The organism is Williamsia limnetica, assembly GCF_003217475.1.
GTDB classification, from domain to species: domain Bacteria; phylum Actinomycetota; class Actinomycetes; order Mycobacteriales; family Mycobacteriaceae; genus Williamsia; species Williamsia limnetica.
The window spans coordinates 171185-264313 of sequence record NZ_QJSP01000011.1 but is presented as its reverse complement, the minus strand read 5'-3'; the positions used below and the strand labels follow the sequence as shown (position 1 = coordinate 264313).

Genomic DNA, 93129 nt, shown 5'->3' with positions numbered 1-93129 from the left:
GATCAGCATGGATGTACGACTTGGCCACACCAGAATTCTTGCATCAAACCCGCCGAATCGCGGGCGTTACCGCCCGCGATTCGGCAACAGCCTCTCCAACGTGTGCAAATGACTCGAGAGTGTGCATCTGCGAGGGATCAAAAATTACCGGCGCGTTACCGGCGTGAGGTTTTCGAATCGCAGAGTTGGTCCCGGGATAACCACTGGGAAACGCGCGGAATCTGTACTGGAACACGCAGCCGGATCCGGCTTCTCGCCCCCGCGGCAATGACGTCGCAGCGGTTCATTCCTCGCCCTCACCAGGAGACCTGATGTCTGAGATCGACCAAGCCATTGCCGAGAATATCAAGAAGTCTCTCGCCGAGATCCCGCACCCATCGCTGCCGAAGGGTAGCAACATCTATGGCAGTACCAAGCTGTTCCCCGACTACAAGGCCGAGGACGGGGAGACCTACTTCACGCTGGTGCACGGGATCGCGCATGAGTCGTCGGTGAGCTTTGTGGCGGTGTTGCAGGCGACTCGTGCGTTGCGTAAGGGGTTCGAGTCGGCCATCTACTTCTACGGTCCGGGCGCCATCAACTGTCTGGCCACTCGCGGGTTCCCGACGACGGGTGATTCGGGATTCCCGGGTGAGCAGAACATCAACGATTCGCTGGCGACGTTCATCTCCGAAGGGGGCACCGTCTACTGCTGCCGCTTCGGGCTGGCTCTGCACGGTGGCCGGGAAGAGGACCTGATCGAAGGCGTTGTGCCCGCTCATCCGCTCGACGTGCAGGACGCGCTGATCCACTATGCCCGCAAGGGCGCCATCATCAACTCCACCTACATGGTCTAGAAGGAACTCTGATGCCGGAGACGAAGCGGAGCGGAGCTCGACCTGATCTGCCGGAGACGAAGCGGAGCGGAGCTCGACCAGAGATGTCCGTGTCGGCACGGATAGATCTCGCGCTGCTCGGCGTCCGTGGCTCGTTGCCCGTCCGCCGGTCGGCCGGCGCCGGTCCCAGCGACGACGGCCACCTGCTCATCGATGGCCTCAGCGCTGCGGTCCCACGTAATCCGCTCAGTCCCTATGTCCTCGATGGTGATCAGGTGCTTCTCGACGGCGCCCACGAGGGATTGTCACCGACCGGATTGCAGGTCTCTGCAATCGAGCGACCCGCCTTCTACGACCTGCGTACCGATGACGGCATCGAATACGAGAAGATCGCCAAGCTCCACGGCGCAGATGTCCTGGCCACCACGGTGATGCAGACCTGCATCCGCTACGACCCGTCGCAGCGGTGCCGGTTCTGCACCATCGAGGAGTCGCTACGGTCGGGAGCGACGGTGGCGGTCAAGAAGCCCGCCGAGCTCGCGGAGGTCGCCGAGGCGGCTGTGCGGCTCGACGGCATCAAGCAGATGGTGATGACCACGGGCACCTCGGCCGCCAAAGACCGTGGTGCCAAACACCTGGCGCGTTGTGTCCGGGCGGTCAAGGCCGCAGTCCCTGCGTTGCCGATCCAGGTGCAATGCGAACCGCCAGGCGACCTGGCCACCTTGACCGAACTCAGGGACGCCGGAGCAGAGTCGATCGGCATCCACGTCGAATCGCTCGACGACGCGGTTCGGGCGAAGTGGATGCCGGGCAAGGCCACCGTGACCCTCGACGAGTACCGCGCGGCGTGGGCCGAGGCGGTCCGGGTTTTTGGCCGTAACCAAGTCTCCACGTATCTGCTCGTCGGACTGGGCGAAGACCCCGACGAGTTGGTCGCAGGAGCGCGCGAACTCATCGACATGGGCGTGTACCCATTCGTGGTGCCCTTCCGGCCGCATCCGGGGTCGCTCGCGGTCGAGGTCGACCACGCGTGCGCTCCTCGCGGCGACGTGGTGGAAGACGTCACGCGCCGGGTCGGTAAGGAACTCATCGCGGCCGGCATGGTCGGCTCGGATCAGAAGGCGGGCTGCGCGGCCTGCGGTGCCTGCAGCGTGCTGCAGAACGTAGGAGGCTGAAGATGCAGGTGAGCGCGCACGACCTCGCGATTCTGACCGGTCCACGGCCGGCGAGAGCTCCGTCCGCCGGGTTCCTGATCCAACCTGCCGAGAACGCAGCGCATCTCGCGGATTACGCGGCGCTCAGGCATGGCGCCTTCGTCGTCGAGCAGGGGCTGTTTTCCGGCACCGATCATGACGACATCGACGATGACCCACGGACCGTGGTGCTGTGCGCCATCGGCGACGATGGCGCATTCCTAGGCGGGGTCCGCTTGGCGCCGGCGACCCCCGAGGACATCGGCTGGTGGACCGGAAGTCGGTTGGTGGTGGCACCCACCGACCACGCCCGCGGTGTCGGGCCGGCTCTGGTGCGGGCCGCGTGCGCACATGCCGAGAATGCGGGTGTGTTGCGTTTCGACGCCGCAGTCCAGCAGCGGTACGCGCCCATGTTCTCGCGACTCGGGTGGGACCGCGTCGCAGATGTGGACGTCGCCGGCGTCTCGCACGCCGCGATGCGCTGGCCGATCAACAAGATCGAGCGACTGGTCGCCGGCACCAAAGCAATGCTCGCCGATGTCCTGGCGCCGCTCGGAGCCATGCCCATGGGATTGGGCCCCAGCGGATTCCGCGGTGACGATGGCACCCCCGTGCCCGGTACCGACATGATCGCAGCCTGCGACGCCATCATCCCCTCGATGGTCGAACGCGACCCCGAATGGGCCGGCTGGTGTGCGGTGCTGGTCAACCTCAACGACCTCTCGGCGATGGGTGCCACCCCGGTTGGCCTGCTCGATGCTGTCGGGGCACCAACCCGTTCCCAACTCACCCGCATCATCCGCGGTATGGCCAAGGCCGCTGCAGCCTGGAATGTCCCTGTCCTGGGCGGGCACACGCAGGCCGGTGTCCCGTCGTCGCTATCGGTGACAGCTCTCGGGCGCACGTCGACGCCGATTCCTGCCGGCGGCGGGAAAGTTGGACATGAGGTACGACTGACTGCCGATCTCGGTGGTGGTTGGCGGCAAGGATACGCGGGCCACCAGTGGGATTCGACGTCACACAGGTCTGCTGACCAGTTGACTGCGATGTCGAGTTTTGTGCAACGTGCGGCACCGGCTGCCGCTAAAGATGTGAGCATGGCAGGTCTCGTGGGTACCACCGGGATGCTCGCCGAGGCCAGTGGAACAGGGGCCGTGCTCGATGTCGGCGACATCCCGCGTCCTGACGGAGTGCCTTTGGGGCAGTGGATCACTGCTTTCCCTGGATTCGCGATGATCACCACGGATAGTCCAGGCCATACGGTGCCGGATGCCGGACCGGCACGCAGCGCCGTGTGCGGCCGGCTCACCGACACCCCCGGCGTAGGCCTGCGCTGGCCCGACGGTCAGATCACACAGGCGGTGCGCGCCACCGTCACAGGATTGGGGACAGCATGACCACGACGATCTCGGTCGCGGCGGCGGAGTTCGGTCGCGACATGGAACAGGGTTACCGCACGATCGGCGCGCTCATCTCTGATGCCGCGGACAAAGGCAGCAACCTGCTGGTCCTACCGGAGGCGTGTCTCGGCGTATACCTGCCGTCCCTGGGTGGCGGTGACGAGAGTGTAGAAGCACGCAGACGTCGACTGGAAGATCTCCCACCGGCACTCGAACTCGACGGTCCAGAACTGGCCAGGGTCATCGAGATGGCGGGAGACATGACCGTCACCCTCGGGTTCTGCGAGGCCGACGGCGAGACCCGATACAACGCGGCGGTCACCCTGACCGGCGACGGCATCCTCGGTTCGTATCGCAAGGTGCATCAGCCGCTCGGTGAAAATCTCTGCTATGCAGCAGGTTCGGAATACTCGACGTTCGACACTCCGGTCGGCCGTATGGGTATGCAGATCTGCTATGACAAGGCATTTCCGGAGGCGGCGCGGGAACTGGCGGTGGGTGGAGCGGAGATCATTGCCTCGATCTCGGCGTGGCCCACGTCGCGCACGAACACCACCCCCAACATGGAGGACGATCGCTGGAAGCAGCGATTCGACATCTACGATCGTGCGCGTGCGCTGGAGAACCAGCTGATCTGGGTGTCGTCCAATCAGGCCGGCACGTTCGGATCCCTACGCTTCGTCTGCAGCGCCAAGATCGTGGGCCCGGGTGGAGAGATCCTGGCAGACACCGGAATCGACGCCGGACTGGCGACCGCGACCATCGACGTCGCAGAACTGGTCGGCAGCGCGCGGGGCAGCGGCATGTACCACCTTCGCGATCGACGTCCATCGGCATACGGCAGTGTCACCGCGCCGAACACCTTCGAGGAGCTCACCTATGCCTGAAATGACCTTCACCGTGCAGTGGCCTGATGGCGCTCGGCAGGAATGTTATTCGCCGTCCCTGGTCATGCATGACCATCTCGAGGTGGGCGCGCAGTACCCGGTGGCAGAGTTCGTCGCCCGGACCGGCACGGCTCTGTCGATCGCGAGCGAGCGGGTTCGCGAGAAGTTCGGTTTCGCGTGTACGTCGGCGGCGGCTCAACTCGCGGAGGTCGAGGAGAAGGCCCGACGCAGCCCCGAGGGCATGGTGCAAGTGCTGGCCATGACCGGTGCGGAGTTGATCGCACCGTCGGATACCGAGATCGCGCGGGGCCGGTGAAGCGTCGGCCGCGGCACTAGTCTGATCACTTATGGCACCCATACGAGTTGCCGCCTTGGCAGCCCACTTCGGCAGGGATGTCGAACGCGCGGTGAACAAGATAGTCGGCATCATCGAGTCTGCGTCACGCGACGGCGTCGATCTGCTGGTGCTGCCCGATGCCTCCCTCGGAGGGTACATCGGTGACCTGCGTGCGCCCGATATCGAGCACTTGCCACCTGCGGTCGAGACCGACGGACCAGAGCTGGCGCAGATCATCGCGGCGGCCGGGCCGATGACGGTCTGCGTCGGCTACACCGAGGCAGCTGCGGGAGAGCGTTACAACACAGCTGTCTGCTTGTCCGGGGACGGTGTTCTCGGTACTCACCGCAAGGTTCATCAGCCGGCGGGGGAGTCACTCGCGTACGCCGCGGGAAGCGCCTTCTCGGCGTTCGACACGCCGGTCGGCCGAATGGGCATGTTGATCGACTACGACAAGACATTTCCGGAATCTGCGCGCACGCTGGCGCTCGACGGAGCACGGATCATCGCCGCGCTGTCTGCGTGGCCCGCCAGCGTCACAGACCGTGCGTCGCGATTGCCCAACGATCGGCAGTCGCGATTGTTCGACCTCTACGACGCTGCCCGGGCCGCCGAGAACCAAGTGGTCCTGGTGTCGTCGAACCAGACGGGGGTCATGGACAAACTGCGGTTTCTCGGTCAGGCCAAGGTGGTCGGGCCCGGCGGTGAGGTGCTCGCCAAGACCTGGGCAAAAGGCGGTATGGCTGTGTGCGACATCGATATCGACGCAGAGATCGATCGTGCCCGCAGGGTCCTGCATCACCTCGAGGAGCGCCGGGTCGACACGTATTGGCGGCAGCCATGAGGGTGTCGTTGCTGACCTACTCGACCAAGCCGCGCGGTGGGGTGGTGCACACGCTCAACCTCGCAGAGGCGATGGCCCGGCTGGGCGCCGACGTGACGGTGTGGTCGCTCGCGCGCGGTGGAGATCCCGGCTTTTTCCGGGACGTCGACCCGGCCGTCACGGTGCGGCTCGCGCGCTTCGACGACCGCGACGGTGACACGGTCAGCGACCGGATCGTCCGGTCCATCGAGGTGCTGGGCAACGAATTCGACCGCAGCGCAGCAGATATCGTGCACGCTCAGGACTGCATCAGCGCCAACGCCGTCGGGCGTTGCATCCGCACCATTCATCATCTCGATCAGTTCACGACCCCGATTCTCGCGTCCTGTCACGAGAAGGCGATCACCCTGCCCTACGCCCGGATCTGCGTGTCGGCGGCCGTGGCGGACGAGGTTCGCGCCGGGTGGGGAGTCGATCCCACCGTCATACCCAACGGGGTTCAGGCGGACAGATTCGCCGCGGCAGCAACCGAGATGCCGGATGCTGTTGCTGCACGCAGCTACTGGGAACACAGGCTCGGCAGATACGTGCTCGCCGTCGGCGGGATCGAGCCGCGCAAGGGCAGCCTCGACCTACTCGAGGCCTACGCGCTGATGCGCCGATCCGATCCTGAACTCGCCCTGGTTTTTGCCGGCGGTGAAACCCTCTTCGACTATCGCGGCTACCGGGCCGATTTCGATCGGCGCGCGGTGGAACTGGGGATCGATCCGATCGTGCTCGGCCAGGTGGACGACACGCAGCTTCCTTCCCTGGTGGCGCAGGCTGCGGTGTTCGCCTTCCCGTCGACGAAAGAGGGCTTCGGCCTGGCTGCCATGGAAGCTCTGGCTGCGGGCGTCGCCGTCGTCGCTCGCGATCTGCCGGTGTTGCGTGAGGTGTTCGGGGACGCCGTTCGCTACGCCGAGACCCCGGAAGATCTCGCCGCTGAACTGACCGCCGCGACGACTGCGGATCCGACGCGGTCGGCACTCGGCCGACAACTTGCCGGCAGCCTGACCTGGGAAGCAGCGGCGAGAGCGCATCTGAACTTCTACCGAGAGGTCGGTGGCTGACCGGGGTCAGGACTCGATCAGTGAAAAGAGAACCGGCGCCGGCGCCGGGCCCTCGTCGGTGTTGTAGCGGTCCTCTCCCGGATGTAATCGACCATGTCGATCAGTGCGCGACGATCTTCCTCGTCATCGCCACCTTCTCTGTCGCCGACAGCGATGGACATCTGGGTCCCCGTCCGAATGTCCAGCTCGTCCCAGCACAGCGACAACAGGTGCGCGTACAGCCGACGGTGATCGACGACCAGGACGATCTTGGTGTTGTATTCGGCTGTCTTCCATGAGATCTGCTCGGCGGTTTCTTGGGTGAGGGCGCCGCCGGCCGTGAAATCCTGTAGGTACATCCGGTCACCTCCGGTGGTTCACATCTGGTCGCCATCGTAACCTGCGCGGCAAGACTCACAGCTGTTTGGAAAAGAACACCCGGTCGAAGCCGTCGACGGTCGACCGGTGCGTTTCGACGAATCCGCGTCGGGGGTAGAAGTTCAGGTTTTCGGTCATCGCCGCGTTGGTGTAGAGCCGCAATTCGGGCAGTCCCAGCGCGCGGGCGTGCTCGGCGGCGAAGTCGAGCAGGAGCACTCCGATTCCCAGACCCCGAGCGACGGCCGGCACCGCGAGATTGTCGAGCAGGAGGTGGTCCGCCTCGGGGGTCAATACGACGGTGCCGACCAACTGATCGTCGTCCTCGGCGACCCATACCGCGCCGGTGCCGATGAGCGTGGGGTAGTCGGTCCTCATCGGATCCGGCTCGGTGCCGATCCGGTCGATGTATGGGCTGAACGCTTCGTTGATCAGTGACGACACGGCGAGGGCGTCGTCGGCGTGTGCAGATCGGATACTCACCATCGGTCCAGTGTGCCGAAAGAAAGCATTTGCCCCGGCGTCGGGGAGGGTGCACAATCGATCGTGTTCTGTCCCCTGCAGTGAGGCTTCACGTGAACTCCTCCGGCGTCTTCGCGTCCTGACGCGCCTGACACCACCGCGCACCCCGCGGGATGAGTTGTGGGCGCGTCCCATCACTGCATTCTGGGGAGACTCATGCGCCCGACTTCTGAATCATCGATACTGCTACGCGATGTCGGCTTCGATTGGCCTGACGGAACCACCGCGTTGCACGACATCACGGCCTCCGTGGGAACCGGTCGCACCGGGCTGATCGGCGCCAACGGCACGGGAAAATCGACCCTCCTACGGTTGCTGGCGGGTGAGCTCGAGCCCACCGCGGGTTCAGTCGTGGCGATTGGCGACACCGCCTACCTGCCCCAAACCCTGCCGCTGCGTGTCGATTCGACCGTCGCCGATCTGCTCGGTGTCAGAGCGCAGGTCGAGGCTTTGGCAGCCATCGAATCGGGCTCGACCGACGCCGTGCACTTCGACGTTGTCGGGGACGACTGGGACGTCAACGCCCGGGCGGTTCAGTTGCTGGCCGACGTGGGACTGTCGGACATCGGGCTCGACCGCAACGTCGGGACACTCTCCGGTGGTGAGGCCATGCTCGTGGCGATCACCGGTCTCCGGCTGGCGGGCGCTGCGATCAGTTTGCTCGACGAGCCGACCAACAATCTCGATCGCGACGCTCGGGAGCGGCTCTACGGCATGCTCGCCGATTGGCCCGGCACCCTCGTGGTCGTGTCCCACGACGCCGAGTTGCTCGAACTCATGGACACCACCGCCGAGCTACGCGAGGGCGAGCTCGTGGTGTTCGGCGGTCCGCTGAGCGCCTACCGCGAGCACGTGGAACTCATGCAACGGGCGGCTCACCGAGATCTGCGGGCTGCCGAGCAGGTTCTGAAAGCCGAACGGCGACAGCGTATCGAAGCCGAGACAAAGATCGCGCGAAGCGCGAAGTCAGGCAAGGCCAAAGCCGAAAATCTACCGAAGATCCTGGTGGGGAAGCGGAAGAACAACGCGGAAGCATCCGCCGGTCGCATGCGAACCGAGGCCGACGCGAAGATCCGCGACGCGCGCAGGGCCGTCGGCGATGCCGCCGAACTGATCCGTGAGGACAAAAAGATCCGCATCAACCTCCCCGACCCCGACGTTCCGAGTGGCAGGCGCCTGGCCGAGATACATTGTGGCGACGCCACAGTGGTGATCCAGGGACCTGAACGGGTCGTTCTCGCCGGCCCCAACGGCAGTGGCAAGACGACACTGTTGCAGACGCTGTGGCTGTCGAAGCCGCCGGTGGACGGCCTGTACGCGATTGCACAGACAGACCGAATCGGCTATCTGGCACAGCGATTGGATGGACTCGACGACGATGCGAGTGCCTTCGAGAACATCCGGACAGCTCTTCCTTCGGCCGAACCGCACGAGATACGCGCAAAATTGGCGCAATTCCTGCTGCGCGGCGCCGCCGTGGACAGACCTGTCGGCATCTTGTCCGGCGGCGAGCGCTTCCGGGTGGCACTGGCCAAGCTGCTGCTCGCCGACCCACCTGCGCAATTGCTCGTTCTCGATGAACCGACGAACAATCTCGACATGACGAGCGTCGATCAGCTGGTCGAGGCGTTGTCCGGCTATCGAGGCGGTCTGCTGGTGGTGAGCCACGACGATGAGTTCGTGCGCAGACTCGACGTGTCCAGGAAGCTATACCTCGCCGACGGGAGACTGACCGTATCCGACACGTAGGGACTACTCGGCGACCCCGGGAGCCCGCGTTTGCGGCTCTCCTTGAGGTGACGTCTTTTCCGGTGGTTTTCGGAGCGCGACGTAGACGACCAACCCGGCGATCAGCGCCCAGAATGCTGACCCGATGCCGGCCACGGTCACTCCGGCAGCCGCCACGACAAACGTGAGAACGGCAGCCGTACGGGAGTTCTCGTCCCGCAGACTCGCCGCCAGTGACCCGGCGAGTGTATCGAGCAGCGCGAGCCCTGCGACAGTTTCCACCAGGCCGGCGGGGGCGACGGTGATCAGTGCGACCACCGCGGCGGAACTGAAAGCGAGTATCAGGTAGGCGGGACTCACCGTGGCCGCAGCAATCCATCGGCGACGGGGGTTCGGCTCTGCGGCGGGCGCGGCGGCCAGGGCTGCACTGATAGCGCTGAGATTGACCGCATGTCCTCCTGCCGGGGCGACCATTGAGGTCAGTGCGCCGGTGACCAGCATCGATGGCTGCCAGGGGATCCGGTACCCAAAACTCGACATCACCGCCGTACCAGGGAGGTTCTGCGACGCCATCGTGACGATATACAGCGGCAACGCGATACCGATGCAGGCCTGCCACGACCATTGTGGCGCAACAAGATCCAATCGGGGTATCAGAGAGTCGCCGGAGATGGACTTGTCCGAGGTCATCATGACCACGGCGATCACGACTGCAGCCGTTGCGAATGCCGCAGGAACCGCCCAGCGCTTGGCGTAACGGCTCAGAATCAGCCAGACCAGTACGACTGGCGCGATGGCCAGCGGTTCGTCCGCGAACGCGTGCACGGGCTCAAGGCACAGAGGCAGGACGATGCCTGCCAGCATGGCCTGCGCAATGGGTGTCGGAATCGCCTGGACCAGCGCGCCGAGGCGGGGCCACAGTCCGGTGGCCACGACCATCACACCGACGAGAACGAATGCTCCGACCGCGGCGGGAAAGCCTCCGTCGGGAGTGGCTGTTCCTGCCAGTAGGGCCGCCCCGGGGGTGGACCAGGCCAGGGTGATCGGCATTCGGTACCGGACGGCGAGAAGGGCGATGCCGATCGCCATCGCGAGACAGAGAGCAAAGAGCCCCGAGGCTGCCTCTTCGGCCGACGCGCCGACGGCTCGCAAGCCCGTCAGCACCACCGCGAATGAGCTCGTGAATCCGACGAGGGCGGCCACGACGCCTGCGGTGATCGGCTGCGACAGGGGTGCGCGGACGGTCGTTGTCTCGGATGTCACCGGGCTATCGTAAGGTAAATAGGATCTTGGATCCAATAAAGGGATTGGTATGCCACCGACGCGCTCGACGTTTGTTCTCGACACCCTGGGCCGTCGGCCCACCGCGGTCCAGCATGCCCGCACCGTCATCGAGGACACTCTGGCCGAGGCGATCCTGAGCGGAGAGCTGACCAGCGGCACCCCGCTGCGTCAGGCCGAACTGGCGGAGGTGTTCGGAGTGAGCCGGATGCCGGTCCGCGAGGCCCTTCTCGCGCTCGCCGCGCGGGGACTGGTCGACAATGTGCCGCACAAGGGTGCCGTGGTGATCTCGGTCGATGCCGCCGATGTCGTCAACACCTACCGGATCAGGGCCATGCTGGAACCGGAGGCACTCGGTGGCTCGATACCGCTTCTGGACTCAGGCGATCTAGATCATGCGCGCGACGCTCTCGCCGCGATGGACGATGCGCCACCTCTGGCCGACGTGGGCCGGCTCAACTCCGAGTTCCACCTCGCGCTGTACCGGCGGCATCCGAACGCCAAGTTGCTCAAGTTGATCGCGTCGGAACTCGACGACGAAGAGCGGTACCTGCGGTTCCATCTCGCAGAATTGGGTACCGATCAGTTGGCGCAGGACGAGCATCGGCAGATCCTGGACCATGCAGTGGCCGGCGAGGTCGACGAGGCCGTGGCGGTGTTGCGGCGCCACATCTGCGCCGCAGCCGACACGATCGAGGCGTACTTTCGGCAGCGATCACCGAACACCAGCCGCGAGGAGCACCGAAGACGTCATGCCTGAAGGTGACACTGTTTTCCAGGCCGCTGCCAGGCTCCATCGCGCCCTCGCCGGAAAGGCGCTGACCCGGTGTGACGTTCGGGTTCCCCGGTACGCGACGGTCGACCTCAGTGGCGAGCAGGTCGACGAAGTCACTGCGCGTGGCAAACACCTGCTGATCCGCGTCGGCGATGTGTCCGTGCACTCGCATCTGAAGATGGAAGGCCGCTGGGACATCTACAAAAAGGGTGAGAAATGGCGCAAGCCCGGTTTCAAGGCGCGCATCATCCTGGAGACCTCGACGGTCCAAGCAGTGGGTTTCGAGCTCGGCAAACTGGAGATCTTGCGCCGGTCCGAGGAGGACAAGGCGGTCGGGCACCTCGGACCCGACCTGCTCGGACCCGACTGGGATGCCGACACCGCCATTGCCAATCTCGGCTCAGACCCTGCCCGTCCCATCGGGCTCGCGCTGCTCGACCAACGCAATCTCGCGGGTATCGGCAACGTCTTCCGCGTCGAGATGTGCTTTCTGCGCCGGACCCATCCAGCAGTGCCGGTGGCCGACGCAGGTGATCTGAGCGAGTGGGTGGCGCTGGCCAAACAGGTTCTCGAGTACAACCGCACCCGATCGATGCGGGTCACCAACGTCGATCGGCCCGGTGAGCGAACCTGGGTTTACGGGCGAGCAGCGCGTCCGTGTCGGCGTTGCGGGACCACCATCAAGAAGGCGGACTTCGGCAACGCCACCGACATGGATCGCGTCATCTACTGGTGCCCGCTGTGTCAGCCGCCGCCGTGACCAGATCGGTTCCGTCTGCCGCGGCGCCTGGTGCCGCCCCACGATCGGTGCGGGCCCGCCACAATGCGACGATCGCGGCGACGATCACGAGGGCCAGCACGAACGCGCTGTACCCGATGGCGGTGGGACGAAGGCCGACGTGGATCACCGCGAACCCGGCAACGACGGCCGGGACGCTGAATCCGGTGTAGCTGACGATGAACAACGTGGAGAACACCTGACCCCGCGACGCAGGCGCGGTGACAGCGATCAGCGTGGCCACCACCCCGACGAACGTCGCGCCGAACCCGAACCCGGCGACCATCGAGCCGACGACGTAGGTGGGTATGTTCGCGGAAATCGTGCCGACCAGGCTCAGGACCAGTCCGGACCCCAGCGTGCTCAAACCGATGGCCAGTTTGCGATGGGCACTCCAGCCGGACGCCGCCATCGATCCGATGGCACCCGAACCGAAGAACGAGCCGATGATCAGCCCGGCCCCCATGTGGTTCTCGATACCGAGTATCCGCGCCGTGATCGACGAGCCGAGCGACAGGTAGAGACCGCCAAGTGACCAGGTCGCGAACATTGCAGGGACCGACGCGAGGAACACCCCGCGTACCGCAGGCGGCAGGCCGGCGTTCGGCCGGACCACCTTCCACAGGTGCGCGCGTGAGGTGAAGCCGGTGCGGGGCGAGGTCTCCGGGATGAAGAAGATGAGAACAATGGCGACGATGAATGCGGCTATGAGGACGAGGAACACCAACTCGCGCGGCATCGGTGCGTATTGGACCAGGATTCCGGCGCCGACCGCGCCCAGTGCCAAGCCTGCCGGGGGCGACGCGGAGCTCGCGATCGACCCGGCACGCGGCGAGGGTTGCAGATCGACGAGAGCGGCGCTCAGTGTCCCGGTGATCGCGCCGGCGGCGAGGCCTTGCAGCACTCGCGCGGCTATCAACATCGGGACGCCGTCAGCGAACGCGAACATCGCCATGGACGCCGTCAACACCGCGAGCCCACCCAACAGAACAGGCCGTCTGCCGACATGATCGGAGAGCGAGCCGACTGTGAGGAGTCCGGCCAGCAGCGCGAGCACGTAGACGGCGAAGATCACGGTGAGGGTGAACGACGAAAAGCCCCACAGCTCCTGATATACGGGGTAGAGCGGGGACGGCGCCGCAGCGCCGAACATCATCGCGATGGTCGTGGCCGCGATGACGATGAATGCCGAGGGGTGCCCGATCTGCCTTACTGCCATTTCGTTAGCCAACTACACAGACCGTTGCATCTATTCCTGACAGCCTTTTCGCGGTCACCCAAGCGCACCTCCGGCTTCGCCTCGTTTCATGGTCGAGCTCCGCCTCCGGCTTCGTCTCCGCCTTGCACTCGACCCCTGAGAGTGCTAAAACGGTGGCTGGCACTCGACAACCGTGAGTGCCAGGTTGGAACGGTGAGATCGGTCCTAATGACACGACCGATCGTCCGTCGCGGGCACCGGAACCGACCACCGAACTTCAGTGTCACCCCCTATCGGAGGATCACTTCGTAATGGCCAAGATCATCGCGTTTGACGAAGAGGCCCGTCGCGGCCTCGAGCGGGGCCTCAATGCCCTCGCTGACACCGTAAAGGTGACGTTGGGACCCAAGGGTCGCAACGTCGTGCTCGAAAAGAAGTGGGGCGCCCCCACCATCACGAACGACGGCGTTTCCATCGCCAAGGAGATCGAGCTCGAGGATCCCTACGAGAAGATCGGCGCTGAGCTGGTCAAAGAGGTCGCCAAGAAGACCGACGACGTCGCGGGCGACGGCACCACCACCGCCACCGTTCTCGCTCAGGCCCTGGTTCGCGAAGGCCTGCGCAACGTCGCAGCCGGCGCCAACCCACTCGGCCTCAAGCGCGGCATCGAGAAGGCCGTCGAGGCTGTCACCGAGTCGCTGCTGAAGTCCGCCAAGGAGATCGACACCAAGGAGCAGATCGCTGCTACCGCTGGTATCTCCGCGGGCGACCCCGCCATCGGTGAGCTCATCGCCGAGGCCATGGACAAGGTCGGCAAAGAAGGCGTCATCACCGTCGAAGAGGCACAGACTTTCGGCCTGAGCCTCGAGCTCACCGAGGGCATGCGTTTCGACAAGGGCTACATCTCCGGCTACTTCGTCACCGACGCAGACCGCCAGGAAGCTGTCCTCGAAGACCCGTACATCCTGCTGGTCTCCGGCAAGGTGTCGACCGTCAAGGACCTGCTGCCGCTGCTGGAGAAGGTCATCCAGGCCGGCAAGCCGCTGCTGATCATCGCCGAGGACGTCGAAGGCGAAGCCCTCTCGACCCTGGTCGTCAACAAGATCCGTGGCACCTTCAAGTCCGTCGCCGTCAAGGCTCCGGGCTTCGGTGACCGTCGCAAGGCCATGCTGGCCGACATCGCCATCCTTTCCGGTGGCGAGGTCATCAGCGAAGAGGTCGGACTGTCCCTCGAGGGCGCCGGCATCGAGCTGCTCGGCACCGCCCGCAAGGTCGTTGTCACCAAGGACGAGACCACCATCGTCGAGGGCGCGGGAGATTCCGACGCCATCGCCGGTCGTGTTGCTCAGATCCGCGCCGAGATCGAGAACAGCGACTCCGATTACGACCGTGAGAAGCTGCAGGAGCGTCTGGCCAAGCTGGCCGGTGGCGTTGCTGTCATCAAGGCCGGTGCTGCCACCGAGGTCGAGCTCAAGGAGCGCAAGCACCGCATCGAAGATGCCGTGCGCAACGCCAAGGCTGCTGTCGAAGAAGGCATCGTCGCCGGTGGCGGCGTGGCTCTGCTGCAGTCCGAGTCGGCCATCGATGCGCTGACCCTGGAAGGCGATGAGGCCACTGGCGCCAACATCGTCCGCGTCGCCCTGGAGGCTCCGGCCAAGCAGATCGCCATCAACGCGGGCCTCGAGCCCGGTGTTGTTGCCGACAAGGTCCGCAACAGCCCGCTCGGAACCGGCCTCAACGCCGCAACCGGCGTGTACGAGGACCTGCTGGCCCGTGGCATCAACGACCCGGTGAAGGTCACCCGCTCGGCGCTGCAGAACGCAGCCTCGATCGCGGCTCTGTTCCTCACCACCGAGGCCGTCGTCGCCGACAAGCCCGAGAAGAACGCTGCACCGGCCATGCCGGGTGGCGACGAGATGGGCGGCATGGGCTTCTAGTCCACGCTTCTCAGCTTGTAGTTTCTCAACTGAGCCCGGTCACCTTTCGGTGGCCGGGCTCAGTGCTGTCCGCGGCCCGCCCGCAAACCCAGTCTCTTCAGGCAAACCCAGGTGCTGCGGCACCTGGGTTTGCCTGCAACGACTGGGTTTGGCGGGGAGGGGGTTTCGCCCGTGCGATCTGAGTAGTTTCCCGCTCCCGCGAGGCAGTGGTGCGGCCATAGTGTCCTAGGCATGACCTTCACCCAGCAGCCTGTGAGGCCGCCCCGCACCACCAATCAGGTAGTCGACGTCGTCATGACTGTGGTGCTGCTAGCGGTCCACGGGCTCGTGTTCATCGTCAGCGTCTACATCAGTCTGTTCTTCGCGATGGCCACCGACTCCTGCTACGGCGAGTGCGATACCGCACCGCTGACCGCCGCGTTTGTGGTCACCGACGGCGGTGGTCTGCTGACCCTGGCCCTGGCGATCATCGTCTCGATCGTCCTGCTGGTGCGCCGACGCCTTGCCTTCTGGGTACCGCTGGTCGGGATCGCGATCCAGATTGCGCTGGTTATCGCCGGCGCCCACCTCGCGAGCAGCATCATGTGAGCAGACCGATGATGTGCCCTTATGGCGAACAAACACCCAGGTGGACTCCGCCAGAACAACCCATCATCGGAATGTCCGAGGCGATACGTCGGTTGAGTCAAACATGAGTGCTCCCATCACCGTCGACATCTGGTCCGACATCGCCTGCCCGTGGTGCTACATCGGTAAACGGAAGTTCGAGGCGGGACTGGCTGAGTTCGAGGGTCGCGACGACGTCGAGGTGACCTACCACAGCTACGAGCTCGCGCCTGATACTCCGGTGGATTTCGAGGGCTCGGAGATCGACTTCCTGGCCCAGTACAAGGGCCTGCCGGCTGACCAGGTGGGAAAGATGCTCGGCCAGGTCGGCGGGGTCGCGGCGGAGGTGGGTCTCGACTACGACTTCGACAAGCTGCAGCACACCAAGACGCTCAAAGCCCATCAGGTCCTGCACTACGCGAAACAGCAGGGCAAGCAGCTCGAGTATGTCGAGCGACTGTTCAAGGCCTACTTCGAGCAGGGTAGGCACGTCGGTCGCGCCGAAGAACTCGCCGACCTCGCTGCCGACGTCGGTCTGGACCGCGATGCGGTTCTCGCTGCCCTTGACTCGGGTCAGTTCGCCGACGCCGTCGCAGCCGACATCGATCAAGCCCGTGCCTACGGCATCTCCGGTGTGCCTTTTTTCGTGGTCAACGGAAAGTACGGGGTATCCGGCGCGCAAGCGCCTGAGGCGTTCACCGGCGTTCTCGAGAAGGTCCGCGCCGAGGAGACCAGTGATGTCTGAGCCGATCACGCCGTTCGAGATGGTCGGCGACGTCGACGCCGGGGTGTGTATCGATGGTGTGTGCACGCTGCCCGGGGCCGAGGCCGAGACTTCTGGGACGAACCCGGCGACAGATCGCTAGCCTCTCTCGAGTGACGCATTGATCCCTGCGGATCGGGTAAGCGACTGCCATGCAGACGTTCCTGCCGTATGCCGATTTCGCCCGCTCGGCGGCCGTCCTCGACGTGCCGCGGCTGGGCAAGCAGCGCGTCGAGACCCTCCAGGTTCTCCGCGCGCTCGAGTTGTTCGACTACGGCTGGGGCAACCATCCCGCAGTTCAGATGTGGCGGGGACACACGCCTGCGCTTGTCTGCTACGGATTGATCTTCGTCGCGGAGTGGAAGCGCGCAGGTCGCGCAGACACCACGGCCGAGAAGATCGCAGAATTCGCACCAGAGGTGAGCGGTCGCTCGCAGGACGAACTCGTCGCCGACGGCCTCATGCCACCCTGGTGGGGTGACGAGCGTCTACACAGCAGCCATCGGTCGGCGCTCGTCCGAAAAGATCCCGACTTCTATCGGCCGGTCTTCGGCGACGATGACGGCGACGTCCCCTACTTCTGGCCGGAACCGCCGAGCGTGCCGAGCACCTTGCGGACCGGGGATGTTTCGGTTTGGGTGATCCGGCCGTCGTCGCCCGAGCACTTCGCCGAGTTCTTCCGACGAGGGTACGTCGGCTTCGGAACGGAGTCGGGTCTCGACGTCGACGCCTCCTCGGGAGGCGACCTGCGCGTCCTGCTCAAGGAGGCCGGTTCCGGGCGCAGGCCCGGTAAGGACCTGCGTGTGCTCGCCTCTTTCGTCTCCGATCTGGATGTCGGAGATCTGGTGGCCGTTCCGGTGCCGGGGGAGGACCACCTCGAACTGGGATCGATCACCGGAGGGTACGAATTCGTCAGGCGCGCCAACACGTTGACGCCCCATCGACGGCGGGTGCGTTGGGAAGGTCGGATCCACAAAAACGACGTCGAACCTCCCGCGCTCCTCCAGAATCCGCGCGCGCTGTTCCCTGTCCCCGTCTCCGCCCCCGATGATGGGGCCTTGCGGCGAACAAAGTCCCAGGTCGGCGCCGCCAGAACGACCCATCATCGGGGGGCGGGGGACTAGCTGGGCGGCGACCACCCGTAGGCCGCAGTCAATGTTGCCCGCCCGACCTCGTGACCATCGAGCGCTGCGGTGAGTTCGCAGGGACCCGCATGCGTTCTCAGGGGCAGTCTTCCGACATCCACCGCATGAACGGCGAAGATGAACCTGCCCGGCAGTCCGAGGGCTGCAGGTGCGGGCCCGACGTAGCGGGCGTAGCCCAGATCATTCCGTAGCTGCCTTGCTACGCTGGGCAATCGTTCCCCCGATCCGTTTCCGGCGTCGACCACCAGCGATGTCACGCCGCCGCTGATGTCGGCGACTGCCCAGTAGCACCGGCCGTTCAGGTCGTGCGCTGTCACGGCGTAGGACAACGTACCCAGCGGTGCACCCGACCATTCCAGCGAGGGCGACACGTCCAATCCGCCCCCGCCAAGGATTGCGCTGCGCTGCGCCGTGCGGAGCCGGGCGCCGTCGGCAACCTCGTTCGAGCGCAACCGAAGTCGTGGCTGCGCTCGAACGGAGGTCGCCGGAGCGAGGAAATCGGTGGTCATGGCCGCGTCAGTAGATGTTCGACGGCCGGACCATGCCCTCGGCGAGGTCACCGAAACCGGGCGCCATGATGGCCCCTGGATTCACGAGAACCTCTTCGACGACCAGGGTTTCGGTGGTCAGCAGCAGAGCTGCGATGGACGCTGCACTCTGCAGTGCGGACCGGGTCACCTTGAGCGGGTCGATGATCCCGTCGGCGAACATGTCCCCGTAGGCATCGGTCACGGCATTGAATCCGTGACCCTCCGGCAACGTGGACACCCGTCGTACCGCTTCGTCGCCGTCGTAGCCGGCGTTGATGGCGATCCACCGTAGCGGCTCTTCGACCGCACGCCGGACGATCTCGCGTCCTTCCGCAGCATCACCGGTCAGCTCCAGCAGATCCAGCGTCGGCTGAGCCTGGATGAGCGCGGTGCCACCACCGGCGACGATGCCTTCTTCCATGGCGGCGCGGGTCGCCGACAGCGAATCCTCGACGCGGTGCTGCTTCTCCTTGAGCTCGACACCGGTGGCCGCGCCGACGTGGATCATTGCCACCCGCCCGGACAGACGGGCGATCCGTAGCTGCAGATTGTCCTTGTCGTGGTCGTTCTCGGTGCGGGCATGTTCCTGCTCGAGCTGGTGGATGCGGGCCTTGACCTCCGCGGCGTTGCCGCCACCGTCGACCATGGTGGTCGAATTCTCGGTCACGGTGATCTTCTTCGCCGTACCCAGGTGCTCGACGCGAACATCTGCGAGCGACAGTCCGGAGTCGGAGCTGACCACCCGACCTCCGAGAATGGCTGCGAAGTCTTCCAATTCGGCAACGCGGCGGTGGCCGAAGCCCGGAGCACGGACAACCACCGAACGGAAGGTGTCGTGCATGTTGTTCGTCACGAGCATGCTCAAAGCTGGGCCGTCCATGTTCTCGCACAGGATCAACAGCGGGCGCTTGCTTCGCTGCACCTGCTCGAGGACCGGCATCAGAGTCTGGACCGTCGTGATCTTCTGATTGGTGAGCAGCACGTAGGCGTCTTCGAGTTGCGACTCCATGCGATCTTTGTCGGTGACGAAATACGGCGAGATGTAGCCGTGGTCGAACTCGACCCCGTCGACGTATGACAATCCCAGTCCGAACTGTGGCCACTCTTCGACACTGACGACGCCGGTCACGCCCACGTGGGTCATGGCGGCGGCGATGATGTCGCCGATGTCGGTGTCGTTGTTGGCCGAGAGCATGGCGACGTGGCGGAGCTGCTCCTCGCCGGTGACCTCGCGTGAACGTTGTTGCAGCAGCGCCACCACTGCATCCACGGCCTTCTCGATGCCGCGCTTGAGCTGCATCGGGTTCGCGCCGTTGTCGACGGCGCGGAGACCTTCGCGGACCATGGCCTGGGCCAATACCGTTGCAGTGGTGGTGCCGTCGCCGGCCACTCCGTTGGTCTTCGTCGCGACTTCCTTGACCAGCTGGGCGCCCATGTTGGCGTACGGGTCGCGGAGCTGGATCTCCTTGGCGATGGTGACACCATCATTCGTGATGGTCGGTGCCCCCGTGAGTTTCTCGAGTACCGCATTCCGTCCCTTGGGCCCGAGGGTCACTTTCACCGCATCGGCGAGGGCATTGACGCCCTCTTCCAATCGAGCCCGGGCGTCAGAACCGAACTTCAAATCCTTTGCCATTGTGCACGCACCTTCTTGTGTAGATGAATTGGTAGAGCTGAGATGAGACGGGTTCCTACGGAACCAAGATCGCCCTTCCGCGGACGTTGCCCGCATCGAGATCACTCAGGGCCGTGGCGAACTCGGCCAGCGGATAGGTGCTGGTGTGCAGAGACACCTTGCCTTGGGCGGCCAGCACCATGAGTTCGACGAGATCGTTGTAGGAACCGACGAGGTTTCCGATGAAGTTGATCTCGGTGGAGATCACGTCGATGGTCGGTATGGACAGGGTGCCGCCGTAACCGATGACGTAGTAGTTGCCTGCGCGACGGAGCATTCCGACGCCGTCTTCGATGGCGCCGCCTTCCCCGACGAAATCGATGACCGCCTCCGCGCCGTTGCCGTCGGTGAGGTCGAGGACCTGCTGGACCTGGGTGCCGTCGGCCACCACCGTGTGGTGAGCCCCCAACTCCGAGGCCAACTTCAAGGCCGGTTCCGACCGATCGACGACGATCATGCGGGCCGCCGACAGTGCGGCGAGCACCTGTACGCCGATGTGTCCGAGACCTCCGGCGCCGATGACCACGGCGGTGTCGCCTGGACGCAGGAACCTGGCCGCCTTGGCCACCGCGTGATAGGCGGTCAGACCGGCGTCGGCGAGCGCTGCGACATCGGCCGGCTTGAGTGACGTGTCGAGTTTGACCACTGCGCGGGCGTTGGTCTTGAGGTACTCGGCGTAGCCGCCGTTGCTGTCGATGCCTGGAAAAGCCGATGCGACGCAGTGCACATCGTCACCGGCTCGGCAGTACCGGCACAGGCCACAGGTGGCCAGTGGATGCAGGATCACCGGGTCGCCGACCTTCACCGACGTCACCGCGCTCCCGATCTCTTCGACCCAGCCGGCGTTCTCGTGGCCGATCGTGTACGGCAGCGTCACCCCGGACTTCTGCTCCCACTGACCTTCGATGATGTGCAGATCGGTACGGCAGACACCGGCACCGCCGATCTTGACCACGACGTCCAGCGCACCGTCGGCGTGGGGGTCGGGGACCTCCACGAGTTCGGGTTTGGTGTCGTATGCGGACAGTTGCACCGCTCTCATGACTCTCTCCTCAAGGTTGGCATTCCCAGATCGGCGCCATCGAAGGCTCCGATGCCGCTCTGGGTTCCGGGTGACTCGTCGTCTCCGTACCGGGTTTCCAGCAGGCCACGGCAGAAGATGCCGTTACCCTCGATGCTGACCCGGACGGATTTCGCGAATCGCAATCTCTTCGGGAGCCGTTCGGCGCCCATCGGCTCGCCGTCGTGTTCGACCATGACCAGCGACATCTCGGTCAGCGGCAGCCCGACATCGTTGCGACGCCGCATCAGCGAATCGGTTTCGAGGCCTGCGGGCAGGTCGCCGATCCGCAGCGACGTGTAGGCGTCGAACTCGACACCGTCCGCTGAGAGGCGTTTGGTCAACCGATCCAGTGAGGCCAGATACGCCTTGCGCTGAAACGTCTGCCGCAGCTCCTCCAGTTCACCGAGAACTTCTCCCTTCGCTTCGCTCAACCGTGCCTCTGTGGGGAACGACCCGGTGAACCCGGCCCGCGCCGCGACACCGTTGTTGATCTCGTCGGAGGCGAAGTGATCGTCGAGCCATACTGAGGTCCGTGAGACCTCGGACAGCGCGGCGACCGCATCGTAGGCGTCGGCGACCATGAGATACGCGAAGTTCGGGGCGCAGAAGTAGGTCGGTAGCCGCAGTCGAATCGACACCTCCGCCCCCTGCTCACCACGGTCGATCTCGACCGTGGTGACGAACTTCAGGTCCGTGATCGGCTCGTCGAGCTCGGGATCTTGTACGGTGCCGAGTGCTCCCCAGACCTGCTCCGCGAGAGCATGATCCCGGGCGACCACCTCGCCGGGCCAGGTCACTGCGGTCATACCGTGATCGCCTCCGGTGACGATGAGGACGGCTTCGCCGGGCTGCTGCCGACCGGCTTCTCCGCGGGTGCGGCCTCGTCGGACTGGATCTGGGCTTCGGCGGGAACGTCGAAGTCGTACAGCTTGGCGGCGTTGAGCCCGAGGATCTTCTTCTTGATCTGGGTGTTGAGGGTGCCGTACTCGGACTGCATGTCCTCGGGCATCTGGAAGTCGACGAACTTCTCGATGAGCCAGGCCGGCTTCCAGATGGCGTAATCGCTGGCGAACGTCAGGCGATCTTCTCCAACCCAGTACAGCAGCTCGCCGATGATCTGGGCGAAGTACCGCGGCCGGGTATGGATGAACGGCATCGCCACCGCGAGGCCGCCGTACACATTCGGCTCCTGCGTGGCGATCCAGCAGAAGTCCTCGAGGCGGGGCAACCCGACGTGCTCGACGATGAAGTTGAGGTCCGGGAACGCCGTGGCCACGTCATCGACATCGGCGACGTCGAACGCGTCCCGGTTGAGGGGGTAGATGGTCGGACCTTTGTGAATGTGGACGTTCTTGATGCCCAGTTCCTGGGTCTTCTCCAGGTAGCGGTACGACCAGTCGTCGGTCAGCTTGAAGCCCTTCGAATCACCCTTCCACTCGGCGGTGTACAGCTTGACGCCCTTGAGGTTCCAGCGTGATGCCAGCTTCTCCAGATCCTCGAGGCCCGCCTCTCCGTTGCGTGGGTCCCAGGCGCCGTTGGTCATCAGCTTGTCCGGGTGCTTCTCGGCAAGCGCGCCGTTGCGCTCGGTGGTGTTGAAGCCTTCGATGTAGAAGTCGTTGAGGTAGGTGGGCTGGAAGATGCCCTTGTCGACGTAACCGACCTCGAACAGGTCGTGCATGAGATCCTCTTCGGTGTAGCTACCGAACTTCTCCAGGGTCCACTTCTCCGACTCGGGGGAGAGATTGGCGTGGTAGTCGTAGAAACACCCCGTGAACCCCTTGCCGTAGCGGTTCTTCTGATTGCGCGGACCGCCGTTCCAGAAGTGGATATGGCTGTCGACGATGTAGTAGCTTTCGCCGTCCTTGTTGTACATCGATTACTCCAATACTGGTGGGGGGAGCCGGAACATCGAATGCATCCCGGCAAGGGGTTGTGGGGGAGGGGTGCACGCGAGCAGGCATGGGTTCTGACGACCAGAACCCATGCCCGCTCGGGTCATTCGACGACTTTGAGATCGAAATCGATGAATTCGGCCGCGTCTTCGGGATTGGCGAACAGCATGGTCCGGTCATCGAAGTGGACCATGCGCCCGTAGTGGGTGGACATGATCTCCTCGAAGTTCGACTGGTCGAAGTCGGCGCCGAGGGCGTCGGTGATCTCGTCGAAATCGAACGTGAGCACGTTTTGACCATCGACCCGGATCATCGACGGGAACTCGGCGATCTCGACACCTTCCTTCTTGCTCATGATCTCGGCGACCACGTAGCCGTTCTGGTTGTTCATCAAGGTGACACCGCACATGTTGGACGAACCGATGTCGGCACCAAATGTCATCTCGCTGCTCATGCGTCCAGCTCCTTCGATACGGGGATTTTCAGGTCTTCGAGGACGGTCCGCAGGCCGGCCTTGGCCGTGTTGAACGAGTCCTGGAAGGGGACGTGTCGTTCCTGTGGCTGCGACCAGATCGGTTGCAGCTCCCTGGCGGCTGCCAGACTGAGCGGGATCCACTTGTCGGACCACCGGCCGAGCAGTTCACGGTTCGCCTCACCGTGTTCTTCGTCATTGACCAACAGTCGCAGCAGCGTCCGGGTGTATCCGAGGTCGCGGTTGTAGTCGTGTTCACCGGATCCGACCAACGACGGGGTGACGTAGTCGCCGTTGCGTGCGGCGATCTGCATCACGAGGAGCGACCGGAAGAGCACACCGACGAGCTGTTCGAAGATGATGTTCGTCGCGAACACCGCCTCGGCCCAATCACCCTCTGCGGTCAGCAGTTCGACATTCTCGCGCACGCCCTGCCATACGGGGTCGTTGTGCCAGACGTCGCGGTGCACGGCCCCGTCGAAGCCCTCGATGGTGTCGGTCAGATCCAGGTTGTAGAGCGCCAGGTCCTGGGCGAAACGCATCTTGTGGGCGCTGTTGACGCAGATGGCGTTGTTGAGCATGTTGGTCGGCGCCGACCGTTGCGCGGCGGTGAAGACGTGCAGACCCAGACCGTTCTCGGCGTGCATCCAGGCTCCGAGGTTGCGCTGGACGAAGGTCGACCAGCTCGGGGTCCAGGATGCGTACGCGTCGGAGAGCTTGGCGTTGGCCAAGTTCTGCTGTACTTGCCGCACCACGTTGGCGTTGTTGCGGAAGATCGTCTGTTCCCACTCTTCGTTGGGATCGCGGAACTGATGCCAGTCAGACGATTTGAGCGCCGTCCAGTCCTTGGGGTATCCACCGGGACCATCGGCGAACCCGTAGATCCACCCCTGCGACAGGTGCCGCTCGGGGTCGGGCTGGACGTCGAAGGTCACGTCCTCGTAGGTGGTGGCCCGCATCTTGGCAGGCTTGAAGTAGTTGTAGCTCCGGCTCTTCGAGCTGGGAAAGTCGAGTGCTCCGGCCTCGGCATCGGTGAACTTCGGTTTCGGGAAGCTGCGCACCGGTTGGCCGGTGGCGGCTCCGGTGTCGGGCTTGGGGGCTGCGGGGGCGCTCATCTTTGAACTCACTTTCTGTTAACAGATTCAGCTGTCTTGCGGGACTGTGGTGGTGAACTTGTCGAAGTGGACCTGATCGATCGGCACGCCGGCACCGTCGAGCAGCGCCATCGCCGCATCGACCATGGGCGGCGGACCGCACAGGTAGAACTCGGCCGCATCCAGCCCGGCCTCACGCCGCTCGACCACCTCGGTGACGAAACCGAAATCGCCTGCCACGCCCATGCTTTCCCAATCAGCCGTCGTCTCTTCCGAGAGGCACGGCACAAAACCGAAGTCCGGCAGCTGGTTGCCGATCTCCTTGATCTCGTGCAGGTAGAACAGATCCTTGGCGGTGCGGGCACCGTAGTAGAAGTGCACCGGCCGCACCTTGGCGTTGCCTGTCGCCTCGAGCTCGGACAGATGCCGCAGCAGCGACAGGATGGGGGACATCCCGGCACCACCACCGATACAGATGATGGGTCGCTCGGACGACTCCTTGATGGTGAACGACCCATACGGACCATTGAGGTCGAGTTCGTGTCCGACCTCGAAGGTTGTCTCCAGCAGTCCCGAGAAGTGCCCGCCCGGGTACTTCTTGATGATGAACTCGAGTCGCCCCGCCATGGTCGGCGTGGTCGCCATCGAGAACGAGCGGTGGTCCTCGGTGCCCGGGATCATCAGGTCGGCGTACTGCCCGGGTTTGAAATCGAAGGTCGCCGGTTCGAGCAGTTCCAGCTTCACGGAGACGATGTCGTGGGTGAGCTCGTCGATGCCCGTGATCTTGGTCCGGAGGTGCTGCAGGGGAACAGCATTGCGGAGTTCGTCCTCGTCGAAGTTGATGAGTTCGATCTCGCAGTCGGAGTAGGCGTGGGTCTTGCAGAGCAGGACGTAGCCTTCGTCGCTCTCATAGTCGGCCAAGGCGAAGGTGGAGTAGCGATCCATCTGCACGTCACCTTCGAGCAGGAACGATTTACACGCCGAGCACTGGCCCTCACGGCATCCGTGCATCAACGAAACACCCTGGCGGAATGCGGCATCGAGAATCGTTTCGTCCTCGTCCACCTCGATCTCGAGGTCGACGGGTTCAAAGCGGACGTTGTGGGTTTCACCCATGGGCCTGTGTTCCTTGCACTGTGCGAATTCGGGGGAATGTGACGGGGTGGAACCCGGGGGCAGCATGGCGCGTGCGACCACACTGCCCCCGAGCCTTGGGGTAGGCGCCCGGACCGGAGGGGCAGACCCTCCGGTGAGGGGTCAGACGCCTACGGTCTGTTTCGCCGGCCGGCCACCGGGGCCGCCCGCCTTGTACTCGGCGATGTGAGCTTCGCGTTCGGCGTCGGACATCTCGTTCAGCGTCACGTTGGGGCTGCCGAACTGGATGCCACGGACGTCGTCGAGCGTCCACAACTTCTTGGGGTCGTCGAGATGCAGATGCGGTTGCGGGATGAGGGTCTTCCCGTCGTCGCGGACATAGCCGAGGTCCCTGATGATGTCGGCGAGGTCGCGACCGTGATGGAGCGTTTCCCACTCGCGGTCACCGGTGAGCCGGCCCATGTTCGGGGTCGGACGGCCCTCGTACTCGGGACGGAACGCCTTGATGTCGGTCCAGGCGCAGGTTTCCGAGCAGTAGGTCCGCCACTGTCCGTCGACCTTCTCGGTGACCATGTCCTCACGGATGAGGGCGGGAACCATGCAGGTCCAGCAGCGATGCGGGTACTGGTAGTTGGCCTCGTCCTCGAAGGCGATGGGCTTGTTCTTGCCCGGGTACGCCATCCGGTTGTAGTTCTCCCACCACTTGCCGTACTTGCTGTACCAGCCCGGGTACTTGTACTCGAACCACTCGAAGTCCTCGTCGGTCATGGCGTCGATGCGCCAGTAGTTGACCGGCCAACCGGTCGCGAAGAACTGGGCGACCTCGTGCACATAGCCCTTGTTGACGATGCGGTTCCAGGACTCCTCGACCAGGTCGTGCGGGATCTTCAGACCGTACTTCTCCAACGGGATGAGGTAGGAGCGGTAGTAGTCGTCGTAGATCCACCGACGCCACATCTCGGCATAAGAATCGCGGTCCTTGCGGCGATCCTTGGTGCCGTACTCGATGAAGGTGCCGATCGCGGCGTCGACCACGCAGTGGTTGTTCCACCATGCGTACCGCAGATCGCGCTCGAGCAGCACGCGGTTGTCCTCGTCGGCCAGGGCCATCAGCAGGATGGAGTAGCCGTTCGAGATGTGCCGCGACTCATCGGACTGGACCGAGTGGAACACCGTCGGCAGCAGGTAGTCGCCGTTGGCGGCTGCTTCTGAAGGCATCGCGACGAACAGGGTGTTGGTGAACGCGGTCTCGGCCACCACCGTGAGGTAGATGTTGGCGGCGGTGATCGCGTCACCGGTGATGAAGCCTTCGCCGAACTGACGGCCGATGGTGCCGGCGTAGTTGTTGGCGAACGCCTTCTCGCTCATGTCGAACCCGGCGGGATCGATGTAGTGGTTCATGTACAGACGCTTGAGGTTCATCTGGATCGTCGAGTGCCTGACCTCGTCGATCATCTGAACGGCAAGCCCGTTGTGGATCTCGGGGTTGGGAACCGCGTCGATGGCCATGGGCATAGCCCGGGCCGCGGAGATCTCGGGGAACGGAATGATCGAGAGGAACAGCTTTTGCCATTCCATCCATCGCTGCTCGACCTGACGGAACATGTTGCCGCGGATGGCGCCGTCCATGGCGCCGAAGACACGGTTGTCCTTCTCCTCCTCCATCGGGAAGTAAGACCGCAGGATCTGCTTCAGCGGATCCTTCTTCGGGGCTTTGTCGAAGGTGTAGTCGGTGCCGAATCTGGTCGCCGGCGTCGCAAAGGTCGGTTCCCAGGACAGTTCAGTGATCTTCTTGTGTGCCTTGCTCAGACTTTGTCTGCTCAACGCAATCCTCCTCGTTCGAGCACGCGGGCTGTCGGTGACGAGAGCTGCAAAGCTCTCTGTGACCGATGACACACTGGTTAAGATGGCAAGGCCGTCTCATTGTGAGACTCGTCTCATTTAGAGACGCTCGTACGATGGGCGGAGAGCCGAACGGTGTCCTTCGGCCATGGAGGCGAGCGTCGGAAACATGACTGACATGTCGAGAAGGAAGCAGGCGCGTGAGGAGTTCCTGACCGCGCCGGGGTCCGGTGGGCTTCCGGTGCGGGCCGCTGTTCTCGACTCCTGGCGGCGTTCCGAGGCGCTTCACATCCACGTCGACCGCGTTGAACTGCCGTTTGTCCGCGAGCCGGACCTCGACACCCCGCTGATGAATGCCGCGCAGCCCGTCCTGCGCTCCATTGCCGAGGACATGTCCACCCAGCCGGTCAGCGTCATCCTGACCTCCGCCGAGGGCCTCATTCTCGAGCGCTTCTCCTCCGATGCGGGGATCAACCGGACACTCGACGACGTCAAACTCGCCCGCGGTTACAGCTACGCGGAGCAGTTCGTCGGGACGAACGGCATCGGAACTGCCATCGAGACGCGGCAACCGACGTACATACTCGGCAGTGAGCACTACGTCGGTGAGTTGGGGACGCTGGCGTGCGCGGGTGTACCGATCCGCCACCCCGGGTCGGGAACGCTTCTCGGCGTCCTGGACATGACCTGCCGGGCCGAACACGCCAATCCGCTGCTGCTGTCGCTGGCGAAGTCGGCGAGCAGGCAGATCGAAAGTCAACTCCTCAGCCAGGCCAACGAGCGTGAGACCGCGCTCTTGACGACCTACCTCGCCACGGCCCGTCGCTACAGCCGCGGGGTGCTCGCGGTCGCCGGCGAGATGGTGTTGATGAACGCGCACCTGCGCCGTAACCTCGACGCGCGCGACCAGACGGCACTACTCGAGCACGCTCTCGACATGCAGTCGGTGTCGCACGCGCGGACCATCGTCGTGCAGCTTCCGAGCGGCCGTAGCGCCCGGGTGAGTGTCGCCGATCGAAACGAAATACGTTCGGGCGCAGTGAATATCGTTTTCCATGTCACTGTGGAGGACTTCCCCGATGCCGTCTCGGTGCCGTCGCCGGCCCGGGTCGAGAGCGAGCCGCTCCCGGCGGGGCTGGCGGGCAACAGTGCGTCATTGCGTCGCAGTTACAGTCAGGTTCGACGCTGCTACGCCGACCGGCACTGGGTGCTGGTGGAAGGCGAGCCCGGTACCGGGCGTGGGGCTCTCGTGACCGCCGCAGCCCGCAAGGCTGCTCCGGCAACGCATCTGGTGAAACTCGGTCTCCGTGACTTCGCCGACCATGAACGGTTTCTCGACCTGCTCTCGCAGGAGCTGGAGTCGAGCGCCGCCTTCAACGTCCTGCTCACCGACATAGACCGACTGCCCAATCAGTTGGTGGATCCGGTGGCGCTCCTGTTGCAATCGGTGGAAGGTACCGGCTGGGTGGCGGCCACCATGAACGGCAACACCGAGCGGCCCGAGATCGACGCGACCCTGCTGCCGTTCTTCTCACACACGGTGACATTGCAGGCGCTGCGACATCGCAGTGAGGACATCGCCGAGTTGATCCCGTACCTCATCGAGCAGATCAATCCGGGTTCGACGGCGCGATTGACCCCGGCCGCCGTCCGCGCTCTGAGCAAACACCCGTGGCCCGGGAACGTGACTCAGTTGCGCCGGATCCTCACCGAGACCCTTACTGTTCGGCGCGGCGGCACCATCGACGTCGACCACCTCCCGGCGGAATGCCGCACGACGATTCGTCGCACCCTGTCGCAGATCGAATCGCTCGAACGTGACGCGATTGTACGAAGCCTGATCGACAACAACGGGAACAAAGCCGATGCTGCTGCTGCGCTGGGACTCTCCCGCGCCACGATCTACCGGAAGATCAAGGAATTCGGCATCCACTAACGCTGTCGACCGTGCCGACAACATCGCCGACCGTGCCCTTGTTGCCATCGAATGGGCCGAAAAGCCTACGCCAAAGGTGATTTCGGCACGGTCGACGACGACAAAGGCACGGTCGGCGTCTGGAAGGGCACGGTCGACGGGGTCCGGACGACGGTGAGGGCGTGCGCGGTCGGTACCTTCGGTCAGGTGGGCGTGCGCCCCGGTCATGCTCGCCCAGATGGCATTCTCCAGTACTGCGTTGTCAGGCAGTGCTTGTGCGGTCATCGGTCGGCCCATTCCTTGGCGATCAGTTCGTAGGAACGCACGCGCGCGTCGTGGTCGTGGGTGATGGACGTGATGGAGATCTCGGAAGCGCCGGTCGCATCGCGGAGCTGCTCGAGCTTGTCAGCGACAGTCTTAGGCGAACCGGCGAACTGGGTCAGGACACGGTCGCGGACCAGATCGCGATCCTCGTCGGTCCAGCTCAGCGCGGCGGCTTCGGCCGGCGTGGGGAACGGGATGGCGCCGTCGCCCCGGCGGATGCTACGCACCCAGGGAGCGTATCCGGATGCCAGTTCCGTTGCCTCCTCATCTGTTTCGGCAACAACAGCGTCCACCGACACCGCGACGTAGGGTTCCGGGACGTCGTCGGACGGCTGGAAAGCCGCCCGGTAGGCCTCGACGGCGTCGATGACGGTGCTCGGGCTGTGGTGGTAGCCGGCGACGAACCGCAGGCCTTTCGACCCTGCGACCGCTGCACTCGATCCACCTGACGCGCCCAGGATCCACACCTGAACGTCCGCGCCTTCGCCGGGTGCAGCGTGGGCAGGGAGCCCTTGGGGGCTCACATAGGTTCCATCCAGCAGGGCCAGGACCGTCGAGATCTGATCGTCGTAGCTCGGCGCATAGGCGCCGGGCTGCTGCAGGAGATTGAGCAGATGTGCGACGGCGTTACTCGAGAACGCCGACGAGATGTCGAACTGTTTGGGAAGTAACAATCCGTTCGGGGTGTAGGCGTCCTCGTCATGTGCCGTGCCGCCGCGGGCAGCGAGATAACCTTTCCTGGCGCCCTCGGTGTCGGTCTCCCTTCCGGAATCGACCTTCGGCTCCGGCCGCGAGATCGACCGCCCGATCCCGAGGTCGAGCCGCCCGGGATGCAGGGCGTTGATGAGACCAAATTCCTCGACCGCCGCAAGGGGTGTCCGATGACCGAATTGCACTCCGGCCGAACCCAACCGGATGGTGGATGTGGAGCCGGCGACCAGCGCGATCTCGACAGTGGGTGAGGAGCCGAGGACACCCGGGTTCAGGTGATGCTCGGCGAACCAATATCGCGCATAACCGAACTGCTCGGCCCGCTGCGCGAGATCGACGGTGTTGCGTAAGGCGGTGCCGTTGTCGACGCCGCTCGATCGTGGTAGTAGATCGAGGACGGACAGGGGGATGGGTCCCACGGGCTGTCTCCTAAGAATGGTCGACGGATAGTTGCCAGTCGGCCACCACCGATCCGTCACCGCCGAACGAATCGAAATCGGTGGTCTTGGTGAACGCGTCGATGGCGTAGAGATCGCGGGCGTAGTGCCACAATTCAGCGAACTCGGACAATCGCGGCGCCCCGGTCTTCGCGGCTGCCGCGTCATAGCGCACCAACGTCACGAACAGCCGGACATCGGCCAGGGTCACGTCATCACCGAGGAGGAACCGGCTGCCCTGCAGGCGATTTTCGAGCTGGGTGAAGGCCTTCTGAAGGGTCTCGGCCGCTTCGGCCGCGGCCGGGCCATCACCCGTCGCCACGTGTGCGGTGCTGTTGACGTCGGCGCGCAGCCAGGTCTCCAGCTCGTCGATTTTCGAACGCAGAGCGGCCGGATACAGCTCGACCCCACCGTTCGCGGCGACGTCGTATTGCGACGAGAGGTCGGCGTCGAGGGTGGCGAAGTCGTTGCTGACGACTTTCCCGGTCTCCCGATCCCACAGCGTGGGGACCGAGACGTGGCCGTCGAAGTCAGGCTCGGTGAGGTTGTAGGCCTCGCGGAGCAACGTGAAACCGTTGACCGGATCGGGCCCGTAGGTCTCCCGGAATGCCCAGCCTCGGGCATCACGCTTGCCGTCGACGTAGCTGACGCTGACGGTATCGGACAGCCCGGCCAACTCGATGACCAGCGTGACGCGCTGCGCCCACGGGCAGAACCAGCCCGAGTAGACGTGGTACCGATCAGCGACCGCCGGGTACGGCGTGGAACCGTCGCCGCTGATCCGGCCGGTGAATCGGTAGATCGGTCGGGTGTCTCCGGGAGCTTGGTTGATCGTGTACTCGCCGTGGGTCGCGGTATCGGCGGGGCTGGCGTAGTTCGGCATTGTTGATCGAGCCCTTCCTCAAGGCCTGGCGACACGGCCGGATTTGCAAATCACTGTCGCCGCAATACAACGCGGGTTCGGCGAGCCGGATTCCTGTTTGAATCACGCGGCGCAAAACTTCCCCGGCAGGTACTCGGTTTGCTAGCATTCGTCTCGGTCACGAGTATCAGCGCACAGCCCCGGCTTGCTGGTCGGCAACCCTCCACCGCGGCGGGGTGCTCCGGGTGATGACCTGGCCGGCTCGAACCTGAGTCGGCAAGCGCGGACCCCCCACGTCCGGCAGTCGCAGTTCCGTTCTGCGACCCCTGTGCGTGGTGGTGTCCGATGAGACACCGGAGGAAGACATTGAGTATCACGACAGAATTCGCTTGTTCGACGAAAGCCGTTGCAGAGGTTGAGGGTTCGGATCTGCAAGCGCCATTGGCCGACGGTTCGACCACTCGCTACGTGAACTTCGACTACGCAGCCAGCGCGCCGGCTCTCCGAAGCGCCGTCACGCGGATCCAGGAGCTGTTGCCGACGTATTCGAGCGTCCATCGGGGTGCCGGGTACGCCTCGCAGGTCACCACACAGGCGTATGAGGACGCTCGGGCGGTCGTGACGGAGTTCGTCGGAGCCGCCGACGACCAATGCCTGGTTTTCACCCGCAACACCACCGACTCCCTGAATCTGCTGGCCGGCTGCGTGCCTGGTCCGGTGGTGGTCCTGGACATCGAACATCATTCCAACCTGTTGCCGTGGAAGCGGTCCCACGTTGTCCAGGCCGCCGACAGCATCGGCGAGACTATCGCGCGGGTGGACATCGAGCTACAGCGCACGGGCGCAGCACTGTTGGCGGTAACCGGTGCATCCAACGTCACCGGGGAGATCCTGCCGATCCGCCGCCTTTCTGATCTGGCACATTCGCGGGGCGCGCGCATCGTCGTCGACGGTGCTCAGCTCGTTCCCCATCGGCGGGTGTCCCTGGCCGCCGACGGGATCGACTACCTGGCCTTCTCCGGCCACAAGGTGTACGCGCCCTTCGGCGCGGGCGTGCTGATCGGCCGCCGGGATTGGCTCGATGCCGCGCCGGCGTACTTGGCCGGAGGGGGTGCGGTCCGCAACGTCGCGGTCGATCGAACGGAGTGGGCTCCCGCGCCCGCCCGCCACGAAGGTGGATCGCCCAACGTCCTCGGTGCAGCCGCATTGGCGGCGGCCTGCCAAGAGATCGAATCTCTCGGAGATGCTGCCGCGCAGCATGAAGCCGTCCTGACCGAGCAACTGCGCTGGGGTCTAACCGATATCGATGGAGTGGAGGTGCTGAAGATCTTCCACGACATCTCCGATGCCGTCGGTGTGGTGAGTTTCGTCGTAGAAGGTCACCGCGCGGCCGATGTGGCACGGTATCTGTCCACCGAACACGGTATCGGCGTACGGGATGGCCGGTTCTGCGCTCATCCGCTGCTCGACCGACTCGGCCACGGCGACGGAGCGGTGCGGGCCAGCCTCGGTCTGGGGTCGAGTTCGGCCGATGTGGAGGCGCTGCTGTCGGCAGTGGCGCAGTACCTCACCCGCTGACCAACCGTCGACCGTGCGGACACCGAAGTGTCGGCACGGTCGACGGCGCTCGGGTCAGGCGCTCGGCTCGGGCGCAGTCACCGTGCGGGTCAACAGATCTGCCAGAGTCTTGCTGAACGCAGCAGGCTGTTTCGGGCTGCCGCCCTCGGCCAGCAGCGCAGCCCCGTAGAGCAACTCCGCCGTCTCCCGCAGCGCGGCATCATCACCGCGGTCGGCGAATGCTTGCCGCAGCCCCGACGTCAATGCGTGGTCGGGATTGAGCTCGAGGATGCGCTTGCTCTCCGGCATCGGGATCCCGGAATCGCGGTACATCTTCTCGAGTGCCGGTGAAAGGCTCTGAGCCTCACCGACGATGCAGGCCGCAGAGTCGGTCAGCCGCGACGACAGACGCACCTGGCTGACGTCGTCGACGAGCACGCCGGTCAGCCATGTCAGGAGCTCGGCGAACTGCTCGTTGTCTTTCTTCTCGTCGTCTTCCTTGTCGGCCTCGTCGCTGAGGTCGACTTCGCCCTTGGCGACCGACTGCAACGGCTTGCCCTCGAAGTCGGGGATCGACTGGATCCACATCTCATCGATGGGGTCGGTGAGCAGCAGCACCTCGAGGCCCTTGGCCTTGAACGCCTCGAGATGCGGGGAACGCTCGATCTGCTCCCGCGACTCGCCGGTGGCGTAAAAGATCTGGCTCTGGGTGTCCTTCATCCGCTCGACGTACTCGGCCAGCGACGTCGCCGTGTCCACCGAGTGGGTGGAGCTGAGCGAGGTGATGGCCAGGAGGGCATCGCGGTTGTCGACGTCCTGCAGCAGACCTTCCTTGAGGACCCGGCCGTACTGCGACCACAGGGTGTCGTATTTCTCGCGGTCGTTGGCTCGGAGATCCTTGATGACCGACAGCACCTTCTTGGTGAGCCGACGCCGGATCGCCTTGATCTGGCGGTCCTGCTGCAGGATCTCGCGGGAGACGTTGAGCGACAGGTCCTGTGCATCGACCAAACCCTTGACGAACCGCAGGTACTCGGGCATGAGCTCTTCGCAGTCGTCCATGATGAACACCCGCTTGACGTACAACTGCACGCCCGCCTTGTGCTCGCGCATGAACAGGTCGAACGGCGCTGTCGACGGGATGAACAGCAGTGCCTGGTACTCGAAGGTGCCCTCGGCCTTCATCGGGATGATCTCGAGCGGGTCATCCCACGCATGGCTGACGTGGCGGTAGAACTCGGCGTACTCCTCGTCGGTCACCTCAGACCGCGGCCGCGTCCACAAAGCCTTCTGCGAGTTGAGGGTCTCGGTGGTGTGCGTGGGAGCCGATTCTGCGACCTTCTCCGATTCTGCGTCGGACTCGGAGTCCCCGTCCGTCTCGGAGTCCCCGTCCTTCTCGGGCGCCGGGGGAGCGGGCGGTACCGGCACGTCCATGCGGATCGGCCACGAGATGAAGTCGGAGTACTTCTTCACCAGTTGCCGGATCTGCGACACCGACGCGTAGTCGTGCAGATCGTCTTCGGCGTCCGCCGGCTTGAGGTGCAGCGTGACCGTGGTGCCCTGCGGGGCGTCGGCGACATCTTCGATCGTGTACGTGCCCTCGCCCGCGGACTCCCAGCGGGTGGCCTGCTCCTCGCCGGCCTTGCGGGTCAGCAGGGTGACCTTGTCGGCGACCATGAACGTCGAATAGAAGCCGATGCCGAACTGGCCGATCAGCTCCTCCGACGCCGCGGAGTCCTTAGCCTCCTTCAGCTTCTTACGGACCTCCGCGGTACCCGACTTCGCGAGGGTGCCGATGAGATCGACGACCTCGGCGCGGGACATGCCGATGCCGTTGTCCGAGAGGGTGAAGGTCCGTGCCTCGGGATCGAGGGTGATCTGGATGTGCAGATCAGACGTATCCGCCGCGAGGTCCTTGTTGCGGTAGGTCTCCATGCGCAGCTTGTCGAGGGCGTCCGACGAGTTGGACACCAGCTCACGCAGAAAGGAATCCTTGTTCGAGTAAACCGAATGGATCATGAGGTCGAGCAATTGCCGCGTCTCCGCGGCAAACTCCATCTCTTCGACCTGAGCGCTCACGTTGATGCTCCTTGGGGTGTTGTGCTTGTAGGTGGTGCGTGGAGTCGATGCGTGCTCCGACCGATCATTTTATGCAGGCGTCTCGTAGTACATTCAGACCTCATGTCTGGTACCCCCATCCGGCGGCAGCCGTGAGCCCGGTCATCCAGAACGTGCTCGGTCGGGAATTCGAGAACCTGCATCCCAACTTGCAATGGCGTTATGGGATCGACTCCACCTCGCAACTCTCGCAGGCCTCGCACGGGATCATGGAATCGGTATACAGCTCGCCCGTCGTCGCCACCGGTCTGCGTCACTTCGGAAAGCGCAATGCGATGCCGATCAGGACGAGTCGCCTGGTCCCCTTCACGATGCACAACTACTGCTACCGGGACGAGCTCGGGCGTGAATCGCTGGCGGTGATGCGGTCGCTGAACTACACCAGCGGCGCGCATGGGCTCAATTCGTTGCTGGTGGACGGGAAAGAAGGCCTGGTCGATTACTTCGGTGACGGTCCCGAACTGCTGTGGCCCATCGAGGCGTCGGTCGACCGGCACGGCTCGCTGGTCTTCGAGAGTGGCCCGATGCGACTGCTCGCGGGCCCCAAGATCGGGATGCGGGGCTTCATGGCCGCCCGTATGCAGTACATCGAAGGCTGGGACGAGAACCAGAACCGCTTCCGGGTGGACGCGACCGTTCGCAATCCGGTGCTCGGCGAGCTCATCCACTATCGGGGATGGTTCACCACCCGTGATGAACCGTGCACGCTGCGCGAGATCCCCGACGAGGCCTGGCCGGTCCGCCTCGAGAGCCGCGAACACTGACCTCGCGCACCGCGGCGGTGCGCGAGGTCAACCGGGTCAGACCTTCGCGGCCGCCGGCCGGGTGAGTCCGAGGTGATCGCGTAGCGTCTCGCCCTCGTAGTCGGTGCGATAGACGCCCTTGTCCTGCAGGAGTGGGACTACAGTGTCCGCGAACTGGTCGAGCCCGCCCGGGGTGATGTGCGGGACGAGGATGAATCCGTCGCTTGCGTCGGTCTGGACGAAGTCGTTGATCGTGTCGGCGACGGTCTGGGGCGAACCGATGAACGCCTGCCGGCCCGTGACCTCGATGATCAATTCTCTGGTCGTCAGGTTCTCGGCTTCGGCTTTGGCCCGCCACTCGGCCGCGACGTCGCGTGGATCCCGGTGGATCCGCACACTGGCCCGGCCCTTCGCGACGGTGTTCTCACCGGGCAGCGGGTCGATGGCAGGCAGCGGGCCGTCGGGGTCGTGGTCGGACAGATCGCGGTTCCACAACTGCTCGAGGAATTTGATGGCCGTCTGTCCACTGACCTGTTGGAGCCGGATCTCGTGCGCACGGTCGGCCGCTTCGGCGTCGGTGTCGCCGAGGACAAAGGTGGCGGCCGGCAAGATCAGCAGGTCGTCGTGCCTGCGGCCGTACGTCGCGAGCCTGCCCTTGACGTCCTTGTAGAACGCCTGACCGTCGTCGAGGGTGGAGTGCCGGGAGAAGATGGCGTCGGCGCGCGCCGCTGCGAACTCCCGGCCGTCCTCGGAATCGCCTGCCTGGAAGATGACCGGCCTGCCCTGGGGACTGCGCGGCACATTGAATTGTCCTGAGATGTCGAACTGGTCGTCGGTGTGGCGGAACGATCCGACGTCGGGTCGGCGCAGGAAGGTTCCGGTTTCTTTGTCGGCGATGATGTCGTCGGTCTGCCAGGAATCCCAGAGTTCGGTGGCGACCTCCAGGAATTCTCTGGCCCGGCCGTAACGCTCGTCCTTTGGCAGGTAGCCGCCCCGACGGAAGTTCTCGCCGGTGAACTCATCCCACGAGGTGACGACGTTCCAGGCGGCGCGGCCGTCGGTGAGGTGGTCGAGGGCGGCGAACTGACGGGCGACCTCGTACGGCTCGTTGAACGTGGAGTTGATGGTTCCGGTCAGCCCCAACTTGTCGGTGACAGCCGCAAGCGCAGCAAGGATGGTGAAGGTGTCCGGGCGCCCGACCACATCGAGGTCGTAGATCACTCCGTTCTGCTCCCGCAGGCGCAGTCCCTCCGCAAGGAACATGAAGTCGAACTTGGCGCGTTCGGCGGTCTTGGCGAAGTGGGTGAACGAGTCGAACTCGACATGGCTGCCCGCGTCGGGGTCGCTCCAGACCGTGGTGTTGTTGACTCCGGGGAAATGCGCCGCCAGGTGGACTTGTTTGGTCATCGGTTGATCAGCTCCTGAGTTGCTGCGTAGCGGTTGGCGGGTCGGGTGAGGCCGAGGTGTCCACGGAGCGTCGTACTCGTGTATTCGGTGCGGAAAATGCCGCGCCGCTGCAGTTCTGGTACCAGCGCGGCTGTGATGGCCCGCAGGTCATCGGGAATGGTGCCGGGCCGCAACCGGACACCGGTGACGCCGGCGGCCTTCAGTTCTTCGATCCGGTCGGCGAGACCGGCCGCGGTGCCCACGAAGATCTGGGCATCACTGCTGTACTCGGCACCCGCGCGGTCGTCGAGTCGCGACGTGCGACGTGCTGCTTCGGAGTCGGTGTCCGCGAGGAAGACGACGAGGTCGGCGAAGACGTGGACCTTCTCGTCTTCTCGGCCTGCGCGTTGTTGCGCCGCACGGATCGTGCCGATGATGGACCTCGCATCATCCGGATCGGTGGGAGTGATGAACCCGACGTCGGTGGACGCGCCGATCAATTCGAAGGGGATCTGCTGGTGGCCGAGCGCCGCGATGATGGGCTGGCCCTGGGGTGGCCGGGGAGTGATGGACGGTCCGCGCACGCTGAAGAAGCGGCCCTCGAAACCGATGTAGTGCAGTTTGTCGCGGTCGACGAATCGTCCCGTGGCCTTGTCGCGGATCTCGGCGTCGTCTTCCCAACTGTCCCAGAGCCGGCGCAGCACTTCGGCGTAGTCGCCGGCCTCCTCGAAGAGGTCGGCGATGACGGCTTGTGCTGCGGGACTCGACAGGTCGGCTCTGTCGAGCTGTGGAAACTCACGTCGCCCGAGTAGTGCCGCCTCGTGCGGCTGCGCCGAGACCTGGAGCCTGACCCCGCCCCGGCCTTTGCTGACGTAATCGAGCGTCGCGATTGCTTTCGACAGATGGAACGGTTCGGTGTGCGTCACCACGGCTGTCGGGATGATCCCGATGTGTGTGCTCGCCGGCGCGACCCGGGCTGCGATGAGAACGGAATCGAGACGCCCACTGACGAGGTCGGTGCGCGGTTGCAGACCCTCGAGCGTGGCAGACCGTAGCCCGAAGGAATCCTCGATTGTCACGAAGTCGGCGAGACCACGTTCGGCCTCTGCGACGAGTTCGCCCCAGTAGCGCGGTGAGAGCAAGCGGTCCGGTTCGGCGTTCTGCTCGCGCCACGCGGCGGGATGCCACCCCGCGCCGTCCAGCGCGATCGCCAGATGGATCTGGTCAGATGTCGGCATCATTGTCTCCTGTGCTGTCGTTCCCGGCCGGTGGGATGTCGAACTCCCATCTGCGGCTCACAACGCACGGGGCGAGGATGAAGATTCCCCGAACGCGGTGCTCGGATCAGCGTGAATCTAACCCTCGCCCGGATCCGGCTGTGGGTGCTCAATGGTAGGAACCTCAACCGGGAGCCGCCGCATGTCACTGTTGACCAAACTGATGTCGGTCGATCATCTGATGATGGCCGCCGCCGCTGCACATCCCGAGGCGCCGCCCGCGCTACCGATGCTCGAGCGTTGCGGGTATTCCATCGGCCCTGCTGCGGGCAGGACCCAGGACGGCGTAGGCGTGCGATGACAGTTGCCGATTCTCTTCAGTTGATCCGGGTGCGTCGGCGTGACCCCTTGGCCAGGACCGTGTTGTCCGGCCTCGCCATCGAATACAGCCACCGCTACGGCGGCACCTCGTGCCATTGGTTTTCTACGTTGACCACACAGGCGGTTGATGCCGGCGGGGCGTTTCTGGTTGCTGTCGCGGACGGTGTCGCGGTCGCGGGAGGAGCCTACCGCCGGATCGATGAGCAGACCGCCGAGCTGACGTGCATCTGGACCTCGTCGACGTCCCGCAGGCGGGGACTCGCGCGACGGATGCTCGTCGACCTGGAAGCCGACATCGCCGAGCAGGGGCATCGGCGGGCCGTGGTGACCACAGGACCTCGCGAGCCCGAAGCGCACGGTCTGTATCTCGACGCCGGATACCGGCCGCTCGCAGCGGGCTCCGATGCCGACCGGACCGGTCTCCACGGTTTCGACAAGGACATTCCGGCCGGCGCGTCGCTGGCCGTCTCTGCCTGATGCGCCTGCTGTAGGACGTTGAATCGCTCTGCAGCGCTGGGTTATTGAGATTCTACTGGAGCAGTTGTCTGCAGGGAATCCTGGGATTTGTCAAGCATTCGGTTCTGCTCGACAGCAATGCTACGGCCGGGCGCTGCGATGAGAGATGCTCGAGTCGCACAGATGGCTGATACACGGAGTGGGTGATTGCGATGGCGGCGTTTGGTCCGGAAACCGGTGCGGTGGGGTGGGATTGGCGAGTGAACGGTGCCTGCCGAGAAGACGGCATCGACTGGGATGTGTTCTTCACCCCGTCCGGGCGTGAGTCCGCGACCGCGTGTCGTCGCCGTGAAGCGGACGCCAAATCGTTGTGCGCCACGTGCCCGGTCATTCGGCAGTGCCGGGAACACGCGGAGACCTTCGGCGAGAAGCATGGGATCTGGGGTGGTCTGACGGTTGACGAACTCGCCGCGCTGAGCTCGCGGATCCGGTCGGCCTGAGCCGTTCGCGCATGTCGCCGACGCCCCGCGCGCCGGCCCGTACGCTGGAGTCATGACCACAGACGTACCAGCAGTCGAACTGAACTCCGGCACTTCCATACCCCAACTGGGGCTGGGGGTTTGGCAGGCCACCAACGACGAGACCGAGCGTGCGGTGCTCTCGGCGATCGACGACGCGGGCTACCGGCACATCGATACCGCGGCAGCGTACGGCAACGAGGAGGGTGTCGGCCGAGCTCTGGCTGCCACCTCGGTCGCCAGGGAAGACCTCTACGTCACCACCAAGCTCTGGAACGCCGACCAGGGCTTCGAGCCCGCGCAGGCGGCGTTCAACAAGAGCCTGTCGCTCCTCGGCCTCGACTATGTCGACCTGTACCTGATCCATTGGCCGCTGCAGAACGACGACCGGCTGCTCCGCACGTGGGATGCGTTGGAGAAGATCGCCGAGTCGGGCCGCGCGAAGGCCATCGGGGTCTGCAATTTCGAGCCTCACCATTTGCAGCTACTGGTCGACAAGGGTGGCACGTTGCCCGCAGTAGACCAGGTCGAACTCCATCCGCACCTGCCGCAGCACGCGATCCGGGAGGTCGCCGGCCGGCACGGTATCGCAGTGGAATCGTGGAGTCCACTGGGCGGAACCAGCAACTCGGGATGGGGCAAGGCGTCCAAACCGAACACGTTGCTGTCCGACCCCGTGATCGCCGGCATCGGTGAGCGGCACGGTAAGTCCCCCGCTCAGGTGCTCATCCGCTGGCACCTGCAGAGCGGCTTGATCGTCATCCCGAAATCGGTGAACCCGGATCGGATCGCTCAGAACATCGACGTCTTCGATTTCACACTGAGTGATGCTGACCTGCAGGAGATCGCCACACTCGACGACGGGGTCCGGGTGGGTATCCATCCGGACGAGATGAACATGGGTGCTCCGGAGTAGACCCCCGGCACATTCAGCCGGCGGGGAGTCGAGGCGGTTGACCGTCGTGCGGGATGGCGGGCCCGACCGCGAGGAGACTGCCCACGGTGCGGCCCTTGCCCCAGCCGAGCTTTTCTCGGTAGGAGCCCACGGCGGCGTCGTCGAGGACGGAGCGATCACTCAGCGGTGTCGATTCCGGAGATACGTACAGCGCATCGGCAGGGCAGTAGGCCTCGCACATGAAACAGGTCTGGCAGTCACTCTGCCGGGCGATCTCGGGGATGCCGTCCGTTCCCCGTTCGAACACGTCGGTCGGGCAGGCCTCGATGCACTTGTCGCATCCGATGCAGGCCTGGCCCAGTACCAGTTCGATCATGATGCGCGCGCCGACAGGGCTATTTCAGCGGAGGTGGATCCGAGCGACGTTCGAGTGGTGTCCGTCCACACCCTGTCGAGTCCGCCGGTGAGGATGTGGTGGTGCTGTCCCGGATCCAGTTCGGGATGATCATCGCGTTTACTCATGCCGCGGGATTCTGTGCGGAACAACGCCGATCGATACATCCAGCGACCGACTGCGGTCATGGCGGCAGCCTGACGAGAACGGATCCGTTCGATACCTCCGACGGGTGCCAATCCGGCGGAGAGCTCGAGCCAGAGGTGGTCGAGTTCGTCGGCCGCCGCGACCAACCGGTCCCCGCTGCGCAGATAATTCTTGTCGAAGGGCAGAAGCTGGGCCTGGGCAGCTGCGACCACGTCCTCTGCGCCCAGTACACGCCTGCCCTCTGGACGCAATCCGGCTCGGCCGGCCCCGATGACATCGACCGACGCCACTCGTCCTGCCTGCAGGGCATGACGTGCCGCGCCGGCGCCGGCCCAGGTGCCCGATGACATCGCCCATGCCGAATTGTGGCTGCCCCCACCGGTGAAACCTCCGCAGATACGCTCACGGGTGGCGGCGTCGCCGGCTGCGTACAGTCCGGGCACAGTCGTCGCGCAGCTGTCGTCGACGACGTTGATACCGCCGGTTCCCCGGACCGTGCCCTCGGCCAAGAGGTTTACCTCGAACCTGTCGGTGAACGGGTTGATACCGCGACGGTCGAATTGCAAGAAAAAGTTGGGTTGCCCCATCCGCATCTGCTGTTGCACTTCCGGAGTCGCCCGGTCCAGTTGCGCAAAGACCTTTTCCTGCAACAGGGTCCGGGCGATCACCGAGCGGCCCTTGGTGGAACCGGCTCCTTCGACCACCCGGCCGTCACCGTGGAAGAACGTGGCATAGCCGTAGTAAGCCGTCTTGGTCACCGTCGATCCGGCCGGAACGATCCCGTAGGCGTTGGAGAACTCCATACCCGAGAACTCGGCCCCGACTTCCGCAGCCATGAGCGCGCCGTCGCCCGTGTTGACGTTGGTGCCGAGTGCTCTGGATAGGAAAGCGCACCCACCACTGGCGAGCACCACCGCGCCGGCGAGAATCGTGTAGTCGCGATTCTCGTGTCGCTGGTATCCGGCGGCGCCGCGGACGGAGCCATCGGTTTCGACGAGCAGTTCCAGGGCGGGCGAATGGTCGAGGACCCGCACCCCTGCCCGCTGAATCCAGGCCCGCATCCGGCGCATGTATTCGGGGCCCTGCACTCCGGTCCGGTTCTGGGCTCCGGTGGCCGGGTCGACCGGAAACGGGTAGCGACCCTCTGTGCCGAGTCGTTCCATGTTTGTGAACGTCTGCGCGAGAACCCGATCCATCCAGTGATGGTCGGCGAGATGGCCGCCGAGCGTCTCCCTGTTCGCCTTGGCGGCGGCGCGCTTGTCCGGGTCGGGCGCGACGTACCAGACCCCGGTACCCGACGGCGCCGTTGCGCCGCTGGTCCCGCAGTAGCCTTTGTCGACGAGGACCACGTCCGCACCATTCCCGCGGGCATGCAGGGCTGCCCAGGTGGCGGCGGGGCCGCCGCCGACCACGAGGACATCGGTGGACAGCTCCAGTGGTGCGGGCACGGGGTTCTCCTGACGAGGTGGGTGGCCCACCGACCCGGTAGGTGGAGACGGAGCTCGACCCGGTAGGTGGAGACGGAGCTCGACCCGGTGGTGAAGTGGACATCTGTCGGTCAGAGTAGGACGGGCGTACCGGGTTCGAGAATGGTTGCGGTCAAGTTGATTTTGGTCCGGGGTCGTCCGAGCTTGCCAAGCTGTGCCGGCACCGCGATAGTCGGATCATGTCCACCGAAGACGCTGCTCTCATCGAATTCGTCACCGAACACACTCGCGGCACCCTGGCCACCATCCGGCGCAGCGGCGTACCGCAGCTGTCGACGATCAGTTACTCGTTCGATCCACGCGAACGGCTGTTCCGTATTTCGGTGACGGCCAGTCGTGCGAAGGTGGCGAACCTTCGTCGTGACCCGCGGGCCAGCATTCACGTCAGTAGTGCCGACGGCTGGTCGTACGTGGTTGCCGAAGGCCGGGTGGAGCTCAGCCCGGTCGCAGCGCAGACGCAGGACGATGACACGGTCTCGGAGCTCATCGACGTCTATCGCGACATCCTCGGCGAACATCCCGATTGGGACGACTACGCTCGTGCGCTGGTCGCTGATCAACGACTCGTGATCCGGCTCCACGCCGACCACCTGTACGGGCAGGTGTCAGACCCGGTGTGATCGCTCCCGAAACCGGAGGATCTGCGACTTCCTCCGGTGAGGAACGGACGTGGGTGCGCCGCAGCAACGACGGTCTGAGCGTCGGACACCGAGCGGCCGGCCAACTGGCGCACCGGCACTCGTGACAATCGTCCAAATTCGGACGAAACGTCCGGCTCTGGGATTGCCTTGATTTCAATTGGCGGCAACGACGTTGCGGCGCGCTACTGTAGGTGGCGTCAGACACTTGCCCGAAGGGGGTTGCCATGTCACCGGAAGCACAGGAACTACTGGATTTCGAGGTCCGTTGGTACCCGCTGGGCGGTGGACCGTCGCAGCAGATTCACGAGCGGTTCGGTATGTCCGATCGCGACTACTTCATCAAGATCAACGATCTGCTCGAGACCGAACCGCCGGAGACCCTGTCACCTGTCGCGGTCGACAAGATGCGCAGCGTCGTCCGGCGGCGGCTCTGGATGGCGAAGTAGTCGCAGTCGTCGGCAGGCTTACGCGAGCCGGCGTTTGGCCTCTTCCTTCAGGCCCTTCTGTGCTGTGTTGAGCGCGGTCTTCTGAGCCTGTTTGACGATGAGCCCGGGGAGTTTGATCTTCAGGTCCACCTCCAGTTCGAAGGCGATGTGCGAGCCCTTGCCCTTGGCCGTCACGGTGTACTGGCCGTGCTGGTGTGAGAGTTGATCGGCCTCGATGAGGTCCCACGTGCAGGTGTTCTCGGTCCAGGTGTAATTGAGTAGCTGGTGGTCGGTCATGCCCACCGCCTGGAGTTCGAGTTTCACCGTCTTGGGTGAGCCATCTTCGTGTTCGTCGACGATCTCGGCCTTCTTGTGGGGGCCGGACCAGTCGGGGAGCGCCTCGACATCCATGAGGATTTCCATGATGACCGCAGGGGGTGCATCGATATCGAATTCGGTCTTTGCATTGACAGGCATGGAGAAAAAGTACACCGGACGGGCCTCATCCTGAGACGGGTTGGAAAGGTGTGGACACCGGTGTCGCAGATCGTCGACTGCCTGACGCTGTGACCGGTGTGAGTGGGCAACGCAATTGGGCTTTCCGGCAACAGTTTTGACCGCTCCGTACGGAACGCTCGCTCGGGCGCGATTTCGTGACCGGACCGATGCAATGGATCGGCGGCACGGAGGCCGTCGGCGGGAGTACGCTCACTCCTGAGCGGCCGCTGGGGACACGGGTGGCGCGGTGCTCGAGGAATCGTCGGCCGGAATCGGTCCGGTTCGTCGGGCGCGGGGGACATTGCACATTTCTATCTCGATGGGACCAAGTTTGTTCATCAGCAAGGTGTTTCGTAGGCGTCAGCGGACCGCGGTCCGGGTCGCGGTTGTCGGTCTCGTCGGGACAGGAGCGCTGGCCCTTGCCGGTCTCGCCGGCGGAGGGATCGCCTCGGCGGATCCGTTGACCTGCACGGCAGCCAACGGACACAACGTAATTCGGACAGACGGCCACGGCGGGTGCGGGGCGAAGGCCGGGCCGGGTAGCACTGCCCGCGCCGAAGACCACAGCCGCAAGGGCACAGCGGTGGCGTCAGCGAACACCGGCGGCAACGCCACCGCGATCAATCTGCAACCCGGAACGGCAGCTCTGTCGGGGGCGGTGTCCGGCGGTACGGGCTATTCGGTGACCACCGGTCCCGGTGGCCTCGCGATCACCCAGGCCAGGCAGGGTGGCACGTCGCTCGCGGTCGCGGGCTGGGGTGGCACCGCATACTCCGGCCAGTACGGTGCCCAGTGCACCGGCAGCTTCGCCGCCGCGGTCGACACCAACACCGGCCAGGCCTGCATCGGCTCTGGTGGTATCTGGCTCTCGACACCGAGACCTCAATAACTCAGGGCGGGGGCGCACACCAAAAACCCCCGCACTTCCATACGGAGGGCGGCGCCGCTGACGGTGTCGCCCTTCGTGCTGTCCTGCGTGCGAGCGGGCTGGACCCGCGTTAACCTGCAGTCCATGTGCTCTACGCTCGCAACGTTTAGGTTTGATCAGTGAACGAGATCCTGCGCCTTTCAGATTTTGGTCCCGACCATCCCGACATCGGTCCGGACTTCAGTGTGGTCGCCGGGCGCGAAGCCCTGCAGCACATCGTCGACCTTGCCGACACCACCCAGTTCCTGGTGGACGACCGCGACGACGATGACCCGCGACTGTTGACCCTTCCCGGCCGCAATGTCATCGACACCTGGCGCGAGGACTACCCGTACGACGAGCGGCTCAGCCGCGACGAGTACGAGCTCGACAAGCGACTGCTGCAGATCGAACTGCTGAAACTGCAGCAATGGATCAAAGCCACGAAGCGTCGCCACATCATGGTCTTCGAAGGCCGCGACGCGGCGGGCAAGGGCGGCACGATCAAGCGGTTCATGGAGCACCTCAATCCTCGCGGCGCACGGGTGGTGGCGCTCGAGAAACCCAGCGAACGGGAGTCCACCGAGTGGTACTTCCAGCGGTACGTCCAGCACTTCCCGGCCGCCGGCGAGATAGTCATGTTCGACCGCTCCTGGTACAACCGCACCGGCGTCGAGCGCGTCATGGGGTTTGCGACCGAGGAACAGCATGCGACGTTCGTCCGTCAGGCCCCGTTGTTCGAACAGATGCTGGTGGATGACGGCATCAGCCTCACCAAGTTCTGGTTCTCGGTGAGTCCGCTGGAGCAGCGCACCCGGTTCGCGATCCGCCAGGTCGATCCGGTGCGGCAGTGGAAGCTCTCGCCGATGGACCTTGCCTCGCTCGACAAGTGGGACCGCTACACGGCGGCGAAAGAAGAGATGTTCACCTTCACCGACACCGACCATGCGCCATGGACGGTGGTGAAGAGCAACGACAAGAAGCGTGCGCGGCTCAACGCGATGCGTCACGTGCTGAACCTCTTCGACTACGACAACAAGGACGAGAGCGTCGTCGGTGAGCCGGATCCGCTCATCGTCGGCCGGGCACGTGACCTCGCCGGTGAATAGCCACCTGCGCCATCCGCGGGTCGCGGATCGGTAGCCTGGGCCGGTGCGTTCATTCCTGACTGCCGTGTTGTGCCTCGTCGCCATCGTCGGGGCGGCCATCGCCGTGCCCGCGTTCTGGGTGAACGAGCGCGTGGTCGATCGCGATGGATTCTCTGAGACCGTTGCGCCTCTCGCAGACTATGCGCAGGTGCAGCAACTGATCGCCGACGAGATCACCTCGCAGGTGGGGATGGCCGCTCCGCTGGTGCCCTCGGCGCTGGTGCAACCGCTGGCCGACGCCTACACCCGGGGTGGTGAGTTCCCGAAAGACTTCGCCGAGGTGATGAACCAGCAGCACGACTGGTTGTTCAAAGAGGCCACCCCCGAGGACGCGGGCCGGGTCATGTCCCTCGACCTCACCCCGATGGTGAACCGGGTGTTGTCCGAGCAGGGGCTCGGCGCGATCCAGGTCGAAGGGCCCATCGAGGTTCCCTTGAGCGACTCCGCGCAGGCGGGGCTCGAGGCGGGCCGCTATCACCAGCTCGGTGACCAGATCGGCTACATCGCCTTCGGTGCGGTGATCGCGGCGATCGTCGCCACCCTCGGCGCGCTGATCTTCGCGCGTCGTCGTGGACTGGTGCTGCTGGCCGTGGGTTTCGGCATCGTCATCGGCGGGGTCCTCACCTGGTTGCTGGGCGAATGGGCTCGTCGCCGAGCGCAGGATGAGGTCGGTGGCGCAGAGGGGTCTGCGCGCGAGGTCGCAGACCTGATGGTCGACAAGGTGGTCGACAACATGCAGAACGTCGGGCTGATCGCCGTCGGAGCGGGCGTTGCGCTGGCCGCGATCGGCCTGCTGATCTCGGCCCTGCTGGAGCGCCGCAGATAGAAGGTCGCCTGCTGTCGGACCATCGTGCGAACATGTGTTCGTGTCCGAAGAGCTGCTGGAGCCGAGAATGCAGGCGAGCATCCTGCACGCTGATCTCGACTCCTTCTATGCCTCGGTCGAGCAGCGGGATCACCCGGAGTTGCGCGGACGGCCTGTGATCGTCGGCGGTGGAGTGGTCCTTGCTGCGAGTTATGAGGCCAAGGCCTGCGGTGTCCGGACTCCCATGAATGGTCGCGACGCTCGCAGACTCTGCCCAGAGGCAGTGGTGATGCCGCCTCGATTCGATGTGTACACCGAGGCCAGTCGCGCTGTCTTCGAGATCTTCCATGACACCACGCCGCTCGTCGAGGGCATCTCGATCGATGAGGCGTTCCTCGACGTCGGCGGCTTGTACCGGGTCAGCGGAACCCCGCTCGAGATCGGTGCGAGGCTGCGCGAGCAGGTCCGCGTGGACGTGGGGCTGCCGATCACCGTGGGCATCGCGCGGACGAAGTTCCTCGCCAAAGTGGCCAGCGCGGTCGGTAAACCGGATGGGTTGCTCGAGGTTCCGCCCGACAACGAGTTGTCCTTTCTGCATCCACTGCCCGTAGAGCGATTGTGGGGCGTCGGTGTCGTCACGTCGGGCAAGTTGAGGGACGCGGGACTGAACACCGTCGGTGATCTGGCCGCGGTCGGCGAGGTGTCGCTGGGTTCACTGCTGGGGCGAGGCGCCGGACGCCACCTCTACGCGCTGGCCCTCGCGCGAGATCCGCGCCCCGTCGAGGGAGGCAAGCGACGGCGTTCGATCGGGTCACAGCGCGCCTTGGGACGCCGGCCCAAGTCCCAGGAAGACCTGGAGGCGACGATGGTGGCCATCGTCGACCGGCTCGGCAAGCGGCTTCGCGCAGCGGAAAGGGTGTGCCGCACCCTCGTCCTGCGGCTTCGGTTCGACGACTTCACCCGGGCCACCCGCTCGCGGACCCTCTACGAACCGACCGATGGCACGCAGGTGCTGATGACTGCGGCCCGCGGACTTCTCGCCGACGCGATGCCGATCATCCGAGACAAGGGCTGCACGTTGGTCGGGCTGTCCCTGACCAACCTCGACAACAACGGCTCCATTCAGATGGCGTTGCCGTTCGAGGAGCACCGCCAGGAGAAGCTCGACATCACCATCGACGGTCTGCGCGACCGCTTCGGCGCAGCGTCGGTGACCCGGGCGGTACTGCTCGGCCGCGACGCGGGGATGTCGGTGCCGATGCTGCCCGATTGACCCCAGCCGACACGTGACGACATAGGGGGCGGCGGGTACCGCTGTTCGAATCTGCAGGTAGAGGGCTCGTGAAGTCTTCGCTACGGTGTCTAGATGGCTTCACCCACCGTGTCTGATTCGGACGACCTGACTTCGGACGTCGCCGACGCCGCGGACTCGGCGTCTGTCGACGGTCGCATCCTCCGCTGGCGCCGACGGGCTGCGGCGACGCTGCAACCGTCGTCGTGGCAGGCGCCCTGGGTGGTGGCGTTCGCGACGTTCGCGATCACCGCGACCCTGTACATCGTCTATGCCGTGAGGCGCTACGAGCGGCTGGGGTTCACCGGCTGGGACCTGGGGATCTTCACCCAGGCGGTGAAAGCGTACAGCCGCTTCGACGCGCCGATCGTGCCACTGGAGGGCACCGACATCAACCTGATGGGCGATCACTTCCAGCCGTGGATCGCGCTCATCGGTCCGTTGTATCGATTGTTCCCGTCACCCATCACGTTGCTGGTGGTCCAGGCGCTGCTGTTCGCGCTGGCGGCGATCCCGATCGTGCGGCTCGCCACCAGGCAATTGGGCGTCGTGATCGGAGTGTTGATCGCGATCGCCTACGGCCTGGCCTGGGGCGTGGCGTACGCGTTGGCCTTCGACTTCCACGAGATCGCGCTCGCGGTACCGCTCATGGCCTTCTCGCTGGTGGCGCTGGTGGAACAACGCTGGCGAGCGGCATTGCTCTACGCCCTGCCGTTGGTTTTCTGCAAGGAAGACCTGGGGCTGACGGTCGCCGTGCTGGCGGCCGTCGTCGCGTTGCGCTGTGGACCGCAGACGTACCGCTGGGCCGCGGCCACTGCGGTCTGGGGTCTTGTGTGGACGGCGCTGGCGGCCAAAGTGATCGTCCCGGCGTTCAGCAGCGCCGACTACTCATACGGATCGAAGTTCGCGGAATCACCCGCCGAGGGTGTCCGTGAGTTGGTCCTCGGCTTCGCAGCAGGAGACGCGCGGGCCTCGACCGCGTTCATGCTCCTGGTGATCACCGTGTTTCTCGCGCTTCGTTCGCCGATCGCCCTGGTTGCGATCCCGACCATCGCGTGGCGGTTCTGGAGTACCAACCACCTCTATTGGTCCGACGACTACCACTACGACGCCATCCTGATGCCCGTCATGTTCGTCGCGATGATCGACGCCCTGATGACTCTGCGACGGCGAGGCACCTCGCGGCGGGTGCTCACCGGCTTCGCCGCGGGGGCTGCGGTGATTGCAGTGGTGCTGACCGCAGGCGGCCCGCTGCACCGGTTGGCCGAGCGCGACTTCTACACTCCGGCAACCGCAGCCCAAGGCGTTGCGGTGCTGGAGAAGCAGATACCGGCCGGGGAGTCGGTGGCCGCCACCAACAACATCGCCCCGCAATTGGTGTCCGACCACGAGGTCACACTGTTTCCGCGGCTCGACCGGGATCGTTCCATACCGCAGTGGATCATGGTCGACATCAACACGTACGGCATGTTCCCGACCAGCCAGCAAGGTGTGCGGGACGCCCTCGCGGACATCGAGAACGGCCGTCAGTATCGCGAAGTCGGGGAGCACAATGGGATCGTGCTGCTCGAGCGACGCTGACGCCCGCGCACGCCGGCCGGGTCAGCGGCTCAACTTCTCCCACAGGAACTCGTAGGCGAGCGCGGACTTGAACGCCGCCTGCTTGTTGTCGGCCGCACCGCCGTGTCCGCCTTCGATGTTCTCGTAGTAGCTCACCGTGTGGCCGTATTCCTCGAGACGGGCCACGAACTTTCGAGCGTGCCCCGGATGGACGCGGTCGTCACGGGTCGAGGTGGTCATCAGTAGTTCGGGGTACGTCGCATCTTTGCGAAGCAATTGATAAGGCGAATACTTGGAGATGAACTCCCACTGCTCCGGATCGTCAGGGTCCCCGTACTCGGCAACCCACGATGCTCCGGCGAGCAGCAGGTGATAACGCTTCATGTCCAGCAGCGGGACCTGGCACACCAGTGCGCCGAAGAGCTCGGGGTAACTCGTGAGCATCACACCCATGAGCAACCCGCCGTTCGACCCACCCTGTGCGGCGAGTTGTTCGGCTGTGGTCAGTCCGCGCTCGACGAGATCTCTTGCAACGCAAGCAAAATCCTCGTAGACGAGATGTCGTCCGGAGAGCTGTGCCTGGGTGTGCCAGGTGGGCCCGTACTCTCCGCCGCCCCGGATGTTCGCGATGACATAGATTCCGCCGCGCTCGATCCAACTGCGTCCCGAGATGGCACCGTATGCGGGTGTCATCGAGTTCTCGAAACCGCCGTAACCGTAGAGCAGGGTCGGTCCGGCGTCCACGTCGCTGCGTTTGACCACGAAGTACGGCACCTTGGTGCCGTCATCGGAAGTCGCGAAGTGCTGTGACGCAGTCACGTTCGCGGTGTCGAAGAGGGCGGGTGACGCTTTGATGGGCGCGACGCCGTCCGTGCTCGACCCATGGAGCAGGCTAGGTGGTGTGGTGAAGCTGCTCGCCGAGAGGAACAGTTCGTCGCTGTGGTCAGGGTCGGTGTCGAGGATCCCGATGGTCGCCAGCTCGGGCAGACCGGTGAGCTCGGATATCGACCAGTCCTCGACACTGAGCAGCCTCAGTTCGGTCTGTACGTCGCGCAGGGTCACCAGCACCAGGTGTGCGGACGTGAACGAGAAGTTCTGCAGGCTCGTATGTGCATCCGGCGAGAAGAGCACGGTCGCATCGCGAGCGCCGCTCTTGTAGGCGTCGTAGTCGAAGACGAGCAGAGTGCCGGTCGGATAGATGGTCTTCTCGGTGAGCTGCCACGGCGACCGGGTGAAGACCAGAAGCCAATTCCGGTGGACGCTCGTGTGCGCGTCGCTGGGGACATCGATGAGAGTGATCGCGTCGCCGTCGAGTTCGTAGAATTCCTGGTTGAAAAAGTCTGTCGACCGGATCAGGAAGTGACGCTCGAATCCGATCGTGTCGTCGTACATCGCTTGCACGGCCACGTCTTCGACGGCGCCGGTGTACACCACGGGAGCCTGTTCCAGGGGCGTACCGCGGGTCCAGCGTTTGACCACGCGCGGGTAACCGGAGTTGGTCAGTGCTGAGCCACCATCGGGTTGGTCGCCGAAGTCGGTGCCGACGTAGACGGTGTCCTCGTCGATCCAACCGATGTCGGACTTGTTCTCGGGCAGGGTGAAACCACCGCTGTCGGCGGTGATCCACGTACGCGAGTGCATGTCGAACTCGCGGACGATCGACGCGTCGGCACCTCCCCGTGACAACAGGATGAGAGCCCGACGGTGATCGGGGCGCAGCACCAGGGCGCCTTTCCACACCCAGTTCTCGTCCTCGTCGGACGCGACGGCGTCGAGATCGATCAGCACGTCCCATTCCGGGGTCTCGGTGCGGTACTGCTCGAGTGTGGTGCGCCGCCAGAGTCCACGTGGGTTGGTTGCATCGCGCCAGAAATTGTAGAGATGCTCGCCGCGGCGGCGGACGTACGCGATCCGGTCGTCGGTGTCGAGAACCTCGAGGGCGCCGGACTGTAGTTCGGCGAACCGGTCCGAGGTGGTCAACGTGTCGATGGTCGGCTGGTTGTGTTCGCGGACCCAGGTCAGGGCTTTGTCGCCGGTCACATCTTCGAGCCAGAGGTAGGGATCGGAATCAATCACGCCGACCAGTCTGCCGCAACCACCGACCCGTCGGGTGTCAGGGCGCCTGGAGATGGTCTGCCAGCACAGCGAGGTTCATCGTGAGTATTTCGGCGGCCAACACCGGGTCGACGGTGTCCAGGACGTCTCCGGCGGTGTGGACGTAGACGTTGGCGCGGTCATTCGCCTCGATGGTGAGAACCGCGGGTAGTTCTGCGTCGATGAAGGGGACGTGGTCACTCGCGAAAGGATCGAGTGAGGTGGTGACGTCGAGTTCGGTCCAGGTGCCCGCGGCGGCGACGAGGTCGGCGATCAGGTTGCCAGAGCTCTGCCCGCCTTCGATCATGACGCCGGGGCGCGGGGTGTTCTGCCGTCCGATCATGTCCATGTTGATGACCGCACTGATGCGGGAACGGGTCTCGCTGTCGAGGCCGTCGACGAACTCGGTGCTGCCGAGCAGGCCCTGTTCTTCGCCGCCGAAGAGGATCAGCAGCAGGTCGTTCGGCCAACTCCGAGTGGCCAGTACGGTCCCGAGTTCGAGAACGCCCGCCGACCCGCTCGCGTTGTCGTCGGCACCCGGGGCCGGCAGTGACCGCCCTTCCTGGTTCACCGAATCGAGGTGCGCCGTCGCCACGACGAGTTTTCGGCGGTCGGCGCCTGTCCCGGTGCGGTGGGCGAGCAGATTCTCACTCCGTCCAGACCCGACGGTGATCGGGACGCGGGTCACGGTATAGCCGAGGGCGTCGAAGTCTGTTGCGGCGAAGGACATCACTTCACCGAACTCCGAGCTCAGCGAGTGCCTCGTGGCTGGTGCGGCGATGGTTGTCAGGAACCGCCGATAGCGTTCGCGGGAGAGCAATCCCAGGAGCTCGGCCAGTCCAGGGTCGCGGGCGCCCTGCACCCTCGGGTGATGTTCGACGGGGGTCCGGCCCAGGCGGGCGGCCGACGATCGTCGGCAGGTCAGCTCGTGCTCTGCGGTACTCGGGTCGGTCATGTGTCACCGCCGGCGTATCTCGAGGCGGTCATCGTCGACGTGCAGTACCTCAGGGGCTGCAGCAGTATCCGATTCGACGCGGCTCGGGGTGTCGTCGCGGCCCAACCCGAGTTCCACCACAGTTCCGTCGGGACCTACCTCGAGTCCCCGTCGTCCCCTGGCCGGTGGGAAGCCGAAGCCGTCTGGTCGGTAGACGGCGACGTCGTCGTGGTCTTCTTCGAACGAATGCCACCAGGTCTGTGCGGACATGATCGCCTCACCCTGCCGCGGTCGTCGCGGTCACCCGCAGTGATGACCGGGCGGTCTCGAGGCAGGTGCGCATCCTGCTGACCTGTCCGGCGGTGAACATGACCATCGTGTCGTCGTCGACGTAGTCCATGTAGTCCATGAACAGGTCGCCTGCGGGGCCGTTGTTGCAGCTGACCTTGGGGAAGGTCGGTTTGCCGGTGTTCTCCGAACCCTGGTTGGGGGTGTCGGACACCTCGTCGGTGCCCCCGCAGCCGCTCCCGTCGTCGCCCCAGATGTGGAACAGATTGAGGTAGTGGCCGACCTCGTGCGTTGCGGTGCGGCCGAGGTTGAACGGTTCGGTGGCGGTTCCGGTGGTTCCGAAAGCGGTGTGGGTGATCACCACACCGTCGGTGTCCGCAGGCCCGCCGGGAAACTGGGCGTAGCCGAGGAGCCCACCGCGCAGCAGGCCCACCCACATGTTGAGGTAGCGGTCGGCAGGCCAGGCATCAGCGCCGCCGCGGTCGGCGAACTTGATCGCGTTGTCGATGCCGAACGTGCTCTGGGTGGTGGATGTGCGGGTGATCCCTGACGTGGGGTCGCCATCGGGGTCGACAGTCGCCAGAACGAACTCGATCTTGGCGTCACCGACGAGCGAGGAGAATACGTCGGGGACGGCCGCCAGGTCCGCGTTGGTCGCGCGGTAGTCCTTGTTCAGGACCTCGATCTGGCTGATCACCTGATCGTCGGAGATGTTCTCCGCGTCGGTGCGGGCCACAACATGCACCACCACCGGGATGCGGAGGATCTCGTCGGTGGTGCGCTCCAGTCGTTGGACATCCCTGGTCGTGTTCTCCAGTTCCGCCCGGCTACGGCGGTACCGCGACGATTCGGTCAGCAGCCGGCGATGCTCGGCCATGGCCCCGCACGTGCGGCTGGTGGGTGGTTCGAGGGTCGTCATGTGGATCAGACGCGCCAGAGACTGTTTCAGTTCCCGGCGACCCCGATCTTGGTGGGTTTCGGCGAGCCCCACCTGCGGGAATGGTCGCCAGAACCCACCAAAATCGGAACTGCATTGCGCAGATGCAGGAGGCGTTCGGCGTCTACGGAAAGGCGCTGGAGTCGGCAGGTGTCCTCGTCGCCGGTGAGATCTTGCAACCGGTGGCCTCGAGCACCACGATCACGTTGCGCAACGGCAGCGTGCAGGTCCAGGACGGACCGTTCGCCGACACCAAGGAAGCCCTGGCCGGTGTCTTCGTCATCGATGTCCCTGACCTCGATGCAGCGCTCGCCTGGGCGGAGAAGTGCCCGGGTGCGCAGTACGGCGTGATCGAAGTGCGTCCGGTCGCCATCTCGCTGATCGACGGTGCCTGGCGCTGAGCCGATGACCGACACCGACGCGAAGGTGCGGGCGGCGCACGCCGCTCGCACCTCGTACGGACGTCTGCTGGCACTGCTCGCGGCGGCCGACGGCGACGTCACCGCCGCGGAGGACGCGCTCTCGGACGCATTCGAGCGCGCGCTGGCTCGATGGCCCGCCGACGGGGTGCCGGACAATCCCGATGGCTGGGTCGCACCGGACGTCGGTGGAGATCGACCCCGACCGCGACGCCGGTGCTCACCTCGACGACATCGATCCCGACGCGGTCCCGGACCGCCGCCTCGCTCTGATGTTCGTGTGCGCGCATCCCGCGATCAACCCGGCGGTGCACACCCCGCTGATGCTGAACACCGTGCTCGGGTGCACCGCCGAACAGATCGGACGTGCGTTCGCAATTCCCCCGAAAACCCTTGCGGCCCGATTGGTCCGGGCCAAACGTCGGATCAAGGACGCTCGGATCCCGTTCCGGATACCCGACCGCGAGGTCTTGCCCGCCCGGATGCCCGCCGTCCTCGAAGCGGTGTATGGAGCCCACGCCATCGACTGGCACAGCGGCGGCACCGAGGTGCGTGGTTCGCTGACGACCGAAGCCCTGTACCTGGCGCAGACACTGGTGGACGTGGCACCCGACGACGCCGAAGCGCTCGGCCTCGCTGCGCTGATCTGCCTGTCGAACGCGCGTCTACCGGCCAGATTCGACGTCACAGGCGCGCTGGTCCCACTGCCGCAACAGGACGTCGGGCTGTGGGACGACGCCCTGATCGCCCGCGGCATCGCGCTTCTTCGCAGAGCGCATCCTCTCGGCGCCCTCGGCAGGTTTCAGCTCGAGGCCGCGATGCAGGCCGTGCACGTCGCACGTCGGGACACCGGAACCACCGACTGGCACACGTTGCGGGATCTCCATCGGACCCTCGACGCCGTGGCACCGAGTCTGGGCGGCGCGGTGGCGTTCGCCGTGGTCACCGCTGAGATCGACGGGCCGGCCGCAGGGCTCGAACTACTCGACCGTATGGCCGACGAGACGAGACACTTCCAGCCCGCCTGGAGTGCGCGGGCACATCTGCTGGGTCGTCTCGGTAGACGCGAGGACGCTGAGGATGCATTCGACAGGGCCATCTCGCTGACCACGGATCCGGCCGAGCGTGCTCACCTTGCGACGCGACGAGGGGCCGCGGTCAAGCCACCACCTCGCCGGTCCTGACCGGGCAGCGGGTGTGGGAGTAGATCGTCGGCATGCACAGGTTGCAGTGCGTGCACTGCGACACGGTCGCCGGATCGGCCTCGATACGCAGCGGTAGATCGGGTTCGCGCAGCAGCGCGCGTCCCATGGCCATGAAATCGAAGCCCTCGGCCAGCGCGAGGTCCATCGAGGCCCGATCGGTGATGCCGCCGAGCAGGATCAGCGGCATCGACACCGCGGCGCGCAGTTGCCGCGAGAGGGGCAGCAGGTAGGCCGGGTGATAGTCGTACTCCTTCAGGAAGAACGGTGCGACGGCCTTGAGGCCCCACTTCATGGCACCACGGAAGGCATCGGCGAACTCCTTGCGCGGAGCGTCGCCATGGAACAGGTACATCGGGTTGAGCAGGGAACTGCCCGCCGTCGGCTCGATCGCGTCGAGGTATCCGTCCGACTCGAACAGTCGCCCGACCTCGCAGGCCTCGTCGACGCCGAAGCTGCCCGGGAACCCGTCGTACATGCTCAGTTTCGCCCAGACCCCGATGTCGGGGCCGACCTCGTCGCGCACGGCCTGGGTGATCTCGCGGCAGAAGCGTGCGCGGTTGATCAGTGAACCGCCGTACGCGTCGTGGCGGCGATTGAGCAGTGGGCTCAAGAAACAGCTCGCGAGGTAGTTGTGGCCGAAATGTATCTCGAGACCGTCAAACCCGCTGTCCACCGCGATCCGGGCGGCCCGCCGGAACTTCGCGAGGATGACCGCGATGTCATCGGTGTCGACCTTCTTGCACAGAGCCATGCCCATCGGGGCGGGAATGCGCGACGGGGCCAGCGCCCGGGCCTGGTTGGAGATCGAGTTGGCGACCGGCCCGGCATGGCCGAGTTGCGCCGCCGCGAGGGCGCCCTCTGAGTGAATGGCGTCGGTGAGTTCGATCAGACCGGGGATCGCCTCGGGCCGCATCCAGATCTGGTGGCGATCGGTCCGGCCTTCCGGGGAGATCGCGCAGTAGGCGACCGTGGACATCGCGACCCCGCCTGCGGCGACCTCGCGGTGGAAGTCGATGAGCTGCGGGGTGACCAGTGCGTCGGGCGTGGCGCCTTCGAACGTCGCGCACTTGATGAGCCGGTTGCGCAGGCGCAACGGACCGAGGTCGGCTGGGGCAAAGGGTGTGGGCTGCACCTTCGCGACGGTATCGCTGATCGGGCCGCCGAACAAGAACACGTTCTAGTCCGGACGTCGACAAGGGTTCAATCCGGACGCGAATGGGTATCGAATACCGGTGGAGTGCACATTCGAAGAAACGAATGTGTGACACGGAGCGGTCGGGACTGCGACGTTAGGGGCGTTCACATGAATGCACGGACACATCCGAGTCCACGACAGCTGCGGCTGTGCGAAACCGAGGACAGCCCGGCTTTCGCGGGGCTCCCGGCCGACCCGGACGCCTCCGAATTCTGGAATCCCGGGTCAGAAAGTGCCGTGTCGATGGCACGGCCCGACCGCTGGCTGTGGATTCCCGCGGGCTGAGGTAGCCACCGACCGGAGCGGTACCGGGCCGCACTTGTTCGCCTGCAGCGATCTGGGCCCCGACAAAGGGGTATCCGTCAGCGCGACGAACTGCTGAGACGTAGGGTGGTCGTCGTGGCTGAACACTTTGACACAGTTGTCCTTGGCGGAGGTCCGGGAGGTTACGTCGCCGCGATCCGGTCGGCGCAACTCGGAGCTAAAACCGCAGTAATCGAAGAGAAGTACTGGGGTGGTGTGTGCCTGAACGTGGGCTGCATCCCGTCCAAGGCGTTGTTGCGCAACGCCGAACTCGCGCACATCTTCAACCATCAGGCGAAAACCTTCGGCATCTCGGGGGACGTGAGCTTCGACTTCGGCGCGGCGTTCGACCGCAGCCGGAAGGTCTCGGACCAGATCGTCAAAGGTGTGCACTTCCTGATGCGCAAGAACAAGATCACCGAGATCGACGGGTACGGCGTGTTCAAGGACGCCAAGACCATCGAGGTCGGCGACCGGGAGATCACGTTCGACAACGTCATCATCGACACCGGCTCCACCGTGAAGTCGCTGCCGGGCGTGAAGCTGTCGGAGAACGTAGTCGACTACGAAACGCAGATCCTCACCCGTGAACTCCCCGGTTCGATCGTCATCGTCGGTGCCGGCGCGATCGGCATGGAGTTCGGCTACGTCCTCGCCAACTACGGCGTCGACGTCACGATCGTCGAGTTCCTCGACCGCGTGCTGCCCAACGAGGACAAGGACTCCTCGAAGGAACTGGCGAAGCAGTACAAGAAGCTCGGGATCAAACTGCTCACCTCCACCAAGGTGCAGTCGGTCGACGACCAGGGCTCGCAGGTCGTCGTCAAGTACAAGGACGCCAAAGACCAGGAGGGTGAGCTCACCGTCGACAAGGTGCTCATGTCGGTCGGATTCGCTCCTCGCGTCGAGGGCTTCGGTCTGGACAAGACCGGTGTCGAACTCACCGACCGCGGTGCGATCGCCATCGATGAGTACATGCGCACCAATGTCGAGGGCATCTACGCAATCGGTGATGTGACCGCGAAGCTGCAACTCGCGCACGTGGCCGAGGCCCAGGGTGTCGTCGCGGCGGAAACGATCGCCGGCGTCGAGACCATGCCGCTCGGCGACTACCGGATGATGCCGCGCGCCACATTCTGTCAGCCGCAGGTCGCCTCGTTCGGCCTCACCGAGGACCAGGCCAAGGACGAGGGCTACGACGTGAAGGTCACCACCTTCCCGTTCACCGCCAACGGCAAGGCCCAGGGTCTCGGCGAGCCCGCCGGCTTCGTCAAGCTCATCACCGACAAGAAGCACGACGAGCTGATCGGCGGCCACCTAGTGGGCGACAACGTCTCGGAGATGCTGCCCGAGCTGACGCTGGCCCAGAAGTGGGACCTCACGGCCAATGAACTGGCCCGCAACGTCCACACCCATCCGACCCTGTCCGAGGCGATGCAGGAGACCTTCCACGGCGCCATCGGACACATGATCAATCTCTAGAGTATCCATGTCAGACGTTGGGCCCGGTGATGATTCGCCGGGCCCAACGCCTGTTTCCAGGCTGTGGACGCCGCCGTGGCCGCTGGATATCCGGGTCACCATGGGCTTGCACCGGCGCGGTAGCGGCGACCCGGCCATGAAATATGCCCCGAACGGCTCGATCTGGCGGGCCGTACACACGCCGGACGGTCCGGGGACGTTGGCGGTGTCGCGATCGGGGGGAGCGGTTCTCGGACGGGCGTGGGGTCCGGGCAGTGCGTGGCTTCTCGACCAGATGCCGCTGATGCTCGGCAGCGAGGACAACAAAGAAGAGTTCGTCGTTCGCGACGACATCGTCGGCCGGCTGGCGCATCTGGGGCAGGGCCTGCGGATCGGCCGCACCGACCGCGTATGGGAGGCGTTGGCTGCGGCGGTGCTGGAGCAGAAGGTCACCGGGCGCGAGGCGTGGCGGGCGTGGCGGTACATCGTCAACAAGTACGGCGAACCGGCGCCGGGGTCGCCCAGTATGAAAGTGCCTCCGCCGCGCGAGGTCTGGCGGGAGATACCTCAGTGGGAGTGGCATGCAAGTGGTGCCGAACCGCCGCGGCGCCGCACCATCGTCCACGCCGCGGGTTACGACATCGAACGCAAGGTGGATCGGCTGGAGTTGCTGCGTGGGATCGGTCCATGGACAGCCGCGGAGGTCCGCTATCGGGCCGTGGGCGATGCGGACGCGGTCCCGGTGGGCGACTTCCACGTCCCGTCTCTGGTCGGGCTGGCGTTGATCGGCCAGCGCATCGATGACGACCGGATGCTCGAGTTGCTCGAACCGTATGCAGGGCATCGCTTCCGGGTCATTCGCCTGATCATGCTGTACACGAAGATGCCCGCCCGCCGGGCGCCCAAAATGCCGACCCGCGACTACCGGAACATCTGACAAACCGCCGACCGTGCCGATCTGACCGCCGACCGTGCCGATCTGACCGCCGACCGTGCTCATCTGACCGCCGACCGTGCCGATCTGACCGTCGACCGTGCTCATCTGACCGTCGACTTCGCCCATATCTTCACCGGTAGGCGCCGCGGTCGCGTAGATGCTGGTTGATCTCATTCACCAATTCATCGGACTCGTCGCGCATCCTGTCACCCGTGACCCGAACGACGACCCAACCCAGCCGGCTGAGCCGGGCGTCCCGAGCGGCATCATGCGCTCGTTGTTCGGCAGTTTCATGGAACTCGATTCCGTCGAACTCGATTCCGATCTTGTAGCGGCGGTACCCGAGATCCATTCGAGCGAACTCATACCCGTTGTCGTCCAATACGGAGATCTGTGCCTCTGGACGCGGGAGTTCGCCCTCGACAATTAAAAGCCGCAGCCAGCTCTCCGGTGGAGACTCCGACAATGGATCGATGTGGGGTATCAACTCGCGAATCTGTCGAATGCCGCGCGTGCCGGGATGTTCGACGACATAGCGCCAGAACGACGGAAGATCGATGTCCGCGGCTTTGACCAGATCGTCGAGACGGCCGAGGGCTCGCCAGTGAGGAGGCCGCCGCCCCAGATCATATGCGGTCCGGATAGGTGTGGTGACACGCCGACCGTCGATGAGCATGACATCGTCGAGTGATAGATCGGAGCGCACGACTCGAACCCTTCCACGGCAGCGCCCTTGCCCCGTGGCATGGCGACTGATCTCGATTTCGGAGTCCGCGTCGTACCAGGTGATTCCGTGGAGGAACGCTGCGGACAACCCGGATAGCACCGCACCCGGTCCCGCCCGAAGGAGTGCACCGTCGATCAGGTCGTGCGGGCCAAGCACCTTCGTTGCGCTGACCCGAACACCCCGATGCATCCTGCGATGGTTCCGCTCCATCATGCGGCGCGTGATGCCGTCGGGGAGCGGCGCGTCGGGCCCCCAGAACGGTCTGTCTCCAAACGTCATACAAAGATGGACGTTGGCGACCTGGAAGCGGTTCCCCGAGATAACAGATTGTGGATGTTGCTCGCACGTCTGATCGGCACGGTCGATGGTCGGACGGGCACGGTCGGCGGTTGGTTCGGCACGGTCGATGGTCGGATGGGCACGGTCGGCGGTTGGTTCGGCACGGTCGATGGTCGGATGGGCACGGTCGGCGGTTGGTTCGGCACGGTCGGCGGTCGGATGGGCACGGTCGTCGGTTCACTCCGCTGCATGTGGAGCAGATTCGAGAACTGTCGGCGGTACAGGGCACCATGGGGTCATGACGACCACCGCAACCCGTGAACAGGCGCAAGAGATCCTCGAGCAGCTCGCCGGACCTGCGGCCACACTCCGTGATGATCAATGGACCGCCATCGAGGCACTGGTGGTGCAACGTCGTCGTGCACTGGTGGTCCAGCGCACCGGATGGGGCAAGTCGGCGGTGTATTTCATCGCCGCCAAGCTACTGCGCGCCCAGGGTCGCGGTGCGACGGTCATCGTGTCGCCGTTGCTGGCGTTGATGCGCAACCAGGTCGCCTCCGCCGAACGCGCCGGGGTGAAGGCGGCGACGATCAACTCCGGGAACGTCACCGAATGGGACGACATCCACCAGCGGGTGGCCGACGGGGACCTCGATGTTCTGCTGGTCAGCCCGGAACGATTGAACAATCCCGACTTTCGCGACAACGTACTGCCTGCGCTCGCTGCTGACGCCGGACTCGTCGTGGTCGACGAAGCGCACTGTGTCTCGGACTGGGGACACGACTTCCGCCCCGACTACCGCCGTATCCGGACGCTGGTCGCCGAACTCGGCACCGATGTGCCGGTCTTGGCGACCACCGCGACTGCCAACGACCGGGTCGTCGACGATGTGGCCGCTCAACTCGGAGTCGGTGGCGGCGACACCCTGGTCCTGCGAGGCGGACTCGATCGCGAATCCCTGCACCTGTCGGTGGTGAAAGTCCCGACATCGGCCGAACGAGTGGCCTGGCTTGCCGCGCACATCGATTCGATCGAAGGGTCCGGCATCATCTACACCCTCACCGTCGCCACCGCGCGTGACGTCGCGACCTTGCTGACCGACCTCGGTCACAAGGTCGCCGCGTACACGGGGGCGACGGACTCGGCAGAACGGGAGCAACTCGAAGCCGATCTGCTGGCAAATCGGGTCAAGGCCCTGGTCGCGACCTCTGCCCTCGGGATGGGCTTCGACAAACCCGACCTCGGATTTGTCATCCACCTGGGTGCGCCGTCATCGCCGATCGCCTACTACCAGCAGGTCGGGCGTGCAGGGCGATCAACAGCGAGTGCTGAGGTGATCCTGCTACCCGGCAGTGAGGACCAGGAGATCTGGCGATACTTCGCCTCGGTCGCCTTTCCTTCGGAAACGTTGGTGCGCAGAGTCATCGACGTGCTCGACACCGAGCGACCGCAGTCGACACCCGCACTCGAACCACTCGTCGATCTGGGCCGGTCCAGGCTGGAGATGGTGCTCAAGGTCCTCGACGTCGACGGTGCTGTCCGCCGGGTCAAAGGCGGCTGGCTCAGTACCGGGGAACCGTGGTCGTACGACGAGGCCCGCTACGAGAAACTCGAGCAAGCGCGGCGGCGTGAGCAGCAGGCGATGCTGGACTACCAGAGTACCGACGACTGCCGCATGGCCTTCCTGCGTGCGCAACTGGACGATCCGGACCTCGTACCGGGCAGCAAGTGTGGTCGGTGCGACAACTGTTCCGGGCAACGTTATTCCGCAACCGTTGATTCGGCGTCCGTCGACGCTGCCCGAGACCAATTGCAGCGACCCGGTGTCGAATTGGCGCCGCGGAAGCAGTGGCCGACCGGGATGAAGAAGCTGGGTATCGAGCTGTCGGGCAAGATCGGCGACGGTCCGTCGATGGGCCGGGTCATCGGACGCCTGAGCGACCTCGGGTGGGGAACGCGATTGCGACGGCTGCTCGACGAACCCGACGGGCCGGCCCCCGAAGAAGTGGTCAAAGCCGCCGTCGCTGTGCTCGCAGCGTGGCCCTGGCAGAACCGGCCGACAGCGATCATGGGGCTCGACTCGGTGAGTCACCCGATCTTGATCTCGTCTGTCGTCTCTCGCCTGTCCGAACTCGGCAGGCTGACCAACCTCGGGACGTTGCAGTACCGGGACGACCACAGGCCGGTGACTGCAGCGAACTCGGCGTATCGTGTTGCGGCGCTGACGGATTCCTGGATGGAGCCCGACCCGGCAATGATCGGGCAACTCACCGGACCGGTGCTGTTGGTGGACGATCTCGCCGACACCGGTTGGACGCTGACCATGGCCGGCAGGCAACTTCGACGCGCAGGTGTCTCCGAGGTGCTGCCGTTCGCCCTCGCAAGCGTCAGTTGAGGCGCGCTCGGCGGCTGGTTGGCCTGCTCGGTGATGGGTCAGCCGGCGGTTTGTGTCTGGTCCTGGATCCGGGCGAACGGCTGCGCGGCTTCGAGCTCGAAGGCCAACTCCAGTAGGGTCCGCTCGTCACCGTGTGCGGCCGAGAAGTGCACCCCGATCGGCAACCCGGTCGTGGTGCGACCCAGCGGTAGGGAGATGGCGGGACCGCCGGCGGCGTTGTTCAGTGGAGTGAAGCTCACGTAGTTGACCAGGCGTGGGAACATCACGTCGAATCCGGCTGCAGGGGAGAGGAACCCGAGCTCCGGGGTGGTGTGGCCCAACACGGGCGACAGTACGACATCGAGGTTCTCGAACGCTTCACGGTATTTGACCTCGCTGCGTTTGAGGCCGCGGATGGACACCGGTGTGAGCCAGGGGCGACGAAGGAAGTTGCGGGCCAACCCCTTGGTCAGGGCATCGGTCTTCGACCGGTCGAACGCGTCTCCGGTGACCATCTTCCCGAAATACTGGGTGGAGAACGCCATCAGCGCCCAATAGTGCAGGAAGTCGCGCGCGAAGGTGTGGTCGGTCGGTACCGCGAACTCCGAGACCTCGTGACCAAGGGAGGAGAGCAGTTCGGCCGTCTGCAGAACCGCCGCTGCGGTCTCGGGGTCGGTGGGTTCGCCGACGATCGAATCGGTGATGAGTCCGATCCGCAGGCGACGGTCCGATGCGCCGGAAACGGTGCCGATCGCGGGCAGCTTCTTCGCCGGCCGGTACTTCTCGAGTGCAGCCACGAACGCGGCGGTGTCTCGGACGGTCCGGGTGACGGCTCCGTTGGAGACGATGTCGACGGGCATCTGCTTGCCCTGCAGCGACTGCACCTCGCGATGGCGCGTGAGCTTCAGTCCGACCAGACCGCATGCGGCGGCGGGGATGCGAATCGATCCGCCACCGTCGTTGGCGTGCGCGATGGGTACCACGCCGGCTGCCACCAAAGCTGCCGACCCGCCCGATGAGGCTCCGCTGGAGTATCCGGTGTGCCAAGGGTTTCGGGTCGGCGGACGTGACTCGAACTCGGTGGTGGCGTTGAAGCCGAACTCGGGCAATGTCGTCTTGCCGAGCATTGTCATACCGGTCGACAGGTACTGGTCGGCGAATGGTTCGGTCTTCCTCTTCGCCTTCGGATGCACCGCCTGCGATCCGTGGCCGGTCGGCAAACCGTCGAGGTCGGTGTTGTCTTTGATGAAGGTCGGTACGCCGGAGAAGATGCCGTGCGGCGGCGAATCCGCGGCGTCGAGCGCTCGGTCGAAGTCTCGCAGGGCGAGTGCGTTCAGCGTCGGATCGACCAGTTCGGCCCGGGCGATCGCAGCCTCCGCGGCCTCCCGGGCACTGATCTCCCGGGACGCGATCGCGGCGGCGACCCCGGTCGCGTCCAGGTCTCCCAGTGCATCGTCGCCGAAGGCGTGAACATGCGTGCGTTCAGTCATGGCTGACACGGTAACGCAGAGCCGGAGGAGCGGTGCGAATTGGTAAGACCACTTGACCTGTTGCCACCGAGCTTCTAGCGTGGTCGTCATGGCGTTCCAACCGATCGAGCACCGTAGCGTTCCCGAAGACGTCTTCGATCAGATCGTCGAGGGCGTCGTGAGCGGGGAGCTCCGTGCAGGTGAGAACCTTCCCAGTGAGCGTGAGCTCGCCCGGGTCCTCGGTGTCTCGCGTCCGGCGGTGCGCGAGGCGATGAAGCGGGTCGCCGCCGCCGGGCTCGTGACCATCCGTCAGGGCGGTGGTACGACGGTTCGCGATCTGCGCCGCTTCGGTGGCCTCGACCTGCTCCCGAAGTTGCTCATCCGTGGCGGCGAACTCGACGTCGCGGTCGCCCGGTCGGTGGTCGAAGCCCGAGCCCATATCGGACCCAAGGTCGCCGAACTCGCCGCGCTACGCGCCACCGAGGACCAGATCGCTGTAGCTCGCGAGGCGGCTGCACATCTGGCGGAGCTCTCCGATCCCATCGGGCAGCAAGTGGCAGCGCTCGACTTCTGGGATGCCATCGTCGACGGGGCCGACTCGATCGCATTCCGGCTGATGTACAACACGATGCGTACCGCGTACGAGCCGGCGCTGCCTGCCCTCGCGTCCGCCTTGTCGGGTGAGGTCGGTAATGCCGATGGCTATCGACGGATCGTCGACTCCATCGCGAGACGCGACCCGAGTGCGGCCGCACGCGCGGCGGCGGTCTTGCTCGAACCCGCGACCACGGCATTGCTGTCGGCCTTCGGGGAGATGGAAGAACTTCTGCAGCAGGCCCTGTCGGAGACAGCGGAAGAATTCTTGTCAGAGTCAGAAGAAGAATCGCTGCCAAAGACCGAGGATGACGATGACCACTGATCGCACAGCCCGCGGCCAGGTCCGAGCGGACGAACGCACGCTACGCACTCAGCGACGCGCAGTGACGCTGGGCTCCGCTCTTCGAGAGTTCGTGCGCCACCCCACTCCCTGGATGATCGCGGCGTTCCTCACCGCGGCGGTGATCGCCAGGCTGGTTGTTGGCGGCTGGGCGTGGACCGACGCCCTCGTCCCGGTGCTGATGGTCGTGTCGTTCCCACTGTCGGAGTGGTTGATTCATGTTTTCATCCTGCACTGGCGACCCAGAGCGCTCGGCCGGCTCACGCTGGATTCGCTGCTGTCCCGCAAGCATCGAGAACACCACCGAGACCCCCGCGACATCCCGCTGATCTTCATCCCATGGCAGGTGTTGTGCGGTGTACTGCCCGTAGCGGTGGTGCTCGGCGTATTCGCCTTCGGTCGCGTGGGTCTGGGGCTGACCTTCATGATCACGCTGGGCGCGCTCGGTCTGGTCTACGAGTGGACCCACTACCTCATCCACACCGACTACAAACCCAAGACCGCCTTGTACAAGGCGACCTGGCGCAACCACCGCTTCCACCACTACAAGAACGAGCACTACTGGTTCACGGTCACCACATCCGGCACCGCCGACCGGGTGCTTCATACCAACCCCGACCCGGACAGCGTCGAGAAGTCACCGACCGCGAAGAACTTGCACGCACTCTGACCCGCGAGGGCCCGTTGCGCGAAGCGGGCTGGATCACGGCTTGCGGGCGGTGACGTACTGGGCTTGCCCGGTGATCGTCTGCTCCACCTCGACAAGGCCGTTCGCACGTAGCCGATCTGTCACCTCGTCGCGGCCGAACAGCCGGTAACCGCTGCGGGCCGCGATCTTGTTCACCACGCGCGAAGAAGTCAGCCGGGTTCGAAGCGAGGTGAAGATGGCGACCTCGCCGCCGGGCGCGACCACCCGCGCGAGTTCGTCGATGACCTCATGCGGATCGGAGATGAGGTACAGCGCGGCCAGGCAGCAGACCGTGTCGATGGAGTGGTCGGCGAACGGTAGCCGGTGGGCGTCGCCGCGCACGTACGCGACGCGTTCCCCACTGTTGTCCGCGACGGCTTTGGTGACCATCGGTACCGAGAAGTCGAGCCCGATGCACAGTCCGTCCCCGGTCAGCTTTTCCGAGAGTCGACGGGTGTAATTGCCAGGGCCGCAGGCGACATCGAGTATCGTCCGATCACCCGGCCGCCCCAGGTGGGTCACCAGGCGCCGGTCGAACTCCGCGGCCGAGGTGCCACCAAGGCTGTACAGCCGTGTGAACACCGGACGCCAGGCGCGTTCGTAGACGGCCGCGAACACCGGGTTCTGCATCACCCACAATGTGCTGCTGGCAGCGGCCTCCGGCGGTCCGAGAAGGTCGAGGTACCCCCGGCTGTCGTCGACAGGGCCGTTCAGCCGCGACACATCGAGCAGTCCTCGCGCCCGCCGCAGCGCCGTACTCAAAAATCCCGTTCGATCCGAAGGGTCCCGATGGTGGTTGCCAGCGAATCATATTGGCCTACAAGCAAGACGAACTCGATCAACTCGCGTTCGTCGAGGTGCTCGGCCAGTTCTTTCCATGCCAGGTCGCTGAGGTCCTTGGTGCCCACCAACTCATCCACAGCGCGCAGGAGAACCTCGTCGAGCCCGGTCCACCCGGCACCGGGCCCCTGTAGGATTCGCGAGAACTCGGCCTCGTCGATGCCGGCCCGTCTGCCGAGGCGCTTGTGGTGATCGAGCTCGTACTCGCACTTGCGCAGATGGGCGGTCCGGATGATGACCAACTCGGTGGAATGACGAGACAGCTTGCCAAAAGGCATCATTCGACTCGAGTAGTGCAACCAGCCGCGGAACAGGCCCTTCGTCCGGCCGAGGGTGGAAAAGATGTGCGCGTCGGATGCCCCGATGACACGTGCCGCCCCCTTGCTGAACAACCAATTGAAGGGCCCCAGTTCGCGGAACGTACCAGGGGCAATTCGTGGTGAACTCACGTCTGCCAACCTAGCGGACGCGGCGCTGCGCGACGACTGATCGCACACCTTTTGCAGGCAAAGTACCGGTGTTAGTGTTCGGCCACACTGAATTTTCCTTACTTGGACGATCCGAACGACCCTGGAGCGGAGCAGCCGGTGCGGCGAATACTGATGGTGGTGGTGGCCGGCATCCTGGCCTTGCTGACACTGGCCGCATGCGGTGGGGGCGAGGGCCCCACCGGGTTCGACAAGGTCGAGAAGTCCGGCGTGCTCCGGGTCGGCACCGAGGGTACGTACGCGCCGTTCAGCTATCACGACTCGGCGACCAACGAGCTGGTCGGCTACGACATCGACGTGGCACGGGCTGTCGCGGACGAACTCGACCTCGACGTCGAGTTCGTGGAGACCCCCTTCGACTCGATCTTCGCCGCACTGGAGGCCGATCGGTTCGACGTCGTCGCCAATCAGGTCACGATCACCGACGAGCGCAAGGCCAAATACGACCTGTCGCAGCCGTACGCGATCGGCGAGGGCGTCATCGTGACCAGGGCCGACGACAACTCGATCACCTCGCTGGCCGACCTCGCGGGCAAGACGACGGCCCAGTCCTCGACCAGCAACTGGGCGCAGGTGGCGGCCGCGGCGGGTGCGAACGTCGAGGCGGTCGAAGGTTTCACCCAGGCGATCAAATTGCTCAACCAGGGTCGGGTTCAGGCAACCGTCAACGACAGCCTCTCGGTGCTGGCCTATCAGGCGACAACCGGCGACACGAGCATCAAGATCGCCGCGAACATCGGCGAACGCAGCGAGCAGGCCTTCGCCGCCCGCAAGGACAGCGGCCTGATGGACGAGATCAACGGGGCCCTGGACGTCCTGAAGGCCGACGGGACGCTCGAGAGGATCTCGCAGCAGTATCTGAAGGCGAACGCGGCCGGCACCTCCGAGCCCAAGACGGCCCCGAGCACGTGGGACCTGATTGCCGACAACCTGTGGCCGATGCTCAAAGCGACGTTGACCGTGACGCTGCCGCTCACCGCAGTCAGCTTCTTCTTCGGCTTGATCATCGCACTGGGCGTTGCGCTGGCCCGGATGTCGAAGAACCGAGCCCTGTCGTCGGTTGCCCGCTTCTACATCTCGGTCATCCGCGGCACCCCGTTGCTGGTGCAGTTGTTCATCATCTTCTACGCGCTGCCCGAGCTGAACATCCTGATCAACCCTTTCCCTGCGGCGGCAATCGCCTTCAGTCTCAACGTCGGCGGCTACGCTGCCGAGATCATCCGGTCGGCGATCAACAGTGTCCCCAAGGGCCAATGGGAAGCCGCAGAGACGATCGGGATGAACTACGCAACGGCCCTGCGTCGCATCATCTTGCCGCAGGCCCTGCGCACTGCGGTCCCGCCGCTGTCGAACACCTTGATCTCGCTGGTGAAGGACACCTCGCTGGCGTCGACGATCTTGGTCACCGAACTGCTGCGGACCGCACAGATCGCAGCGGCACCGACGTTCGAATTCTTCGCCCTCTACGGCACGGCTGCGGTGTACTACTGGGTTGTGTGCCTGATTCTGTCCTCGTTCCAGGGCCGTCTCGAAGTCCGACTGGATAGGTATGTTGCGAAATGACCGATACTCACGCATCCCTGAGCAAATCCGCACCCACCCCGTCGGCCCCCGACCTGGTCACGGTCTCTGGGCTGCAGAAGTCGTTCGGCGACAACCATGTCCTTCGCGGCATCGACTTCACCGTGCCGTCGGGTTCGGTGACCACCATCATCGGCCCGTCCGGATCGGGTAAGACAACGATCCTCCGGTGCCTCAATGCGCTCGATGTGCCGGACGCCGGCGAGATCACGATCGGTGACGGCGCCGTCGACTTCTCCGCACGTCCGGTCCCGCGGACCCTGCTCAAGCGCTATCAGGCGCAGAGTGGGATGGTCTTCCAAGGACACAACCTCTTTCCACACAAAACCGTGATCGAGAACATTCTCGAGGGCCCGCTCATCGTGCAGAAGCGCGGTCGCGACGAACTCGTGGTCGAGGCCGAGGAACTCCTTCGCCAGGTGGGGCTGGCCGAGAAGCGGGACCAGTACCCACACCAACTGTCCGGCGGGCAGCAGCAGCGGGTGGGTATCGCGCGGGCGCTCGCCCTGAAACCGCTGCTGATGTTGTTCGACGAACCGACCTCTGCGCTCGATCCCGAACTGGTCGGTGAGGTTCTCGAGGTCATGAGAGATCTTGCGACGCAGGGCTGGACGATGGTCGTGGTGACCCATGAGATCCGCTTCGCGCAGAAGGTGGCAAATCAGGTCCTGTTCGCCGACGGTGGGACCGTCTTGGAGAAGGGCACGCCCGCCGAGGTCATCGGCAACCCGAAACATGCTCGGACGAAGCAATTCTTGCGTCGGCTCCTCGATCCGGTGTGAGCATCGTGTGCGGCCGGGACCCCGGGCGTCACCGCACCAGGTACGGCGACACCGTACTGCGGTGCTCGTCGATGTCGAGTTTGGCGCCGAGGGCAGGGAAAGCGCGCTGAGGGCAATTGACCCGTTCGCAGACCCGGCAGCCGGCACCGATGAGCGTGACGTTCGCCTGCGGTCCGATCTCGAGTCCGTCGGAGTAGACCAGCCGTGCTGCGTGGCGTTGCTCGCATCCGAGTCCGATCGCGAAGGTCTTACCGGGCTGGCCATATCGCGCGGCGCGGCGCTCGACGGTCCGCGCCACCCACAGATAGTTCCGGCCGTCGGGCATCTGTGCGATCTGGGTCTGGATCTTGCCGGGGGATCCGAAGGTCTCGTACACATTCCAGAGAGGGCAGGTACCGCCGCTGCTGGAGAAATGGAAACCGGTGGCGGACTGGCGTTTCGACATGTTGCCCGCCCGGTCGACCCGGACGAATGTGAACGGTACACCGCGCAAATTGGGCCGCTGGAGCGTTGACAGCCGGTGACACACGGTCTCGTAGGACACTGCGTAGAACGCGGACAGACGCTCGATGTCGTAGCGATAATCCTCTGCAGCGCCGTGGAACTGGGCGTAGGGGAGTACTGCGGCGGCAGCGTAGTAGTTGGCCATGCCGAGCAAGGCCAGCGCGCGCGCCTCCTCGGTGGTGAAGTTGCCCTCGTCAGCCATCTGCTTCATCAGGTCCCCGCATTCGAGGTAACCCAGTTCGGCGGCGAGTTTGAACACCCGCTGCCCCTGAGAGAGGTGGCCGGAAATCTCCAGACGCCGGGTCTCCGGATCGAAGCGGTGCAGCACCGTGTCGCCCAGATCGACTCGTCGCACGATCTGAACTCCGTGGACGGTCTGGAGTCGATCGGCGATCTCGCTGCGGACATCACCGGAATGAATCCGCATCCGAGTGGTGAGCTCTTCGGCTGCGGTATCGAGTTCATGGAGATAGTTGTGTCGTTGATAGAAGTAGTCACGGACCTCTTCGTGCGGCGCCGAGATGGACCCGCGCATGCTGCCGTCGCCGCGCTCGTCCGTCGCCGCCGCGAGTTGATCCGTGGCGATCCGGTACCGGCGGTGCAGGTTGACCATTGCCTTCGCCAGTTCGGGGTGACTGGCGACGAGGTCGCTGATCTCCTGGGGATCAGCGGTGACGTCGACGTCCTCGTCCATCACCACCTCGCGCATCTCGGCGATCAGGCGAGCATCGTCCTGGGAGTCGAAGAACGAGGTGTCGACACCGAACACCTCGCTGATCCTGAGTAGCACCGGCACGGACAGCGGCCGGGCGTCGTGCTCGATCTGGTTGAGATACGACGGAGAGATCGCCAGGGACTGGGCCAGCGCCACCTGCGACATACCGCGCTCCGAGCGCAGCTGGCGGAGGCGACCGCCGACGTAGGTCTTGGACATTCCACCAGGGTAGGCGGATCGAGTGGTCCACCTGGCAGTTGCCCGGTTCGGGGGCGATCACCACCGAGTGTGGGCTGATCCGCTCGTGGTGCTGCCGTGTCTAGGCTGTGGGGATGCTGCGCAAGCGGGTGGGTGTCCCGGTGATCGTCTTGGCGACCGTATGCCTGGTGAGCAGCGCGTGTGGGGCCGACGCAGACCCTGCGCCTTCGTCGTCGTCGCAGCCCGGGCCGTTCACCCCCGCGGGTGCGCTGTTGCCTGCCCGCGAGTTCCCGTCGGGCTATCAGCGCGCCGAACTCGGCATCGCCGACATGCGAGAACAGAACGCGGCCGCACTGGCGGCGGCCTCCACCGCACAGTTCGATCCGTCCCGGTGCCGCCCGACCGCGGACGTAACCCTGAACGAGCAACTCGATCCGTCGAACGCGGCGCTCTCCGCCTGGCAGACGTCGTCGGGCAACAGCATCATCGAGCTGGTCACCACCGTGTCGCGGGACATCGATGCCGACATACGCGTGAACACAGGGGAGTGCGCTCGTGTGACGATCACCGTCACCACCGGGAGCACGGCCGGAACGACTGTGGTCACCGAGAATCAGCGGCTCAGTCCTCCACCTCTGCCGACCTCCCTGTCTGTGCTGGTCAAGTCTGTCGCCACGACGACCTACCCCGGTGGCAAGACTGCGGCGGCGCAGACGCTTGCCGGGTATGCCGTCGTCGACGGGGTCACCGTTCAGCTCGTGGCCGTCTCGACCCAGGACGGCCTCACGGATGCGGCGTTCGCGGAGCTGTTCGCCCGCGCCGTGGCAAAGGTCGCCGGAGCGGCCGAATAGCGACACAGGGGTCGGTCCGCCGGCGCCTGCCGCGTGCCAGTGATGTGATGGTGGCCACTTTTGAGATCGGTTCGGTGGATCTGTGTGACCGCTCGGTGCCGCCAACAGGGCGCGAACGGCTGAATTGGACCGCCGCGCAAACATGCAGTACGCGCGTACTTTTTGCGTACTCGCCAGTAAGAAAATCCGAGTTGTTCACACGCGAATGTTCGCAAACTTAGCAACAGGGCTGCGAAAAATAGCCCGAATTCACATTCACAACGTGTGGACCTGCAGGTTTGTGTGTGGCACTCTCAGTACAGGCACCGCCTAGCCGGAGTGAAGAAATTGCTAATTCGCCCCGATATGGTTCGGCCCGACTCCGGAGCCTTGGGAGTGGGGCGGCCACACAGCACAGGCTCAACGAATATGGAGCGCGAAATATGAGCACCGTCGGAAAACCACGTACCGCAGCAGAGATCCAGCAGGATTGGGACACCAACCCCCGCTGGAAGGGCATCACCCGCGATTACAGCGCGGAGTCGGTCGAGAACCTGCAGGGCAGCGTCGTCGAGGAGCAGACCCTCGCCCGCCGCGGCGCAGAAATCCTCTGGGAGGGCGTCAACGCCGGAGACGGCAGCTACATCAACGCACTCGGTGCACTCACCGGTAACCAGGCCGTGCAGCAGGTTCGCGCCGGACTGAAGGCTGTGTACCTCTCCGGCTGGCAGGTCGCCGGCGATGCGAACCTCTCGGGCCACACCTACCCGGACCAGTCGCTGTACCCCGCGAACTCGGTGCCGTCGGTCGTCCGTCGCATCAACAACGCACTCCTGCGTGCCGACGAGATCGCCCGAGTCGAGAACGACAACACCGTCGACAACTGGGTTGTCCCGATCGTGGCCGACGGCGAAGCCGGCTTCGGTGGCGCCCTCAACGTCTACGAGCTGCAGAAGGCCATGATCGCAGCGGGTGCCGCAGGCACCCACTGGGAAGATCAGCTCGCCTCGGAGAAGAAGTGCGGCCACCTCGGTGGCAAGGTGCTCATCCCCACCCAGCAGCACATCCGCACCCTGAGCTCCGCTCGCCTCGCAGCCGACGTCGCCAACGTGCCGACCGTCGTCATCGCCCGTACCGATGCCGAGGCCGCCACGCTCATCACCTCCGACGTCGACGACCGTGACAAGCAGTTCGTCACCGGCGAGCGCACCGCCGAGGGCTACTACCACGTGAAGAACGGCATCGAGCCCTGCATCGCTCGCGCCAAGTCCTACGCGCCGTACGCCGACATGATCTGGATGGAGACCGGCACCCCCGACCTCGAACTGGCTCGTAAGTTCGCCGAGGCCGTCAAGAGCGAGTTCCCCGACCAGCTGCTCTCGTACAACTGCAGCCCGTCGTTCAACTGGAGCAAGCACCTCGACGACTCCACCATCGCCAAGTTCCAGAACGAGCTCGGCGCAATGGGATTCACCTTCCAGTTCATCACCCTGGCCGGATTCCACTCGCTCAACTACGGAATGTTCGATCTTGCCTGGGGCTACGCCCGCGAGCAGATGACGGCATTCGTCGACCTACAGAACCGCGAGTTCAAGGCAGCCGACGAGCGCGGCTTCACCGCCGTCAAGCACCAGCGTGAGGTCGGCGCAGGCTACTTCGACAACATCGCCACCACGGTTGACCCGACCAGCAGCACCACCTCGCTGGCCGGTTCCACCGAAGAGGGCCAATTCCACTGAGCCGCCTCTCCGGGACTTAAGCGAACAAGTCAGGCGGTCCGCGACTACCGTTGCGGGCCGCCTGCTTGTTTCAGGTGAGTTCTGGGCGTACCCCACAAGGGTTACCCTCTTCATCACCTTTTTGTGTTGGTTGCTTTTGGTTCAAAGATTTCGGTTCTTGGCTTCTTTGTTCAAAGATGTTGTGCTCGTTGTTTTTAGGAGCTTGTTGTGAGCGAGAAAATTTCACGGGTCGGCATAATCGGTGCCGGTCAGATGGGTGCAGGCATTGCCGAAGTCTGCGCCCGGGCGCACGCCGACGTGTTGGTGTACGAGTCGACCCGTGAGTTGGCAGCCGCTGGGCGGTCCCGCATTCTGCGCTCCCTCGATCGCGGTGTGAGCAGCGGAAAGCTCACCGAACGGGAGCGGGAACAGGCATCGTTGCGGCTGCGCTTCACCTCCGATCTGGGCGATTTCGCTGACCGGCAGATGGTGTGTGAGGCGGTCGTCGAAGACGAGGCCGTCAAGACCGAGATCTTCAAAGAGCTCGACAAAGTGGTCACCGATCCCAGCGCCGTACTCGCTTCCAACACCTCTTCCATCCCGATCATGAAGCTGGGCATGGCAACTGCCAATGCTCATCGCGTGGTCGGCATGCACTTCTTCAACCCCGTGCCGGTTCTGCCGCTGGTCGAATTGGTCACCACGTTGATGACCTCCGACGACGTCACCACGCGCGCCGAAGACTTCGCTCGCGACATCCTCGGCAAGCAGGTCGTCCGATCCTCGGACCGCTCCGGCTTTGTCGTCAACGCTTTGCTCGTGCCCTATCTACTTTCCGCGATCCGCATGGTGGAGAGCGGCTTCGCCACCGTCGAAGACATCGACAAGGCGATGGTGCTCGGCTGCGCACACCCGATGGGCCCGCTCAAGCTCAGCGATCTGGTCGGACTCGACACCGTCAAGGCGATCGCCGACAAGATGTACGAAGAGTTCAAAGAACCGCTCTACTCGCCGCCGCCGTTGCTGCTGCGCATGGTCGAGGCCGGTCGATTGGGTAAGAAAGCCGGCCACGGTTTCTACGTGTACGCCGACAGCCCTGCGAAGACCAGCGCCGGTAGATAAGCCGGACGAGAACATGACCAGCCCGGGGGAGACGATCGAATACGGATCCTCGATTCTGGGGTATCCGCGCATCGGTGCTCGGCGCGAACTCAAGCGAGCGCTCGAGAAATATTGGCATCTGGGCGGTTCCGTCCACGAGCTGATCGCCGTCGGGCGGCACCTGCAAGACGACACCTGGCAGGAACTCGCAGCCACCGGGCTCGAACAGGTGCCGGGCAACACCTTCTCGTTCTACGATCACGTCCTCGACAACGCGCTGATGTTCGGGGCTGTGCCACGCCGTTTCGCGGCGCTCGAACCCGAACTGCACCCGTTGGACTTCTACTTCGCGATGGTCCGCGGCAATCCCGACGTCCCTCCGCTGGAGCTGGTGAAGTTCTTCGGAACCAACTATCACTACCGGCAGCCCGAGATCGACTCGGACACCACGTTCTCCCTGCACGCCGAATCCTTGTTGGCCGAACACACCAGGGCCAAGGCACAGGGCATCGAGTTGCGTCCCGTGGTGCTCGGCCCCATCTCGCTTCTCCTGCTGTCTGCAACCGGTCCCGTTGCGGCCGAGGACTTCTCGCCGATCGACAAGATCGACGAGTTGATCCCTGCGTACCTGCAACTCTTCAAAGAACTCGCCGCCCAGGGTGCCAAGTGCATCCAACTGGATGAACCGGCATTCACCGGCGACCGTACCGACGAGGAACTCAGGTTGCTCGGGACCGTCTATGACGCGCTGTCCGCCGTCAGTCAGCGGCCGCGTCTGCTTGTGACCGGACAGTACGGCGATCTCGGAGCGGCGCTGCCGATACTGGCCGGAACCCAGATCGAGGCGATCGGGCTGGACCTGGTGTCCGAGCCGATCAGTGCGGCAGATCTCGCGAAGGTCCCGGGGCTCAAACGAAAGCGTCTGTATGCCGGTGTCATCAACGGACGCAACGTATGGAAGGCCGACAAGTCCCAGACGCTCGACCATCTACTCGCCATCAAATCCGTGATTCCCGATGTGGTGGTGTCGACGTCGTGCAGCCTGCTGCACGTGCCGGTCGATCTACTCATCGAATATGACATTCCGGGTGATGTCGCTGACCGCCTCGCGTTCGCCAAGCAAAAAGTCGGTGAGGTCGTGGCGCTGGCGAAGGCCGTCACCCACGGGGCTCCCGAGCGTTGGTCAGCCCGTCCGACTTCGGTGCACTTCACGTTGAAGCACGAGGTACGCCAGCGTGTTTCGGCAATCCGGCCCGATCAGCGTGAGCGAGCGCCGTACGAGGTTCGGCGCAAGGCGCAACAGCAGGTGCTCGGATTACCTGCGGTGCCGACGTGCACCCTGGGGTCATTTCCGCAGACGGCAGAAATTCGGCAGGCCCGGTATGAGTACGGTCAAGACCGGTTGACCTGGGACGAGTACCGGCAACTGCTGCTCGACGAGATCAAGCGCGTGATCGACCTTCAGGAGGACATCGGCCTCGACGTCCTTGTTCATGGTGAGGTCGAGCGGAATGACATGATCCAGTACTTCGCCGAGCTGATGGACGGTTATGTCGCAACGCGTTTCGGCTGGGTCCAGTCGTACGGCTCCCGCTGTGTGCGACCGCCGATCCTGTACGGAGACATCAAACGCAAGAGCCCGATGACCGTGGAGTGGATCAGCTACGCGCAGTCGTTGACCGACAAGCCTGTCAAGGGCATCCTGACCGGCCCGGTGACGATGCTGGCGAGATCATTTGTCCGACAAGATCAGCCACTGTACGAGACCGCAGAACAACTGGCCTTGGCGGTCCGCGACGAGGTCGCAGATCTGGAAAGGGCAGGCATCAAGATCATTCAGGTCGACGAGCCGTCCATCCGGGAGCTGCTGCCGCTACGCGAGCGGGGCCGCGCCGGGTATCTCGACTGGGCGGTGGACGCGTTCAAGCTGGCTGTCGGCGTCGCGAGAACGGAGACCCAGATCCACGCCCATCTCGGGTATTCGAGCATCCCGAAGGTGGTGGAGGCGTTCGACGCCCTCGACTCCGATGTGACGTCGATCGTGGCGACTCGCTCCATCGACTGGGTGCTCGATCAGATAACGAGTTCAGGAACAGCGATCAAACGTGGGGTCGGGCCGGGGGTGTACGAGAGTCGTAGCGCCGCGATTCCCGACATCGACGAGATCGATGAACGCATCCAGCGCGCCGCCGCTGCGGTCGGATCGGATCGGTTGTGGGTCAACCCCGACGGTGGCCTCAAGACCAGGCACTATTGGCAACTCGAGCCGGCGCTGCGCAACATGGTCGCTGCCGCGCGCCGGCAGCGTCGCAGGATCGAAGTCCACCCGCCCAGCTGAAATTCGCGCCACCTCCGCGCGTACGCGCCAGGTGCAACAGGCGCGTACGCACGCAAGCGGCGCGAACTCGTGGGTCACCCGTCAGTTGATGGTGATCTCGCCCATCGCCGACCAGTCGTCGGCGTCGATCGTGTGACTGATGATCTTCGGCGTCGACACCAGAGCCTGTGGCATCTCCTCTTGCGTCGCCTTCTTGAAATGGTCGCTGTTGACGTGCGGCCCTGCGGCATCGTCTTCGAAGGCCTCGACCAGGACGAACTCGTTCGGATCATCGACGCTGCGCGACCAGTCGAACCACTTGTTGCCCGGCTCAGCGCGGGTTGCCTGCGTGAACGGGCCGACGAGATCCAACCAACGATCGGTCCACTCGGGCTTCACCTGGAACTTGACCACGATGAAAATCACTGCGCTACTCCATTCTCGTCATCCACCAGAACGCTCACCTGAAATCGTAGTTGCGCAGCAGCACTACTCTCCAGGCATTGAGGTCAGGATGGAGTGGAGTCGCAAGATGAGACGGAAATCGACATTTAGACAGACGAATGCCCCCACCGTGATCGGCAGGGGCATCCGAGGGAGAGGGTCGACCAGCGTCAGCTGGGCAGACCCGGGATCAGGCTGGCCAGTCCGAAGCCGCCGAGTGAGCCATTTGAGCCGCCCTCTTCTGACGAGCCGACGAACTTGAAGTTCGTGGTGCAGCCATTGAAGGAGACATTGTCGATGTTCGCGATGGTATCGGGTGCGCCTTCAACGGAGATACCGTAGTAGTCGACAACCGTGGCGGCTCCAGCTTTTTCTGTCAAGTCCGCAAGAGTGGTTGTCTGGCCTCGAGGAAGATCGGGCAGAGCGCGGGTCGCCCACCACTGGTCACCGCCTGAGTTGACGAGAGTGGCGAAGCCATTCTCCGCACTGTTGCCGGTCGCCGCACCGCTGACGCGGATCTGCCAGTTGGCCTGCGTTCCGGTCTGATCGAAGGCCGGAGTTCCGGTGAGGTCATCGAGTGGCAACTGGCCTGCCGAGTGGTACGACACGGCACGAGTTTTGCCCTCGGCGACCTTCAGCTCCAGCGAGCCGTCCTCGTCCTCGACCACGGCCTGCGAATGGGTTCCCGCTTGTCCGGCTTCGTCCTCGAATGGAACGCCCCAGCCGTTGGCCTGGTTGCCGGTCGAGATTTCCGCGCACTCGGCCTGAGACACCGGCGCCGCCGACGCGACTGCGGGAAAGAACAGGGCTGCCGCGCTGACTGCGGCAACGGCGGTGGTGGTACGGAGAATGGTGCGGTTCATACGAAGATCGACCTCCAGTAAATAGGCTTGCTGTTGGTGCTGAAGAAATCAACGTAGCAAACGTCAGTCGGTTGAATGCAAATTGTCGGCAATGCCCGGGCAATATACGTATGAACGAATTACCTCAAACGTAACTGTACTTTTATTGTCTATGTGAATTAATTCGGAATTCAACTTTCATCATCGGCGCTTACTGTCGGTCAGAAACGTTGTAGGACAATGGGATAGCTGTATCGGGCAAGGTCGCAACAGAGATTGCTGAAACACTCAACTGTTGGTTCGACATGGATCGATTCGACATCGGCAAACATCTTCGGGTGTTGTCTGCTAGTAAACTAAACGAACTATTGAAATATCGACGTGGTTCTGATCTTGTGGCGGGTAAATAGGGGAACCCGACCAAATCTGCTCCACATTCAGCAATCTGCTCCGGTTCCAGCACACTGGAACCGGAGCAGATTTCTAGAAGTGGAGCAGATTCAGCTGTCTTACGCCGGTGGGAACAGCGGGCCGCCGCCGAAGGGCTCACGGTGAGATTTCGGGAGGCCGCCGTCGTTGTTGGTCAGACCGTACGAGGCGCCGAGTTCGGCGGTGACGAGGCTGTGACCGTTGCTCTCGAGCAGCGATGGATCACGCCACAGGCGATCGATGACGCGGCCGACGAATTGCGGGTGTTCGGCCTCGTCCAGCCGGAATCCGGCAAACTCCTCGATGCCGAGCGACAACAGCAGTTCGGTCTGGATGAGGCCCAGCCACAACGAGATCGCGGCCACGCCGGTGCCTTCGAGTTCGTGCGCCATGTCGAAGGCCATCTTGTCGAGTGCCGCTTTGCTCATGCCGTACAGCACAGAGTGCAGGTGCCCTCGGGTTCCGAACGACGAGATGTTGACCATCAGCCCGGAACCCTGGGGGACCATGATCTTCGCTGCTTCGACGCATGCGACGTAGTGCGCCCGCACGCCGACCGTGATGAGGGTGTCCCAGTCCGACACCGGGCGTTCCCAGAACTTGTCACTGAACCCGCCGAAGCCCTTGGGGGAAGCCCACACATTGTTGACCAGCAGGTCGAGACGGCCCTGCTCTGCGCGGATCTGGCCGAACAACGTCGCGACAGAGTTGTCGTCGGAGTGGTCCAGGCTCACCCCGACCGCGGTGCCGCCGGCAGCGTCGATCTCCGAGATCGTCTGCCCCAGTGGGTCATCGGGGCCTGTACCGCCACGCGCGGTGACGTACACCGTCCAGCCCGCCGCGCCCAGCGCTGTGGCCACGCCCTTGCCGACACCGCGGCTCGCCCCGGTCACCAGTGCCACCGACCCTGAAACGCTCACCCTTGTGCGCCTGTCTCAACCATGGTCGCCAATCTAGCGGTGGGCACCCGGGTGTGATGACGATTCGGGTGTCTCGGCCGGCCGGCCGGTCGGTCGATCAGTCGCTCAGTCCGTCTGGCGCGTCGACTCCGGGGTCTGCGGCAACGGATGGTCTTGCGCGTTGAAGTACTCGGGGGATCCGCCGGCGGCCGCGATGCCCGAGATCGACGACCAGACCATCATCGTCAGGTAGTCGATCAGCTCGTCCTTGCCCAGGCGTTGTTCCACCATCCACCAGTGCACGGCGAGTTGGATCGCGCCGACGAGGCTGTACGCCCATGTCTCCACGCCGGCCGTCTGCGACCCCTGATCGACCATCCGGTTGATCATCACGAAGGTGAGCATCTGGGCGACCAGCTTCTGCGAGTCCGCGAGCACCTGGGTGCCCGACCCGCCGGCCATGACGAACGAGTAGATGTGGGGTTCGTCGGCCACGGTCTGGACGTACACCGAGATCACCATGCGGGTCAGTTCGAACTCGCCGACGTCTTCGTTGATCGCGCTGCCCAGTCGTGGCACCAGCACTGTTTCGAGAAAGCGCATCATCGCGGCGGTGGTGAGGTCGCTCTTGTCGCTGAAATAGCGGTAGAGGACGGTTTTCGACACACCGATCTCGGACGCGATCTCATCCATGCCGGCGTCGGCGCCGAGGGTTCGCACCGCTGCAAGGGTGCCGTCCACGAGTTCGGTGCGCCGGGCCTCTTTGTGGCCTTCCCACCGCCGCTTACGTCCGTCGGTCTTGACGTCGTCGGTGCCGACCTGGTTGCGAATGGCTTGGGGGAGTGACACCCCCTTGCTCGCAGCAGTGGCGGCGGCGGCCACCGCGGCGCGGGCGGCGGCGGCCGGATTGGGGCGAGGGGACATCGTGGGGGAGTCATTTCTGGTCGTAACGCCGGTGGTGATCGAACTGCTTTCCACCTTATGTTCCCTCGCACTCCGATAGGGCATCGAGAGGCGGGTCACCACCGTGCTCAGGGTTCTCTCGCCCGGGTTTGGGTAACACTGGATGAATGCAACCGACACAAGCTCCGCGGCCGACGGCCGGTCCGGACGCGGACCGATCGCCCAGGGAGACACCTGGTGGTCGGCATGCTGCGCCGGATTCACGGGCCGCCGCGCCGAAGCGGAACATCGCCGGACTCAACGAGGCCGACACCGAACGCAAAGCGGCGCTTCGGCGCATGAAGCTCGTTGCCACCGGGCTGTTGCTGCTGGCAGCGGTCATCTATCTGTTCTGCCGCTGGCTCGAGGATCGCGACGGCGAGAACGTCGCGGCCTGGGTCGGGTACGTACGCGCCGCGTCAGAGGCGGGCATGGTCGGTGCGCTCGCGGACTGGTTTGCCGTCACCGCCCTGTTCAAACACCCGATGGGGATTCCCATCCCGCATACAGCGCTGATCCGCAAGAAGAAGGACCAGATCGGCGATCAGCTGGGCGGGTTCATCGAAGAGAACTTCATGACGCCGGACGTCATCGAAGAGAAGGTCGCGCAGCTGGCGTTGCCGACCCGGGTCTCCAGCTGGCTGGCCGACCCGAAGAACACGCCTCGCGTCGGCGACGAGGCCGCGCGCGGTATCGCATTCGCGGCAGAGATGCTCGATGACGAGGACATCGAAAAGCTGATCACCGCGGCGATGCGCTGGGCAGCCGAACCCGAGTGGGGGCCGCCGGCGGGGCGGGTGCTCGAACAGCTGATCTCGGAGAACCGTCTCGAGCCCGTCATCCAGCTGCTGTGCGACAGGGCGCATGACTTTGCCCTGGGGAGCCAGGAGCTGATCGACCGTGTGATCGACAAGGACGGGCCCGCATGGGCTCCCAAGTTCGTGAACAGCCTGGTAGGAGACCGGCTTTACCGCGAACTCGTCGAATTCTCTTTCAAGGTCAAGACCGATCCGGGTCACCAGGTCCGCCAGGCGATGACCGGCGTGATGGTGCAATTGGCCCACGATCTGCAGAACGATCCGGACACCATCGCGCGACTCGAGGCGATCAAGTCCGAGTTGCTCGAACGTGATGAGGTCACCGGCGCCGCGTCGACGGCGTGGAATGCGGGCAAGGCTTTGATCGAGCAGCTCTTGGCCGACCCGAACGGGACGCTGCGGGCGACGCTGACGGACTCGATCATCCAGATTGCCGAGCGCATCCGCGATGACGAGGTGCTCAAGAACAAGATGAACATCTGGATGGTCCGGGTGGCCAGGCACGTGTCGGAGAACTACTCGCAGGAGATCATCTCGGTGATCACCGAGACCGTGCGTGGGTGGGACGCCGAGGACACCAGCAACAAGATCGAATTGCAGGTCGGCCGGGATCTGCAGTTCATCCGTATCAACGGCACCGTGGTCGGTTCGCTTGCCGGATTGGCCATCTACACCGCCTCTGTGCTGCTTTTTCACTGAAAAGGACGCCGCGATGTTTGTGGCCTTGATCACGAATTAGCTCAAGTGCTTGCAATTGCTAGCACGGGTGGGCACTATGGCTGTCGAGGCTTGAAGGAGTTACCGAGATGGTTCCAACGCCAGCTGATCCCGATGACGAGCCGGTGACGGTCGTGGTCGCGAACGCGGCACAGGACATCGCCCAGGACATCAGTGCCAACGTCGCCACTGCTGCTCAGGACATAGGTAGCTTCATCAGATCGCAACGGATGGGCGCCGAGGTGTCGCTACGCCAGCTTGCTGAGCGTGCGGGCGTCAGTAATCCGTACCTCAGCCAAATTGAACGAGGGTTGCGCAAGCCTTCGGCCGATGTGTTGGCCCAGATCGCCAAGGGTCTGCGGGTGTCGGCCGAGGTGCTGTACGTACGGGCCGGGATTCTCGAAGAGAGGCCCGCGAGTCCGGTGCGCGACGCACTGATGGCAGACACCGTCATCAGTGAACGCCAGAAACAAGTGTTGCTCGAGATCTACGAGTCCTTCTGCAAAGAGAACCGGGCTGTGGTCGAAAGCCACACGGACACAACACATACGAACCCACGTGAATTCCTGGAGGAATCCGATGACCAAGTCTGACCGCAATCTCGCCAATCCCATCTACGCCGCCGTCGGCGCCGGCGACCTCGCCTTCAAGCAGGTCAACGAAGTGATCGCTCAGCTGCGTGAGCGCACCGAGACCGCCACCGAGCAGGCTCAGGCCCGCTTCGAAGAGACCCGTACCACCGCGCAGTCGCGGATCGAAGAGACCCGCGAGCGCATTTCGGCCCTGCCCGAAGAGGTTCCGTCGAACATCGACGAACTGCGTGCGAAGTTCACCTCCGAGGAACTGCGTAAGGTCGCCGAGGCCTACATCGAGGTCGCGACCGGCATCTACAACTCTCTCGCAGAGCGTGGCGAAGAGACCGTGGAGCGTCTGCGCACCACTCCGGCCGTCGGCGAGCAGCTCAGCCGCGCCGAGAAGGCGTACAACGACGCCGTCGATCTGACCGAGGACACCCTCGGCAGCATCTCGTCGCAGACCCGCGCGGTCGGCCAGCGCGCTGCCAAGCTCGCAGGCATCGCTCAGGACAAGATCGAGGACGCGACCGAAGAAGCCACCGACTCGATCAACGGTGCTGCAGGCAAGGTCGAGAGCAAGGCGCGGTCCGGCAAGGACGCGCCTGCCAAGAAGCTCGCGGAAGCCACCGCTCCGGCCAAGAAGGCTCCGGCGAAGGCCACCCCGGCCGCTCCCGCCGCCAAGGCTCCGGCCAAGAAGGCCCCCGCCAAGAAGGCTCCGGCCAAGAAGGCCACCAGCTAGTCGGACCACCGATACGGTCAGCCGTTCTGGTCACCGCCGCCGCCGTGTTCCCCATGGCGCCGTGGACTCAGGCGAACCGGACACCTAAGCTGCACCCGTGAATGTTCTCTCATTCTTGGGGTACGCCCAAAGTCTTGTTCTCCTGTTGCTCACGGTCATCGCCGGGGTCGCGGCGGCGGTGTCGTTGGTACACGCCGCGCTGCAGCGTCCGGACGCCTTCCCCGCGGTCGATCGCCAGTCGAAGGTGATCTGGGTGTCCATTCTCGCGGCCGCGACCCTGTTCATCTGGCTGTTCGGCGCGATCGGGCTCCTGGGCATCGTCGGCGTCGTCGCCACGATCGTCTACATCGTGGATGTGCGGCCGCGAGTGGACTCGATCCAGAACAAGACCTGGTTTCGTAAGCGCTGAGATCGACCGTTCGCCGGGCGGTCAGTAGCGCATTTACGCAGGGTCGATACCCTTCCGCCGATCGAACGCTCGGCGTGCAGACCTAGAATGAGCGCATGGCTGAATACCGGATCAACGAACTCGCGGATGTTTCCGGCGTCAGCGTCCGCAACATCAGGGTCTATCAAGACCGCGGTCTGCTCCCGCCGCCCAAGATCAAGGGCCGTACCGGCTGGTACTCCGCAGAACATCTGAGCCGTCTCAAGATGATCTCGCAGATGCTCGAGCGGGGCTACACCTTCGCGACGATCAGCGAACTGCTGATGGCGGCGCGATACGGACTCAAGGTCGAGCACGTGCTGGAGGCCGAGCCGAAACGCGGTAGCCGGTGGAAGAATCTCAAGCGGATGGCCACGATCACCATCTCCGAACTGCGCAAGGGACTCGGCGCCACGGACAACAACATCGCCCTCGGACAGCGGCTGGGCCTGCTGGTGAAGGAGGGGGCGGGGTACGCCGTCACCAACCCGGAGGTGCTCGCCGGTGCCGAGGTGCTGGTGAAGGCAGGTATCGATCTCGACGTCCTGCTCAACCGCTGGGAACGCGTCCAGGACGATCTCCAGGACATCGCCGCCAGCTTCGTCTCGATCGTCACCGACAAGTATCTCGTCGAAGGTGCGCCCTTCGAGATGGAGGAGAGCGAGGTGATCCGGCTGGCGGAACTGGTGCAGACCGTGCGACCGATGGCTCATGACATCGTCGAGGTGGCCTTCAGCAAGGCGATGGACACCGAGATCTCACGCGCGCTCGATCGCGGGGCCGAGCTGATGATGGCTGCGGAAGACGAAAAAGCCGGTAAGGCAATGGATCAATCCTGACGTACAGGTGGGGAAGAGCGGGGTCATGAACAAGAGAAACGTCGCGGTCGGTGGGGCCGCTGTAGGTGCGGGTGTGGTCGCCGCGGGCGCGGCGATCACGGGAACATTCCTGGGCTCGATTCTGCGGGCAGCGTTGCTGGCGCCGGATCCCGTTGCGGATCAGCCTGATCCGCTGCTGCAGACGCCGCGGCAGGCGCCCGAACACCTCGATGTCCGCGCCGCGGACGGCACCGCGCTCAATGTGGTGGCCTACGGACCGCCAGACGGCGAACTCATGGTGCTGGTGCACGGCTGGACGTGCAGTACGCACTACTGGTACCCGCAGATCAACTCGTTCGGCGACCGGTACCGCGTGATCGCCTACGATCAGCGCGGCCACGGAGACTCCCCACGGGGCAAGACCAAGCTGAGTGTCGACCTCCTCGGCCAAGATCTGCAATGCGTGCTGACCGAGGTGGTACCGAAAGGTCGTCGAGCACTCGTCGCCGGGCACAGCATGGGTGGGATGACGATCCTGTCCTGGGCCAAGCAGTTCCCGGAGGCGGTACCCGAGGTCGCCCGAGCTGTGGTGCTGACGTCCACCTGCTCCGACCACCTATTGCCGAACCTCGGTCTCATCCCGCTCGACCTACCGACGGTGCTCTCGCCGATGGAGTATTTCACCGGCCGGCTCGTCGCCGGGGCGACGGTGCATCTGCCGCGAACGAAGATGTCGCGCAAAGTCACCCAGTACATCGCCCTCAACACCACATCGCGACGCTCGCACGTCGATTTCTGTGACGAGATGGTGTCGGCCTGCCCCGGACGGTCCCGCGGCAAATGGGGCAATGCGATGGTCGACCTCGACGTCACCGCAGGTCTCGACGCACTGGTTGTCCCGACGCTGGTGGTGGTCGGCGCCGACGACAAGCTCACCCCCAAACTCCATGCCGAGGCGATGGCTTCGGTTCTGCGCGGACGCGGACACCTCGACGACCTCGTGGTGTGGCCCGGTATCGGCCATATGAGCAGCATCGAGAACGCCGAGGCGTACAACAATCTGCTGACCGACTTGCTGGACCGAACCGCCGGTTGATGGCCGGCGGTCGGCCGTTGCTACGGACACCGGACACGCTTGGGCGCCGACTGTTCGTCGACCGACCCGACGGGGCAACCATCGCGGTCGGCGCGTACGGCCGCCACGACGGCGATGTGGTGGTGCTGGTCCACGGCTTCGCCGTCAACGCGAAGTACTGGTATCCACAGATCAACGGTCTGGCCGACACCCACCGGGTCATCGTCTATGACCAGCGCGGGCACGGACGCTCGACCTTGGGCGCCGGTCCGACGACCAGCGACGACCTCGGCCACGACCTCGAAGCCGTACTCGCCGCGACGCTCGAAGAGGGCGACAAGGCTGTGATCGTCGGCCACAGCATGGGCGGCATGACGGTCATGAGCTGGGCCGCACAGTATTCGGGCAGTGCCGAGCGATATGCGAACGCGATCATGCTCGCCGGTACCGCATGCACCGCGCCGGTGACGAAGGCTCCGATCCGGTTGGCCGAACCCGCGACGATTCTGCGCCGAATCGAATACGAGACGGCCTGGTTGGGCTTCAACGCGATCCACCGTCCCGGCGGTGATCTGATGATGCGCAGCGGACTCTCCGTCGCCCGTACCCTTTTCCCGGGGATCAGTCGCCGACAGCTGCGGATGCTGGATTCAATTCTTCGGGAGACCAGTTGGCGCACAAGGGAAAAAGTGGGCCGCGCGTTGGAGGATCTGGATGTGGGATCCGGCCTGGACAACATGCCCGTACCTGTTGCCGTCGTCGTCGGTGACCGCGACCGACTCACGCCACCCCGGCTCGCCGACCCCCTCGTCGAGGGATTGCGTGCCGCCGGTTGGCTAGAGCGCTATGAAAAGTGGCGTGGCGCAACTCATCTTCTGAACTGGGAACAACCTCATCGCTTCAATAACATCGTGCGTGCGCTGGGTTCAGCTCGGTTGTCGCCCTGACCGGGTCAGGCGTCCGGAAAACCCTCGAGCACAGCGCGCGACCCGGACAGTCCGAGCCTGGTCGCGCCTGCTGCGATCAATTCCGCCGCGAACTCGGCGGTACGGATCCCGCCGCTGGCCTTGACCCCGACGGTGGTGGGCACCGCCGCGGACATCAGTGTGACCGCCTCGACACTGGCGCCGCCGCTGGGATGAAAACCCGTGGAGGTCTTCACAAAAGAAGCGCCTGCCTTGACCGCGACCTTGCAGACATTGGTGACGGTCTCCGGTCCGGCGAGCACCAGCAGCGCCGCCGATTCGATGATGACCTTGAGCGTGACGTCGTTCCCGATCGCCTGGCGGACGGTGAGGACGTCGGCGAACACCTCGTCGAACTTTCCGTCCACCGCTGCGCCGACGTCGATGACCATGTCGATCTCCTGCGCCCCAGAATCGACCGCGAGTTTTGCCTCGGACGCCTTCACCAACGAGTGGTGTTTTCCGGACGGGAAGCCCGCCACGACGCAGCGCAGCTGTGCTCCGGTGTCGATCGGCAGCATCGACGGCGAGAGACAGACCGCGAGCACGCCTAGGTCGGCGGCTTCCGCGGCCGTGGCCTCCGCGTCGGCGCGGGTCGCCTCCGGTTTGAGCAGGGTGTGATCGACCATGGCGGCGACCACCGAACGGGACAGGTGCAGGCCGCTGTGGCCGGGCGCGGTGTCGGACATGATCCGAGCTTGGCACACTGTTTGGTTGTGACCACACTCTCGCCGGCAAACAGCGCCGACCACCGGTACGTGCTGACCCTCGGCTGCCCCGACACCACTGGCATCGTCGCGAAGATCTCGAGCTTCCTCGCCGACATCGGGGGCTGGATCGTGGAGGCCGCCTACCACTCGGACCCCGACACCGGCTGGTTCTTCACGCGCCAAGCGGTGCGTGCCGACTCGGTGTCCGTCACGGTCGAGCAGCTGCGCGAGCGCTTCGCCGCCGAGGTGGTGGCCGGTTTGGGTTCTGACACCGAGTGGCGCGTGAGTGATTCGGCGGTGCCGAAGAAAACCGTCCTACTCGTGAGCAAGGAGGGGCACTGCCTCGGAGATCTGCTGGGCCGCTCGTATCGGGGGGAGCTACCTGCGGAGATCAACGCCGTCATCGGCAACCACCGCGACCTAGAGGACTTCAGCACCCGCATGGGTGTCCCGTTCCATCACATCCCGTTCGGAACCGACAAGGCCGGTGCTTTCGAGGAACTGCGTGAACTGGTCGACTCCCACAACCCGGACGCGGTGGTGCTGGCAAGGTTCATGCAGATCGTGCCCGAAGACCTGTGTGAACACTGGGCGGGCAAGGCCATCAACATCCACCACAGCTTCCTGCCCTCGTTCATCGGAGCGCGGCCTTACCACCAGGCGTTCAAACGGGGCGTGAAACTCATCGGCGCCACCTGCCACTACGTCACCGGGGAGCTCGACGCGGGACCGATCATCGAGCAGGACGTCATCCGCGTCGATCACTCCGACACGGTCGCCGACATGGTGCGCCAGGGTCGCGACATCGAGAAGCTCGTCCTGGCACGGGGTTTGCGATGGCATCTCGAAGATCGCGTGCTGGTGCACGGACAGAAAACCGTCGTTTTCAGCTGATCAGGGCGTTACCAACTACCCAAATTTGCGCCGCCCACCCGCACTAGCGGATGGGCGGCGCAAAACGGGTGCGGCTTCAGACGACGCTGCAGGTCTCGGCGTTCGAATCCGAGGCGCCGACATTCTCCTGGGTCAACGCGATGTCGTTGCCGGAGAACGCGAACTCGACGCCCTTGTCGGAGACGCTCAGCCTGTCGAAGTTGACGTCGTCGAACAGCGGCGGGAACATGCCGGCGCTGACCTGATCGACCAGGGTCTGCGCCCACGAGTTGGGTATTCCGAGGGTCAGCGCACTGGCGTTGACCACCTCGAACGTCAGCTTGCCGTTCTGCGTGATCGGCTTGAGCTCGGTCTCGGCGGGAATCGGGATGCCCAGCAGTGAGAAGCTGGCCTTGAGGGTGACCGTGCCGGCCGCGGCGTTGCCGGTGACCGACTCGACGGTCATGCCGCCGCCCATCGAACCGAGGAGCCCGCTCAGACCACCACCCTGATCGGGACTGGGTGTGGTCGGTTGCGTGGTGGTGTCCTGCTGGCTCAGTTCCATGATCCGGCCGAACGGGACGTATCCCTCACCCTTGAGCCCACCGATGGTCGTGGTGTTGTCACCGGTGGTGATGTCGTCACCCCTGGCATGCAGCTTCATGTCGGAGTCGCCCTCGTCGCTGGTGTCGACCTGGACGTAGGGGATCTTGCCGGAGACCCACTGGAACAGCATGGGTTGTTTGCTCAGGGAGACCGAGGTCGAGGCGCCGGTGAGCTGACCGAACGACTGTTCCATGCAGTCTTTTGCCTTGCTGCGCAGGTACAGCTCGCTGCCGACCCCCGAGATCACCAGCAACAGCACGATGCTGAGGGCGACCACTCCCGCGATCAAGCCTTTCCGCCGTTTCGGGCGCTGCGGGGACACCCCACCGCCACCTGGGCCGAAACCGTCGGGCGGTGGGCCGTCGGTAGGGGGACCCGAGTACGGCGCGAAGCCGTCGGGGCGTCCATCGTCCGGGGGCACCTCGAGTTGCGCGGTGTCGTGACGCTCCTGCGTATAGGCCTGTGGTATCGAGCCGGGCGGGACCGGCGCGAACTGGTCCGTGGCTGGACTGGGGTCATCAGCCTGATTCTGGGCTATCCCCGGCGTCTTCGCACCCGGTGGGGTGGGGTCGGCAGGGGCTGCCGGTGTGGTCGGATCGGATCCCTCGGCGGGACCGGCAGTTGAGTCAGGCGGCCCCCCGGCCGGGTTGGATTCGGCATCTTCGCGGTTATTCATCACCGTCGATCATGCCTGGTGGGACGACGTAAATGGTAAGAGTTCGCTAAGTATCGGAGTCGGCGCAGGTCATCGCAGCGGAATTCACATCCCGCCTGTTGGACAACACCGCAATCGATGCCCGGGCCCGGTCGACCTCACCGAAGTCGAGATCGACAACCGCGAGCTCGGATTGTTCACCCAACTCGGTATGCACCGTGCCGAACGGCCCGGCCAGGATGGAATGTCCGATACCGGTGGGGGCGGAAGACTCGGCGACCTGGGGGTCGTTCGGGACGGCTTGACCGACCGCTGCGACGAAGCAACCGCTGTCGAGGGCCCTGGCGGCGGCAAGCGTCCGCCACTGCTCGAGTTTGCCCGGACCCGAACCCCACGACGTCGGGACGACGATGAGGGTGGCGCCCCCATCGGCCAGTGCGGTGAACAGCGTCGGAAACCGGATGTCGTAGCAGGTGGCGGTGCCGACCGTGATCTCGCCGACTCGAAACGCGTGTGGGCGATCGCCTGCTTGGACCGTGCGGGACTCTTCGAAACCGAACGCGTCGTACAGGTGGATCTTGTCGTAGCCGGAGATCGCGCCGTCGGGGCCTGCGGCGACGAGTGTGTTCCGCACGCGTCCGCCATCGCCGGGAGTGAACATCCCGGCAACGACCGACACCGCGTTGTCGGTGGCGATCTGACCGACTGCCTGCGCCCAGGGTCCATCGAGAGGCTGCGCGATCGGTCCGAGCTGCACTCCGAACCGGCACATGGTCGCCTCGGGGAAGATCACCAGCTCGGCACCCAGCGCTGCCGCCGCGGACGTCTGCTCGGCGACCAGCGCGATGTTCTCATCGGGATCGGTGCCGCTGGAGATCTGGGCCAAGGCGATACGCATGAGACCAGCCTACGACCGTTCCTCGTGCCGTCGGCCGCCGACGACGTGGCTCACGTGTGCGTTGACCGGACTCAGGGGTTCGGGGCGACCTGTTCCCACGGGACTGTCACGATGTTGTCGCGGTGTCGGCGCCTGTCAGGGAGAGCGTGGAAGCCGTTGTCCGGCAACAACTCCAGCGTTCGGATCCACCGTTGGCGCGGACCGAACGGCGCCAACGGGGCCGCGATGTCCCAGCAGCGGTCCAAGGCGCGGATCAACTGGTGGACGGGTTCGCCGGGGACGTTGCGGTGTATCAGCGCTTTCGGCAGGCGCTCGGCGAGGTCGGAGGGTCGCGAAGAGTGCAGCGGATCCCAGGCGAGCGTGAATGTCAGCGGGCGGTGTTCGTCGAGCAGTATCCAGCAGCACCGGCGGCCCAGTTCGTCGCAGGTGCCCTCGACGATGAACCCACCGGGCGTCAGTTGTCGCTGCATCCGTGACCACGCGGCCGGGACCTGCGATTCGTCGTACTGGCGTAAGACGTTGAACGCCCGGACGAGGTGGGGTCGCAGTCCCGCCAGCTCGAAGCCGCCGACGGCGAAGCGAACTCCCTCCTGCGGAGGCACCACGCGGGCCGGGTCGATCTCGAGGCCGACGAGGTGAACGGCGGGCACTTTCGCCCGGAGCCGGGCGGCCAACTCGAGGGCGGTGTCCGGTCGCGCGCCGTATCCGAGGTCGACGGCCAGGGGTGTCGTCGCCTCAGACAGCGCCGTCATTATCTGACTGTGGTGGGCGATCCAGCGGTCTATCCGCCGTAGCCGGTTGATACCGGTGGTGCCCCGCGTGATCGTCCCGTCGGGGCGGCTCGCCTTGCCGGCGCGAGGGGGCCCGTCAGAGGTTGGCGTCGATCCACCCTGAGGTGAATTCCGCCTCGCCGCGGAACAGATCGACCAGGTTCACCAGCATCATCTGCTCGAGTTTGCCGTTGATGAACGGGATGAACACCTTGACCTCGGTGGTGCGCCGGATGGTGCAGCCGGTATCGGTCGGAAAGAGTTCCTGCGTGCCTGTAAGACTGCCAGGGCCCGCAGGGATCGACGCGGTGTAGGTGCCCTTGGTGTTCGCCGGGTCGAAGGGGCCCAGCGCCTCTTTGCGGGTGATGACCATGTCCTTCGACATCACCGTCTGCGCGATTGCCGGCAGCTCGGTGCGTGGCAGCACCTGCTTGAGGACGACATCGATGCCATTGGCGTCGACCGTGTAGGTCTCGATCTCGGACTGCGGCGTCAGCTTCCGGAACTCTTCCATCTGCGCATCCCAGAATTCCCGCATCGAGAGAGCTTGGTAGACCTTCTCGGCGGGATGGTGGTAACGGGCTGAGTAGGACAGACGGCGTGCCATGGGGCAAAGCCTAACGTGCCAGGAACGCCCGACTGGGAGGCCCCTGGTGTCTGATCACCGCTGTCTGGTCACTGGCTGTCCGGTGCAGCTGATCCCTGCTGCCCGATCCAGGCGATCGTGTAGTCGCGCTCTGCGTCGATGAGCGCCTGCACCTCTTTCGCGATCTGCTTCTCGATCTTTCCGCCGATGAGAGGAATCGACACCTCGACAGATCCTTCGAAGATCACCTGGGCTCCCGTGCCGGCGGCGACGAGGGTCTGCGTGCCGTTGACCTTCGCAGGGGCGCCGGTGACGACTGCGGAAAAGGTGCCGTTGCCGACCTCGCCCCCGGTCACCGACCACACCACCGTGCGGGCGATCTCGAGGTCACCTTTGCGGATCTTCGTGACCACCGATGGGAGGTTCTTCTCGGGGATGCGCTGCTGTAGGACGACCCGGACCTCGTCGTCGGTCGCAGTGAACGACTCCAGTTCGGATACATCGGCCGCGACATTGGCGACCAGATCGTGCCAATACTGCTCCGAGGTCACCGCCGCAGCGAACTGAGCGGGGGGACAGGAAAAGTCGAGGGAATGCCGAAGCTTGGTCGCCATGAATGCAGGCTACCGTTGCGGAGTGGTCACACAAGACAACTCCCTACCGCTGTCGCAGATCACCACCCTGCGGGTGGGTGGTCCCGCGAAGAACTTCATCCGCTGCGCCGACGCGGACTCCCTCGTCGAGACCGTCGGCGACCTGGACGCCGCCGGGACGCCGGTGCTGCTGGTCGGTGGCGGTTCGAACCTCGTGATCAGCGACGACGGGTTCGACGGCACGGTGGTGCAGATTGCGAACACCGAGACTGATTGGCGATCGGACCACG

The 93129-nt window shown here is 64.6% G+C and carries 94 protein-coding genes and 1 riboswitch (1 of these 95 running past the window's edge); of the genes, 53 read left to right on the top strand and 41 right to left on the bottom strand.

All coding sequences use genetic code 11. The features are described 5' to 3' along the window. Positions 1–311 precede the first annotated feature (311 nt). The 7 genes from DFR67_RS19610 to DFR67_RS19580 all read left to right on the top strand — a co-directional run bounded on the left by DFR67_RS19610 (position 312) and on the right by DFR67_RS19580 (position 6564). Positions 312–836 carry an MSMEG_0572/Sll0783 family nitrogen starvation response protein gene (locus DFR67_RS19610; RefSeq protein WP_110471165.1) on the top strand — a complete coding sequence of 175 codons (525 nt, stop codon included), beginning with the start codon at positions 312–314 and terminating at the stop codon, positions 834–836. Positions 837–919: 83 nt separating this feature from the next. Then, the gene (locus DFR67_RS19605) at positions 920–1990 is read left to right on the top strand and encodes an MSMEG_0568 family radical SAM protein (RefSeq protein ID WP_110471164.1); all 1071 of its coding nucleotides are present in this window, start codon (positions 920–922) and stop codon (positions 1988–1990) included. A 2-nt stretch (positions 1991–1992) separates the two neighbouring features. Further along, complete coding sequence (locus DFR67_RS19600; RefSeq protein ID WP_110471163.1) at positions 1993–3405, top strand: MSMEG_0567/sll0787 family protein; 1413 nt, start codon at positions 1993–1995, stop codon at positions 3403–3405. After that, positions 3402–4295 (top strand): carbon-nitrogen hydrolase family protein, encoded by an 894-nt coding sequence (locus tag DFR67_RS19595; RefSeq protein ID WP_110471162.1) that lies wholly within the window; start codon positions 3402–3404, stop codon positions 4293–4295. Before DFR67_RS19600 ends, DFR67_RS19595 begins: the two co-directional genes overlap by 4 nt. Continuing rightward, on the top strand, positions 4288–4611 hold the full coding sequence (locus DFR67_RS19590; protein ID WP_110471161.1) for an MSMEG_0570 family nitrogen starvation response protein: 324 nt from the start codon (positions 4288–4290) through the stop codon (positions 4609–4611). Before DFR67_RS19595 ends, DFR67_RS19590 begins: the two co-directional genes overlap by 8 nt. 31 nt (positions 4612–4642) lie before the next feature. Next, positions 4643–5476 (top strand): carbon-nitrogen hydrolase family protein, encoded by an 834-nt coding sequence (locus DFR67_RS19585; RefSeq protein WP_110471160.1) that lies wholly within the window; start codon positions 4643–4645, stop codon positions 5474–5476. Then, positions 5473–6564, top strand: a complete 1092-nt coding sequence (locus tag DFR67_RS19580; RefSeq protein WP_110471159.1) for an MSMEG_0565 family glycosyltransferase — start codon at positions 5473–5475, stop codon at positions 6562–6564. The genes DFR67_RS19585 and DFR67_RS19580 overlap by 4 nt, the downstream gene beginning before the upstream one ends. A gap of 17 nt (positions 6565–6581) precedes the next feature. Here DFR67_RS19580 and DFR67_RS19575 read toward each other — a convergent pair whose 3' ends face one another. Further along, a complete protein-coding gene (locus DFR67_RS19575; RefSeq protein WP_110471158.1) occupies positions 6582–6902 on the bottom strand; it encodes a hypothetical protein in 321 nt (106 codons plus the stop codon). Positions 6903–6957: 55 nt separating this feature from the next. Continuing rightward, complete coding sequence (locus DFR67_RS19570) at positions 6958–7404, bottom strand: GNAT family N-acetyltransferase (RefSeq protein WP_110471157.1); 447 nt, start codon at positions 7402–7404, stop codon at positions 6958–6960. Between the two features lie 192 nt (positions 7405–7596). Between DFR67_RS19570 and DFR67_RS19565 the strand changes: the two genes are divergently transcribed. Then, the gene (locus DFR67_RS19565) at positions 7597–9189 is read left to right on the top strand and encodes an ABC-F family ATP-binding cassette domain-containing protein (RefSeq protein ID WP_110471156.1); all 1593 of its coding nucleotides are present in this window, start codon (positions 7597–7599) and stop codon (positions 9187–9189) included. Between the two features lie 3 nt (positions 9190–9192). Here DFR67_RS19565 and DFR67_RS19560 read toward each other — a convergent pair whose 3' ends face one another. Beyond that, on the bottom strand, positions 9193–10431 hold the full coding sequence (locus DFR67_RS19560) for a benzoate/H(+) symporter BenE family transporter (protein ID WP_245938047.1): 1239 nt from the start codon (positions 10429–10431) through the stop codon (positions 9193–9195). Positions 10432–10480: 49 nt separating this feature from the next. Between DFR67_RS19560 and DFR67_RS19555 the strand changes: the two genes are divergently transcribed. Beyond that, positions 10481–11209, top strand: coding sequence for a GntR family transcriptional regulator (locus tag DFR67_RS19555; protein ID WP_110471198.1), 729 nt, complete (start codon positions 10481–10483; stop codon positions 11207–11209). Continuing rightward, positions 11202–11984 carry a DNA-formamidopyrimidine glycosylase family protein gene (locus DFR67_RS19550; protein WP_110471155.1) on the top strand — a complete coding sequence of 261 codons (783 nt, stop codon included), beginning with the start codon at positions 11202–11204 and terminating at the stop codon, positions 11982–11984. The genes DFR67_RS19555 and DFR67_RS19550 overlap by 8 nt, the downstream gene beginning before the upstream one ends. Here the strand turns inward: DFR67_RS19550 and DFR67_RS19545 are convergent. Next, positions 11947–13221 (bottom strand): MFS transporter, encoded by a 1275-nt coding sequence (locus DFR67_RS19545; RefSeq protein WP_110471154.1) that lies wholly within the window; start codon positions 13219–13221, stop codon positions 11947–11949. The two genes, DFR67_RS19550 and DFR67_RS19545, sit on opposite strands and share 38 nt — an antisense overlap. Positions 13222–13511: 290 nt before the next feature. Between DFR67_RS19545 and groL (DFR67_RS19540) the strand changes: the two genes are divergently transcribed. From groL (DFR67_RS19540) to DFR67_RS19525, 5 genes are all read left to right on the top strand, one after another. Then, on the top strand, positions 13512–15137 hold the full coding sequence (gene groL, locus DFR67_RS19540) for a chaperonin GroEL (RefSeq protein ID WP_110471153.1): 1626 nt from the start codon (positions 13512–13514) through the stop codon (positions 15135–15137). Between the two features lie 231 nt (positions 15138–15368). Beyond that, positions 15369–15725 (top strand): DUF6264 family protein, encoded by a 357-nt coding sequence (locus tag DFR67_RS19535; protein WP_110471152.1) that lies wholly within the window; start codon positions 15369–15371, stop codon positions 15723–15725. A 103-nt stretch (positions 15726–15828) separates the two neighbouring features. Continuing rightward, entirely contained in the window at positions 15829–16488 is a 660-nt protein-coding gene (locus DFR67_RS19530; RefSeq protein ID WP_110471151.1) for a DsbA family oxidoreductase, read from the top strand. Then, a complete protein-coding gene (locus tag DFR67_RS31400) occupies positions 16481–16609 on the top strand; it encodes a hypothetical protein (RefSeq protein WP_281268351.1) in 129 nt (42 codons plus the stop codon). Before DFR67_RS19530 ends, DFR67_RS31400 begins: the two co-directional genes overlap by 8 nt. A gap of 49 nt (positions 16610–16658) precedes the next feature. Then, a complete protein-coding gene (locus DFR67_RS19525) occupies positions 16659–17630 on the top strand; it encodes an MSMEG_6728 family protein (RefSeq protein WP_170135247.1) in 972 nt (323 codons plus the stop codon). On the opposite strand, the gene DFR67_RS19520 is transcribed toward DFR67_RS19525, so the two are convergent. The 9 genes from DFR67_RS19520 to DFR67_RS19480 form a co-directional block, all read right to left on the bottom strand. After that, positions 17627–18160: a YbhB/YbcL family Raf kinase inhibitor-like protein gene (locus tag DFR67_RS19520; protein ID WP_110471150.1), complete on the bottom strand. Its 534-nt coding sequence runs from the start codon at positions 18158–18160 to the stop codon at positions 17627–17629. The genes DFR67_RS19525 and DFR67_RS19520 overlap by 4 nt on opposite strands. A 7-nt stretch (positions 18161–18167) precedes the next feature. After that, positions 18168–19817: a chaperonin GroEL gene (gene groL / locus DFR67_RS19515; RefSeq protein ID WP_110471149.1), complete on the bottom strand. Its 1650-nt coding sequence runs from the start codon at positions 19815–19817 to the stop codon at positions 18168–18170. Positions 19818–19872: 55 nt separating this feature from the next. Next, on the bottom strand, positions 19873–20898 hold the full coding sequence (locus DFR67_RS19510; protein ID WP_110471148.1) for an NAD(P)-dependent alcohol dehydrogenase: 1026 nt from the start codon (positions 20896–20898) through the stop codon (positions 19873–19875). Further along, a complete protein-coding gene (locus DFR67_RS19505) occupies positions 20895–21725 on the bottom strand; it encodes an iron-sulfur cluster assembly protein (RefSeq protein ID WP_110471147.1) in 831 nt (276 codons plus the stop codon). Before DFR67_RS19505 ends, DFR67_RS19510 begins: the two co-directional genes overlap by 4 nt. Next, positions 21722–22792 (bottom strand): amidohydrolase family protein, encoded by a 1071-nt coding sequence (locus DFR67_RS19500; RefSeq protein ID WP_110471146.1) that lies wholly within the window; start codon positions 22790–22792, stop codon positions 21722–21724. The genes DFR67_RS19505 and DFR67_RS19500 overlap by 4 nt, the downstream gene beginning before the upstream one ends. A gap of 122 nt (positions 22793–22914) precedes the next feature. Next, positions 22915–23265 carry a propane 2-monooxygenase effector subunit MimD gene (mimD, locus tag DFR67_RS19495; RefSeq protein ID WP_110471145.1) on the bottom strand — a complete coding sequence of 117 codons (351 nt, stop codon included), beginning with the start codon at positions 23263–23265 and terminating at the stop codon, positions 22915–22917. Further along, the gene (locus tag DFR67_RS19490) at positions 23262–24398 is read right to left on the bottom strand and encodes an aromatic/alkene monooxygenase hydroxylase subunit beta (RefSeq protein ID WP_110471144.1); all 1137 of its coding nucleotides are present in this window, start codon (positions 24396–24398) and stop codon (positions 23262–23264) included. The genes mimD and DFR67_RS19490 overlap by 4 nt, the downstream gene beginning before the upstream one ends. Positions 24399–24425: 27 nt before the next feature. After that, on the bottom strand, positions 24426–25493 hold the full coding sequence (locus tag DFR67_RS19485) for a 2Fe-2S iron-sulfur cluster-binding protein (RefSeq protein WP_110471143.1): 1068 nt from the start codon (positions 25491–25493) through the stop codon (positions 24426–24428). Between the two features lie 141 nt (positions 25494–25634). Beyond that, entirely contained in the window at positions 25635–27296 is a 1662-nt protein-coding gene (locus DFR67_RS19480) for a ferritin family protein (RefSeq protein ID WP_110471142.1), read from the bottom strand. A gap of 196 nt (positions 27297–27492) precedes the next feature. On the opposite strand from DFR67_RS19480, the gene DFR67_RS19475 reads away from it, so the two are divergent. Continuing rightward, complete coding sequence (locus DFR67_RS19475) at positions 27493–29250, top strand: sigma-54-dependent Fis family transcriptional regulator (protein ID WP_110471197.1); 1758 nt, start codon at positions 27493–27495, stop codon at positions 29248–29250. Positions 29251–29510: 260 nt separating this feature from the next. Here the strand turns inward: DFR67_RS19475 and DFR67_RS19470 are convergent, their stop codons facing one another. Further along, positions 29511–30683 carry an LLM class flavin-dependent oxidoreductase gene (locus DFR67_RS19470; RefSeq protein ID WP_110471141.1) on the bottom strand — a complete coding sequence of 391 codons (1173 nt, stop codon included), beginning with the start codon at positions 30681–30683 and terminating at the stop codon, positions 29511–29513. A gap of 10 nt (positions 30684–30693) precedes the next feature. Then, positions 30694–31584, bottom strand: coding sequence for a glutathione S-transferase C-terminal domain-containing protein (locus tag DFR67_RS19465; protein WP_110471140.1), 891 nt, complete (start codon positions 31582–31584; stop codon positions 30694–30696). Between the two features lie 155 nt (positions 31585–31739). Continuing rightward, positions 31740–31852, top strand: a riboswitch (SAM riboswitch). 56 nt (positions 31853–31908) lie between these two features. Between DFR67_RS19465 and DFR67_RS19460 the strand changes: the two genes are divergently transcribed. Continuing rightward, positions 31909–33141, top strand: a complete 1233-nt coding sequence (locus tag DFR67_RS19460; RefSeq protein WP_110471139.1) for an aminotransferase class V-fold PLP-dependent enzyme — start codon at positions 31909–31911, stop codon at positions 33139–33141. A 54-nt stretch (positions 33142–33195) separates the two neighbouring features. Here DFR67_RS19460 and htpG read toward each other — a convergent pair whose 3' ends face one another. After that, positions 33196–35199, bottom strand: a complete 2004-nt coding sequence (gene htpG / locus DFR67_RS19455; RefSeq protein WP_110471138.1) for a molecular chaperone HtpG — start codon at positions 35197–35199, stop codon at positions 33196–33198. 131 nt (positions 35200–35330) lie between these two features. Between htpG and DFR67_RS19450 the strand changes: the two genes are divergently transcribed. Then, positions 35331–36002 (top strand): DUF4166 domain-containing protein, encoded by a 672-nt coding sequence (locus tag DFR67_RS19450; RefSeq protein ID WP_110471137.1) that lies wholly within the window; start codon positions 35331–35333, stop codon positions 36000–36002. Positions 36003–36038: 36 nt separating this feature from the next. Here DFR67_RS19450 and DFR67_RS19445 read toward each other — a convergent pair whose 3' ends face one another. Both DFR67_RS19445 and DFR67_RS19440 read right to left on the bottom strand, forming a co-directional pair. Then, the gene (locus DFR67_RS19445) at positions 36039–37388 is read right to left on the bottom strand and encodes an NtaA/DmoA family FMN-dependent monooxygenase (protein WP_110471136.1); all 1350 of its coding nucleotides are present in this window, start codon (positions 37386–37388) and stop codon (positions 36039–36041) included. Continuing rightward, entirely contained in the window at positions 37385–38605 is a 1221-nt protein-coding gene (locus DFR67_RS19440) for an LLM class flavin-dependent oxidoreductase (protein ID WP_110471196.1), read from the bottom strand. The genes DFR67_RS19445 and DFR67_RS19440 overlap by 4 nt, the downstream gene beginning before the upstream one ends. Positions 38606–38786: 181 nt before the next feature. Between DFR67_RS19440 and DFR67_RS30580 the strand changes: the two genes are divergently transcribed. From DFR67_RS30580 to DFR67_RS19425, 4 genes are all read left to right on the top strand, one after another. Next, a complete protein-coding gene (locus tag DFR67_RS30580) occupies positions 38787–38945 on the top strand; it encodes a hypothetical protein (RefSeq protein ID WP_158539992.1) in 159 nt (52 codons plus the stop codon). After that, a complete protein-coding gene (locus DFR67_RS19435; RefSeq protein ID WP_110471135.1) occupies positions 38942–39442 on the top strand; it encodes a GNAT family N-acetyltransferase in 501 nt (166 codons plus the stop codon). Before DFR67_RS30580 ends, DFR67_RS19435 begins: the two co-directional genes overlap by 4 nt. Positions 39443–39633: 191 nt before the next feature. Next, positions 39634–39921 (top strand): WhiB family transcriptional regulator, encoded by a 288-nt coding sequence (locus DFR67_RS19430; RefSeq protein WP_110471134.1) that lies wholly within the window; start codon positions 39634–39636, stop codon positions 39919–39921. A gap of 52 nt (positions 39922–39973) precedes the next feature. Next, positions 39974–40855, top strand: coding sequence for an aldo/keto reductase (locus DFR67_RS19425; protein WP_110471133.1), 882 nt, complete (start codon positions 39974–39976; stop codon positions 40853–40855). Between the two features lie 13 nt (positions 40856–40868). Here DFR67_RS19425 and DFR67_RS19420 read toward each other — a convergent pair whose 3' ends face one another. Next, the gene (locus tag DFR67_RS19420; protein ID WP_110471132.1) at positions 40869–41210 is read right to left on the bottom strand and encodes a 4Fe-4S dicluster domain-containing protein; all 342 of its coding nucleotides are present in this window, start codon (positions 41208–41210) and stop codon (positions 40869–40871) included. Further along, a complete protein-coding gene (locus DFR67_RS19415) occupies positions 41207–42823 on the bottom strand; it encodes an FAD-dependent oxidoreductase (RefSeq protein WP_110471131.1) in 1617 nt (538 codons plus the stop codon). The genes DFR67_RS19420 and DFR67_RS19415 overlap by 4 nt, the downstream gene beginning before the upstream one ends. Before the next feature lie 218 nt (positions 42824–43041). On the opposite strand from DFR67_RS19415, the gene DFR67_RS19410 reads away from it, so the two are divergent. Further along, a complete protein-coding gene (locus tag DFR67_RS19410; protein ID WP_110471130.1) occupies positions 43042–43482 on the top strand; it encodes a PPOX class F420-dependent oxidoreductase in 441 nt (146 codons plus the stop codon). Positions 43483–43727: 245 nt separating this feature from the next. Beyond that, positions 43728–43949: a DUF3263 domain-containing protein gene (locus DFR67_RS19405; protein WP_110471129.1), complete on the top strand. Its 222-nt coding sequence runs from the start codon at positions 43728–43730 to the stop codon at positions 43947–43949. 18 nt (positions 43950–43967) lie between these two features. On the opposite strand, the gene DFR67_RS19400 is transcribed toward DFR67_RS19405, so the two are convergent. Beyond that, positions 43968–44405, bottom strand: coding sequence for an SRPBCC family protein (locus DFR67_RS19400; protein WP_110471195.1), 438 nt, complete (start codon positions 44403–44405; stop codon positions 43968–43970). Positions 44406–44745: 340 nt separating this feature from the next. Here DFR67_RS19400 and DFR67_RS19395 point away from each other — a divergent pair, with 340 nt between their 5' ends. The 5 genes from DFR67_RS19395 to DFR67_RS19375 all read left to right on the top strand — a co-directional run bounded on the left by DFR67_RS19395 (position 44746) and on the right by DFR67_RS19375 (position 50158). Further along, positions 44746–45315, top strand: coding sequence for a DUF6764 family protein (locus DFR67_RS19395; RefSeq protein WP_245938045.1), 570 nt, complete (start codon positions 44746–44748; stop codon positions 45313–45315). 158 nt (positions 45316–45473) lie between these two features. After that, positions 45474–46442, top strand: a complete 969-nt coding sequence (ppk2, locus tag DFR67_RS19390; RefSeq protein WP_211325103.1) for a polyphosphate kinase 2 — start codon at positions 45474–45476, stop codon at positions 46440–46442. A 43-nt stretch (positions 46443–46485) separates the two neighbouring features. Continuing rightward, positions 46486–47307: a hypothetical protein gene (locus DFR67_RS19385; protein WP_110471128.1), complete on the top strand. Its 822-nt coding sequence runs from the start codon at positions 46486–46488 to the stop codon at positions 47305–47307. 67 nt (positions 47308–47374) lie between these two features. Continuing rightward, entirely contained in the window at positions 47375–48559 is a 1185-nt protein-coding gene (gene dinB, locus DFR67_RS19380) for a DNA polymerase IV (protein ID WP_110471192.1), read from the top strand. A 93-nt stretch (positions 48560–48652) separates the two neighbouring features. Then, on the top strand, positions 48653–50158 hold the full coding sequence (locus tag DFR67_RS19375; protein WP_110471127.1) for a DUF2079 domain-containing protein: 1506 nt from the start codon (positions 48653–48655) through the stop codon (positions 50156–50158). Between the two features lie 21 nt (positions 50159–50179). Here DFR67_RS19375 and DFR67_RS19370 read toward each other — a convergent pair whose 3' ends face one another. Genes DFR67_RS19370 through DFR67_RS19360 form a run of 4 tightly spaced genes read right to left on the bottom strand, consistent with a single transcriptional unit; the run spans position 50180 to position 54372 of the window. Continuing rightward, the gene (locus DFR67_RS19370) at positions 50180–52213 is read right to left on the bottom strand and encodes a prolyl oligopeptidase family serine peptidase (protein WP_110471126.1); all 2034 of its coding nucleotides are present in this window, start codon (positions 52211–52213) and stop codon (positions 50180–50182) included. A 37-nt stretch (positions 52214–52250) separates the two neighbouring features. Further along, positions 52251–53186 (bottom strand): M28 family metallopeptidase, encoded by a 936-nt coding sequence (locus DFR67_RS19365; RefSeq protein ID WP_110471125.1) that lies wholly within the window; start codon positions 53184–53186, stop codon positions 52251–52253. 3 nt (positions 53187–53189) lie between these two features. Continuing rightward, positions 53190–53435, bottom strand: coding sequence for a hypothetical protein (locus DFR67_RS31170; protein WP_170135245.1), 246 nt, complete (start codon positions 53433–53435; stop codon positions 53190–53192). Positions 53436–53442: 7 nt separating this feature from the next. Then, positions 53443–54372: a M43 family zinc metalloprotease gene (locus DFR67_RS19360; RefSeq protein WP_170135244.1), complete on the bottom strand. Its 930-nt coding sequence runs from the start codon at positions 54370–54372 to the stop codon at positions 53443–53445. Between the two features lie 122 nt (positions 54373–54494). Here DFR67_RS19360 and DFR67_RS19355 point away from each other — a divergent pair, with 122 nt between their 5' ends. Together DFR67_RS19355 and DFR67_RS19350 are read left to right on the top strand one after the other, a co-directional pair. Beyond that, positions 54495–54791, top strand: coding sequence for a YciI family protein (locus DFR67_RS19355; RefSeq protein WP_211325102.1), 297 nt, complete (start codon positions 54495–54497; stop codon positions 54789–54791). Positions 54792–54973: 182 nt separating this feature from the next. Then, on the top strand, positions 54974–55993 hold the full coding sequence (locus tag DFR67_RS19350) for an RNA polymerase sigma factor (protein ID WP_342766743.1): 1020 nt from the start codon (positions 54974–54976) through the stop codon (positions 55991–55993). On the opposite strand, the gene DFR67_RS19345 is transcribed toward DFR67_RS19350, so the two are convergent. Beyond that, entirely contained in the window at positions 55968–57146 is a 1179-nt protein-coding gene (locus DFR67_RS19345; RefSeq protein WP_170135243.1) for an oxidoreductase, read from the bottom strand. The two genes, DFR67_RS19350 and DFR67_RS19345, sit on opposite strands and share 26 nt — an antisense overlap. Positions 57147–57317: 171 nt before the next feature. Between DFR67_RS19345 and DFR67_RS30575 the strand changes: the two genes are divergently transcribed. The 3 genes from DFR67_RS30575 to DFR67_RS19335 all read left to right on the top strand — a co-directional run bounded on the left by DFR67_RS30575 (position 57318) and on the right by DFR67_RS19335 (position 59910). Continuing rightward, positions 57318–57494 carry a hypothetical protein gene (locus tag DFR67_RS30575; protein WP_158539991.1) on the top strand — a complete coding sequence of 59 codons (177 nt, stop codon included), beginning with the start codon at positions 57318–57320 and terminating at the stop codon, positions 57492–57494. 114 nt (positions 57495–57608) lie between these two features. Then, the gene (gene lpdA, locus DFR67_RS19340; protein WP_110471191.1) at positions 57609–58994 is read left to right on the top strand and encodes a dihydrolipoyl dehydrogenase; all 1386 of its coding nucleotides are present in this window, start codon (positions 57609–57611) and stop codon (positions 58992–58994) included. A gap of 7 nt (positions 58995–59001) precedes the next feature. Beyond that, positions 59002–59910 (top strand): DNA-3-methyladenine glycosylase family protein, encoded by a 909-nt coding sequence (locus DFR67_RS19335; RefSeq protein WP_110471122.1) that lies wholly within the window; start codon positions 59002–59004, stop codon positions 59908–59910. 130 nt (positions 59911–60040) lie between these two features. On the opposite strand, the gene DFR67_RS19330 is transcribed toward DFR67_RS19335, so the two are convergent. Next, positions 60041–60916, bottom strand: a complete 876-nt coding sequence (locus DFR67_RS19330) for an endonuclease domain-containing protein (RefSeq protein ID WP_110471121.1) — start codon at positions 60914–60916, stop codon at positions 60041–60043. A gap of 54 nt (positions 60917–60970) precedes the next feature. Here DFR67_RS19330 and DFR67_RS30570 point away from each other — a divergent pair, with 54 nt between their 5' ends. Both DFR67_RS30570 and DFR67_RS19320 read left to right on the top strand, forming a co-directional pair. Beyond that, a complete protein-coding gene (locus tag DFR67_RS30570) occupies positions 60971–61237 on the top strand; it encodes a hypothetical protein (protein ID WP_158539990.1) in 267 nt (88 codons plus the stop codon). Continuing rightward, positions 61215–63311 carry a RecQ family ATP-dependent DNA helicase gene (locus DFR67_RS19320; RefSeq protein ID WP_110471119.1) on the top strand — a complete coding sequence of 699 codons (2097 nt, stop codon included), beginning with the start codon at positions 61215–61217 and terminating at the stop codon, positions 63309–63311. Before DFR67_RS30570 ends, DFR67_RS19320 begins: the two co-directional genes overlap by 23 nt. Before the next feature lie 38 nt (positions 63312–63349). On the opposite strand, the gene DFR67_RS19315 is transcribed toward DFR67_RS19320, so the two are convergent. Beyond that, the gene (locus DFR67_RS19315) at positions 63350–64780 is read right to left on the bottom strand and encodes an amidase (protein WP_110471118.1); all 1431 of its coding nucleotides are present in this window, start codon (positions 64778–64780) and stop codon (positions 63350–63352) included. Between the two features lie 88 nt (positions 64781–64868). Between DFR67_RS19315 and DFR67_RS19310 the strand changes: the two genes are divergently transcribed. Together DFR67_RS19310 and DFR67_RS19305 are read left to right on the top strand one after the other, a co-directional pair. After that, on the top strand, positions 64869–65678 hold the full coding sequence (locus DFR67_RS19310) for a FadR/GntR family transcriptional regulator (RefSeq protein ID WP_110471117.1): 810 nt from the start codon (positions 64869–64871) through the stop codon (positions 65676–65678). Then, positions 65668–66366, top strand: coding sequence for a sterol desaturase family protein (locus tag DFR67_RS19305; protein WP_110471190.1), 699 nt, complete (start codon positions 65668–65670; stop codon positions 66364–66366). The genes DFR67_RS19310 and DFR67_RS19305 overlap by 11 nt, the downstream gene beginning before the upstream one ends. Before the next feature lie 33 nt (positions 66367–66399). Here the strand turns inward: DFR67_RS19305 and DFR67_RS19300 are convergent, their stop codons facing one another. Further along, complete coding sequence (locus DFR67_RS19300; protein WP_170135248.1) at positions 66400–67014, bottom strand: class I SAM-dependent methyltransferase; 615 nt, start codon at positions 67012–67014, stop codon at positions 66400–66402. A gap of 128 nt (positions 67015–67142) precedes the next feature. Further along, positions 67143–67673 (bottom strand): carboxymuconolactone decarboxylase family protein, encoded by a 531-nt coding sequence (locus tag DFR67_RS19295; protein WP_110471115.1) that lies wholly within the window; start codon positions 67671–67673, stop codon positions 67143–67145. A gap of 153 nt (positions 67674–67826) precedes the next feature. Between DFR67_RS19295 and DFR67_RS19290 the strand changes: the two genes are divergently transcribed. Continuing rightward, entirely contained in the window at positions 67827–69275 is a 1449-nt protein-coding gene (locus DFR67_RS19290) for an ABC transporter substrate-binding protein/permease (RefSeq protein WP_110471189.1), read from the top strand. Next, positions 69272–70075, top strand: coding sequence for an amino acid ABC transporter ATP-binding protein (locus tag DFR67_RS19285; RefSeq protein ID WP_110471114.1), 804 nt, complete (start codon positions 69272–69274; stop codon positions 70073–70075). The genes DFR67_RS19290 and DFR67_RS19285 overlap by 4 nt, the downstream gene beginning before the upstream one ends. A gap of 28 nt (positions 70076–70103) precedes the next feature. Here DFR67_RS19285 and ramB read toward each other — a convergent pair whose 3' ends face one another. Beyond that, positions 70104–71513 carry an acetate metabolism transcriptional regulator RamB gene (ramB, locus tag DFR67_RS19280; RefSeq protein WP_110471113.1) on the bottom strand — a complete coding sequence of 470 codons (1410 nt, stop codon included), beginning with the start codon at positions 71511–71513 and terminating at the stop codon, positions 70104–70106. A gap of 113 nt (positions 71514–71626) precedes the next feature. Here ramB and DFR67_RS19275 point away from each other — a divergent pair, with 113 nt between their 5' ends. The 4 genes from DFR67_RS19275 to metE all read left to right on the top strand — a co-directional run bounded on the left by DFR67_RS19275 (position 71627) and on the right by metE (position 77479). Beyond that, the gene (locus DFR67_RS19275; protein WP_110471112.1) at positions 71627–72343 is read left to right on the top strand and encodes a hypothetical protein; all 717 of its coding nucleotides are present in this window, start codon (positions 71627–71629) and stop codon (positions 72341–72343) included. Positions 72344–72765: 422 nt separating this feature from the next. Next, complete coding sequence (gene aceA / locus DFR67_RS19270; RefSeq protein ID WP_110471111.1) at positions 72766–74061, top strand: isocitrate lyase; 1296 nt, start codon at positions 72766–72768, stop codon at positions 74059–74061. A gap of 207 nt (positions 74062–74268) precedes the next feature. After that, positions 74269–75162 carry a 3-hydroxybutyryl-CoA dehydrogenase gene (locus tag DFR67_RS19265; protein WP_110471110.1) on the top strand — a complete coding sequence of 298 codons (894 nt, stop codon included), beginning with the start codon at positions 74269–74271 and terminating at the stop codon, positions 75160–75162. A gap of 13 nt (positions 75163–75175) precedes the next feature. After that, on the top strand, positions 75176–77479 hold the full coding sequence (gene metE / locus DFR67_RS19260) for a 5-methyltetrahydropteroyltriglutamate--homocysteine S-methyltransferase (RefSeq protein WP_110471109.1): 2304 nt from the start codon (positions 75176–75178) through the stop codon (positions 77477–77479). An 81-nt stretch (positions 77480–77560) separates the two neighbouring features. Here metE and DFR67_RS19255 read toward each other — a convergent pair whose 3' ends face one another. The 4 genes from DFR67_RS19255 to DFR67_RS19240 form a co-directional block, all read right to left on the bottom strand. Beyond that, positions 77561–77884, bottom strand: coding sequence for a putative quinol monooxygenase (locus tag DFR67_RS19255; protein ID WP_110471108.1), 324 nt, complete (start codon positions 77882–77884; stop codon positions 77561–77563). Between the two features lie 188 nt (positions 77885–78072). Next, the gene (locus DFR67_RS19250) at positions 78073–78765 is read right to left on the bottom strand and encodes a hypothetical protein (RefSeq protein WP_110471107.1); all 693 of its coding nucleotides are present in this window, start codon (positions 78763–78765) and stop codon (positions 78073–78075) included. A 488-nt stretch (positions 78766–79253) separates the two neighbouring features. Then, entirely contained in the window at positions 79254–80093 is an 840-nt protein-coding gene (locus DFR67_RS19245) for an SDR family NAD(P)-dependent oxidoreductase (RefSeq protein ID WP_110471106.1), read from the bottom strand. 105 nt (positions 80094–80198) lie between these two features. Next, positions 80199–81050: a TetR/AcrR family transcriptional regulator gene (locus DFR67_RS19240; protein ID WP_245938044.1), complete on the bottom strand. Its 852-nt coding sequence runs from the start codon at positions 81048–81050 to the stop codon at positions 80199–80201. Between the two features lie 92 nt (positions 81051–81142). Here DFR67_RS19240 and DFR67_RS19235 point away from each other — a divergent pair, with 92 nt between their 5' ends. The 7 genes from DFR67_RS19235 to DFR67_RS19205 all read left to right on the top strand — a co-directional run bounded on the left by DFR67_RS19235 (position 81143) and on the right by DFR67_RS19205 (position 87130). Next, positions 81143–82531: a DUF445 domain-containing protein gene (locus DFR67_RS19235; protein ID WP_110471105.1), complete on the top strand. Its 1389-nt coding sequence runs from the start codon at positions 81143–81145 to the stop codon at positions 82529–82531. 107 nt (positions 82532–82638) lie between these two features. Beyond that, positions 82639–83142 carry a helix-turn-helix domain-containing protein gene (locus DFR67_RS19230; protein WP_110471104.1) on the top strand — a complete coding sequence of 168 codons (504 nt, stop codon included), beginning with the start codon at positions 82639–82641 and terminating at the stop codon, positions 83140–83142. Beyond that, positions 83129–83863, top strand: a complete 735-nt coding sequence (locus DFR67_RS19225) for a heparin-binding hemagglutinin (RefSeq protein ID WP_110471103.1) — start codon at positions 83129–83131, stop codon at positions 83861–83863. Before DFR67_RS19230 ends, DFR67_RS19225 begins: the two co-directional genes overlap by 14 nt. A gap of 97 nt (positions 83864–83960) precedes the next feature. Beyond that, entirely contained in the window at positions 83961–84272 is a 312-nt protein-coding gene (locus DFR67_RS19220) for a DUF2516 family protein (RefSeq protein ID WP_110471102.1), read from the top strand. A 95-nt stretch (positions 84273–84367) separates the two neighbouring features. Then, positions 84368–85129 (top strand): MerR family transcriptional regulator, encoded by a 762-nt coding sequence (locus DFR67_RS19215; protein WP_110471101.1) that lies wholly within the window; start codon positions 84368–84370, stop codon positions 85127–85129. A gap of 25 nt (positions 85130–85154) precedes the next feature. Further along, positions 85155–86204: an alpha/beta fold hydrolase gene (locus DFR67_RS19210; RefSeq protein ID WP_110471100.1), complete on the top strand. Its 1050-nt coding sequence runs from the start codon at positions 85155–85157 to the stop codon at positions 86202–86204. Continuing rightward, the gene (locus DFR67_RS19205; protein WP_110471099.1) at positions 86204–87130 is read left to right on the top strand and encodes an alpha/beta fold hydrolase; all 927 of its coding nucleotides are present in this window, start codon (positions 86204–86206) and stop codon (positions 87128–87130) included. The genes DFR67_RS19210 and DFR67_RS19205 overlap by 1 nt, the downstream gene beginning before the upstream one ends. Positions 87131–87135: 5 nt before the next feature. Here DFR67_RS19205 and deoC read toward each other — a convergent pair whose 3' ends face one another. Further along, a complete protein-coding gene (gene deoC / locus DFR67_RS19200; RefSeq protein WP_110471098.1) occupies positions 87136–87837 on the bottom strand; it encodes a deoxyribose-phosphate aldolase in 702 nt (233 codons plus the stop codon). Between the two features lie 27 nt (positions 87838–87864). On the opposite strand from deoC, the gene purU reads away from it, so the two are divergent. Then, positions 87865–88752, top strand: coding sequence for a formyltetrahydrofolate deformylase (purU, locus tag DFR67_RS19195; protein WP_110471097.1), 888 nt, complete (start codon positions 87865–87867; stop codon positions 88750–88752). 76 nt (positions 88753–88828) lie between these two features. Here purU and DFR67_RS30565 read toward each other — a convergent pair whose 3' ends face one another. From DFR67_RS30565 to DFR67_RS19165, 5 genes are all read right to left on the bottom strand, one after another. Then, the gene (locus DFR67_RS30565) at positions 88829–90013 is read right to left on the bottom strand and encodes an LmeA family phospholipid-binding protein (RefSeq protein WP_158539989.1); all 1185 of its coding nucleotides are present in this window, start codon (positions 90011–90013) and stop codon (positions 88829–88831) included. A gap of 46 nt (positions 90014–90059) precedes the next feature. Further along, positions 90060–90890 carry a carbon-nitrogen hydrolase family protein gene (locus DFR67_RS19180; protein ID WP_110471094.1) on the bottom strand — a complete coding sequence of 277 codons (831 nt, stop codon included), beginning with the start codon at positions 90888–90890 and terminating at the stop codon, positions 90060–90062. A gap of 71 nt (positions 90891–90961) precedes the next feature. Then, positions 90962–91642 carry a class I SAM-dependent methyltransferase gene (locus tag DFR67_RS19175; RefSeq protein ID WP_245938043.1) on the bottom strand — a complete coding sequence of 227 codons (681 nt, stop codon included), beginning with the start codon at positions 91640–91642 and terminating at the stop codon, positions 90962–90964. A 115-nt stretch (positions 91643–91757) separates the two neighbouring features. Then, on the bottom strand, positions 91758–92267 hold the full coding sequence (locus tag DFR67_RS19170; protein WP_110471092.1) for a DUF2505 domain-containing protein: 510 nt from the start codon (positions 92265–92267) through the stop codon (positions 91758–91760). Positions 92268–92335: 68 nt separating this feature from the next. Beyond that, entirely contained in the window at positions 92336–92860 is a 525-nt protein-coding gene (locus tag DFR67_RS19165) for a DUF2505 domain-containing protein (RefSeq protein WP_110471091.1), read from the bottom strand. On the opposite strand from DFR67_RS19165, the gene DFR67_RS19160 reads away from it, so the two are divergent. Further along, positions 92859–93129, top strand: partial view of a UDP-N-acetylmuramate dehydrogenase gene (locus tag DFR67_RS19160; protein WP_110471090.1) — the start only. 809 nt of this gene lie beyond the right edge of the window; the window shows 271 of its 1080 coding nt (coding positions 1–271); the start codon lies at positions 92859–92861; its stop codon lies beyond the right edge, outside the window. The genes DFR67_RS19165 and DFR67_RS19160 overlap by 2 nt on opposite strands.

Bases quoted from the DNA above. Each gene is read 5' to 3' on its own strand.
- DFR67_RS19485 (WP_110471143.1), bottom strand. From the start codon at position 25,493: ATGGGTGAAACCCACAACGTCCGCTTTGAACCCGTCGACCTCGAGATC.
- DFR67_RS19585 (WP_110471160.1), top strand. From the start codon at position 4,643: ATGGCACCCATACGAGTTGCCGCCTTGGCAGCCCACTTCGGCAGGGAT.
- DFR67_RS19505 (WP_110471147.1), bottom strand. From the start codon at position 21,725: ATGACCGCAGTGACCTGGCCCGGCGAGGTGGTCGCCCGGGATCATGCT.
- groL (WP_110471149.1), bottom strand. From the start codon at position 19,817: ATGGCAAAGGATTTGAAGTTCGGTTCTGACGCCCGGGCTCGATTGGAA.
- DFR67_RS19430 (WP_110471134.1), top strand. From the start codon at position 39,634: ATGGCGGCGTTTGGTCCGGAAACCGGTGCGGTGGGGTGGGATTGGCGA.
- DFR67_RS19285 (WP_110471114.1), top strand. From the start codon at position 69,272: ATGACCGATACTCACGCATCCCTGAGCAAATCCGCACCCACCCCGTCG.
- metE (WP_110471109.1), top strand. From the start codon at position 75,176: ATGACCAGCCCGGGGGAGACGATCGAATACGGATCCTCGATTCTGGGG.
- DFR67_RS19175 (WP_245938043.1), bottom strand. From the start codon at position 91,642: ATGACGGCGCTGTCTGAGGCGACGACACCCCTGGCCGTCGACCTCGGA.
- DFR67_RS31170 (WP_170135245.1), bottom strand. From the start codon at position 53,435: ATGTCCGCACAGACCTGGTGGCATTCGTTCGAAGAAGACCACGACGAC.
- DFR67_RS19460 (WP_110471139.1), top strand. From the start codon at position 31,909: ATGAGACACCGGAGGAAGACATTGAGTATCACGACAGAATTCGCTTGT.
- DFR67_RS19410 (WP_110471130.1), top strand. From the start codon at position 43,042: ATGTCCACCGAAGACGCTGCTCTCATCGAATTCGTCACCGAACACACT.
- DFR67_RS19290 (WP_110471189.1), top strand. From the start codon at position 67,827: ATGGTGGTGGTGGCCGGCATCCTGGCCTTGCTGACACTGGCCGCATGC.
- DFR67_RS19510 (WP_110471148.1), bottom strand. From the start codon at position 20,898: ATGAGAGCGGTGCAACTGTCCGCATACGACACCAAACCCGAACTCGTG.
- DFR67_RS30575 (WP_158539991.1), top strand. From the start codon at position 57,318: ATGAATGCACGGACACATCCGAGTCCACGACAGCTGCGGCTGTGCGAA.
- DFR67_RS30580 (WP_158539992.1), top strand. From the start codon at position 38,787: ATGTCACTGTTGACCAAACTGATGTCGGTCGATCATCTGATGATGGCC.
- DFR67_RS19405 (WP_110471129.1), top strand. From the start codon at position 43,728: ATGTCACCGGAAGCACAGGAACTACTGGATTTCGAGGTCCGTTGGTAC.
- DFR67_RS19165 (WP_110471091.1), bottom strand. From the start codon at position 92,860: ATGGCGACCAAGCTTCGGCATTCCCTCGACTTTTCCTGTCCCCCCGCT.
- DFR67_RS19365 (WP_110471125.1), bottom strand. From the start codon at position 53,186: ATGACCGACCCGAGTACCGCAGAGCACGAGCTGACCTGCCGACGATCG.
- DFR67_RS30565 (WP_158539989.1), bottom strand. From the start codon at position 90,013: ATGAATAACCGCGAAGATGCCGAATCCAACCCGGCCGGGGGGCCGCCT.
- DFR67_RS19170 (WP_110471092.1), bottom strand. From the start codon at position 92,267: ATGGCACGCCGTCTGTCCTACTCAGCCCGTTACCACCATCCCGCCGAG.
- DFR67_RS19595 (WP_110471162.1), top strand. From the start codon at position 3,402: ATGACCACGACGATCTCGGTCGCGGCGGCGGAGTTCGGTCGCGACATG.
- DFR67_RS19605 (WP_110471164.1), top strand. From the start codon at position 920: ATGTCCGTGTCGGCACGGATAGATCTCGCGCTGCTCGGCGTCCGTGGC.
- DFR67_RS19375 (WP_110471127.1), top strand. From the start codon at position 48,653: ATGGCTTCACCCACCGTGTCTGATTCGGACGACCTGACTTCGGACGTC.
- DFR67_RS19330 (WP_110471121.1), bottom strand. From the start codon at position 60,916: ATGACGTTTGGAGACAGACCGTTCTGGGGGCCCGACGCGCCGCTCCCC.
- DFR67_RS19250 (WP_110471107.1), bottom strand. From the start codon at position 78,765: ATGAACCGCACCATTCTCCGTACCACCACCGCCGTTGCCGCAGTCAGC.
- DFR67_RS19360 (WP_170135244.1), bottom strand. From the start codon at position 54,372: ATGACGACCCTCGAACCACCCACCAGCCGCACGTGCGGGGCCATGGCC.
- DFR67_RS19575 (WP_110471158.1), bottom strand. From the start codon at position 6,902: ATGTACCTACAGGATTTCACGGCCGGCGGCGCCCTCACCCAAGAAACC.
- DFR67_RS19555 (WP_110471198.1), top strand. From the start codon at position 10,481: ATGCCACCGACGCGCTCGACGTTTGTTCTCGACACCCTGGGCCGTCGG.
- DFR67_RS19530 (WP_110471151.1), top strand. From the start codon at position 15,829: ATGAGTGCTCCCATCACCGTCGACATCTGGTCCGACATCGCCTGCCCG.
- DFR67_RS19440 (WP_110471196.1), bottom strand. From the start codon at position 38,605: ATGCCGACATCTGACCAGATCCATCTGGCGATCGCGCTGGACGGCGCG.
- DFR67_RS19315 (WP_110471118.1), bottom strand. From the start codon at position 64,780: ATGACTGAACGCACGCATGTTCACGCCTTCGGCGACGATGCACTGGGA.
- DFR67_RS19570 (WP_110471157.1), bottom strand. From the start codon at position 7,404: ATGGTGAGTATCCGATCTGCACACGCCGACGACGCCCTCGCCGTGTCG.
- DFR67_RS19320 (WP_110471119.1), top strand. From the start codon at position 61,215: ATGACGACCACCGCAACCCGTGAACAGGCGCAAGAGATCCTCGAGCAG.
- DFR67_RS19520 (WP_110471150.1), bottom strand. From the start codon at position 18,160: ATGACCACCGATTTCCTCGCTCCGGCGACCTCCGTTCGAGCGCAGCCA.
- deoC (WP_110471098.1), bottom strand. From the start codon at position 87,837: ATGTCCGACACCGCGCCCGGCCACAGCGGCCTGCACCTGTCCCGTTCG.
- DFR67_RS19350 (WP_342766743.1), top strand. From the start codon at position 54,974: ATGGCTGGGTCGCACCGGACGTCGGTGGAGATCGACCCCGACCGCGAC.
- DFR67_RS19420 (WP_110471132.1), bottom strand. From the start codon at position 41,210: ATGATCGAACTGGTACTGGGCCAGGCCTGCATCGGATGCGACAAGTGC.
- aceA (WP_110471111.1), top strand. From the start codon at position 72,766: ATGAGCACCGTCGGAAAACCACGTACCGCAGCAGAGATCCAGCAGGAT.
- DFR67_RS19215 (WP_110471101.1), top strand. From the start codon at position 84,368: ATGGCTGAATACCGGATCAACGAACTCGCGGATGTTTCCGGCGTCAGC.
- ramB (WP_110471113.1), bottom strand. From the start codon at position 71,513: ATGTCCAAGACCTACGTCGGCGGTCGCCTCCGCCAGCTGCGCTCGGAG.
- DFR67_RS19205 (WP_110471099.1), top strand. From the start codon at position 86,204: ATGGCCGGCGGTCGGCCGTTGCTACGGACACCGGACACGCTTGGGCGC.
- DFR67_RS19180 (WP_110471094.1), bottom strand. From the start codon at position 90,890: ATGCGTATCGCCTTGGCCCAGATCTCCAGCGGCACCGATCCCGATGAG.
- groL (WP_110471153.1), top strand. From the start codon at position 13,512: ATGGCCAAGATCATCGCGTTTGACGAAGAGGCCCGTCGCGGCCTCGAG.
- DFR67_RS19400 (WP_110471195.1), bottom strand. From the start codon at position 44,405: ATGCCTGTCAATGCAAAGACCGAATTCGATATCGATGCACCCCCTGCG.
- DFR67_RS19500 (WP_110471146.1), bottom strand. From the start codon at position 22,792: ATGTACAACAAGGACGGCGAAAGCTACTACATCGTCGACAGCCATATC.
- DFR67_RS19545 (WP_110471154.1), bottom strand. From the start codon at position 13,221: ATGGCAGTAAGGCAGATCGGGCACCCCTCGGCATTCATCGTCATCGCG.
- DFR67_RS19225 (WP_110471103.1), top strand. From the start codon at position 83,129: ATGACCAAGTCTGACCGCAATCTCGCCAATCCCATCTACGCCGCCGTC.
- mimD (WP_110471145.1), bottom strand. From the start codon at position 23,265: ATGAGCAGCGAGATGACATTTGGTGCCGACATCGGTTCGTCCAACATG.
- DFR67_RS19425 (WP_110471133.1), top strand. From the start codon at position 39,974: ATGACCACAGACGTACCAGCAGTCGAACTGAACTCCGGCACTTCCATA.
- DFR67_RS19535 (WP_110471152.1), top strand. From the start codon at position 15,369: ATGACCTTCACCCAGCAGCCTGTGAGGCCGCCCCGCACCACCAATCAG.
- DFR67_RS19590 (WP_110471161.1), top strand. From the start codon at position 4,288: ATGCCTGAAATGACCTTCACCGTGCAGTGGCCTGATGGCGCTCGGCAG.
- DFR67_RS19275 (WP_110471112.1), top strand. From the start codon at position 71,627: ATGCTGCGCAAGCGGGTGGGTGTCCCGGTGATCGTCTTGGCGACCGTA.
- DFR67_RS19300 (WP_170135248.1), bottom strand. From the start codon at position 67,014: ATGCAGAACCCGGTGTTCGCGGCCGTCTACGAACGCGCCTGGCGTCCG.
- dinB (WP_110471192.1), top strand. From the start codon at position 47,375: ATGCAGGCGAGCATCCTGCACGCTGATCTCGACTCCTTCTATGCCTCG.
- DFR67_RS19490 (WP_110471144.1), bottom strand. From the start codon at position 24,398: ATGAGCGCCCCCGCAGCCCCCAAGCCCGACACCGGAGCCGCCACCGGC.
- DFR67_RS31400 (WP_281268351.1), top strand. From the start codon at position 16,481: ATGTCTGAGCCGATCACGCCGTTCGAGATGGTCGGCGACGTCGACGCC.
- DFR67_RS19465 (WP_110471140.1), bottom strand. From the start codon at position 31,584: ATGCCGAACTACGCCAGCCCCGCCGATACCGCGACCCACGGCGAGTAC.
- DFR67_RS19525 (WP_170135247.1), top strand. From the start codon at position 16,659: ATGCAGACGTTCCTGCCGTATGCCGATTTCGCCCGCTCGGCGGCCGTC.
- DFR67_RS19355 (WP_211325102.1), top strand. From the start codon at position 54,495: ATGCAGGAGGCGTTCGGCGTCTACGGAAAGGCGCTGGAGTCGGCAGGT.
- DFR67_RS19600 (WP_110471163.1), top strand. From the start codon at position 1,993: ATGCAGGTGAGCGCGCACGACCTCGCGATTCTGACCGGTCCACGGCCG.
- DFR67_RS30570 (WP_158539990.1), top strand. From the start codon at position 60,971: ATGTTGCTCGCACGTCTGATCGGCACGGTCGATGGTCGGACGGGCACG.
- DFR67_RS19230 (WP_110471104.1), top strand. From the start codon at position 82,639: ATGGTTCCAACGCCAGCTGATCCCGATGACGAGCCGGTGACGGTCGTG.
- DFR67_RS19610 (WP_110471165.1), top strand. From the start codon at position 312: ATGTCTGAGATCGACCAAGCCATTGCCGAGAATATCAAGAAGTCTCTC.
- DFR67_RS19580 (WP_110471159.1), top strand. From the start codon at position 5,473: ATGAGGGTGTCGTTGCTGACCTACTCGACCAAGCCGCGCGGTGGGGTG.
- DFR67_RS19475 (WP_110471197.1), top strand. From the start codon at position 27,493: ATGTCGAGAAGGAAGCAGGCGCGTGAGGAGTTCCTGACCGCGCCGGGG.
- DFR67_RS19550 (WP_110471155.1), top strand. From the start codon at position 11,202: ATGCCTGAAGGTGACACTGTTTTCCAGGCCGCTGCCAGGCTCCATCGC.
- DFR67_RS19210 (WP_110471100.1), top strand. From the start codon at position 85,155: ATGAACAAGAGAAACGTCGCGGTCGGTGGGGCCGCTGTAGGTGCGGGT.
- DFR67_RS19565 (WP_110471156.1), top strand. From the start codon at position 7,597: ATGCGCCCGACTTCTGAATCATCGATACTGCTACGCGATGTCGGCTTC.
- DFR67_RS19435 (WP_110471135.1), top strand. From the start codon at position 38,942: ATGACAGTTGCCGATTCTCTTCAGTTGATCCGGGTGCGTCGGCGTGAC.
- DFR67_RS19305 (WP_110471190.1), top strand. From the start codon at position 65,668: ATGACCACTGATCGCACAGCCCGCGGCCAGGTCCGAGCGGACGAACGC.
- DFR67_RS19395 (WP_245938045.1), top strand. From the start codon at position 44,746: ATGGGACCAAGTTTGTTCATCAGCAAGGTGTTTCGTAGGCGTCAGCGG.
- DFR67_RS19235 (WP_110471105.1), top strand. From the start codon at position 81,143: ATGCAACCGACACAAGCTCCGCGGCCGACGGCCGGTCCGGACGCGGAC.
- DFR67_RS19445 (WP_110471136.1), bottom strand. From the start codon at position 37,388: ATGACCAAACAAGTCCACCTGGCGGCGCATTTCCCCGGAGTCAACAAC.
- DFR67_RS19335 (WP_110471122.1), top strand. From the start codon at position 59,002: ATGTCAGACGTTGGGCCCGGTGATGATTCGCCGGGCCCAACGCCTGTT.
- DFR67_RS19310 (WP_110471117.1), top strand. From the start codon at position 64,869: ATGGCGTTCCAACCGATCGAGCACCGTAGCGTTCCCGAAGACGTCTTC.